Source organism: Vibrio sp. ED002, assembly GCF_023277445.1.
Lineage (GTDB): Bacteria > Pseudomonadota > Gammaproteobacteria > Enterobacterales > Vibrionaceae > Vibrio > Vibrio jasicida.
Genome location: NZ_CP080239.1, coordinates 1 through 115,343, shown reverse-complemented (window position 1 = coordinate 115,343; position 115,343 = coordinate 1). Strand labels below are relative to the sequence as shown.

The following is a 115,343-nucleotide window of genomic DNA, read 5'->3' as shown; positions in this document are numbered from 1 at the left end:
ATGGCGAAGCTTGGGCAAGGCATCGCTGCAATGCCAAAATGGATGGTAGAACAAGAGCTCAACAATGGTGAGTTAATTCAAGTATTAACGCAATATCAATCAGTTAAGCTACCAATGTACATGGTTTACAAAGATAGTGAGTACCAACCTCAGCGCATTCGCACTTTCATTGATTTCTTGGTTAAGCACTTTTCTCAGGGGTAAAAAAAGCTCCATCAAAAATGATGGAGCTAACTAGCAGATAGCCTTAATTGGGATTATCCCCAAGTGACTTCAATATGCAGTATTCAGAGCTTGGTCACTGACTCGAGTTCGAGGAAAACATCGCAGCGTAATAGTGATCTATTTCCAAGGTGTTTGACAAAGAAATCGCTTCAGTGACAAGCTCCCGAAGGGCGAGTTGATTTGGTTTGCATACTTTGTTAAAGATTTTTGATTTAGCACCACTAGAACTTCAAATCGTTGCCTCGTCTGAAAACCAAATCATTCTCGCTGAACCATGCATATCGAGGTTACTTGGGGATATGTACTTAAGGGATTCTTTTCGCCTGCAACAGTGCTGCTGCATTTAGCATCGCGTCTTTAGTACTGACATCCAGCACCTTCATTTTTCTAAAGCGTTCCGGCTCTTTGATGGCGACATCGTGAGCGAAGATAACAAACCTCGCCTTGGCGATATCTTTGTCAGTGATTCGGTTAATGATGCCGTTCGCCCCTTGCGTTTCGACCTTGATCTTAATGCCTAACGCACAGGCGGCTTTCTCTAATGACTTCGCCGCTAAGAAGGTATGTGCCACACCTGATGGACAAGACGTCACGGCAAGAATATCTGCCTCACCCTCACCTTGCACAGACGTGTAAGCTTGAGATTGACCAACCGGACTGTCGTCTTCTGTGACCGTCTTCTTAAGCGCAATAACAATCAATGCTGTGGTAAACGAGCCTGCGATTGTGCCAACTATGTAGCCAATCTTGCCATCAACGACTGGCAGTACAATCCAGCCGCCCCACGGAGCGTGGTTAATCACATGGAACATAAAACCAATCACGTTACCGACAATACCACCAGCAACTATCGCAGGCAGTACGCGAGCTGGGTCACCGGCAGCAAACGGAATCGCCCCTTCACTGATGCCAATCATACCCATGATACCCGCGGCTTTACCCGCCTCACGCTCATCACGTTTAAACTTACTTGGCGATAGGAAAGTCGCTAACGCCATGCCCAGAGGCGGGGTACAAATCGCGATACCGACGCCACCCATTAGCCACGGTTGCGTATTTACCTGTGTTTGAGCAAACAAGGTCGCCACTTTGTTGATAGGGCCGCCCATGTCAAACGCGGTCATTGCGCCCAGTACGGTGCCCAACATCACTTTGCCAGAGCCCGCCATACCTGTGAGCACATCGTTCATGGTCGTCATTGCGCTGGCGATAGGTGAACCAATCACCCACATCACTGCGCCACAGGTGACAAACGTACCAACCAGTGGGTAGATAAAGATAGAGCCGAGCGAACTCATGCTGTCCGGCAATTGAATCTTCTTCAGTAGCCAAACCACAAAGCCGGCGAAAAATCCGACGACAATCGCGCCCAAGAAGCCGGTGTTGTAGTGACTAACCGCAATCCATGAGCCAATCATACCCGGAGCCAGACCCGGCTTATCCGCAATCGAATAGGCAATGTAACCACCCAATACCGCAGTAAAGAGCGTCAAGCCTGCGATACCCATCTCAGCGATATCTGCCAGAATCCCCTCTTCCGGAACACCTCCATGACCTGAAATCATCACAGACAGAGACAGCAATACGCCGCCCGCGACAATAAACGGAATCATATGAGAGGTGCCAAACAGTAAGTGTTCTTTCATTCTGCCGAGCTTTTGCGCCCAAGGGCTGAGTGGCTCAGATGCAAACTCTAAAGGATCGATACCAGAGTCATTCGTGTTCGATTGAATATCAGTAAGTAGCTCGCGCGCTTCCTCCACCGACTCCGCCGCTTTTAACTTGTTAACGAAACCATCTTCAATGATTTTGGTGGAAATTTGTGCCAAGACTTCGATGTGATGATGGTCATCCCCATCCGGAGAAGCCAGCATAAAAAATACGTCAGACAGTTCGCCGTCATCGGCACCGTAATCAATCCCTTTTCGGCTGATGCCCACTGCGACTGCGGGTTTAGCGACCGCATTACTTTTGGCGTGAGGAATGGCAATACCCTCGTCAAAGCCGGTATTGCCAATCTCTTCTCGTTTCCAAATGTCCGCCAAGAACTGACTTTTGCTAGTGAGCTTGCCCGCCGCGTCCAACAATTCGACGAGCTCTTTGAGCGCTTCATCTTTGGTTTGAGCCTGCAAATCCAAGCAAATGGTTTCCGGCTCAATAAGGTTTAATATGTCCATTGTTTGTACCTTGCAATGTTCACGCTCGAGAGTCATGAGTTATTTATTCCATCTATGACTGTGTACAGAGTAACCAACACTCGTCCTTTCCAATACAGGACAAAAAGTGCATTAACTGGATTAATGTAACATGAGATTTAAACTGTGATAGAGCTCTTGCGATTATCTGCTTTAAATCCATCCTTCCGACGGTCACTATGCTAAAATCCACAAAAAAATAAAGTGGATAGAACATGAAGATCGTAGCGGTGACAGCGTGCCCTACAGGCATCGCTCATACTTATATGGCGGCAGATGCACTAATGAAAGCTGCGCCTAAGCATAACGTACAAATTAAGGTTGAGACGCAAGGCGCGATGGGTATTGAGAATCAGCTCACTCCCCACGATATTGCACAAGCGGATCGTGTCTTAATTGTGTCCGATATTGAGATTGAACAACCAGCTCGCTTTGAAGGCACCAACAAAGTCCAAATCCCTATTGAAGACGTGTTACTTAATGTCGATAAAGTGTTCCTTGTACACTGTCGATGATACGCTGTGCTGATGAACGAATACCAGATCACCTTTTTTGTCGATGATATCAATGCCAGTGCTCACGTAGCGCAGCCCCTTAATCGCGTCGCCAAAAAGTTCAAAAGCACATTACACATCATCAACATAACCCAAAATCGCGTTGCTGAGCTCACTAAGTCAATCGCGGTTTTACAAGTTGGCTTGCAGCAAGGCGACTTGTGTCAAATCACGGCTATTGGTATTGATGCCGAGCTTGCCTGTTTCGTTATCAAAGATATGATTGCTGAGAACTTTACCGTTGTGGGTTCTCACATCAACTACGAGTTCTCAAGCCAACTTGCTGAGCGTCTTCCGCAAATCTGCCCGCCTTGTGAAATTAAATGGCATTACGCCAAAGCGCACACTGAACTCACCAAATTTGAGTGCTTGAAAGGGCTAGCGCAACTGATTCATCCGATTCACCCAGACGAACTCATTCTCGCCTTTATCAAACGCGAAGAACGATCCTCAACCGCAGTAACACCGGGCATTGCTCTACCACATGTCATGTTCGAAGGTGTGGACCACATCTCTGTTGCGGTTATCGCTAACGAGATTCCGATGGATTGGGCATCAAAAATGGGGGAAGTGCATCTTGCTATCGCATTAGTAATGCCAGCGAAACCGACTCGCGAACACATCATTGCGGCAACCAACTTAACCCGTAACCTGCTGACCGACCAAATGGCTGAGCGTTTACTGCTAACAAAAAGCAGCGTCGACTTGCAGGCGCTTCTGATGTACGCCATGTCGAGGCTGCTTGCTTAGGATCTGTTCTAGATTGAACCGCGATATTCCGTTGGCGTTCTGCCCGTGCGGTTCTTAAAGACTCGGCAGAAGTAGTTCACATCTTTGAATCCACAGCGCACCGATACCTCATTCAACTTAAAGTTGTATTTCTTGAGCATAAATTTTGCGCGGTCTACTCGTACCCACGTAATGTAATCGGCTAGCGTCATGTGACCTTGCTGACGGAACAAACGCGATAAATGGTTAGAAGAGATGCTGAACCTCGACGCAATACTGTCACGTGTAATTGGGCGGTGAAAGTTCTCTTGGATGTAGATACAAATGCCCTGATACAGATCTTGCACTCGGCTGTGCGCCTGCGTCTCTATAGGTGCATCTAACATCGACTTAGCGTATTGCAACAAGGCTTGTAGCAACAACTCATCCATTGGCTTCTTATTACACTCACGAGCTAATGAACTCAGTGCTTCCAAGATATTATCAATGGCAAATCCAGAACGAGTTTGAATACTGTGCTTTTGGATATCGTAAAAGCTCGCTTCCCCTTTACGTTTGGACACGAGACTCAAACCCAATTGACGGCGACCGAAGAGAATACTTAATACCGAGCAATCTGTATCCCAGTCAGGTTTATTCCAACAGTTAGGCGGAATAAATATCGCATCACCGCTTTTCGCCACGATATGCGTCACTTTGCGATCATGACTTTCCATTTCATTAATATATTCACCAGACAAGACCAATTCTAATCGAGGGAAGTTAACCTGATAGCTAAATTCAGGTGGTGTATGAAAATCACCAGCAAACCATATATTATGGAATGGTTCTCGCTCGTTTAATACTGATGAAATCAAATCATGAAAAATCATTTTACGTACTCTTAAACACGCATCCATGATGCTATACCTATAGATATACACCCTACTGGATTTTTGTGCTATTGAGCAAAATCACACTTCCACTTTAACGTTACAAAAATTCAGTTAACGCATCAATTATCCAGTCTAGAAAATCATCAACAAAGTCTTCAAACCCTTATATATGGGAGCAATAACACATTTCACTTATGGTTCATCGACTTCCACATAATGTCACAGATATGCAGTAAGTTTATCCAGTAGACGATCTACATCACACTCTAGTCGGGCGGTTACAATCATCCAGTAAATGCATTTTTTCTTCACTACTGTCTCCGCTTGGTTAATTTCAAAATACCCCTGAAATAAAAATTATATTTATAGGGGTTCGACAATGATCACCAAACTAATAAATGAAGACTTGATTAAGCTTGATCTTCAAGCGACTTCAAAAGAAGACGTATTTAAAGAACTGGTTGCAGTTCTACACGCCCAAGGTCGTATTTCAGACCAAGAGCAATTTCTTGCAGATATAAAAGCACGTGAAGAGTTAGGTAATACCGGATTTGAGGATGGCGTTGCTATCCCACACGCGAAAAGTGCCGCGGTTCTTGAACCAGCGGTTGTGATCGGCGTAAGCAAATCAGGTATCGAATACGGCGCTGAAGACGGTTTGCCTTCAAAACTGTTCTTCATGATCGCTTCTCCAGACGGCGGCGATAACCACCATATCGAAGTTCTTGCAGAGCTGTCTTCAAAACTGATTGAAGATGGTTTCATTGATGCATTCTTAGGTACAGCAAACAGCCAAGACGCACTGGCACTCCTACTTGCTAAAGAAGAGCCGCAAGCAGTGACAGACGCACCAGCAAACCAAGGCTTCATCATTGGTGTTACTGGTTGTCCTGCGGGCGTTGCACACACTTACCTAGCGGCAGAAGCGCTAGAGAAAGGTGCAGCAGCGATGGGTTACGAAATCAAGGTTGAAACGAACGGTTCAATCGGTGTGAAAAACAGCCCAACCGCAGAAGAAATCGAACGTGCAGACGCAATCATCGTGGCATGTGACAAACAAGTCGACATGAACCGCTTTGCGGGCAAACGCGTGGTTAAAACCAACGTAAAAGCACCTATCCGCGATGCACAAGGTCTGATTAACGAAGCGTTAAGCGCTCCAGAATACCAAGCAGAAGCAAGCAGCAATGCACAAGCGTCTGTTGCAAACAAAGCCTCTCAGGCTCGCTCGGACCTCTACCGCTACTTGATGAACGGTGTATCACACATGATCCCATTCGTTGTAACAGGTGGTCTGTTGATTGCACTTGCTCTTGCAGTCGGTGGTCAGCCAAGTGAAGCGGGCATGGCAATTCCTGAAGGCAGCATGTGGAACCAAATCCTCAACGTAGGTGTGGTTGCCTTTACGCTGATGATCCCAATCCTAGCGGGTTACATTGCTTACGCGATTGCTGACCGTCCTGCTCTAGCTCCTGGCTTGATCGGTGGTTGGATTGCAAACAACGGTTCTTTCTACGGTGCAGACGCAGGTACAGGCTTTATCGGTGCCATCATCGCTGGTCTGCTTGTGGGTTACTTCGTGAAGTGGATTACGTCGATTAACTACCACAAATTCATTCAACCTTTGGTGCCAATCATGATTGCGCCAATCACAGGTTCGCTATTCATCGCTGGTCTTTTCATCTTCGTTATCGGCGCGCCAATCGCAAGCCTAATGGACGGTCTGACTGCACTACTAACAAGCATGAGTACAGGTAACGTCGTTCTACTAGGCATCGTACTTGGTGGTATGGCTGGCTTCGATATGGGTGGTCCATTCAACAAGGTCGCGTTCCTATTCTCTGTGGGCATGATTGCGAGCGGTCAAACTCAATTTATGGGTGCGATGGCGTGTGCAATCCCTGTTGCACCTCTAGGCATGGCACTGGCAACGGCGCTTGGTCGTAAGTTCGACCTGTTCGAAGAATCAGAAACCGAAGCGGGCAAAGCAGCTGGTGCAATGGGTCTGGTTGGTATCTCTGAGGGTGCGATTCCGTTCGCAGCGCAAGATCCAATGTCAGTGATTCCTGCAAACGTACTTGGCTCAATGGTAGCGGCAGTAATGGCGTTCTCATTCGGCATTACCAACAGTGTTGCTCACGGCGGTCCAGTTGTGGCTCTACTTGGCGCGATGAACCACCCAGTACTTGCTCTGATTTGTATGGCAGCTGGCGCAGTAGTTACCGCAGTAACGTGTGTAACTCTGAAGAAAGTTCGCAAAGCAAAAATGATGCAAGCGGCCGCTTAATCACCCCTACCCCCAAATGGCTCCTATGGCTTGGGCAATGTCGCCCAAGCCATGATTTTCTCTCATGGTGACACTCTATGTCTGATTTAACGATGTCCGATACACAAACGATTCAAACTCAAGCTAAGCATCAGATGTTTTTCCTGATGAACAACGTGATTCAAAACTACGCTTGGGGCAGTACTACTTCTGTTAACCAACTGTTTGGCATTGAAAACCCAACGGGCGAACCACAAGCAGAAGTATGGATGGGCGCGCATCCAAACGGTTGCTCATTGGTGATGGTAAACGGTGAGGAGACCAAGCTCTCTTCACTGATTGCTCAAGACATGAATGCCTTTCTGAGTGAAGAAGTCACAAACCGTTTTGGTGAACTTCCATACCTGTTTAAAGTGCTTGCCGCTGAGAAAGCGCTGTCGATTCAGGTCCACCCAAACAAACAACAAGCAGAGCTAGGTTTTGCACTGGAAGAAAAACAAGGCATCCCCTTAACCGCTGCAAACCGCAACTACAAAGATCCAAACCACAAACCGGAATTGGTTTACGCGCTAACCCAATACCAAGCGATGAATGGCTTCCGCCCAACAAGTGAAATCATCAGCTTCTTCTCTGAGCTGGCAATTCCTGAGCTACAAGGCCTGGTGGATGACCTTATCGCAAACCAGACGCCAACAGGCTTGGCGACCTTCTTCTCGGGTCTACTATCACTAGAAGGTGAACAGAAAGAGATGGCGTTGACGGTGCTATTGGCTCAAGCTCGCATCACCGACTTACCTCTGTTCAACCTTATTCTTGAGCTAGAGAAGCAATACCCTGGCGATATTGGTTTGTTTGCACCACTGATGCTTAATGTCATTACCCTACAACCGGGCGATGCCATGTTCTTAGATGCAGAAACGCCACACGCTTACTTAAAAGGTACGGGGCTTGAGATCATGGCGAACTCAGACAACGTACTGCGCGCGGGTCTGACACCAAAATACATGGACGTGAAAGAACTTGTTGCATGCACACGTTTCAACGAGAAGCCGTTCGACAGCCTATTGCTCGCACCAAACGAAATCGACGACATGTTGGAATACCCTATTCCCGTGGATGATTTCAAATTCGCCATCGTTAAGCAAGCTCACCAGCGTACTCTTGAAGTTCAAACCGCTGAGATCCTTATGCCTCTGGATACCAAACTTGTGCTGACTCACGCAAACGGCGAAACATGCGAAGTTGAAAAAGGACAATCAGTTTTCATTCCGGCTTACGCAAAACAGGTTACTTTGGATTGTGAAGGTCGCGTCGCACGCGCTTACAGTTAATCGTTATTGTTAATAGTACGCAACTAAAACCAACGCCTCGCCACTCGCGGGGCGTTTTGCTTTTAACCTTAGTCTTTTTAACCCTAGTAAAGCAATGGTTAATTGAGCACTATAGTCTTGATCCAAAAAAGAAAAATTTCCCTACAAAACCAAGAAACTGTGTAAGACTTATTGAGTAGCCCTGTTGACAAAGGTGGCAAGATGACTCATAGAAACGCTCGCTCTCTTCATGCCATTATCGGCGCACTCGTCGGTGATGCAGCATCTCTCGGATTTCATTGGCTTTACGATCAAGAACTCGTCAGGCAGTTTGGTTCTCCACATCCGGAATTTCATCAACCTAACCGAACTGAATACCATGACAAAGGTTATTTTGCCCACGGTAGCAAGCGAGTCGGTGATCTCACCCACTACGGCGCACAGCTTGTTGCCATGTTAGACGCTCTGGTTCAAACCGGACACTACGACGAGGCGCGTTACATTCGCTCCTTTCGAGAATGGTTTGATTTTGGTGGTAAATGGCAGGGCTATACAGACAAACCGACAAAGCAAACACTGCTCAACATTCATGCATTAGAAGACAAAGAACTGCGCGTAACTTTGTGCGGGGCTGACGACACTCAGAACACAGCATTATCCAAGCTTCCGCCTTTGGTGGCTTTTCATTCCGATGATGACAAACTCGCTAAATTGGTCGATTCCGCCGTGCGGGTTACCAATAACAACGACACCGCAGTTATGTATGCCCAAGCTATCGCAGTGATGATTCAGATGGCGTTGCAAGGCGCTGCGCCCAAAGCGTGTGTGATGGCAGCTCAGACGGTTTCTCCAAAGATTGCTAACAATATTCAACGTGCAGAATCGATGAGCGGCAGAAGCGCCACCAGCGTTGCGGAGTCCGTTGGGATGCATTGCGGTTTAGACGCTTCATTTGTGGTGATTTGTCATTTGTTGATGAACTCAGAAAGCTACGAAACCACCATGCGTGAGAACATTTACTGTGGCGGCGATTCAAGTGGACGAGCTATTCCGCTCGGTGCCATTCTTGGGGCAAGTTACTACGACTCACCAATGTCGATTCCAAATCACTGGATGGATAAAACCGCACTACCTCGCCGTTTACTGCAGTGTTTATAAAAGAAGGGGATGTTGCGGATTCAGGGCAAAAAAGAGGCCCATGAGAGCCTCTTGCTATGCGTTACTCGGCGGGTACTGCCACTGAGCGGAACTTGAAAAGCTTCTTAGGAGCTTTGGTTAACAAAATGCCAAACATAAGAGGTAGCATTAAGATAATCGACTGCTCTGAAAGCATCTCTCCATTAATAAACGCGGATAGGAATAACGCGACCAAAGGGAAAATCAGAAAACAAATCGAAGCTTGAAACGGTGTCGAAACCTGACCAAGTTTAAAGTAAGCCACAATACCGCCAACACTTGCTACAAAGCCAAGATAAACCACCGCTAGAACTGAGTCGTAAGTAAACGCCAATACATCAATTTGCTCAAAGGCTGCTGATAAAGCAAATAGTAGAAGAGAAGCAATAAAACAAGGCAGTGCATTATAAGTCAGCACCTGAATGTCCTTACAGTATTTTTGAACTAGCACATACATCACTGCATGCATTGCCACCGCGAGAGCTAATGACATCGTACCCAGTAAGTAATCTTCCCCACCCAGTTGCATCTCGTTGCCCAAAATCAGACAAAGACTTACCACTGCCGTCAACAAGCCAAACACTTGGTGACGCGCTAAACGCAGCCCTAAAAACAGGCCAGACATTAGCATCACCGCAACCGGCATGTTGGCAAAAATAATCGATGCAAGACCCGATGAGATGTATTGCTCTCCGTAAATCATCAGAGTAAACGGCATCGCAAAGTAGAAAACAGCCACGATAAAAATCCAATGACGTTTACCCTTTGGGAACATCAAAGGTTGTTTGAATGCTTTTGCCATCACAAACAGCAAAGGCGCAGCAAGGAAAAAACGCATACCTGTGGCAAGAACAGGGGGAATAGAGTGCAATGCGACTTCCATTGCGAACCAAGTGGTTCCCCAGATCAAACACACGGATAGAAAGAGTACAGCAGTAAAAGATTTTGAATTCATGACGACGACTTACTTAAAACATTTAATATTCACTGGCTTGTTTCACCAGATTGACGTGCCACATTTTAAAAACTTCCATCTAGAAATGTTTTACCATTTACAAACACTATTTAAATAGATATGGAAATTTATTCTACAAAAGCCTTAATTAGAGAAAATTTACTCCACAAAAAAGACACATGGCAATGTCATTGTTTTATTTGTGGTTTTAGAAAGCTATAAAGTGTGCGATCCAAGTTGAGCGCAGTAAATCGTTCTAAATGGAGTTTATCCTTCATAAATCACATGTACTAACCACTCCATCACCTTAACGGCGTAGTAGTGTGATGGCTGACAATATATATAACCAATAGCATATAATTCTTTAGCAATCCTTAACGCTCTGACTGAGCCAATGCAGGCTAGGGTATTTTTTAGGGTTCGCACAGACAAGTAAAGCTGTCAGAGAGTCTCAGCAAAGTTAAAAATGCACCAGTCATTAACTGGTGCATAAAGCGAAAGGTTGAATACTGACTAATCTAAAAGACTATAGAGATTCAAAGCCAACACTAGCTTCCGTATAGCCTTTTCTTTCTGAGTTGTAGTCGATAGCAACATTCAAGTGACCTGATAGTTCACCTTCTGCGGCATAAACTGGGCAAGTTGCAACATGCGAAAGGTACGTTGCCTCTGTCGGCTTCATAAAGTAGTAAATTTGCTGCAACTCACACTCACCTACGCTCTTACCAGATGACTGAAGACTTGCTCTTTGCTGATGAAAGTTAGGAGCAGCATCTAAAAGGTAGCTTGGTGTTAGCGTGTAGATATGAGTCTGATAGATATCGGTAAACTCGTGGCCCGCTTTGTACATTTGGCTGCCCATATCGTAAACGACGTTTAAGTGCCAATAAGCAATTTCGGATTCATCCGTAACTTGCGCACCAGGTTTTGAGTACATACAAGTAATCTGGCTATGTGGGGTTTCCATATCTTGATCAGCCATGTGGCCTCTCTTGATAGACTGGATACCACAACGATGCAGCGTAAAACCAGAAGACGCCATACGATCATGGACTTGATGAGCAGATTCAAACTTTGTATGTACTCCCTCAGGCGTGCTACTGGTGATATCAACTGAGTTGTTGGCATGAGCTTGTAGGCTAATACCAGCGATGAAGACGACTGCAACTTTTATATTTTTCATAGTAATGTTCTATTCTCCTCATTAGATTCGAGAGGGAAACTAACTCACTAAACAAATATGAAACAACTTTAATATAAAAATTTGTGATATTAGATCCATATATCAGGACTAAAATTACCACAAAATCATATAAAACCCTTTTTATTCATATAATTAACAGCAAATCAACTCAGTAAAAGCCTGTTTTATTCTCCCTTCTAGAACGAACGCTTGCCAAATGTGCTTAAACTTTATTTTACTTTCATAGTCTGCTTACAATGAAAGATAACCAACTGAGAGAGCATGTATGGACCTTAACTTGTTAAAAACGTTTGATGCGGTCATGAAGTCAAAAAGCGTCAACGATGCCGCTACCGCGTTAAACATCACTGCGCCCGCCGTGAGTCACGCACTCAACAAGTTAAGAGATCAATACCAAGATCCCCTCTTTGTTCGTCAAGGCAGAGGTATCGTGCCGACGAATTTCGCGATTGAGTTACACGCAGAAATTAAAGAGCCTTTAAGCCTATTGATCAACGGTTCGAAATCTCGTCAAGAATTCACGCCAGAAACCAGCCAACGCACGTTTCGAATCTCTAGCCATAAAGATATCGATTTAATGCTCGTGCCAGCCTTGGCGAAATACAAATCTCAGCATGCGCCATTGGTATCTATTGAAGCGGATGTGGAACACTTAAACGAACAAGACCGTCAAGACGACTTAAGACGTCGACGCGTGGATGTGATCCTTGCTACCGTGCCTTTGACGGATCATGGTTATCACAATGAATTGCTGTTTGAACAGGAACTTATGGTGACAGTGAGCAAAGATCATCCTCGTATTCAAAACACGCTCACGTACGACGACTTCATGCGTGAGTCTCATGTAACTTGGCGAACGCAGCGGCTCAACACCAACGCTTTAGACTCTTTGATCATCGAAGATACGCTTCCCCCGAGACAAGTGGCTTATTCCACCGGCTCGACCATGACAGCGCTACAGTTAGTGTCTCAAACCGATTGGATATGCGTTACCTCGCGTTGGTTCTCTGACAACTTGGCAAGCAAGCTCGGATTAAACGCTTTCCCTTTGCCCTTTGAAGCCAATAAGGTGCCTATTTACATGACTTGGCACCAATCACAAAAGAACGACAAAGGGCATGAATGGCTAAGGAACGCGATTAAACAAGCGGTCACTCAATCCATTTAGTAACAGACGAGCAATAGCAGTACACCCATACAAAAAGGGCAAAACCTGCAGCTTTGCCCTTGATGTCATTAGCCTTCGAATAACCAGTTTTGCCAACTCTGCATTCTCAGAATCACTTTACGTACGATGCTGAACATTTCCCATTTAGGTGAGTACACCGCGACGTGTGCATCTGTGCCGGAGGGCAATGGCATGTCTTTGACTAAGTCTGGATTATCCAATTCCACTTTCACTAAGATTCGGCCACCAGCAGGAATTTGCTCTGGGTACTTCATGTTGCCTGATGGTGATATCGCGCCTTGAGCAAAAATGTCATTTACTTGTGTCACATGGGCCTTGTAAGCATGACCGGGAATGGTATTGAAGGTCACTTCTGCCGGATACCCGACTTTCACATATCGTGCTGGTGCTTGTTTAAATGCAGCAAACAGCTGTTTGTCTTCTTTGTGAACGAAGGTCAGGTTGCCTTGAAACGGCACAATACGACTCTTCATACCCGGACGCAGCGCCACTTGCGTGACATAGCCATCCGTTGGTGCGGTAACGGTGGTTTTGCTCAGATTAAACTGTGCAACTTCGAGCTCGGATTGGTATTTGCTTTGATTGGCTTTTTGCTCCAGTAATTGGTTCTCAATGTTGTCGATTTTCTCTTGAGAAGAGTAACCTTTGCTGCCCAGCTTTTTGTATCTCGCTAATTCAGATTGGTAAAAATCAATCGCTGATTCCGTGCGTTTGATGTCACTTTGAATACGGTTCACTTTGTCTTTAAATGGCGTTTCGTCAATTTGGTAAAGTGGGTCACCCGCTTTCACTTGCTGGTTTCCTTGCACATACACTTGGGTAACCATGCCTTCTACCTGAGAAGTGATTGGCGTCGTCACGCTATACAAACGCGCCATACGAGAAACCGGTTGATACATCGCCATGTAGAGAAAAATCCAACCAACGATGAACATGCCAATGACCGACGCCGTGGTGAGTGTCCACTTGGTTTTAGGCACACGAAATACTCGAAACACGATAACGCACAGCGCTACGTAACTTAGGATGATGAGTGTTTCCATTATTCTTCCCCTCTCGCTTGCTCAAGTTGATTGATGCGGACCAACAGTTGCTCGTAATCTTGTTGAGATATCGAAGGCTTAGCACCTAACCAGTTTTTCTTCTCCCCGTCGTACATGGTTGCCCAGATCCAAAGGAACGGCCAAATCACATGAAGGAAGAACAAGCTCACCCATCCCGCAACATGAATCGCATCGGCATGAGGGTGGTTACGTTTTTTCGCAATTTCGTAGGGAATATCGTGCAGGGCAATCAATCCAAAAATCAGAATCAACAGCACCACAAATAAGATCGCCAGAGAGGCGTAGTCCAGGGTTAAATTCATTGTGGAAGCTCCTAGTTTAAGACGTTCTAGACGTTCTAGACGTTTAAGACGCACTAAACACTGCTAAAACGTAACTGAGTGATGACTTTCCTTAAGCTTGTCGCTCCGTCGCAATGAAGAAATAGTAGGATGAGGCTTACATCAGGACTATTGATTCCTGTTTAAATGACAGTTTAGTGATATTTAATTGTCCATAAAATCATCAAGTTAGACCTCTATACCCATTCAAGTTCTGAATAGTTTCAGAATAAACAGAACAGGATCGAATCTCGCTTTCTACAAGCAGAAAAAAAGCGATACCAATATTGATATCGCTTTGGATAAGGTTGCAAGACCAGTAAATATTCCGAAAAAATCGATTGGACCCCTCCATCTCTCTAAACGGGTATTAATAACCCGGCACAAGCAACAAACCTAAAATCACTTTTATTCTTTGACTGTTCAAAATGGAATTGAAATTATGTTATAACATAACACCAATTCAATTGACTGACAGTTATTGCTTAGTGATAAGAGTCACAGAACAAACCCGTGAAGAATTTAAAGTGCCCCAAAGCATACATATAAAAAGAGCAGAGACGAATCTCTGCCCTTTCACCTACGTTTAATGATTAAGCTTGATAGTAAACGCTTCTTCCCGACAAATTAGCGCTGTATTAACTTCTGTATGCGTTATTTCTTCGCGTGGAACATTGCTTGCCCACTCTTGTCTTTATTCGACCAGAAATTGATGTTGAACTGAGCATCATCGCTCATCTCAATACGATGCCAGTACTGCGGTGGGCTGGTAGCAAACTGGCCTGCATTAATCACCACCACTACTTCTGCTTCTGTGGCGTGTTCATCAGCAAAGCCGTAGTAAGTCACTTGCCCTTCCATGACACACAACTGTCCAAACACACCCTCAGCGGTATTGTGATGAGTCAGTAGCGCTGGTGGCACATTGTCTTTAGTGAAGAAAGGCGTTGAACGTTGAACAGTCCAGTCTTTAGGAATTCGTAGATGCGACATAATGATACCCTCTCTAATTACAATTCTTTTCGTTTAAATCGGTTAAGCCTGACCGGCTTGAGACAACTCTCGAAGTAATGGAAATGCTTGCGTAACTTGTTCTCCCGTCACGACGAAGCCCATGAGTCGGCTATTTTCATCTTCTGCTTTCGCGGCAATGCCAGTTTGAGAAATCTGCACGCTCCAGTTCGTCACCGAACTAAAATCGCCTGCCAATTGAATTGGGTAGCTCGGCGTTTTCACCTTTACCATCATAGGCGGTAGTTTCAGCTCTGCTTCTTGCCCTAGTAGCTGTTTGCCCAAAGCATTGGCACTTAGCACGATCGGTTGGAGATAAGGCATCATTCGACCTTGGATCTCGGCACAATCGCCCAATGCAAATATATTGGCAACTGATGTCTGTAATCGGGCATCTATCTCGATGCCTCTGTTCACGCTCACCCCACAAGCCTTCGCTAACCAAGTGTTAGCACGTAAACCCGCAGCTGAAATCACTACATCGGCTTCGACTTCTTCACCTTTGCTCAAACTCGCCACCAGCGAATCATCTGAGTGATTGATCGCAACAACCCCAGTCTCCAACGCAAGTTGAATACCTTGCTGCTTGAGTTGGTTTTCGAGCGGCAATGCGACGAATTCAGGAATCAGGTTACCGAGCACACGGGCATTTGGCTCAACCACCGTAACCGCTTTACCACCGGTTGCGAGATCCATGGCGATCTCGACGCCGATCAAACCACCACCCATCACTAGAATTCGTTTCGCACGGCTGATTTGCTCTTCTGCTAATTGATATTCTTGTAGCGAGTTTAGCGTTATCACCTCAGGTGCTGCATCACCAGATATTGGCGGCACAAAGGCTTTCGCGCCTGTCGCAAACACCAGTTTGGAGTAAGGATAGGTTTGGCCGTTGGCTACCACTTGCTGAGCTTGCACGTCGACATGCTCAATCATGGTATGGGCGAACAGTTCGATGTTGTGTTCCTGTGCGAACGCCTCACCACTTTTGACCACTAAGTCTTGGGCGGTTTGCTTGTTGCTGAATACATGACTCAAATCAGGCTTGTTGTATTCAGCGCCATCATCGGCAGTAAACACTTGCAATGGAATATCTGCGTCCATGCGACGCACAGTTTTCACCAATTGGTAAGCGGCAAAGCCACTGCCAATAATTACAATAGGTGCTTGCATATTCCCTCCTAACCGTTGTATTCAACGAAAACGTCTTTACCTAAATGGCATTCTGGGCACAAGAAGTAATCTGGCACTTCCGACCAAGCTGTACCCGGTTCAACACCTTGGTTAGGCTCGCCTTGAGCTGGGTCGTATACCCAATTACAAACGGTGCAAACCATGCATTGACAATCTGCAGGATGCGCCTCTGTACTAGGGTTGCTAGGAGCAGCATCTACTACCGCTTGTGTTGTCGCTGGCGCAGCGGGTTGTGATTGAACTTGTGGTGCGGACGCAGTAATCGCCGGAGCAAGAACAGGACTAGTCAGGTCATGCTTTGCCCACAATTTTGCGATGTTCTTACCATGTTCGCGGCACTCACGCATCGCTTTACCATCTGGTCGCCATTTGGTTTTCAAACTGACTGCAGTTTCAAAGCCTGCATCAGTTAATCGAGCATGGATACGATCCACCGCGCCACCATTCCACCCGTAGCTACCAAATGCAGCGGCTTTTTTAGCTTTAAAACGTAGACCAGTAATTTCTTCTAGCATGCCAGCGATCTTAGGCATCATGACGTTATTCATAGTGGACGAACCAACCAAGATGCCTTTTGAGCGGAATACGTTGGCGAGAATTTCATTCTTATCATGCTTAGAGACATTAAAGACTTTGACCGCCACGCCAGGATCGACATCGTGAATGCCTTGCGCGATTGCATCGGCCATCATTCGAGTGTTGTTTGACATTGAATCGTAGAAAATCGTAATGCGATCTTCTTGATAATTGTCTGCCCACGCCAAATATTGTTCGATGATTTGAATCGGATTATCGCGCCATACAATACCGTGTGACGTTGCGATCATGTCGACAGGCAAATTAAAGCTCAGCACTTCTTTGATTTTAGCGGTTACCAAGCTGCTGAATGGCGTTAGGATGTTTGAGTAGTAACGCAAACACTGTTCCATCAACTCATTTTGATCCACTTCATCATTGAACAGACGTTCATCACAGTAGTGCTGACCAAATGCGTCATTGCTGAACAGCACTGCATCGCCAGTTAGGTAAGTCATCATGCTGTCTGGCCAATGCAGCATTGGAGCTTCCACGAACACTAGTTGCTTGCCGTTACCAATATCGATGCTGTCGCCCGTTTTTACGGTTTTGAAGTTCCACTCAGGATGGTGGTGATGACCCACAATTGAATCAATCGCCGCTTCTGTACAGTAAATTGGCGTATTCGGAATCTTCTCCATTAATGCCGACAATGCACCTGAGTGATCTTCTTCTGCATGGTTTACCACGATAAAGTCGATAGTCTTAAGGTCGATTTCCATCTCTAAATTTTGGATGAATTGTTGACTGAATCGATGATCGACCGTATCAATCAATACGGTTTTCTCTTCACGAATTAGATAACTGTTGTAGCTGGTACCTTTTGTCATTTTGTATTCTGTACCGTGGAAGTCTTGAACTTCCCAATCGCGTTGACCTACCCAGTGGATGTTGTTTTTTACGTGAATTGTCATAATTACTACCTTGAATGACGGGATAAACAAAAATAATTTCTTCTTGTATTGCACTGGGCGTGCCAACTTTTAATTCCCTTACATTTCAATAATTTAATCAAAACCCGACTTTGACAACTGTCATTTAGACACAGTTGAAAATTGTCATTAAGACACTACAATAGTCATATTGACACAATCGGTATTGGCTATGACTTCTTTAATCGCGCAATGGCTACACATCACGCAAGACCTTAACTCGGCGCTCACTCAACAGGCTCGCTTCGATACGTTATTAACCACGATTCGAGACGTATTGAAGTGTGACTCTTCTGCCCTTCTTTTGTATGAAGACCAGCACTTTAAACCTTTAGCGATCAATGGATTGGCGAAAGAGGTCCTTGGACGCCGTTTCTCTATTGAGCAACACCCAAGATTAGAAGCCATTGCCCGAGCAGGCGATATCGTGCGCTTTCCCTCCGACAGCGACTTACCTGATCCATACGATGGCTTGATTCCAAACCACGATGACAAACTGCATGTCCATTCCTGCATTGGTTTACCTCTGCTGATCGACGATCAACTGATTGGTGCCATTACGATTGACGCCTTCGATCCCAACCAATTTGATGGGCTACGCAACCAAGAGTTACGTTTTGTCAGCGCGTTGGCAGCAGGTGGCCTACACACTGCACTCCTACTAGAACAGCTAGAGACACAAGCGAGCCTGCCACGCGACTCTTACGCCGAGAAACGCACCTTAAGTAATGAAATCATTGGTAACTCTCAGGGCATGAAAAATCTTCAAGAGCAGATTGATGCAGTCGCCGATACTGAATTGTCTGTGCTAGTGATGGGAGAAACGGGCGTGGGTAAAGAGTTGGTTGCGAGCGCTATTCACCATCGCTCTAGTCGCTCTAGCAATACTTTGGTTTATCTCAATTGTGCAGCGCTGCCAGAATCAGTGGCGGAAAGCGAGTTGTTCGGCCATATTAAAGGCGCATTTACAGGCGCAATCAGTAATCGTAAGGGTAAGTTCGAACAAGCCGACGGCGGCACACTGTTTTTGGATGAAGTTGGCGAACTGTCGTTAGAACTGCAAGCTAAGTTACTTCGAGCCCTACAATACGGTGACATTCAACGTGTGGGTGATGATCGCCATATTCGAGTCAACACACGCATTGTCGCCGCCACCAACCGTATATTGCATGAAGAAGTAACCGCTGGGCGCTTCCGAGCCGACTTGTATCACCGTCTAAGCGTCTTCCCCCTTCATGTTCCGCCTCTTCGTGAACGTGAAGACGATGTGTTGTTATTAGCGGGCTTTTTTGCCGAACGCTTGAGAAGCAAATTGGGATTAAACAGCATTCGTTTGTCTCCCACTTTGGTGCAAGCACTCAAAGACTATTCATGGCCAGGCAACGTGCGAGAGCTTGAACATGTCATTAAACGTGCTGGTGTTTTGGCAAAAGCGCGTACCCACGCTATGGACATCGAGTTAGTTGAACAAGATTTTGATATTAGAACGCCGAATCAGAACATCAAGAACGTAGAGGAAACGGAGCAAAACTCTCGGCTTGCGCTACCAGAAGGCGGATTGAAGCCTGCCACAGACACCTTCCAAAAAGCGATGATTGTTCGAGCTCTGGAAGAGAATCAAGGCAACTGGGCAGCAACGGCACGTCAGCTTGAAATAGATAACGGCAATTTACACCGATTAGCGAAACGCCTAGGGATAAAATAGGGGTTGGGTAAAAAGCCTGTGAGATGGTGGAATTACGCAGGAAAATCGATCTTGCTTGTGTCAAAATGCGCCATCTCAATCGACAAGTCATAAAGTAATGAATTATCAAGCTGCTATTTTTGACATGGATGGTTTGCTCCTCGATACGGAACGTGTCTGCATGCGCATTTTCCAAGAAGCGTGTGAAGCACAAAACCTCCCATTCTATAAAGACGTTTACCTTTCAATCATTGGTCGCAATGCAGCAGGCATTGAAGTGATTTTCCGCAAAGCTTATGGGGATGATCTTGACCGATTGCACAAAGAGTGGCGTGACCGATACGATGCAGTGGTAAAACATCAAGCGATACCAGTGAAAGATGGCGTAGTTGAATTGCTAGAGTGGTTGAAGGAAAAAGGCATTCCTACCGCAGTGGCAACATCAACAGCGAAAGAAGTAGCACAGAAGAAGTTGGAACTGGCGGGCCTAAGCAAGTATTTCGACAACTTAACGACAGGCTGTGAAGTGTCACACGGCAAACCAGATCCAGAGATCTACCTGCTTGCGGCAAGTCGTCTAAACGTAGATCCAACCAAATGTATCGCGTTTGAAGATTCCAACAATGGCGTACGTTCTGCAGTAGCGGCGCACATGGTCACTTTCCAAATCCCAGATCTTGTTGAGCCTTGCGAAGAAGTTCGAGCCTTTGGCCATGCGATTGTTCCTTCCTTGAATCACGCATTAGCTGAGTTAAAACAGGCATAACCCGTTTCCTCTCATCTAACTGACTAAAAACGCTCCATCTTTTGGGGCGTTTTTTGTGGATAATATTTACCCAACTTTACACATAACTGTGTAGTTATATTCACAACATTAATAGATAATCACTCGCATAACCATACATAAAACGAGGATTATATTATGCTCAACAAAAAGCCATTAACTTGGCAAACTATCGCTTTGCACTGGGTAACTGGACTTGCTTTTATCGGGGTGTTCGCTCTAGGGCTTTACATGGTCGATTTGCCACGCAGCCCAGAAAAGTTTGAGTGGTATGGCATCCACAAATCACTAGGCGCTATCATTTTAGTTGTCGCTCTTATCCGTCTAGTGTGGCGCTTAAAAGAAGGCGCTCTACCACCCGCTTCAGAAATGCCTGCATGGCAAGATAAAGCGGCCAAAGCAGTACACGGTATCCTTCTGCTCGCTACTTTGGCAATGCCTATCTCTGGCATCGCAATGAGCGCTGGTGGTGGCCGAGCGGTCGATATCTTCGGTTGGGTTATTATCGCTGAAGGTCCAGAAACCCCTTGGCTTCAAGAACTCGGCTCAACCATTCATCACTCTGCAGTGGAAATTCTGATTGCTGTGTTTGTTCTTCACGTTGCTGGCGCTATCAAACACCAAGTGGTCGACAAAGATGGCACCATTTCTCGAATGCTTGGTCGCTCGTAGAATCGATATAGATACAAAAAACGCACTCTCAATTGGGAGTGCGTTTCACTTTTAGCTCATCAACATCTCTGAAGAATCGAGCGATTGAGGAGCTACCGCCTGCTTTTTCTGCCAGCGGTCGATCACAAGCGTCGCAATCAAATCCCCTTCCACATTAACAGCGGTGCGGAACGTATCCAACGGTCTTTCTATCACCAATAAAATCGCAATCGCTTCCAGTGGAATACCCGCTGCTAGCAGCACTAACTGCATCCCCGACATGGAGCCCGAAGGCATGCCCGGCGCACCAACGGAAGAAACCATTGCCATGATGAAGATCATCACCAATCCAGTGGTACTCAAGTCCACACCAAACAACTGTGCTAGAAAAATCGCAGCGACACCTTCAAATAACGCGGTGCCATCCATGTTCATTACAGAGCCGAGTGGCAACACCATGCTGCTGACTTCCGGCGCGACATCTAAATTGTCTTCCGCACTTTGCTTTGCCAAAGGCAGCGCCGCCGCACTTGATGACGTTGCAAACGCCATGGCTAATGGTGCTGAAATCGCTTTAAATAACGCAACTGGAGAGATGCCCGTCATTACCTTGGCAATCGTTGGTAACACGACTAGCCCGTGCACCATCGTGAGCACAAACACCAGTAACGCAAACAAGGCGAGTTGCTGAATCAGATTCCCACTTGAGGTCAGCGTGATATCAAACACGATCGCAAAAATAGCAATCGGAGACAGCTTAACGATGCCTCGAATCATGGTGTTGACGCTTTTGTTCAGCCCCGAAATCACCGCTAGCAACGGATGACCTGACGGAACAGAAAGCAAAATCGCAACGCCAGCCATAAAGGAGAAAACCACGATCGCCAGTAAGTTACCATTCGCCAGTGCAGCAAACGGATTCACCATCGCCATCTTAACGAGATTAGTGAGTATGGCGGCACCACCAGCGCCTTGCTCGTCAATCAAATGGACATCACTACCCACAGAAATGCTTTGGCTAAGTGGCTCCCATGCAGGCAATGCTAACGACGCACCAAGTCCTAAACTAATGGCAATTAAGGTGGTGAAACTGTAGAAGAGCAGTGTTCGCCCACCCAGCGCTTTAAGGCGAACGGTAGAGCCAATATTGGTGATGCCTTCGACAAGAGAAAACAGCACCATCAAGCCCACCACCATTTTCAGTAAGCCGAGATAGATCGTTTTGCCCAACATCAAAATTTGGTAGTAATCACTCGACAGTAAAAGCGATTTTTCTGCCAACCCATGGTCGACTAAAAGAAGGATGGCTTGAGCCCCACCCCACGCAAGTAGGGCAGAAATAAGAAGTTGAACGGGCAGAGAGAGTTGCAAATGACGCATAAAATACACCTAGCGCCACAAATCCTGATGATTTGGGCGCTCGATAAAAATGAAAAAATGGAAGTGAAGAGTCACGGCTTGGATTAAGACCAAGAGCCTTTGTAATATGGGTTCAATAAACCTTTTACTCGTTTAAGCACTACCAAAGCCGACACGCGGAACCAACCGAAAATAACGCGCTGATGCAGCCTAAAGATCGTGTCGTACAAGCGGCGAACGTAGCGTCCACGCAATACGAGTTTGTCATTCATCAATGCGCCAACCGCGTAGTCATGCCCGAGTGCGACAACCATCCCGCCGTCTTTGAATACAAACGGCTTTAGCTCTTTGCCTTTCACTAAGCGTTTAAATTGCTTCGCCAAATGCGCCGCAGCTTGGTTGGCAGCTTGAGCTCGTGGTGGCACGATGCTTCCATCTTCTTGTGGGCATTCAGCGCTATCACCAATGACGAACACGTTTTCATCAAGAGTGGTTTGCAGTGTTGGCAACACTTTAAGTTGGTTAATGCGGTTGCTTTCAAGACCATCAAGATTCGCTAACCAATCCGGGCATCGAATCCCTGCCGCCCAAATTTGTAGATCCGCAGGAATGACTTCATTTTCCGTCACAATACGGTCTGCTTCTGCACGCTGAACTTTAGTGTTTAAGCGAACGTTAACACCTTGCTTTTGTAGCTTCTTCAATACTTTTGTAGACATGCACTCAGCACTTGCAGGTAACACACGATCTGCCGCTTCGATGAGTGTAATCGAAAGCTGAGTATCATCTTGATAGCGGTTTAATTGCTTGCTGACTTTCGCCCATTCGGCCGCCAACTCAACACCAGTTGCGCCAGCACCCACGATAGAAACACGATGTGAACCACCGTTCGCTAGCATTTGTTTCATCTGTTCCCAAGCTTTTTCTGCTTGAGAAGCCGAATCTAAGAACAAACAATGATCGCTTACGCCCGGAATTTTGAAATCGTTACTGATCGCGCCAACGGCAATCACGAGGTAATCGTATTTCAATGTTTGCTCTGGAGAGAACTCAGCGCTCACAGTAATCGTTTTATTTGCTCGGTCTAAGCCTGACATACGAGCTTGAACATATTGGTAACCGTGACAAGCAGCATGAAGACGAAACGCAACCGAATCGAGCTCATTATCAAACGTGCCCGCCGCAATCTCATGCAGTCTTGGTTTCCATAAGTGATGAGAAGATGGCTCAACCAAAGTAACGGTATGGTCAGATTTGCCAGCAAAACTGCTCGCTAAACGCGTGACCATTTCTAACCCCGCAGCACCACCACCGATAACAACAAAATTCGACATACTCCCCTCCCGGAAACCATCCATCGAAAGATAAAAATCAAAAACGCAGCAAATACGTTTGGAATGGCGGGCATTATATTGAGTTGCAAATAAATGATAATAAGCTGAAAAAGAAAATAACTATTACGAATTTGTAATAATGAAAACTAAGCATCTGAACCTTTTGAATAAACAAAAAAAGCCACCACTTTTCAGTGATGGCTCTTATCGATACATAATTGGTTATGAAAAATCTTTTGAGATAATGTTTTCAATATTTCTTTCTGCTAGTGCAGCAATAGTCAACGCAGGGTTTGCACATCCATTGTTTCCAGGAATAAGCGCCCCATCAATAACATAAAGACCATTGTATCCATCTACACGCCCAAATAGGTCTGTCGCTTTCCCCATTTCCATTCCTCCAACTGGGTGCGCACCAGTAAAAATAACGTCGGAGAAACCCTGAGCTCCTATTCGTTGCCAGTTAGCTCGTGCAACTTTGTTGTTTACTGCTCTTAAGGCATCCGTTGCATCTTTCTCGTTCTCTTTCGGATAATGAAGAACCGCATCATCGATAGAGGCATCATAATAAAAATGACCTCGATTCTTAAAGTCCGCAGTCACGGATAGCATCATAGAAATCCCTACGTCGGCAATACCAGCATTTGCCCAGTTTTCTGCTGCGACCGGGCTTCTTCCGGCTTCATCAACATAAATTGCTGTAGGAGAAGGAGAAGCTTGAGCAACACCAGCAGGTAATCCAAATAACGACTGTCTAAATGCCATTCGGTTGCCATTATCGCCCCAGTTCTTGCCGACATATTCATTTAACTCCGGCAAGTCTCCTCTCTCTTTTGCTCTAACAAGCATACGTGTTGTGTGGTAAGAACCAGCCGATAGAATAAGCTTGTCGCACGTAATCGTTTTTTGTTGAACAACATTGCCGTGAGCATCGAGCTCTTGAATGTCTAATTCATAAATATCACCATTCATTCGAATGTTGATCAGTTCATGCTTGTGGTGGAAAGTGACATTCCCTGTTGCCTCTGCTAATGGAATATAGTTTTGCCCAAGGTCATTCTTACAACCGTTGCTATTACCGAAATTAGTTAGGCCAATAGTTGCTGAAGGTAAGCTTTTCCCTTTGAGTTCTTGCCTGATAACATCCCAATTCCAGTTACCTTCGATAAGATAAGGAGAGTAGCCTGCTTTTGAAACTTCTCTATTCCAATCTCGACAATGCTTAAACGGCGCACTGGCAAAAAGATCTTTAGGCATATTGCTGTAGTTTAAGATGGATTTCACTCTTGGATAATAAACGTCCACCATTTCTTTGTAAGAAAGCTCGTTAGGGTAAAGCTTCTTGAAATGCTCTTCCTTTGGAACAACCATAACACCAGTATAAATCACCGAGCCGCCACCGACCGCAGTTCCTAATAATAGGTCGGAACCATCTTGGTTGTTTTCTCCCGGTTTATCGACAATATCAAGAACACCACCGAATTTTTCGATACTACGTGGCGTAATCGTTTGAAGGAACGGAAGATCAAACGTGAGTGCAGGAAACGTGGTCTTTGTTCTTTGCCAAAACATCCGCTTGTCAGCCAACATATCATGTGCAAATACCGCTCGCTTTGGGTCATTAGGCCAGCGGTTTCCTCTTTCAATTACCGCCGTTTTGATGCCAGCAAGACCAAGTCGATAAGCGCTAATTGCACCACCAAAGCCGCTCCCAATGACAACGACCGGCAAATGGCCAGTTATTTGAGGAGGGCGTTCAAAAAGCTCTGGTAGATAACTTTCTAAAACAGGTAAACCTTTAAACTTATCAATCGGTTTTTCATTTTCTGGGCGAAAGAAAAAAGCCTGAGCCTTTGGAGAGGTGACACTCATACCAGCAGCAACCGAGGTAGCAACACAAGATTTTAAAAATACTCTTCGATTTGTACCATCCATTAGTAACCCTCCTTTGTTAGTAAACAAGATGAATACTATCGAAGCCTATTACTTGTAGTTGGCATATACGCATAAATGTTAATAAGCATGCTAATTTTCAGCATGCTCATCTATACTGTTTTAAGTCGTATAATAACGCGATAAAACACTGGCAAGAATGCATACGTTTGAAAACGTATGCATTCATGTGAATTCAAATCAAACAGCAATCGCATCATAGGTATCATTAAAAAATACATTAGCATCCACACCATGGCTTCGCATTTGCTCATACTCTTTTTCGTAAATAGGGTGATATTTAATTATCAACCCTAGGAAGATGGGATGACTAAGAATTTTCTGTAAATCAATATGATAAAGATAAACATTGCCGTAATCCTTCGAACAATCAATCAATGCTATCTGCTCAGCTCCCAACGTCTCATACAAAGACATATCTTCCCTGCCTCTCGCAGTAAAAAAAGCATTTTTTACGTTGAAATGATGACGAATGATGTAATTGAGTACTAGGCCAAACAAAAGCTCATAATCATTTGAGTTTTTGAAGAAAGATAGCCCAAAAAACAGAGTATCTTTTTTTGGGTTACTTGTGTAACGGTCAATAGACAAATCTAAAATATCAAACAAAGCACCTACTTCTTGATGAAAGTACATATATGACTCTGGAATTTTACTTTCTATGTTGCCCTTATAAAAAACGTCTACATTATATTTTTTATTATAGTCATCAAAACTATTTACTTTAGCTGGCATTAGATTAATTTTAGAAGTGTAATCACCATATATTTCTTGAGCCTCGTAGTTAGTCCCTTTAAAGTGACAAATTTTAGCATTTCGCTCAGGCTTTAAAATAATAGCATGATAATAACTATCAAATTGGTTTAGAAATTTTCGATATTGCGACTCTAAAGAAACCGGAACTTTTGGTGCTGAACATTGATGTAAAAAAATGTTCAAGCAATTCGCCGCGTGAGCGATAAGCAACTGTCGACAAGATGATGGTTTTGTTACGCCATTAGTCCAGCGACTCATTGTAATATTATCCAGTCCTTTGAACTCGTCATACTCCAGATGAAGTTTGATCATCAATTCCTTTCTAGGAATCTTTTTAAATACCACTTCTTTCAAGAATTCATGAAACTTTAACATTAAAATCCCCTTCGGAGATCACGACCAATCGCAAAACGCGATTATCAATAAGCAAACAAGTTAATACCAGAAAAGGCGGTAAAAAAAATGACAAAGAGAACATTCCTACAATTAACGTAAGAAAATAAAACATCAACTACAGGAATGAACCTACTATCTTGTCTAACGTTATATATTAAAGAGCCACTTTTGTTTGATTTTCCCCGAGCTAACTGTTTACAAATAAAAATTAGTTACGAAACATTAATCATTTGAATGTAACGACTTGATTAGGATAAATAAGATCTGGGTTACTCTGAAACTTAGGATTCCAAAATAGTAGTTCTTTCAAATACACCTGACACTCACGAGCAATTTTAGATAGTGTATCCCCATAAACAATCACATAAGGCTCTGTGCATACTCTCAGAGGCGAGACGTCTGTCATGTCATCTTCCAATAATGAGTCACTATCATTAAGCACAACGCTTTGAGGCATCACTTCTTCAACCTCAGTGTTGTTTGGGGTGACACGAGACTCATCAAAGCCGGATAGATTAAACGTCAAACCCGCTTCAACAAAGTAGTCTCCATAAGGGTTCGAGCGACTGAACTTGTTTTCAATAAAAATATCGAAGTAATCTGATACTGATACTGAAAATCCCAATCCCAACTTGCTGTCGACTCCACTATCAATAAAGTCTACGCCAAGTATTGTATAAACAGAGTAGATATCATTAAACTCGTACTGATAGCCAGCTTCCAAACCAAAGTAACGCTGAAAGTCACCATGGGAAGAGTGATGCATTTGCCCCTTGAGTAGGTAATTATCTACCTTATACTCTAAAAAGTAGCTGTAATAATTATGATTTTCGTCAGCGTTTTGATTGTCCTTTACATCATAAAAACCAGTTGAAACACCAACACTCGCAGACTTTTCATACCCAAATACTGGTTGGATAGAAAGAAAAGCCAATAGAAATAAGCTATAAGTCCAATTCAAACCGAACGGTAACCGCATCCCTGTAATCTCCCTCATCCACATCACCAAAATAAAGCTCTTCAAAAGAGAAAACCAAATCAAAATCTAATGTTTTTCCGACAAAAGGAATCTTTGACGTTGTTTGTTTTAGCTCACCAGTTTCGACAATGTTGCTGTTGACGCATCGTGAACAAGCTAAGCTGTACGGAATAACATCACTTGAGGTTGTATGTTCCAATTCAAATTTATCTGCCGTTCCAGAAGAAAAGAACTGCATCTTTATTCCTGGTTCTATGTGACCAGAAATACTGACTTCATAAGTTGTCGTCCCTGCGACACTGTGGTTCCCAGTATCATAAGAAAGCGAAAAGATACCATCACCTGTTACATCGACAGCCGAAATAAAAGATGGTTTATAGTCAATGGTAAATACCGTCGTATCATTATAAGTTTGATAAGTTGTTGCCGTGCCATACTTCATGTAGTAAGTAACAGGCAGACTCACCGCAGCGTAGTAAATACCAGTAGGCGCGTTTGCCGCTTTAAAAGCATCAACGAGATTGTCTAACTTGTAAGAGCTCCTATAAAAGTCGAACGGTTTGTATTTTCTCGTCGCATTTAGATCATAACTAGCTCGACATGTACTATCGTCTCTTAAAATGAACTGGCTTCCAGCTGAGCTTTCATAGCCGCAAGTATCGGCGTTTGAATTGTTCGCTACACTAAAAGGACTTGCCGTACTAAATTGAATCCCAGTATGCTGAAAAGCCGTAGTTACTTGGACTCCAGTCGTTGAGCTAAAAGTGAGCGTTGACGTTGGGCTCTTTTGAAAGCTCGGGTTCCAACTATGAACGGGCAATAAGTTGAAAGAACTGCTTGGTTGCCAGATCTGTTGTACGACTTCACCCCCAACGACGTTGGCATTCATCCAAGTAACTTCACTACCAACGACCTTCGCAGTAATGTTGTTAGAGGCATAAGCTAACTCTGTATTCAAGCTAGCTATCGCAATGAGTGACAGACTATATAGATATTTGTTCATTGATACTCTCATTTGCATTTATCACCGTGATAGCAATGTTCTTCTTCCCGACGTAATTTGCAGGCAACTTAAATACTTTTTCTGAACCCGCTAATAGCTTGTATTGGTAAATACAGTTACTCGAGAACCCTTTTTCGCACGTGTTAATAACCGCGTTGAGCATGGTGTTGCTCTTATTGGAGAATTTAAACTCTGTATCATTTACACGCTTAATTTCGTAATCTAACTTCACTTCAGAAGCAGGATCCATAAAGTAAATTCGATACCCAAAAGCAACAGATACCGCAGAATCCTCCCCTTCACCGACATAAGGGTATGGGTTAACATCTACCGCGTAGACTTGATCTTCATCGAACTTACATGATTGCTTCGCACAATCATTTTTCATTCGAACGGTTCTTGTTTCGCCATCCTTAAGAATGATCTGACTCGGTGAAACTGAAAACGTCCAAGTTGATAAGTTGTCCTTGTTTACCTTGGTAACGACTTTCTCTCCATTCACATACGCGACATGCGCAATTTCAAGGTTTATGAACATGTCTTTGCCATCATTGTTCGTGATTGAGAAATCAGCGAAGTGCTCTTCATTTGCGACTTCAAACAGACTACTTACCGCCACCGCGTGAGTGAAAAAGCTAGTTAGTGAAGTTAGTAAAAAAAATAATGTTCTCATGGCTACTACCTATTTTTAGTAAATTTATCGGAATCAGAGACTGATAACGCGTAGTTTTGTAATTCAAGAATAACTTGTTTGTTTTTTGCAATGGATAATGTAGGTTTAGAAAATAGCTTTGCAAAATAATGGTTATTGCCGTTAAAGGATATTTGGATTACTTCCATGTCTGTCATTAATTTCTTATATCTTTCAACAATGTTGTTATCCTCAAAAGCACCTAGATAATAAATATGGTCTTTATCATTCCCTAAACCATTAACCACAATTTGTAATCCCAATTCATCTTCTTCGATTTGAGGAAAACAGTTACTTTTACCGTATGAATTATCAAGATACCCATCACGAAGTGCACAAATTTGTTCATTCGCAGTAAGTAAGAACTTTTCGCCCCGCTCGACAGAAATGTTGTAGACACCATCTCCAACTTTCGCTATCGAAGTACATCCTTTACATTCAACATTATTAATTGGACGGTTATTGAAATCTTCAAAGTAAGTTAGAACAGAGACCACTTCTTCAAATTCAGTAACGATCTCTTTTAGTGTGCCGGGGTAACTAAACATTTCGCTACTTTCGATTTGATTGTGTTTGTAACCACTCAATTCTGTGTCTAGATTAAAGGCATACTCGTTGTACTCATCGAGTTCAATCAAGGTATATTGACCTTTAATAGTCTCTCGCATGTTGCTTTGGCCATTTCTGCGGATCTTAACTAACCCTAAATCATCTTGATCTTGTGTATTAGCCTTTGCATTTTTCACAACTAGATATGATGGGGCTCGTTCTCTAGAGGCATAGATATCATCAGAAGTAACAATCGTCGTTGACTCAATATTGGCAGTAAAATTCTGATAGTCTTCTGTCGTACCATTGGCATACAAGTTTGCATTGAACTTATCGTTGTGAATATTGGCGTTAATCCCATAAACAGACTGTGAGTCATTCCCATCAACATATTGAGATAGATCAGCGCTTCCAGATAGCAGCACATTTCCAGCTTCTACTTGAGGAGCATAATATTGCAATGTGTTACTAAAGCGAGTTTTGCTACGAGTCGAATAATCGACGCCAGATATGTATGAGAAACTGTCATTAAGGTCGACATTAACGCTGATCGAGAAGATATGTTCATTCAACCTAGAATTGTTAAAGTCTTTTTGATAGCTATAACCTAGATCAACATAGACATTGTTATAGACATTTTTGTTGTAATTCGTCGATAGATTTAAGTTACTTACTTCTAAGTTAGAGTCTTGATAGGTCTCCATATAGCGGTTTGCATAGAAATTAAGTGTCCCCTCGTAAATGCGAGAAGAATAAGATGCCGTTGCTTGGACGTAATCGTTAATTCCGTATCGAATGCTGCCTAACTGTTTTGAGTCCGACAGTTTTTTATTCGCATCTAGCATTTCATAATCAAAGTTAATATCAGCAATTTGGAAGTTGGTGTTGAATAAGTATCCACCTTGAAACTTATTGATATAACCGCCCACACCAAAGTTTGAATCGGTATAGGTCGCACCAAACCCAAATGCACCTTCTTGACTCGCTAGCTGAGTATTGCCACCAATAAGTAAACGGTCATTTAATAATGAGTATGTTGCCGCTAAATCAAGGTACGTTTTTTCATAACTCCTCTGGCTAAAACTGTTGCTCGATTTTATGACAGATGCAGCATAATCGTAACCTCTTAAGGAGGTTTCAGAGTTATTGTTGTGAATGATTTTTTTAGACACTTCTTCCGGAAAGCCAACCGGTTTCAATACGATTGATACCTCGTAGTTTCCTCGCGGAAGATTTCGATAGCTTACGCTGTGTTGCCCTTTTGACACCGAGTTCGTATAAATGATTTGGCCGCCCCTCAACACTTCAATCGTGCCTCTAGCTTTCATATCGAAAAACAGCTTTTTAGTGTTACCAATATCTTTAACCAGTAGGTTGTCATTCGAGAAATAACTGATCCCTACCGTTTCTTCTTCTCTATTAAAGTTGAAAATAGAGGTCGAGTTTTCTGCTGTGTTTCCGCGATGAGTCTCATACGCTTTTATCGAGCTACCTTCTAAATCATAGGTGTAAGCCAATTCATCAACATCGAACTGACTAGAACTATTGTCGACAACATAGAGTGATGCTTCTAGATCAACGTGTGAACGACCAAAACCAATTGTTGAGTTATTAGTGAGTGTCGCACTTGTTGAGCTTTGATAATGAGTAGTGAAAAGACGATTGGTCGAAATCAATGCGCGGCGGTCTTCAGTCAATCGAGTAAAGCCTAAATCAGTCACTCCCTCGGAAAGGTAATTGGCAGGGACTTCAATAATGACTTGCTTTTGAGCATAGTCGTAAACATAAAGAATGTTCTCATCACTTTGCTCCTCTGCAACCACGGCTTGCGTAACAGCATCAATATGTTCACTAGATATCCCTGCTCTTATTAATGCTTGTTGCAGTTTTTCAGGCTCTTCGATAGATTGCACACCATCAAAGTTAGAAGTGACTAGAACTGAGACGCTCGTATCATTAGGAAGAACAAATAAGATTTGATTTGACTGATATTCATAAAAATGTTCAAAACCTGGTGGAATAAACTTCGTGTTTGTATACGCAGAGAAAGCAGGAATAACACTAAGCAGTAAAACCGAACTCTTAATAGAAAGAGCCTTTATTCTCTGTATTTCTTTTTTATTATTGATTTTAGAATCCATGCAAAAAAACAACAAACTAAATACCTCCAAACCTCAACACGACGATTCCTCAAGTGCTAAGCACACGGGTCATTAATTAAAAATCTAATCCGATAGAAAGCGTTACTTTTCCGCTACAACGCTCATCCTCAACTTGAAGATCATTGTCAAAATCGATTTGGAAGTTCTTTTCTACCCATAATGTGTCTCTATTAGTAAAGAAATCGTTCAACCTAATTTCTTTACCTACGCTTAACACTTCGCCATCTAGTGTGTGTTCAGCAAAATCAGCCTTAGTTGAGTTTCCTTTGTTATCAAAGCATTCACTTGCCAAGACATTAGTGGATATTTTATAACCAGCTGAAAAACTGCTTGGAACATCAGTGGTTACAATCAACTTGGTTTCAATACTTTTAAGCTCACCCGTAGCTCGATCTACTTCAACTTGTAACCTTGGCTGTTTAAATTTGAATTCTTTTATTCTGTATGAGAAAAACTTTTCATTTTGGATCTCTGCCGATAACGGCAACACTTTAGTCACTGAATTAGAAGACAGAGCGATAGAAGGATAAAGCAGAAATAAGATGATAATTTTCTTCATAGACTTAATTTGCGCGACCTAAGTTATAGGCCGCGCGTTCCACTTTAAGGCGTCGTGTATGCTGCAAATTCTACATCTGCACGTAGTACGGTTGTTGCTGTAATTACGTCACCAGCAATCACGTTCGACATACCAGTACCTGGTGCATTCTCAATTTTCCACTGTGTCTGCCAAGCGTCAGCTGCTGTTGATTTCAATGCTGAGTTTGTCGCCACAACGACGTCATCTTTGAACACGCTTACATCAACATTTGATAGATCCACACCTTTCTCTGATACAAACGCCGGTACGTCGACACGGTATGTGATACTTTCTGGTGCAACACCAGAACTGGCAGCAGTTTCTGTACCGACAACAACCGGAAGACCTACAACATTCGTTGCTGAATCGTAGTAACGAACTTCAACAAGCACGTTCTCAGAAGTGAAGCTACCGTCTGGGTTGATCGTTAGGCCAGCATCTACCAGTGCACCACCGTTTTGACCAGTAATTGTAACCCACTCACCGTTTACTACTGTTGGTACTTTTGCTTCCCAAGTTAGCGTTGCACTTGTTGTATCGATATCGCCTGCAGCTGGGTCAGCAGCAGATGCGCCAAAAGCAAATAGTCCAGTTAGAACTGCTACAGATAACATTGTCTTTTTCATATTATTACTCTTACTATCCTGTTAAAAATATTAATTGTGGCAATGTTGAAAAATTGATTTCCTCCCTCACCCCACAGTTCATATATTAGTGTTTTCATTCATTTCGGAATTAGCATCACATTTGATTATTCGTCTTTCATGCCAACATACATAAAAATTCGATTAGCAAAAACACACCCACACCGAGAAATGAAACTCCAAGAAACAGCAATCACTTTATTATCAATTAGTTAAATTAAAAACAAAAAGAATAAAAATAGAAAATAGGGATATTCCTACTTATTGTGATAATTAATCCTACATTACATTTTAACTAGTATTACTTTGCTTGAAACTTCGTAGAGGTAAGTTTAACTACAGATTTAAAATTATAATAATTGACAGTAGTTAATTTAAAATAAATACCACCAAAAAATAAAGCCTGAATTCTCATTCAGGCTTTGTTTCTTATGGTTAAATAGTTATTGGCAGTTTATATCTCGCAGTGTAGCAACTACATTACCCGTTTCACCATCCTTAATATCAATTGTACCAACTCCTGTCCTTGCACATTGCGCTGTATAAAGAGGATTTGCATATCCAAAGCCATTTCCTAATACCAGCGCTCCTGTTGGGTTTGTAAACTGGAATGCCACTTTGTTCAAATTAGATGCTGTCATATGAATAAAGTGGTTTTTAGCATGCCCACGACAAACTGCATCTACAGCACCTTGGCTGTTTGGTACGTAGTATTTTCTTGTGTTAATTTTGATTTCAGTTACATCAAGGTTTGCAACGGAGTTAAACACCCACATTCTCGATGCTTGACTTCCTGTTGGAGTTTGCGGGGCTTGTGAGTTACAAGCCGTTCCTAGTTTTTCTGTTTCAAATAAACGAATATAGACAGCACCTTGAACGGTAAAAGAGTCACCTCCTTTAAACGTCACATTTGCTGTCTTAGAGCTTGTGCCAAATTTGGCCGTAACTGTAACCGTCTGTGCTGATGTATTAGTGATACTTGCATTTGCATGTCCGTTCCCATCTGTTTTTGTTGTTTGAGAAACTTTTGCACTACCTCCGACAGTGAAGTTTATCGTCTGATTATTAACAGGGTTATTGTTAGCATCAGTTAAAAGCGCTCTAACTTGGTTTTCTTCTGTGCCGTTTGCTGCTGCATTGTCTTTGAGGATAGACAGCGACTTAACCGTTGCAGTACTTACGTTTGCGATGAAGCTAACGTTTGTTGATCTCGTACTCGTACCATATTTAGCTGTTACTGATGTCGTTCCGGCCGTTGTGTTTTTCACATAAACCGAAGCAACACCACTGGCATTGGTTTTTGTTGAGCTCGCGATACTACCACTCGACACTGTGAAGTTTATGGTTTGGTTAGATACTAAGTTACCGTTAGAATCTGCAAGTACGACATTGACCTGGTTCGTAGCGGAATTATTCGCCACAGCATTATTTTTTGCGATTTCAATTTTGGTAATCGTCGCAGAACTTGCATCAGCACTGAAAGAAAGAGTAACTGTTCGAGAAAATGAACCAACGGATAGCGTGACATTAACGCTTTCTGCTTTGGTATTGGTTAACTCAAATTTCGCCTTGCCATCATTTCCAGTTGCAACGGTACTACTTACGAACTTAGCACTACCAGTTGTCACACCTTTAATATCAACGCCAACTGCCGCACTGCCATGTTGCTTGAACTCGGCCTCTACAGAGACTTTTGAGCTACCATTAGCGGCAGCAGAAGCAGTCAATGTTTTGATCGTCAAGGCACCATAACTGTAATCGTTCACAAATCTGGCATAGGAAGTAAGGCCTATCGTTTTGTAAGTTGCTTTGATACCTACCGATTCGGCAACTGTGTTTGTAAAATTGACGACCGCGTTACCACTTGCATTCGTCACACCAGTTGTACTCTTTAGTTTAGCTGTTGAGCTATTCGTAGCAGCAAAATTAACAGTTACTCCAGGAACGGAGTTAAAGTATTTATCCACAACCAGAGCCGTTATCTGGTTTTGATCGATACCATCCGCTAAAGCATTATTTTGAGAAGTCGATATCTGTCTTAAGACGGCAGTACTCACATCAGCAATGAAAGTAACTGTTTGAGAAACTGAAAATGTTCCGCTAACATCTACGGATACACTGACTGATTCCGCTTTGGTGCTGGTTACTTCAAATCTTACTTTGCCACTGTTGTCTGTAACTTGTGAGTCTTTAACTAAGTTCGCTCGTCCAGATACTGAAGCATCAACGGTAATCCCTGAGGCCGCTTTCCCATTAATAAGGAAAGTGGCTTCTACAATCGCCTTGTCGCTGCCATTCGCTACTGCAGTGCCATCGATTGCTCTTATAGAAAGAGCACCGTTACTCACACAGGTAACATAGTAGCCTTGGCCGTCATCAGTAAGCTCCTGTCCGCTAGATAAGCTAACTACTTTGTAAGTTGAACTATCTAGAGTTATATAACCTCGTGAGAGTGGCCAATTTTTACTATTCCCTTTGTCACTAGCCCATACAGCTTGAAGTTCAGCTTTCGTTGGTAAGCGGCCAAACGTTCCACAGTACTGAGCCGCATTACCTTGACGGAATACCGCTACGGCAGGTTTCGCTGAATGAGCTGAGTCAAAATAGGTGCCGTCATTTCGAATACCACCACTATCTGCTTCACTTTTCGTCAGAGGCCCACTGTAGATCTGGTTGTTGTAATAGTAGTCACCCCATAAACCCGTTTGATTTGGGTTTATTGCAACGATCTTCATCAATGCTACATCAAAACCACCACGATGATCGGTAACAATGGCATTTACATAATACTGCCCTGCGTGCTCGACTTTGAAAGTGAATGTTTTGTTCGTTGTATCTGAGGCATCCGACAAAGCAACTGCTGAATCAAACGCAACAACTTGGATTAATTGGAAGTTATCATCTTGTTTATCTATTACATAAGGAACGATACTGATTGTCTTTTCTTTTCCTACCTCAACAGTATCTGTAATTACTATCTTATCTGGGATATCAATCCCGACAGAACTGCGTTCAGAAACTGTCACCACAGCAGAACCAACCAAGACATTACCACTGCTGTTTTCTAAGGTGTATAAAATACGCTCATTGCCTTTAAACGTTGCCGCGGGTGTATATGAAATCTTGTTGTTTGTTTTATCTAAATACACGGTTGAGGAACTGCCTGTTGGCATTAAAATGACATCATCCGTTAAAGAAAAGCCAGATAGAGAGGTGTTATCACCAACCTTGGTGAGTTCATTATCGATGCTGATTTCTAATGTTTCACCTTGATAACCAGCAACACCAAACGGAACCAACTCAGCTTGTTGTGCATTGTTTGCAACCACGACACGGCTCACGCCACTTCGTTTACCAATCATTTGGTAACCACTTGAATATCCATCAAGGCCAACTGTGTATTGGTAGTCACAAACCATTGCGTGGTCAGAGATAATTTGGAAGCTTTCATTATCACTATCAACAAGTTGACAGCTTGGATCTGATGATAAAACTTCAACTTCAGCAAGGGAGATACGCTCTCCTCCTGAACGCGCAACTTTATCGACTACATTAACTCGGACTTCTTCCGAGTCAGTACTTTGAACGACACTATAAAAGTCTTCCGCATGAACAGAAACATATTGATCAACTTGGTTTTCAGGCCATATTTCGCTTGAACTTCCCGAATCAGATTCGCCACCGCACGCAACTAAGATAGGAAGTAAACCTAGAGGTAGAAGTGTACGTACCCATTTCTTTAAACTATTTACTTTTTGTATCGGCATAGAACTCACACTTAAGTAATCGCCTCTTAAATCTGCGCGAGTGGGCTCATTAGACGGAAGGTAAGCTGTATTTGGGAAAGAAACAGAGCTAGATAAAAGTGCTTTCCCAATACTCGTAGAATTTGAATTTGAGCTAAACCGCACACCACCAATAAAACCACCAACACACGCCAAGGCTTTGGATGCATATTTACCGATTATCATTGTTTAAGCGATTCATTGTTTAGCACTAAAAGCACATTACTCATTAGCTTGCTAACAAACACGATAAAGCCCTGATAAAAACAAAAAAGCCACCACTTTTCAGTGATGGCTTTGCTTCATCGATGTTGCTTTGTCTTAATTAGCGAGGATCAAGGCCTAGCTTTTGTAGTACCAGTTTGAAGTTCTCGCGGCGCTCTTTCACGTTGTGAACATCACCTGTCGAACACGTCAGATCCGGACAGCCACGGTTAACGATGCCTGAAACGTCATCGATAAATTGAGAACCTTGCAGACCACTGTCCACGTACTTCTTAAGTTCGTTGTGGTAGTTCCAATCAGCGTACTGACCGCCTTCGTCGTTGTATGCCTGAACTGACGTTACCCAGTAGAACAAACCTGCGATCCACTTGATCTCTTTGTTCTCTTCCGAGCTACAAATCAGACTTGGGTTAGAACAGAAGTCTAGCTCAGCATAAAGTGGGTTCGCCGGTGGCGCTTCTACCGTTACGCCATCAATTGTCTTACCAATGGTTGATGGATCAACGTGCGAACGACCTAGGTAGTGATTAAGCGTACCGAAGTTCTGACGACCTGTGGTTTGGATAACACCACGACCCCACCAGCCACAGCCTTCAACACTTTCTTGGCTGCTGCCGTCCCAAATGAACTTACCTGCTTTCTGACCAACGTAAGTCTTACATTCGTCGCGTTCCCACACTTGCTTAGACGTATCTACGCTTTCTGGAACATCGTTACAGTGACCGTTGTTTGTCCAACGACCTGCTGCACCGTTCACCAATAGGCCGCGCTCTTCAAGTACTGCATCAGGTGCTGCAAAAACTGGAGCTGGAGCGCCATACCATTTCGCATGAGTCAGAGCACTGACTTCCATCTTGTCATCACGAGGACAAGAGTACGCATGGTCCAAACCAGAAACTGGGTTTACGCCGTAATCTGCGTATTTCTGACCCAATTGACCACAGCTTGCTGTCATTGGGTAATCCGCAGGCGCGCCATATTTCACTTCAGACCAGTTGTTCTCATCACACGCGTTGTAGCGGATGGTCTCTTGCATACTTTGCGCAAGGAACGCAGCAATCGCGACTTTCGCGTATTTGATGTTGGTTGCGTCATCAACTTCATCATTCATTAGCCAGAACTTGTTGCCCGCTACACCAATGTTGTGCATTGCGTTCAAGCCATCTAGGAAGTCGTTCCACTTGTAAACCGTGGACGGAACCCACTGAGACTGCGGCGTTTCGTATAGGAAGGCTTCGTTATCCATTACGCTTTCAGCATCTGCTAACTCTTGGTTTAGCGCTTCAATACGAGTCAACGAACCTTTCTCTAACTCTTCACCTACGTAGTACAGTGGCACTTTCGCCGTTTGGTAAAGCTCAATTTTGCTGGTTAGGGCTTGAGAGTCTTGATCAAACATCAATGCAAATACGTTGCTGTACGCGGCTTTACGGATTTGCTGCTCAGTTTGCGTGTTGCCCATGAAGTAGTTTGCAGTTTGCTCTGTCGGCATGTTCGTTAGCATTGCAGGCGCATCAACGTAATCTGTCACCTGTTTTACGTATTCAAGTGCGTGATGCCACTGCTCACTAGTTAGCGCAGCAGTCGCGTTTGATTTAGTAAACGCTACAAAGTCAGCGTTGTTCGCAGCATCTGCTTTGTAAAGCTCAAAGCTATCAAGTAGATCTGCCGTGAAAACAGACGCTTCATCCCATACAGACTGACGACCAGAGTGGGTATCGTAAGCAAACTCACCAATGCTTAGTGACCAACCAAATGTCGCTTGTGGCGCAAGGGTTGTGAAGATCAAGTTGTAAGCATGTGCCCAGCCTTTCACGTCATCGCTCAGTGCGTTGATCGCATCAATATCAATACGGCTACCCGTGATATCAATAGCATTCGTCAGTGCTTGTTTAACCGCAACGGCACCAAACGATGCACCTTTGTCTTGCGTAGCCAGATCCAGAACATCCGATTGAATCACGATTGATGCTGTACCCGCGTTCTCTGCTTGTTCGATAGCCGACACAAACGAACGTGTCAGTTGCTCTAGGTCTGTTAGCGCATCACTGCTGCTTGCTGCAATAGTTAGCGTGCTTGGTGCTTGAGTGGATGGGCTCGCCACTACGAATGTATTTGGCCAACCTGCCACTTCTAGACGCACTGGGTCCATTGGGTTACGCAATGATAGCGCTGGCGCTGTACCCGGCTCAGTACCATCACAGTTTAGATGTAATGACCATGAGCTATCGCTGCCAGGAACAGATTGCGTCCAGTACACCGCTGAGTAAGCAATGTTCTTATGAACCATAATGTCGCCGCCTGTTGCATGATCACCACGAGTCCAGTCTGGGTACACATTAAAGTCAGCACACAGTCCACCTGTTGGCGGAGGTGTCGGCGTCTCTACTTTTTCAACTGTGATGTTCACACGTGCTGTCGCCGTTAGGTTCTCAGCATCTGTCGCAATCGCTTCTAGCTTAACTGCACCAACTTCTGACGCTGTCCAGTTACAAGAGAACTGGTTTGTGGTTGCTGCGTTGAAATCACAGATTTGCTTGTTGTTTGCTTTCACGACAACGCGAGACAAATCGTCATCAGCATCCGTTGCACGAACAGAAATCGATACCGCTTCACCTTTTTCAAACTTAGAACCGTTCGAAGGCGAAGAGAAGCTCACTTCTGGCTTAACAAAGCTTGGAGCTGCTTCAATAGCAACAGCGATACTGCGTTGTTCAACCATTTGGTTATTCTGATCGAGAACCACCACTTTAAGTGTCGCATTGCCCACTTCATTTGGTGTCCAAGATTGAGAATACGTCGTTTGACCTGCAGCGATGTTACGTTGACCTAGCTTGCGGTCATTTGCCCAGAACTCTAATTTAGAGATCAATTCACCATCAACACGCGCTTTGATCGTCGTTGCCTGACCCACCATCAATGTTTGACCTTGTGTAGGCGCGACGAACGTCAGCTCATGCACTTCTGGCTCCACAGGTGGCTCAACTGGCTTCTCTTTTACTGAAATGCTGACCGCTTGTTGCTGTGTAAGACCTGAGGTGTCTTCCACTACAGCTTTGATCGTGTGAGCGCCTGCACCAACAGAAGTCCAACTTGCTTGGAATGGAGCTTGTGTTACGAGAGCTACTTGTTTGTTGTCGACAAAGAAAGTCACCGCTTTAACGCTGGTATTAGTCGCCGTTACGTTTGCTAGCATAGCAACCGCTTGGCCTTCTTCAAACTCAGCGCCGTTCACTGGCGATGCCAATTGAAGAGAAATTTCTGGTTCGCCAACTTCGCCCTCATCGTCAGCAATCAGACGAATGGTACTCTGAAGAAGGGTCAGATCCAATACGCCGCTCACACCCAACGTTAGCTCAATACGTTCACCTGCCGGAAGTTGAGATTTCACCCAGCTACCGCTATCAAAAGCGAGCGCAAGCGTGTTCTTGAACAGGTTACCCTGTGCGTCGCTGGTGAACTTCATACCCGGGTAACTAATGCCAGTCGCAGACCAAGATGGTGTCGACATAGATAGGTTCGAATCAAACGTCACTTTCGCATCACGCAGTTCAACTGGCTTTGAACCGTCGTTCGTTAGGATCACTTTGTAAGTGTTCCACCACTGGCTTTCTGAGCCGACGATAGTTGCGTCTGTGATCACTCCTGCGTGTGCAGCAGGCAACCCCATACCGATCGCCAGTGCTAAAACACTTGGCATGATCGCTAGCGTATTCTTTCTCATAATTAAGGACTTATACAAACAACAATAAAAAGGAACAGCATTATAGAGGGGGACTTTTTTCGCGCCGCAGCGGACAGATGTAACCAAATGTAACTCAACTTACAGGTGTAAAAGTGCCAAAAATAAAGCGTCTTTTTACGTCAATTTGACGACATTTCGCGCGCAATCGATAAGCAAACATAAATCTGGGACTCTAGTTCAATTTTCTGAAAGTGTGCGCGAGATAAAACAAATCAATTTATCCGTTTCTACAAATAGTGTGATTTGTGTTTTTTACGCCTTTATGCATCTGAAAATCAATAAGTTACAGAATAAATACAGTTGAAATACTTAGTTACATGTTAGCGAAAAAAACGCCAAAGCTAGAGCGATATGAGAGCACAAAAGAAGCGCCTGAAGCGGTTATAAAGATCGTCTTCACACTTCTTAACTGAAGCGCTAAAAATAAGGTATATGAATGATCATCCAGTGAAAACGATAAGTATAACTTTGCAACAAAACGTCAATATCCGGATTGAAGCACGGTTTCAGATTGAATATTCGATGATAATGAGATGCATTGGATCGGTTTGAATCCAAGTCAGCCCAAAAATAAAATATGGAGAGTGTTATATGTCTTTACGTTTAGTAGCAGCAACCTTTGCACTAGTTGGAATGAGCTTTGGCGCACAAGCAAGCGCAGAGTGTGAAGTGTCTATCGATGCTAACGATATGATGCAGTTTTCGACCAAAACGTTGAGTGTTCCAGCAACGTGTAAAGAAGTAAAACTGACGCTGAACCACACAGGTAAGATGCCAGCGCAGTCAATGGGTCACAACGTGGTCATTGCAGACACGGCGAACCTACAAGCAGTAGGTACAGAAGGCATGTCAGCAGGTCTTGAAAACAACTACGTGAAACCTAACGACGACCGTGTTTACGCATTTACTAAAGTGATCGGCGGCGGTGAAAGCACCTCTATCACGTTCAGCACAGAGAAAATGACTCCGGGAGGTGATTACTCGTTCTTCTGTTCTTTCCCTGGTCACTGGGCAATTATGCAGGGTAAGTTTGAGTTCAAATAAGCGTTCACGCTCGAACTCAAGCCTCTGAAAAAGAAAAGGGAAGCCAAGATAAGTGGCTTCCCTTCTTAATTAGGAAGAATAATGGTCGTAATCGCTGTGCTCTTCTAACGTTGAAAAATTCAGGGTAAGCACGTCTTCAAAAGGCATCGGCTTATAAAAGTAGAAACCTTGAATCAAATGAATGTTTTGTTCCGCCATAAACTCCAACTCTGCTTCGGTTTCTATCCCTTCAGCAACGGTTTCTGCCCCCGTAATTTTGACCAACTTAGCCGTTAGCCTAAACAGTTCGCGACCATTTTTATTGTTGAGATTCAAAACTAAAGAGCGGTCAATTTTAACTTTATCGAAATCGTACTTAGACAAGTACCCAATTGAAGAGTACCCAGAACCAAAATCATCTAACGCAATCTTCACTCCAGCCTCACGGAGAGAAGTCAAGACTCGGTGGGTACTGTGTTCATCTTGAATCAGCATGTCTTCCGTGATTTCGAATTCCACTTGAGAGTAAGACAAAGCACTTTGGTTAATCATACTCAGCACTTTTTCCGTAAAATCGGGGACAAGACAGGTCTCTGGTGACATATTGATTGAAACCTTAAAGTGAGGCGAGTCTGCTAAAGGAGCGCTCTCTTTTAGAGCCGTTTCAACCACCCACAAATCCAACTCACTCATTAACCCCACTTTGGCAAAGTCATCTAAGAAAGTAGGAGGCGAGATCTCACCCGATTCAGAACGGTGCCTAATCAACACTTCTAGAGAGCGAATCTCACCTGTTCGCGTGTTCACTTGAGGCTGGTAATACAAGATAAACTCACCGTTATTTTTTAGGTCAGTAATTCGCTTTTGTGCCGCAAATTTACTCGTAATCTCGGGGAAAAAAGCCCCTGCCGATTTACCACTTTCAACACCTTCATAATTAAAGAAATCATCAGAAAGTGACTTAGCAAACGATGCATTAGCATTCCCGATATTGTCCATCTGTTTAAAGAAGGGATAATAGATTATGACACCGACTAAGATGATGATCAGTTGTAGCACCGCGCCTGTCCACGTAGAGCCCGTGCCAACATATCCACTCATCAAAGGTGGCGTCATCCAACTCATGATTTCCGTCATTGGTGCCACCAAGCCAAGCGCCGTTGCCACATAAGCAATGACAAGACCAACAACAGGTGCAATCAAGAACGGTACGATCAACAAAGGGTTAAACATAATTGGCAGCCCAAAAATAATTGGCTCATTAATGTTGAAAAAACTTAAAATTAAAGCTGCGGTTGCCAACGCTTTGTAGCTGCGGTTTTTAGTGAGAAATAACATACAAAGCACCAAAGAAATGGTGTTTCCTGCGCCACCCAAACCCGCATAAAAATCGAAGAAGTTGGTCGTCAGTATTGGCAATGGCGTTCCGAGCAACTCATGGTTTTCTATCGCTACACGTGTCGCTTCATACAACTCCGCTTTATATGGTGCAAAAATAATGTGCCCATTAATACCAATGGACCAAAATAGATTACGTACCAGCTCGTAAATAACACCATCGAAAAGAGAGTATGGGTCCAGACTTGGCAATAAAAAGCCAGCAATATCAGCGGCACAGAAAACGCGTCCTAGCACATAACCTAATAAGGTATAACCAACAACCAACACCGTCGTTGCCATGATCAAGTTGTAAGACTGGTCGACAATATTAGGCAGCTCCGACCGCATAAACCATTTGCGGTTTTGCATTGCACGAACAGACCATCCCACCAAAATAGGAATGATGATTGCCAGTGGGTAATTGCTCGGTACGACCGTTCCTTCTTGCAGCAGCCCCCACTCATTACACACGATGAAATAGATCATCAACGAAGGCGTAATAACATTAACCCGTGAGACTTTTAACAGAGAAGAAAGAAACTGCGAGAAGTAAACCAATAACAAGATTGGGAACAGTTTCCAGATGATAGAACTCGCGGCTCCAACCGTGGTACCCACTTGCTCGTAACCCGCCATCATAAAAAAATTGCTCAACAAAGTGCTGAATGCGGAAATCAATGACACTGGGAGCAACATGACCAGTACATTACATAAGCCATTTATGTACGAGTTGGAGGAAATTAAAGTAAAAAGCCGATTTACGTATCGATTGTTCATTTGGCTAATTTTATCCATTAGTAAACGACTCGATGAGCCGCTCAGGAAGTTCGCCGCAATTAAGGTCCGTTTAATTTGTATCGCAATGAGGGAGAGTTTCGACAGACAGTCGATGACGGTATCATTCGAGTAACAAAGCGTTGATCGTTCAACGTTGCGAATAGTCACTCAACAAAGGTAGCCATGGCCAACTTGTTGTTATCTACCAAACCAAAAGAGCGCGGACTAGGACGACCGACACTCTCTTCATTTAGATACAACCCGCTGTTTCTTAGGTCAGCGTGGTTTGTATTTTTGCATGCTAATTAAGCAAGGAGGCGCACATTATCGCCAACAAGCCCCTCTTTCCACTCGACTTTTTAATTGTGACGATAAAAAACAGCACTGTTATTGCTCGCGTAAAATATCCGTAAGAGGAAGTGGACGAGTAAAGAAGTAACCTTGCGCTTTATCGACACCACAACCTTTCACAAAATCGTACTCTTGTTGGGTTTCCACCCCTTCTGCGACCACTTCGCAATGCGTAATATGGCCCAGTTTCGCTACCAATTCATATAAGTCTCTGCCTTTTTGATCATTGGCATCCAGCAGTAGCGAACGATCCAGCTTGATCTTATCAAACGGGTACTTTAGTAAGTGCGGGAACGACGCATAGCCGGTGCCAAAGTCATCCATAGCGATACGAATGCCCTGAGCTTGCAGCGCTTCCATAGTTTTAATTAAGAACACCTTATTACTAAGAATTGCCTCTTCTGTGATTTCAATTTCCAACCACTGCGGCGAGATACCATAATGAGTTAGTCGCGATAGTAAGTGCGGGACAAATTCTTCTTGCTCGATCGTAGCGACTGCAATGTTGATGGCAATTCGACGATCTTTTGATAATGTCATTTTCTGCATGTCTGCCAGAACTTTCTCAATCACGAGCTTGTCCAGTAATGGCATTGAGTTAAGCATTTGGAAGTCACTCACAAATGTCGGAGGGTGCAGTTTCCCTTCTTTATCAATGTATCTAAGCAAGGCTTCATAAGAGAAGATATTGACGTCACTAGTCGACTGGAGCTTTTGATAAAACATCACCAACTCCCCTTCCCTCAAAATCGAAGTCAGTCGCTTTTGTGCTGTCGATTTACTAATGCTTGAGTTATTCGAATCACGAACGTTGTTAAGCAAGGTTTTGAACAGCGAACTCTCAATGCCTGTGTAAGCCGTATTCGCACGAAACTGCGCAGAATACTTGCCGGCGTAAGCCAAATAAAATGGCCGATAGATAAAGACACCAAGGACGATGATCAATAATTGCAATAATGAGCCTTCAATCTGATTCCCCATCGCGACATAACCACTGAACAAAGGCGGCGTCATCCAGTTAACAATATTTTCAACCGGAGGAACAAGCCCTGATGCAATTGACCCGTAAGTGATGAGAAAGCTCAATAGCGGTACCAGCACAAAAGGCACAATCAACAATGGGTTGAAAATAATCGGCAACCCAAACAGCAAGACTTCATTGATGTTGAAGATCACCAGCGGGGTTGCTGCTAATGCAAGCATCTGGTGGTTACGTTCTTTGGCAAACAGCAACACGCACAACAATAGGCTGATGCAATTACCAGAACCACCCATCGACATAAACGCGTCGTAAAAACCTTGGCTAATTACATTTAGAGGAGCTTCACCGGCTTGCCACGCGAAAAAATTTGCTTCTGTAGCGGCGTAGATTTGCTGCTTAATGGCAAACAACAAGTTATGCCCATTGATGCCGATTGAGCCTAAGAGGCCTAGTACCGTTTGGTAAATAATCCCGCCTTTTAGCGTGAGAGGGTCCACACCCAGTCCGCGAATCATCCCACCAAATAGAGCCATAATGAATGCGGTTAGTCGCGATACTGCTAAAGCAATCAACACAAACAGAAAGAAGTGAACAACATGCTTGAGCAGACGAGACGAGAAATCCAGCGCTTGTGGCTCTAGCAAGCGTATTTTGAAAACGCAGCAATAGACATACGTCATCATCGCACTAAACAATGCCAGTAGTGGGTTGTTTGGCAGCATATAAGTCGCAGACAAACTGCCGTTTTCTATCGAGATCAAGTAGAACATGATCAACGAGTAAATGATGAAGACGGCACTCGACACATTGGTTTTATGTGACAGGTAATAACCCGCCACTACACAAAATGCGCTTGGGTACAGATTGATGAGGATATCTGACAGATGAAATAACATCTGTGATAATTCTACCCATCCTGAGAGACGGAACGCGTGGCCTAAAAAAACGGCAAGTGCATTTGATAGAGTCAGGGGTAACAACAAGAGTGCAATAGAGGCCAAATCTGTTAGGTAGGATTTGGACCCTGCACGCCATTGCCCTGTGAGCGCCGATAAACGTTGAAAAGGCGCAAAAGTAAAATTTAAGCCAGTTTGCATGGAGCATCTTATAGTAAAACGGGGGGCAACTGCTGTGTAAACAGTCGTGAGTGCAAGCGCAGCTAAAGAAATCGACTATCTGTGTAGTCTTAGTGGGTGTTTTATTTGTAAATCCATCAACAAACGAAGTTACGTTGCCGGCGTAATTTATCGATTATATGCGCTCCGATCCATTAAGATTATTTATCGTGACGATAAGAAATATACAAATATAACCCTCAGTGTTGACTAGTGAGGGTTAATATTTGCTAGATGATTATTGAGCGAGAACTTAATGCTCAGGATTCATTGGAAATCGCTGCTCATAAAGCTCCATAAAGTCTTTACGAATCAGATGCTCTAAGTGGTTTGCTTTATCTGTCGGGCAGAAAATCATGATATGCAGAATTTGCTCACCATTAATGTTACTTGAGATGTGGATGTGCGGCTCAGCGCCCGGTAGATCAACACCAGCGTGCTTCTCAATCATCGCGTTGTAACGGTGAGCGACGTCGGCGAAGTAACTGCAATGCTCATCAATCTTATCGGTCAACAAAGGCAAAAGTGGGTAGAGATTGACGAAATCTTTCACCACAACAGAAAAGTCATGGTACACGTAACGCTTCATGAAATTGAGGTTCTTCACTGGGTAGGTGAAAAACATACTGTTAGGCAGCGTCGCAGTTTTCCCCGTGAAGTGGTATTGACCATGATGCAGATCGATTTCTTGAATCACTGTCGCCATCATGTTGTGTTCAATGACCTCACCACATAGCTTTCCGACTTCAATCCAGTCACCAATGCGAAACGAACGAGAACTTGCACGCTGGATTGACCCCGTAAAACACAAGATGATCTCTTTGGATGCCACCACAATCGCGACAGCAATCGCCGTAACACTTAGAGCGAACTCGCTGATTTCTGATTGCCATAAGATGAACAACAGAATCAAGGTGATAGCAAATGTGCCGTTTTTGGTTCTCGACATCCAACTGCGTTGTTCTTCTGTAATAAAGGCATCGTCGCCACGGATTCGAGACAGTATCAAACGACGTAAAAGAATGATGAACAACAGAATTAATGCGGAAAATAAAATTTTATGAGTGAGAAGAAAATCGACGACTAACTGCACTTTCTCCATTACCCGACTCCCTGTTTGGTTTAGAAGGTTGACCTTTCATGCTAGCTATCACTAAGAAAACAGATAGAGAGCTTGCGAAAGGACAACCTTACCAAATTATTCAGTCGGTTGTCCCAATTCGCTTTCTTTAAATACGATAAACGCTCGGCGGTTTAAAGCATTGGCTTCAAGAGATTCTTCATTGATCACAGGTTGAAGTTCACCAAAGGCTTTTACTTCCCAAACAAACAGTGATGGGTCAAGTTTCGTCTTCAGGTATTCCACTACAGCCTGAGCACGACGCTCTGCAAGTGCTTCATTGTATGAACGAGCACCGACTTGGTCAGTATGACCAGCGACCATAATGCTCCCCTCTAAACCTTGCAGTTTTGCGATGAAGTCATCTAATTGTGAAAGGTCTTCCGGTTTTAATTCCGACTTATCGAAATCGAAGTGCGGTGTCATCGCCATGTAAACCTTACGCTCTGGTTTTGGCGGCTCACAGAAAGGCATTTCTTCATATTTCTTCGCCTCTTCAAACATCACGTAAGCGCGACGGTTTTCTGCCCGCGCTTGATCCGATTTACCCAGCGCCAGTGGCTGCGACTCACCAAAGTGTTTCACTTCCCAATCATATTGCTCTGGATCGAGTTGTTGCTGTAGATACGCTTCTACCGATTCAGCGCGGCGCATAGACAGCTTCTCATTGTATTCGTCAGAACCTTTAAAATCGGTATGACCGACAATCGTAATGCGTCCACTCAAGCCTCGAATATCATGGATGAACGCGTCTAGGCTTGCAGCATCAGCTTCACGAATGATGGATTTATCGAAATCGAAATGTTCAGCAACAGCGATATGAATTTCACGCTGCGGTGCTAAACACTCACTGATTAAAAATTTGGAGACATTCAAGTCTGCAAATTTATCTCGGTTCTCTTGGCTAACATAAGCATCTGCTGCACAGCCACCTAATAATGCTGCGGCCATAATTCCGCTAACTAAACGCATCGTCGTTTTCATGTGACCCTCTTATAACTTACCAACTAGGTTAATGAACACGCCTGATGCATCGTAATCATCATCATTCGCTAGGTTACCGTCAAAGCTTGAGAAGTTGTAACCCACCCCAACTTTAAAGTTATCGCTTAAGTGTTTGTTCACCGAAACCAATGCACCCTGCTCTAGCTCGTCGTAGGTGCTGTCGGTCTTCCAATGGTACTCACCCGTTACATCCCAATCTTTCATGACGCGGTAAGAGGCACTCAAGCCATAGAGAGAAATTTTACTGTCGACTGGAATGTCTTCGCCTGATTGACGAGTAAAAATTTCACTCTTATTTTTGAATGCGTATTTCGCACCTAAATCCCAGTTTGCATCCAACGAGTAGATACCTTCGATTTCGATGATGTGGCTTTCTTCATCTTTGTAATCAACATCTCGATTAAGTTGGTCGAAATCCACCAAGTAGGTGTAACGCGATAACACGTTCAAGCGATCGTTGTAGATAGGGCGATATGCCAAACCTGCTGTCGACTCAATGAAGCGTGCTAACACTTTGTCACTCGATTTACTTTCAGAAAGTGAATAGTTGAACTTACCAAATAGGGTGTACTCCTCCGTTAGGTGATGTGTGTAACGGTTGGTGGTGACCCATTGATCAACACGTTTTTTATCTGGGTCTGTCGTTTCATCGGTTTTGTCGACACGGTATTCAACTTTATTCTTGAAGACCACGTCATCTAGATCAATCGAAGTGCTCACACTCACGGCTTGGCGCTCGGTTGTGATTTTCTGGTCGTCTTCAATTTCCCCTTTTTGGTAGCCAATGCCCATGTCGATGTCATCGTTCATGCCATAGCCAAAACCGAATGAGTCGATACGCCCTTTACCGTTGTTTTCATCAACAAATTGGTTTTCTTGGTAGAAGTCGACCGTTGAAGTCAGATCTGCACGTTGACCGACAATCACATTGTTTTTGCCTTCGTAAGTATCATCTACGTAAGTTAAGTATGTGCTGTAATCTTCGGTTACGTCGTAAGTCACACTCGCTTCAGCAGCATCACCGCGATCACCAGTGGTGTATTCTGCGCCAACCACGAAGTCTTCTAAAATACGGGTTTCACCACCCAGAGTAACGCTGTCGTTCTCATCGTATTCATCAGTCTTACCGACGGTTTTTTGGCCTTTAACATAAACATTATTGTCGCTGTCCCAAATGTAATCGGCGCGAAGACCCGCTAAGGTGCCTTGGCCTTTTTCATTTTCGTTATTCAGTTCATCAACTTGCTTACCTGCTGCGGAGATCTTAATGTTTTTGGTAACTTTAACCTGTGCTTCCAGTTCCGCTTGTTGGGTATCTGTTCTTAGATCGCCATCGGATTCGCGCTCTTCAATCGAGGTAAAGCGTGTTTTCACAGCAACACGATCGGTCGCTTGGAAGCGAATTTCAGTGCCGTAAGATTCTTGTTCTAAATCGTCATCTTGGTTTGCGTAACTGTATCCCGCATCTTTAGATTTATACCACCCCTTAACATCGTTACCCACCGCAGAGAAGATATTTGGCGCAATATCATAAAGGTTCATCACGCCTTTCACTTGGTAGATATCACCTTCACGATCTTCCGCATTGCTGCCAATCGGAGTAAAGGTTAAGCCTCCATCGAAAGATACGTAGTTGGAATCAGTTTGACGACCTTTACTGTGTCCGAATTCGGCTTTTAAGTACGTCCCTTCAGATGCACGCAAGGTTAAGTCCGTGCCGTACGCTTCGTAGTCTTGGTTGTCTTTTTCTTCGGTCTGGTAGTTAGCACCCACACCAATGTAGTCATTAACCCAACCTTTCACACGACCACCAGCAGTCATTGCGTCAAGCGCGTCGCTGCCTTGAGGAACGTATTCGTAGTCCACCGAGAGATAGTTGTCATAGCCAGATGCTGGTTGGTCGTTGATGACTGTGCCGAAATTATCTGAAATGATGTTGTTCAGCGGTCTGGTCAGAATAATGCGGCCTTGATACGGGTCGATTTCATAGTCACGCCCCGATTGCAGCGGCATTTCTTGCACTGTGATGCTGCTGTCTGGGTCGACAACTTTCACCATCACTTTGTCGCTGCCTGGAACCACTTCACCATGACGCAAGAAGTACAGCGAACCGCCAGTCCCTAGGAATTCATCGTGAGCAAAGAGTGAATCAGATTCAGCAGCAAAACCAACAATGTTCAAACGGTCTTCACCAAACTTAGTGGTTGAACGGGTACGGTAATCGCCTTTGAAGCCATACAAGCTACGGTTGTAGTCGTTGTTGTCGGTGCCAGTAATACCAGTGTTGTAGTTACCCCACAACACATTGGATTTATCGTACTCAACGTTGAGGTAAACTTTACCCTTGGTATTCACCACTTTGTAGATGTTGGAGCTGTCACCATAGTTGCCATAATACATCTCATCGTCGTCTTCCAGAATGTCGAACACACTGGATGAGTCAGAGGCAAACGGGTGCTTAAACATGTCTCGCACGTCGCTTTCTTTGGTATCAAAGTGGGTAGTAATTCTGAGTTTGTCACCAAACTTACCTTGGCCAAAGTACGCTAGGCGGCCTTGATTGTAGATATCATCTTGGTATTGGTCATCGACTGCCAATGCAGCGGAGTTGCCCGTCACCTTATTTTTACCGATATAGAAATCGGCAAGACCGGCTTGTACCCAGTATTCATCTGGAATACGTACATACAATTGGTAGCGACGCTCTTCTCCATTGTCGAATACTATGCGCGTCGGGAACAAGTACGCATCCGCGGGTAGATATTGCTCTGCGTACAACTCACCTTCTTCAACATCAAATTCGTCTTCGCCGATAATGACCTTATCAACGCCTTTTAGTCCCGTACCGATGAAACGTGCCAGCCCCGCTGAGGTCGGAATGTTATGGCGCATCAACTGTGCTTTACCAAGTTTACGGCTTTGTTCTTCTTCGCCGTCGTTCTTGTCGATGTCGACTTCAGAATCTGGCTCAACTAGGTTAATCACGCCGACCGTCGTCACGTCCATATTGCCATCTTTATCGAAGGCTTTTAAACGGAACAACAGCTGCGTGTTGGATTCAAATTGAAATTCTTGATCGGTCGTGCCATCCCAAACAATATTGAAATCGTTCGCAAATTGCTGACCTTCAACCACTGTTAAAGGATCAACCAAGCCACGGTCACCACCACGGAATACTTCCAGTTGGTAATGGTCAACGTAGTAGCTGAAGTTAGTTGTGATAGCAAAGCTCATCTCTTGCAGTGGCTTACCATCTTTCACTTCAACATCGCTGCTAATGCTCAGGTCAAGTACCGGGTCAAAACGCATAATGTCACGGCTTGCCCAGATCGCACCTTGTTCTAAATAAATACGCGAATTATCGATTTGCTCATGCGCTTTAACTTCAATACCCAGTGAGTCACTGTCAAGTTTCTCCAATTGACTGGTGTCTTTCGCGAACGAAAGTATCGGCAACCCAGCCGCGATACACATTGTCAGTTTTGATGGTCTCAATCTAATCATAAATAATCCTGCTTAACCGCTTAAGTGGTCGGCTGGGCGCACCCAGCCTGCATCTGTGCTGCTAACGGTTAATCATCCCCACTGCTTTTGATGCTGAAGTTAAATTTCGTCAGTTTGTTTGGTGTGATTCGGCGCACTTTCGGGTTTTCACTGATTACCTTCATGCCTGTTGGTAGCGAGTCAGTGTCGACTTTGACCAAGAACTGCTTACCTTTTTTATTCAACACCCACTGATCTGGTACATGGTATCGACCATACTGGTCTGTCTCGATGATGATGCCTTCGACAGTCAATAAGCGAACCCCTGGAATACCGTCTTCGTAGATCCCTTTGTTCTCTACGACGATCTCCCAAAGGTAATCGTCACCATCTCGGTAGAGGTTTCGTATCACATCGATATTTTCTGCCGACAATCCTTTCTTCTTATCTCCTTTGTGCTTAGTCGTAGCGTTACCTTGCATGTCAAATTCGATGTAAGTGCCATTATCGGTCGTCACCTTGAATGGGAAGCCTTGGCGGGTCCGCGTCTTAAATTGGAAAGCCACTTTGTTGCTACCTTCAATGGTTCGGTTGCGAGATAAGCCGTACAATTCATCGACTTCATATCCTTTATCCACACTCGACATCACAACGTCTTGCCCTTTCAATTTCACGTTCGCGTCTTTCAACTGAGTCTCTACGCCATCTTGAGTAATGAACGTGGAATTCGGAATGTAATCCCCCTCTGCAAGGTCAACATCGATGTAGATATCATCGGCAGTGGCATCAGCTTGGAAGCCATCACCGTTATGATCTTCAAACACCTTACCGATGATAGATGCAGTATCGAACACCTTGTCTGGCATAACTTCGACCGTTGCGCTGGCAAGGTTCGACTTCACAACGTAGTTGGTCGTGGTGTTTTGTGCAGAGAAGCTTTCTGCCGGTGGCGCTTCTGCCCATGCGGTGTTGGTGTAAACGCCAAAGGTAGCACCAACACTCACACGCATTAGGTAACGAATTCGAATTGCGTCTGCAGTTTGCGAGTCACCGTTGCCATAGATATTCATATCTCCGACTTCGAAGAACAACTGATTGGTCTTAGTTGGCTCTACGGTAATTTGGATGTCGTCTGCGGTATCAAACACACCATCTGGTCCACTGTTCACCATCTCGGTAGAGTCAGGGATGTAAGCGAAGCCTCCTGGGTAGCGGTCAACCAAACGAACCCCCGTGAATGGGTTGTCGTTTTCGTTGGTGATCGTCACTTCATATTCCACAACTTCACCGACGCTCGCTTCTGACTTGCTAGCAACCTTAGTCACTTTCAACATGCCTTCGTTGTACGCTTGCTTCTTGACCTTAATGGTCACATTGGCGGAAGCGGTTTCACCTGTCGATGCTGCGGCGGTGAATACGTTTGTGAAGTTGTCATCGATACCTCGGTTGATTTCACCCTTCACCACGATTTCGTATTCATTACCTTGATACGCCTTCATGGCGTGGTTTGAATCGACATTGCTATCTGAATCAACAGAAACCACAACACCAGACTTGAGCTCGGTGATGGTCGCTTTCCATGTGGTGAACAATGGATTGCCGTTGTTACCAATGAGCTTATCGATTTCATCCAACAAGTTGACGCTTTCTGCATCGGCAGAACCTCGGTTGGTCGCGGTCATTGTGAAGGTAATGTCATCGTCGTCGTTGGTGTATTCCGCTTTATCCGCCACCTTGGTCACCGACAAAATGATCGGCAGTGGTTTGATGGTTGCGGAATCATCAGCAAGGACATCACTTTCTGACTTGTCATAGGCATACGCGTGGTTGGTGATTTCTCCCATCGCATCCGCGTTTACGACACCCGTGATTTCAATGTCCAACTGATCGTTTGGCGCAATAATCACACGGCTATTCACATCCAGGTTGTCGCCCTGAATTTGTGGCAACACGATGGTGCGGTCGTCATTATATGAGCTTGTCATACTCCAACTGGTAAACGCTGGCGCTTCGGTGTCGTGAATCGTATTCACCTTCAACTCAGAGATAAGATCTTTTAGCACTATCTCTTCGGTAAACGAGCCAGATTCATTACTTAACACCACGTGGTAAGTGACGTTTTCACCCGGACGGTAATACTCGTCATCCACGGTTTTCTCAAGTTTGACTGACTCTGGCATCGCTAAGAGCGTCGCTGTTGCGTCTTGAGTATCCCCCCGGAACGTGGCGCTTGCCGTGTTTTCAATCTCAGCAATGGCGTATTGGTTTACGAGACCAGTAATCACAAACTCCACCTCATCATTTGCCGCAATGCTCAGCGTCGAATCAATGTCGGCATTCACACTTGGAATATTGGTGATGTCTGTTTCTGGGTTACCTTTGTTGATATCAATACGCCATGAATCAAACGCTTTCACGGTCGTCCCATCAAGTCGAACAACGTCAATATTGCTGATAGCATCTTTCACACCAACATCCGTTGCTGGCACAGTGCCTTCATTCTTCACCTTAACGCGGAATGTCGCTTCCGTGCCGGGAACATAGTATTCCGTGTCTGCAGTTTTCTCGATTGAGATACCTTGAGATTGAGGCTGGATGGTCGCACTTGATTGTTGCGTGGTGCCATTCAGATCCGCAGTGGCAATATTGGTAATTTCGCTCGCTGCCAATGGATTGGTTTTCACCGTAATGGTGAACTCGACAATATCATGTGGGGCAATATCAATAACTGAGCGAATATCTTGGTTATCGACTGGCATTGGCGTGATAGTCGTACGACTGTCACTCTTAGTGGTTTCGATAGTCCAACTCTCAAACGCACGTTCATTTACACCGTAGATGTTGATCGCTTTAATGCCTGACAGAATGTCGTCTAGCTCAATATCATTATCAAAGCCATCGGTCCCGTTGTAGACACGAACATGGAATACCGCTTCTTCACCCGGGATATAAATTGGCGATTCAGCCGTTTTCTCAATCCAAACTTCTTCAGGTAACGTCTCAAGCGTAGCCGTTGCATCGGTAGTCGCACCACCGAACTCAGCCGTCGCGGTGTTAACGATATTGGCCACTGCACTGCTGTTGACTGTACCTGTAATAGCAAATTCCACCGTGTCACCAGGTGCAATATCAAGGTTGGTAGAAATATCACCGTTTGGTCCCGGAACCGTATCTATGTTGGTACGTGGGTCCCCTTTAGTGGTCACGATCGTCCAATCGTTAAACGCAGGTTCTATCGCTCCACCAGAGGTTTCAACTTCAAGTGAAGAAATGATGTCCTCGACTTTTACATCTGCCGCAAAGCCGGAACCATTATTGGTCACTTTGACGCGGAATGTGGAGAACTCACCCGGTTGGTAGTAACGCTCATCGGTGGTTTTCTCAAGAACGATATCACCCGGACGTGGTTTCAACGTTGCTGTTTCCGTCACGTCTTTACTGTTGTGATTCAACGTTGCGGTGTTAACAATGTCGCCCGTTGCTTCCGGGTTCACTAAGCCAATAACGTAAAGAGTGATGGTGTCGTTCGGTGCGAGGTCGATGTTGTAATCAATATCCTTGTCAACCACAAGTGAGTTCGCATCGACGGTAGTCAGTGAACTGCCCGTAACATATTGAACCGCCCATTGTAGGAAAGCTTGGTTGGCCGAACCATCAATGGTATTCACGGTGAGCGCACCAATTTCATCTTTCAGGTTGATGTCATTCGCGTAGCTGTTACCTTCGTTGACAATTTTCAGGATGTAACCTGCCGCTTGGTTAGGGCTATAAAACTCCACCATTGGCTCTTTCGTAAAGGTTAAATCTGGGATCGTCGCTGTGCTGGTTGCTTCTGCAGTTTTAGTCGAACCATTGTAGGTCACTTCAACTTGGTTGGTGACATCGCCCACTACTTCTGGGTCAAGCTCCCCTTCTGCAGTAATGGTCACGACATCATTTGGACTGATGTCCAAGCTGCCATCTAAAAACTCACCCGTGGACGATGGGAACTTAGTGTCACCCGTCTGTGAAGACGCATTGAAGAAGATGGTGCCAGACTCAAACGCTTTTACTGTCGCGCCCGTAATACTGGTCGAAGTAATGTCGTTGACTAGATCCTTAATGGAAACATCACTTGCCCAGTTGGCTGTGGTGTTTTCAATTGTGATGGTATAAGTAAGCTTGTCACCTGATTCGTATTGGCTCTTATCAACCGTTTTATCGACCGTGAGATCAGCCGTTGCCGCCACATAAGTCGCATCCGCAGTTTGAGAGCCGCTTGAATCGCTCACTTCCACTACGTTAGTGATATCACCAACAAGGTCCGCTTTTACAACACCTTCAACATGAAGTTTCACTGTGTGGTCTGGGTGAATGTTGTAGCGAATCTGATAACCATTGTCGCCAGTCACCTCAGAGCCTGCAATGGGCTGAGTCAATGTTGGATCAGTACCGTCAACACTCACTGACGTCGCTGACCAAGAATCAAATGCACGAACTGGTAAGGTCGCACCCGCTTTTTCAGCACGAATCGTCTTCCAAAGGTCAGAAATCAGGACATCGGTCGCATAACCTGTACCTGTGTTTTTCACCTCGATATCGTAGCCAATGGTATCGCCTGGATGGTAAATCGCGGGGGTAATTGAAGTGACTTTCGAAACGGTAAGTGTTCCCGGTTCAGGGATGATAACTTTTTCTTTCAGGTTGTAGGTGAAGTAATTGGTTCCTGAATTTAGTTTGCCTTGTAGTTGGTTAGTAAACTCACCAACTGCATCATCGCGAGCATGACCAATGACTTCGATTAGGATTTCAGTATAAGTATCATCGGCCGCTTTACCACCCATCTGAACCGTCACATCAATATCCGTGTTTGGAGCTACAGAGTTAAGGTTACTAATGTCTGTGTAAGCCGGATTACCATCAGTGATAATTTGAGCACTTACCGTCCAATCCTTTAAAGCAACTTGCTCTGTACCATCAGCGACTTCAACTTTGTAATTGCTAATAATGTCACGAATGTCAATCAACTCGTTATTTGCAGTCTCGTTGCGAACACGCATTTGATACCGAACTTCTGAACCTGGAGTATAAGTTGGTGTGTCCGTTGATTTTTGAGCAATCAGGCTCGACGTACCAGGATCTAGAACGACGGCATTACTATCAACGCCGTTGACTTTGGCCACATTGGTAATGGTCCCTGTGGCGTCCGCCGCTACTGTGCCGTCAATCTCAAACACAACGGTGTCGCCTGGCATCAAGTCGAACGCTGCATTCAGTGGTACAGTTCCTTGGTAGTTACCCGTAATTGAGAATCGGTCTGCATCAGGCGCACTCACGATTGCCACACTGTAGTCTTGGAATGCTGCCTTACCATCAGATGTATCAATGGTGTTTAGTTCATCAACGATAGTCGCGCCATTGGTAATGCTGTCGCCCACGTTGGTCACGCTAACTTGATATTGAACTTGACCGTTCGGGTTGTAGTGACAGCCTGTGCCAGTCGTTGATGGGAAAGTACATGTACCACTGTCTGCAGTTGTACTCAGAACTGACTTCTCGAAGTTCAGTACAGGCACAACTGGTGGAATTACGTCCGTGGTATCACTTTGGTTCCCAGCCTTACCCGTGTTGCCATCGATATCACCAAGAGCGTCCGGGCGAACTTTTCCTTTAACCGTAAACTCAATGACTTCTTCCGGAGCGATATCGACTAGTAGGTCAAGATCATCAGTCGCATCATAAGACTCAATGTAAGTGTCTTGGGTTCCCGTTGTACCTGTTGAAGTGAAAGCATGAGATATATCCGTATCTGAGAACGCTGATTTCGTCGTCCCACCGATCACTTCAACGCGAACGTTAGAGACAATATCTTGGATCACGGTTTGGTCACGCCACACGGGCTCGGTGTTGATCACCGTGAATTTGTAGATGACCTCATCTTCAGGTTTGTAGGTGTCACCGGATACATAAGATTTGCCATCGATTGAGACAATTTCTTTGCTCACCGACAGATTACTGCCCTCAGGCGTAACTTTCGCGGAATTGAAGTTACTGCCGTTGTATTTCGGTGTCGCAACAATCTGGTCGAGCGCATCTTGGCGGATCTGTGACTCCATGACAAAGTCAATCCAACCACCCGGCGCGATCGAAAGTACTGAAATATCGATATCTGCATTCGCACCACCAGTGTAGCCATCAATCAGAGTAGTCGCTTCACCGGATGTGGTAGCGGTGACTGTCCAACCATATTGATCAAATGCAGGTAGCGTTTGTGAGTCAGATTCACCAGCTGCATTCTGAGCAACACGTACTTTGACATTTGAGAACAACTCTTTCAGTGATTTGTTGTACTCCAAACCTTTACCATTGTTCTCAATACGCAAGTGGTAAACGATCTTTTCGCCGTCTGTCGTATGGTTGTATGTGGTCTTGTGTGTTGCCAATGATGTATCAGTGTACGCTTTATGCGACTTAACAATGTTCACCGGCAGCATGTTCACCGGTTCTGACGGTAAGTTATGACTCTTGTCGACCACTGCAACGTTAAGAATTTGACCTATCGCTTTCTCACTGATCTTCGCTTTGATCGTGTAAGTAACAAAGGTTCCGCCTGTTGCAAACTCATTAGCTGCTAGGTTGAACTTCGTATCGATATCACTGTTGTTACTGACAGAGCCCGCATCACTAATACCACTCGAATCAACACTGGTAACAATGGTCCATGAATCAAATGCACGTCCTTTACCACTACCATCGAAGTAATCGGTCTGGATCTTGCTGATTTCATCCTTGATTGGCATCTCATTAATGTGAACATTATTTAAGTTCTTCAGTGAGATTTCATACTCAATGTAGCCACCCGGCGTATAACCACCACTTAACTCGGTAGTGCCATCCTGATCGTAGATTTTGGTGACATGTTTTGAGAAGTCGTACTTCTCTGCAGAGGCTTTGGTCTCCGCACTCACTGTATCGCCATCAACAGTAAGTAAGTTCAAGATCTCACCGACGGCGTTGTTGTTCACCTTAGCCGTCACAACATACTCAATGATTGTGCCTTTAGGGATAGAGGCATGAGTATCGATGTCTGCGTTATCAGCAATCTTGCCATCCAGATCGAGAATAGCCAACGAGCTACCACTGACGATCCTTGGAACAACCGTCCAACCCGAGTCAAACGCTTTACCGCTTGTGCCATCGACAAGATCGACCATGATATTAGACAGTCGGTCGATAACAGGAATGTTGTATGCGTTACCCTTACCATCGTTTTCGATTGTTAAACGGTAAACTAGAGGTTGCCCCGGCTCGTAGCTTGATTGATCAACCGTCTTACTGAACGCCAGATGATAGCTGTTCGGGATCACCGTGATGCCACCAATAGTGATTGTACCGGTCGCGTCTTCACGCACCACACCCACGACTTCAAAGGTAACGGAATCTTTGCCAGCCACATCGATCGTTGTGTTGATGTCTTTATTATCCGCAACAGTACCATCCAATGTGCCGTCGGTTGTGCCGTCGCCACCATTTGAATCATCTTTCGAAACATCGACGGTGAAACCTTTATCAAATGGCGTCGCTAAAGAGCCATCCAACAACTGAGTCGTCACACCAGTAATGTTTTCGCTTACAGCGTGGTCATTGACATAACCAGTTTGAGAAGAAACCGTTACTTGATAAGTTAAGGTATCACCTGGCGAATAGAAGCGAGACTCAACCCCATTAACCAGTAACTTCCTCACCACATCGCCGCCATTGTAAGCTCGCTCCATCTCATGATGAGAAAGATGTGATTCTTCAGTAACTTGGCCAAAGTCACGGTATACGTAGGCGTCATTCTCAATTTTGTCGTTTAAGTTCCCCATTGAATCCTGAGAACCAATAACATTGTCTTTAACACGAGCTTTAATTCGGAAAGTACGCAATTCGCCCGCAGCAAGTGTCATCGTGTTCGATGCATCACCAGGTGGGTAGATAAAATCTTCGGTAGTTTGAGATTGAAAACCGCCGCCATCATCGAAATCAAACTGCCAGTATTCAAACGGAGATTGGTTTGGGTAGTTTTCATATTGGTTGTCTTTGTCATTTGCCAAAACAGAACGAATATCTGTCAGTAAATCAACGACCTTAAGACCGCTTTCGACATTCGCGCCATTGTTCAAAACACGAATTTCATAAGTGACGTCATCGCCAGGAACAAAGCGAACTTTATCCGCTGTTTTCAAAATAGAAACGTTAAGAGAGTCCCCTGATGTACCACCAATCTCGGCAGAAGAGGATTGGTTTAAGTTCGTCGATGGATCGTAAATCTCTGCGGTATTAGCGATCTCATCTTCTATGTAATCGTCTTTAACTTTGCCTCTCACATTGTAAACAACGTAACCTTCGACACCGTTAATTTTAGGATCGATATCGATACGACTATCGATATTTCCGTTATTTGGATACCCCGACTTTTCACCAGCATAACTGCCCGTTTTAAAAGGTGAATTATTGGAATCTGTAGACGCCGTTATTTCCCATTCAGAGAACGCATTCAAGCCCTTAATATCATCTGTGACACGAACTTCGTTTGCATAACCAGGCCCAGTATTGACGATGGTAATCTTGAAGTTAACCCATTGGCCTGGAACAAACGAATCATCAGGTGTTGTTTTCGCAACAATCACTTTTGGATCATGAGGGTAAACAATAACCGTATCCGATGCAGATGATTGAACTGTTGAATCCGGTGTTTTGATTTCTGCTGTATTGTCAAATCGCGAGTATATAATCTCACTTTCATTTGAGCGGTCGATTTGTGCCACGATGGTGTAAACCACTTCAACATTCGGCGGGATTTGTGCCGTTGTATCTAGATCCGTATTTGGCGCAAAAGTACCGACGTCGGTGTACGCTGGATTGCCATCCAATTGAGGATCATCTGAGATAATCTCCGCACTGATCGTCCACGATTTGAACACTTGTTTTGATGTCGTATCTGGTTCCAATATCTTCGCGGAGATCGAAGATAAGGTGTCTTTTACAGCAACATTTGTCGCATAACCGTTTTCTTTATCGTTCTTTAAGCTGATTTGGTAAGTGACTTCGGTATCAAGCTTAGAATACGCAGTCTGTTCACCATGAAACCCGCTGTCAGTATTCGTCTTCACACGTTTGTTTAGCGCAATCGCAAAGTCGCGAGGATCAGAGCCTCGATCGGCATAGACAGAGCCATCAACAGTTACTTCGTTTGAGATATGGCCATTTGCTAAAGGGTTAGTCTGAGCAACAATGGTGTACTCAATATAGGAGTGAGGTTGAAGCGTAGCAATGACATTCAAATTGTCAGGGTGTTTCACTTCTCCAGTGATACCAGTATTTGAAGCGGTCGCTGGTGTGCCATCGTCTTTAAACGCTTCGGCAGTGATAGTCCAATCCGAATAAGCATTGATTTCTTTGCCATTGATATCGGTTGTTTTCACTGAGTTAAGGTCGTCTAGTACCTGAACTTGGTTTGCAAAACCATCACCGTCGTTCGTCACGGTAATGGTGTAAGTCAGAGTCTGGCCAGAAGAATAAAAACGGCTATCTACGTCTTTACTCGCACGTAAGTTATCATCTGGAGTTTGAACACCCGAGCCTTCTTCGGTTACGTTATCATTAGAGCAACTTGGGTCGTCATCAAGAATGAGGCCTGTACTGGTATCATTCGTTTTGGCGGTAAGTTTGTACTTAATGGTTTTACCCGGTGCGATGTCCGGTGTCAGCGAGAGTGGACTTGATGTCCAAGCTCCATAACTAAAAGAGCCAGGATCAGAACCAATCGAGTCTTCACCAGAAATCACTTCAACTTTCCATTTTTCGAAAGCCTGCCCGTCACCAGCGCCACCCGCTTGCTCGGTAACAACACACGTCAAGTTATCTTGAACTAACAGGTTATTGGCAAAGTATTTTGATGAGCCATTTGTAACGGTAATTTCGTACTCAATTTCACCACCTGGTACATATTCGGATGCAGAAGTGGTTTTAGAAATAGAGATATCAGAATCCGTCACACTCAGCACTTTTTCTGCGTCAACCGTATCGGAAATACTGGAGCTCTCGACTAGCGAACCAGACTCATCTGTCACCGAAGCAGTAAAGCCTTGCAAAGTACCAATCGTAATCGGTGTTAGTGTTGCTTTAATTTGGTAAGTAATCGACTCACCCGGATAAATAGAAACGGTATCGTCAAAGTCGACATCCGTTTGTGAGCTGCCTTGGTAATCAGAAAGTGAATTACTGCCAATGCTTGAAACTGAAATATCCCATGTGGTGAAGGGATTTCCATCCACATCAGTGTTATCGTATGAAGGAGATAAATTGTTCGCTAAACCATTGCGGCTCACTAAGTCTTTAATATTCTGTTTTACATGGTAATTATGAGCAATCGCACCGCCGTTATTACTCACCTTCAATTCAAAATCAACTTCATCGTTAATTAGGTATGGCGATGTCGAGTTTAACGTGTGTTCAAGTTCAATATCAGGATCAGCTGGAGGCGTTGATAGTGGATTGCCGTCAACCGTACCAGCACGAGTCGTGGAGCTTGCTTGGGTATCAATATCAGAGACTAAGTCCGCAGCAACCGTCGTTTTGATGGTGTAAGTAATGTAGCCACCAACAGAGATTTCCGCATCGGTGACCGATAAATCTCCTGTTGTTGCAAAGTTACCTGCATCGCTCCCCGATGAAGCGACGGCGCTAATGGTAACGCTGCTAAATGCATCCCCTGTTGAACCGTCTAACTTCTGTCCCGTTAAAGATGCAAATTCTTGCTCAATATCTAATCCTTTAACCGCATAAGGACCGTTATTGGTTGCCGTCAAAGAGTAAGTCAATGTGCCGCCAACCTCATATTCGTCGGGATTAACATATTCTTCCAGAAGATAATCGTATTCAGCAGGGGGGAAAGTAATCGTGTCCGTGTTTGTAAAAGTCGTTTCTGTGCCGGAAACCATCCCTTTTACTTCTGTGTTGCCGAGAACGATATCTTCAGCGGCATCATCAGCAACTGTTGCTTCAATTTGATAAGTAATGCGCCCTAGCGGTAATAAGTTAGCGCCGTTCACGTTCAAATTGCTATTGCTGGAGGAATAACTACCTGCATTCGTTCCTAAGGTGTGAGTATCCGTAATCTTGACACTGCTGAACGCCCTACTCGATCCAGACATTACATCCCAAATGGCATTCGTCACTGACACATCACTGATCGTGCTGATCGTCGTATTTCGAACTTCAATCGAGTATGTAATGACCTGTCCATTTTCATAAGGCAGACCGAATGTTGGACTAAAAGATATTTCAATTTCCCCTGCTGCTAATGCTTTGAAAGGAAGCAAAAACATAAGCAAAAACAAGGCTAGATAACGTTGAACAATTGGCACAATACTTTTCCGACTCATATAAAATATTAATTATTCAGATATTTATGACTAAGCTAGCAATAGCGTCAAAAACTAGGCGCCGAGATATTGTCGACAGAAGAATTTACATTGTCACGTTTCTGTCATTTTTTATTCGGCATTGGTTAAAACTACTTGGCTATCAGCTCTGGTTCAGATTTGCGACAGATTCAAGCTGCGCAGAGGTAATAAATTCACCAAATGTTTCACACCAAATAATAACGGTCGTGTAGTTGTCTAAAGGCAAATCTTGAGGAAGAGTGACCATAAAACGGTCAAATGTTTTCACGTCACCCACATTAATCATTTGCGGCTTCAATCGATTGAAGTCAGCTTCCGTTTCAACAAATTTCGGAGAGAGGTACACTTTATAATCTGGGCCCGGAGCAAGCTCACCTTCAAAAGCCAAGGTGTCTTCCGTTAGCCAGATATCTCCTTGCCCCCAATGCAAAAAGTCACTGTCGATGCGATCTCGTTCAAAGACTCCACGATAGAGCAGTCCCTCAGAAGAATGAGAGATCACTGAGACATCAGGAGAAGTGGGTTGTATAAGAATAGGCAGCGCGTAAATACCGGCGGCAAAACCAGCCAAAACACATAAAGTGTGGCTTACAAGCAACAAAATCCATTTCATAGTTATATACCTAGCTTTAGCTAATACGACGTCATCGATAAATTTAGTCTATAAAGTTCGCTAAATCAGGGTATTAACCAAAACTCAGAGATTTCCTATATATTTTTCAGGTGAAGGTCACAAATCTGATTATTATATTGCGCATCATGATACTTAAATTGAATATTCATCATTTAAACAAACGCAACTAATGGAAATATAAATGAAAAAAATTGGTGTTATGGAAGAGTGGTTTTATTTCAATGAACGTAGATTTACCAACATTTGAACAAGCAGAGGGATAGCCAGAAATGGAGTTGAATACGGAAGAAAGGTAAAAAGCCAGCCTTAGTACTTTCATCCTCGGCTGGCTTTATTGATTATTGTTTAGGTTGGATGGTTGGTTGCTCTATCAAACCTTCTTTGAATACGATGAAGGCTCGGCGGTTAAGGGCATTGGCCTCTTTGGAGCGCTTATTAATTGCCGGTTGTAGCTCACCAAACGATTTCACTTCCCATAAGAATTGCGATGGGTCGATTTTGGTTTTCAGATACTTCACCACTTCAGATGCCCGGCGCTGTGCTAACTTCTCGTTGTATGACAGCGAACCAATTTGGTCAGTATGACCCGCAACAAGAATACTGCCCTGCAAGCCTTGCAACTTATCTGTGAAGCTGTCTAATTTGGCTAAATCTTCCGGCTTCAGCTGTGACTTGTCGAAATCAAAGTGCGGTGTCATCGCCATGTAGATTTTGCGTTCCGGTTTTGGTGGCTCACAAAATGGCATTTCTTCATATTTTTGCGCTTCCTCGAACACCACAAAAGCACGGCGGTTTTCAGCACGATCCTGATCGGTTTTACCCAGCGCTAATGGTTGCGTTTCACCAAAATACTTCACTTCCCAGTCATAATGGTCTGGATTAAGTTTTTCTTTAAGGAAGCTCTCCACTGATTGAGCGCGGCGCAGTGACAAGGCTTCGTTGTATTCCAGTGAGCCTTTGTAATCGGTATGACCAACAATGGTAATTCGACCGCTTAAGCCTTCGATTTCATGCACGAAGGCATTCAAACTCGTCGCATCTACGTCTCGAATGTTGTACTTATCAAAAGCAAAGTGCTCTGCCACAGCAATGTGAATTTCTCGCTCTGGCGCTAAACATTCGCTGATTAAGAATTTCGATACGTCCAAGTCGGTAAACTTGTCTCGGTTCTCTTGGCTTACGTAAGTATCGGTGGCGCAACCAGCGATAAGCAGCGTGCCCACTACCCCACCAAGAAGACGAAGGGTTGTTTTCATAAATTCCTCTCACTCATTCACGGATGGGGTTATAACTTACCAACCAAGTTGATGAATACGCCTTGTGCGTCGTAGTCATCATCGTTGGTTAAGTCGCTATCAAAGGCAGAGAAGTTGTAACCAATACCGACTTTGAAGTTGTTACCAATGTGCTTATTCACTGACACCAAGGCTCCATGTTCCAACTCATCATTTAAGGTATCCGTTTTCCAGTGGTATTCACCTGTGACGTCCCACTCTTTCATCACTCGATAAGAAGCACTTAAGCCATACAGGTCAATGTCGCTTTTGACGATTTCGTTCTTACCGGATTCACGCGCAAAGACTTCTTCTTTGTCTTTATGTGCGTATTTCGCGCCGACATCCCAGTTTTCATCGATGCTGTAAATCGCTTCGACTTCGATGATTTGGCTGGTTTCATCTTGGTAATCCACATCACGGTCTAGTTGGTCATAATCCGCAATGTAGGTATAACGGCTCAATAAGTTCAGACGGTCGTTGTAAATTGGACGGTATGCTAAGCCACCTGTTGCCTCGACAAAGCGCGCCATGGTCTCACCTGTGGTTTGACTCTCAGTAATCGAGTAGTTGTACTTACCAAACAAGGTGTGCTCTTCCGTTAAGCGATGCGTGTAACTGTTGGTCGTCACGATCTGCTCCAGCTCTCGCTGTGCGACATCAGGATCGTCTTCGTTCTTGTCGACACGGTATTCCAGTTTGTGACTCAAGTTGATGTCATCCAAATCGATTGACGCATTCAAGCTGACGGATTGTCGCTCAGTGACTTGGTTTTCATCGTCTTCGATTTCACCTTGTTGATAACCAATGCCCATTTCGACATCGTCCGTCACGTCGTAACCAAATCCGTAGGAGTCGATACGGCCGTGGCCATCGTTTTCATCGACAAATTGGTTCTCTTGGTAGAAATCCACACTTGAAGTCAAGTCAGCACGTTGACCGACAATCACGTTGTTTTCACCTTCGTAGTTGTCATCTACGTAAGTAACATAGGTAGAGTGGTCGTCAGAAACATCATACGTCACCGTCGCTTCGGCAATTTCGCCACGATCACCAGTGGTGTACTCACCGCCCAGTGATAAGTCTTCCAACACGCGGAACTCAGCACCCACAGAAACACTGTCATTATCGTCGTAGTCGTCCGATTGGTTCATGGTGGTTTGGCCTTTGACATACACGCTGTTGTCGCTGTCCCACATGTAATCCAAACGTAAACCCGCCAAGGTTGCGTTACTTTGCTCATCGGCTTGGTTGAGCTCATCCACCTGTTGGCCTGCTGCCGATAGCTTGATGTGCTGAGTCAGTTTGAATTGGGTTTCTAGCTCAATGGTCTCAGAATCTGTTTTCAGATTGCCATCCATATCACGCTCTTCGTTGGCAGAAAAACGCGATAAAACAGCAATACGGTCAGTGGCTTGCAGGCGCAATTCCGCCCCATAAGCTTCTTGCTCAAGGTCGTCGCTGCTGCTTGCGTAGCTGTAACCGGCGTCTTTGTCTTTGTACCAAAGTTTGACGTCGTTACCGACCGCGCCGAAGATGCTCGGCGCCAAGTCATACAAGTTCGCAACGGCTGTCACTTGAATGCTGTCACCTTCGCGATCTTCTAGGCTGTCACCAATTGGCGTAAAGGTTAAACCACCATCGTACGAGACAAAGTTCGACTCGGTTTGTCGACCTTCACTGTGAGCGAATTCCGCTTTAATGAACGTTCCTTCCGTCGCACGAAGCGTTAAATCAGAGCCGTAAACTTGGTAGTTTTGGTTGTCTTTTTCTTCCGTCGCGTAGGTGACGCCAAGGCCGATGTAGTCATTCACCCAGCCTTTCACACGGCCGCCGTAAGACATCGCATCCAGTGAGTCAGAGCCTTGTGGTACGTATTCGTAGTCCACAACCAGATAGTTTTCGTAATCGTCGTTACCTTCAATTACGCTGCCGAAGCTGTCAGACATGATGTTGTCTAGCGGCTTGGTCAGGATAATTCGGCCTTGGTATGGGTCGAATTCATAGTCACGCCCCGGCTCTAGTGGCACTTCGTTTTGCGTTAAGCCGCTTTCATCCACGACCCTAACGTAAACCTTGTCACTGCCTGGTACGGCTTCGCCGTGACGCAAGAAGTAAAGCGAGCCACCTGTACCCAAAAATTCATCGTGTGCGTACAGGGAATCTGCTTCTGCTGCAAAACCAACGATGTTCAATCGGTCTTCACCGTATTGAGTGGTATCGCGAGTACGGTAGTCCGCTTTAAAGCCATATAAGCTACGGTTGTAATCGCTGGTTTCTGTGCCTGTGACACCCGTGTTGTAGTTACCCCACAAGTACTGCGACTTGTCGTACTCTACATTTAGGTAGACTTTGCCTTTGGTATTGACCACTTTCTCGATGTTTGAGCTGTCGCCATAGTTGCCGTAGTACAACTCGTCATCGTCTTCCAGAATGTCAAACACGTCTGAATCTTCCGATGCAAACGGGTGCTTAAACATGTCTTTCAATTCACTTTCTTTGGTATCAAAGTGGGTAGTAATACGCAGCTTGTCACCAAACTTACCTTGGCCAAAGTACGCCAGACGACCTTGGTTGTAGATGTCGTTTTGGTATTGATCATCAACGCCAAGCGCTGCACTGTTGCCTGATACGTTGTTCTTACCGATGTACAAATCCGCCAAACCAGTTTGTGCATAGTAAGTGTCTGGGATACGCACGTAGAGTTGGTAACGGCGCTCATCGCCATTATCAAACACGACTTTGGTTGGGAATACGTACGCGTCGGTAGGTAGATACTGCTCGGCGTATAAGTTGCCATCTTCAACGTCGAATTCGTCTTCACCAATGATGACTTTATCAACGCCTTTAAGGCCGGTACCAATAAACTTCGCCAGACCTGCGTCGGTCGGAATGTTGTGACGCATCAACTTAGCTTGGCCATAGCTGCGGCCTTTGCCTTCTTCGTCTTCGTTGTCGTTTCGGTCGATGTCAACTTCTGCATCCGGACGAACGAGATCCGTCACACCAACCGTAGTGACATCCATATTGCCGTCTTTGTCCCATGCTTTTAGTCGGAACAACAGCTGGCCACCAACGTCAAACTGGTAGTCTACATCTGTAGCACCATCCCAGTTGATATCAAAATCGTTGGCCAACTTATCGCCTTCCAGCACAGCAATCGGCTCGGACAAACCAAAGTCGCCCACGCGATAAACTTCAAGTTGGTATTTTTTGATGTAGTAGCTGTAGTTAGTGGTAATGGTGAAACCAACGCTATCGCGCAGCGTACCCTCTTCCACCTCCAGCTCATCACTAACGCTCACATCCAGCACTGGGTCAAATCGCGTGATATCACGACTCGCCCAAATTGCGCCTTGGTCTAAATAAATACGCGATGCGTCGTCTTCTTGTTTTGGTGTTTCGACCGAGATATCAGTGGTCTCTGACTCGAGTTTTTCTAACTTGCTGGTATCGGCTGCCATGCCCATCATCGGCATGGCAGAAATAATACAGGTAGCTAAACGAGACTTGCTAAATACTTTCATACAAATTCCAGATACTGCTCTAATGACTCACTACTCTTGCTCGGTGTCTTTCGCTTTGCGATGAACACTGAAGTTAAACTTCGTGAGCTTATTCGGGGTAATTCGCAACACTTTCGGGTTTTCGCTCACCACTTCCATCGAAGTCGGTAGCGAGTCAGTGTCTAACTTCACTAGGAAGTTTTTCCCTTTCTTATTCAGCACCCATTGGTCGGGCACGTGGTAGCGTCCGTACTGGTCTGTATGAATGACGATGCCTTCCACCGTCATCAGCTTGACACCTGGTATCCCGTCTTCATAAACCCCTTTGTTCTCAATCACGATTTCCCACAAGTAGGCATCGCCATCTCGATAGAGGTTTCTTGTGACGTTAAGATTCTCTGCACTTAGGCCGTTCTTTTTGTCTGATTCATGAGCAAACTTGATTTGGCCTTGCGCATCAAACTCGATGCGGGAGCCACCGTCCGATGTGACGGTAAAATCAAAGCTTTCACGAGTACGTGTTTTGAATTGAATCGCGACAGATTTTGTTTCAGAGATGGTGCGGTTTATCGAGTGGCCCCAAAGATCACCCAATTCAACACCTTCTTGCGCGGCTGAAATCACTTGACCATTGTCTTGCTCATCCTTAACCGACAGCTCTTTCCCATCGCGGACGACGATTGTAGAGCCAGCGATGTAGTCCTGTGTAGGCAAGTTGGCAATCAATTCCACATCAAATGCCGTCGCGTCTGCTTGGAAACCGTCTTTGTTGTGGTCTTCAAACACCTTACCGATGATGGATGAGGTATCAAATACCTTGTCCGGCTCTACGGTTACTTTGGCACTGTCTTCGTTCGATACCGCAAGGCCATCGACTTTCGATACCGCGGTGTTGATGTAGTCACCAAACGTCGCACCAACGGAAACTCGCAGTAGATAACGGATACGTAGCTTCTCGCCAGGGTCGAAGTTCAATGAGGTAAACAGCAACTTGCCCGTGTCTGATGGTTCGATCGTCAACACTCGGTCGTCTTCATTACCAAACTCACCATCTGGGCCACTCAACACCACTTCCGATGTATCAAGAATGTACTTGAAGCCGCCAGGGTAACGGTCTTCCACAGTGACGTTTTTGAAGTACGATTCATTGTTGTTTTCCACGATCACTTCGTATTCCACGGCATCGCCCACTTGCGCGGTGTCTTGCAACGCCGCTTTCGTTAGCAGAAGTTCACCACTGTTATCTGGGATCTTCTTGATGTGCGTGGTCACGCTGTCACTGGTTTGTGTACCGTCGGTTTCTGTCGCGGTAAAGGTGTTGGTGATGTCGTCATCCAAACCTTTACCTAGCGTGCCCACAACTTCAAAGGCAAACGCATTACGTTTTTTCGACTTAAGGTTGACCGTTAAGTCCAAATCTTCGCTTGCCGGGAAGGTGTGGCGATCAATCACGCTGCCGCTGTCGTCTACTTCGACACCTTCAATCGTCCAGTCAGTGAAGACTTTGTTGCCCGCTTCATTTTGCAGCTCACTGATTTCATCGGTTAGACGAACATTGGCCGCGTTACCATCACCTTGGTTCGTGACGGCTAAGTAGTAAGTGACGGAATCATCATCCGGTGTGTATTCCGGCTTATCAGAACGCTTCTCGACCACAAGCTCAGCAGGAACAGGCGGTAAATCCAACGCTGCGACTTGGTCTGCTGAACCCTGCACTGAGGTTGGCGACGGCATCATGCCTTTTGAGCGCGCCATTGCAGCCGGATTCCACGTCAGATCTAAGTAGTAACCGAGTACATCAATGTTGGTCAGCATGTCTTCATTGACGGTCAACGTGAAGGTGTAATCAATCTTACCGCCCGGTGCGATATCAACGATGGTGAATAGATCTTTATCGTCTTCATAATCGCCCGGCTGAGTTTCAGCACCCTGCCAATCCGCCGTTAACGTCCAATCATCAAAGGCTTTGTCACGAGAACCATCGATGTAATCACCCATGGATTCACTGAACTGGGTATAGATAGCAACGTTCTTCGCAATACCACGTCCAATGTTTTCAATCACTAGGTGGTATTCCACTTTTTCACCCGGCACGTAATGTGGTGCGTCGGTGTAAAGCTCAGCTTGCACAACCGCACTCACACTCTGAACAGGAGGGCTGATCACATCCCCACCATCGACTTGCGCGGTGTTCACAATAGCTCCAGTCGCTGAATCCACAACCGTGCCTTTCGCGCGGAATACCACCTTACCTTTTGGTGCAATATCCACGCTGTATTCTATCGGGCTAACTGATTCGACATTGCTGCCTATGGTTTGTGATTCAACCTCAAGCGATGTTGAACCATCAACAAACGCAGGGCCTGTCGTACCATCGTAATAACCAACTTGGATAGACGACATGTCATCCACCACGCTCAAATCGGTGATGTAGTTATTCGAGGTGTTCTCGATGGTGATCAAGAACTCCAATTCCTCACCAGGTTCGTATTCGGTTTGAACGTTTGTTTTGGTGGCAACAAAATCGGGATCCATCGGCAGCATAATCGCTGTTGAATCTTGAGAAACACCGTTGTAAGTGACGGTGGCAGTGTTGCTGATCTCACCAATCGCTGTGGTACGGATCAGCGCTTTCACACGGAAGGTCACGGTACTCTCAGGCGCAATATCCATGGTTGCATTAATATCGTCGCTCAGCTCAAACGTCTTTGGTGTCACAACCGTGCGTTCATCCGATGATTCGTACGTCACTTCCCACAACATAAACGCTGACTCTTTGTTACCACTGGTGGTGTCAACATCGATGTCACTGATGATGTCTTTCAGTTCAACACCAGAAGCAAACGCCAATGACGTGTTACTCACCGTAATGTCGTAGTTGATCAGCTTCGTCACTTCATAGGTTGGCGTGTCTACCGATTTGTCGATGGATACCGTCGCGAGGATCGGTGTACTGATTGCGCTTTTTTCTGTTGTATTCCCTTCAAACGTTGTACTCGCTGTATTGGTGATGTCACCCGTCGCATTGGCTACCGTTGTCGCTTGAATGGTATAAACGATCGTATCTTCAGGAGCGATATCCAGCGTCTCTTTCAGATCTTCACCTGTTGTTGGTGCTGGAACTGGTGTTTCACCCGTTGTTGAGACCGCTGAAATCTGAATTGAACTTGGGTCAAACGCTTTTCCTGTGGTACCGCCAGCAAGTGTCGTTTCAATCGACTTCAATGTGTCTTCAATCTCGACGGCTTCCGCCCAGCCTAAGCCGTTGTTCTTAACCGTCACGGTATAAGTCAGCGTATCACCCGGTAGGTATTCAAGCTTGTCGACTTCTTTCGCCAACGTGACTTGTGCGTCTTCAGGCAAATACGTCGCTTCCGCTGTGTAGTCTGTGCCATCACTGTCCACTTTAACTAGGTTAGTGATGTTGCCTTTGGCCTTGTCGTTGACGGTATTCGTCACAACGAAAGAGTAACTATCGCCAGGGTGGATACTGTAAGTCGCGCTGTAACCTTGATCGGTATCGATCACGTTTTTACGAGCGTTCAGCAAAGGATCGCCACTACCACCCAGTACTTCATCACTGATCACCCATTTACCCGTAAAGGCTTGTGCTTTGTCGGTACTGTTCGCCACATCAGTCATAATGGTATCAATGCGATCCACCAGCACTTGGTCTACCAAGTAACCTTCACCGACGTTAGTTAACGTGATTTTGTACCCTACAGGCTGACCCGGTTGGTATTTCGCATCCGGCTCCGCAATCGGTGTCGTCTCTTTTGTCAGTTCCAATTGGCCCGGTTTTGGTGTGATGTAGCCTTGTGTTAGCTTCGCTCGTTTACTACCCAGACCATAAAGAAGGAAAGCGGTATTGGTAAAACGACCTACGGCATCATCACGAACTTTACCTCGTATGTGGATACGAATGACGGTGTATTTATCACCACCACCAGTACCTGCATCATCACGTCCTGCCATTTTTATTGAGCCCGCTGGAATATTGATATCCGGGTTGGTTACACCAACGAGCTTATCTAGCTCGGAGAAATCATTTGCCGCAGGATCTGAAGGTGCAGAATCAAACAACACTTCATAATCCAGAGTCCATTCTTCTAGAGCAGGCTTCATAGAGCCATCAACTGTTTCAACTTCAAAACTGTTAATGTCATCCAGCAGACCAAAAAAGCCGGTACTTACATCGTCATTGGTAATATCGATGTAGTAGTTAACTGTGCCCCCCGGTACATATTGAGGAGTATCGGTCCATTTATCGATTAAGTACTGAGATCGGCCAGCTTCCAGAACAATATCGTTCGTGTTGTCGCCATTGACTTGTGCAGTATTGGTTATTGAACCTGTCGCAGAAGCAGCCACCGTCCCTTTCACATCAAAAACAATGTGTTCTCCAGGTCGAAGGTCTACTGTGGCATTCAATGGTACGTTACCGTTGTAGTTACCCTGGACGTCGTAGGTTCCCGCCGGCTCAACTGCGATCGACGTTGACCATTGCGTAAATGCTGCTGTGCCATCTGAAGTATTAATATTGTTGATGGCATCGATAACACGAACGTCATTAGCGATGCTATCGCCCGTGTTTTCAAGGGTTACTTGATACTCAACATCACCGCGAGGCGCATAAGTACAGCCACTGCCATCACTAGAAGGAACCGAACAACTCGCGGAATCGCCATCGGTGTACTCTAGCGTCTTGAAGTAGTTGATTTCTGAAGGCTTAGGTGGAATAGGTTCCGACGAATCCGACTTACTATCAGCGGTCACTCGGTTCGCTTCAATCTCACCCAGCGCGTCGTCTCTCACTGTACCTGTCAGGTTAAAGGTCAACGCTTCGCCAGCTGCAATATCCACTTCGATATCGAGATTGCCGGCTACGCTGTAACCCGGAACATAGGTATCAATGTTCGCGTCGATTCCATTACTCACCGTATGGCTGATGTCACCAGAGGCATACGCCGGTTTGGTTGTACCGCCAATAACTTCAACACCAATATCGGTCACCGTATCTTGAATACGCACATCGTTCGCCCACCCGTTTTCTGGGTTAGTAACGACGAACTCGTACTCCACTTCGTCACCCGGAATGTAAGTATCTCCTGAGGTGAAAGGCGTACCATTAATAGACACGACGCGTTTTTCCACATTGATGTTGTTCGCCAAAGGCAGCAATGTAGCCGTGCGGTTTTTGCCATCGTAGTTCGCGGTGTTTTGAATATCTCCCAACGCATCTTCACGGATGGTGCCATGGATGGTGAACGTCAATGATTCCTGAGGAGCGATAACAATGTCATTGTCGATATCAATACGAGAACCATCGACAAAACCAACTGCCTCGGTAATCGAGTCTGGTGCTGCATCTTTCGCCAAACTCACTTCCCAGCCCGCATTAAATGGTTGGCCGACAGGATCGCCACCCGCCGTCGAATTATCTTCCGCAATACGGGTTTGAATCGCTGAGATGGTGTCTTTTATATGAGAGCCATACTCGGTGCCATAGCCGTTGTTTTTCAGCTGAATACGGTAGTAAACCTCACTCTCACCCGATGCTTGCGAGTAAGTCGTTTTCTCTGTACCGAATCCAGCATCAGAGAAGGCTTTCTTATTGAAGCTGATTTCCGGATCAGCCATTGACGCTGGAGGAGACACCGCAATTAGCTTGTTGCCATCATCTTCATCAATAAACGCTCGGTTAGTAAACGTACCTACCGCTTTTGGGCTGATCTTCGCAAGAATCACATAGCGGACATGAGGCGTAGTTAAGAAACCGCCGAAGTCTTTGGCTGCAATATCGACGTGAGTATTGATAGGATCTGTAATAGGTGTGCCTGTGACAATGGCACCATCTACATCTGGATCAGAGATACCAGAACGATCGGTATCTGTCGTAATCGTCCACTCAACAAATGTAGGGCCTCGACTACCGTCATAGTAGTCCGTCATAATTTCATCAATGTCATCACGTAGGCTCATATCATCGACATGAGCCTCGGCAATGTTTTCGATCAGAATTTCATACTCAACGTAACCACCTGGCATGTAGTGAGTTGCACCAGTTAGCTTGTTTCTATCTACATCATAGAAAGCTAGAATATTTTTCTCGTACTCAACTTTGTTTACAGTCTGCTTAATACTGTGAGCAATACTGTCGCCATCAACCTTTAACAAGTTGACGATTTCGCCTTGCGCTTTGTCATTAACAGTCGCAACCACTTCATATTCCAAGGTTGCCCCCATTGGAATATCAGCCAATACGTCTAGGTTACTGTCGCTGGAGGTATAAACATTGCCAGCACCTGCGCCTGCGTCGACGTACTCTTTATTGTCACCGGTCGCCTTTGAGGTAATGTCCCAAGTAACGTATGCATCACCTGTACTGCCATCAACGAGATCTACCGTGATATCCTCAAGATTATCGACAATAGGAATGTCATCGGCATTGGCTTTACCGTCATTCTCGATGATCAAACGATACGTAACCGTTTTACCCGGCTCGTAAACCGTTTCATCAGTGATTTTGTCAAAATTCAGGTGATAATCATTCGGAATAACAATGGTGTCACGATAGCTGATATCACCCACCGCATCGGGACGAATCATCCCTTTCACGGTGTACGTGACATCTTCTCCTTCATCGATATCAATCGTGGTCACAATGTCATTGTTGTCAGCGACCTTACCGTCTTTAGTACCATCTGTAGTGCCCGCATTCGCAAGATCACTTTTCTCTACACTTACGCTGAACTGATTAGTCTTTGTCGTCGGATCATAGAACGGGTTGCCCGTTGAGCCATCTTGCAATTGAACTGAAATACCATTAATCAATTCATTCACATCAACGTTATTACGGTAGCCTTTACCATCTTGTGAGGTGTACTTGAAGGTGTAGATCAGCTCATCACCAGGAGAGTAACGGTTGATGTTAGTGGTACGGAAAACATCACCATTGTTGTAAACCTGATGGTTTTCAGCAACGGCACGTTTGAAATACTCACAATCGGTCGTACAACCAGAATCTCGCATATCGAGCAGTAAAGCTTCATTTCGAATAACATTTAGATTGCCAGCTTCCACGCCATTAGAGACCGCATTATCTTTGACTAGAGCTTTGATCTTTATCGTCTTCAACTCAGTAGGAGCAAGAGATAAAGGAACTCTTACATCATTAGTCGATTCACTTCCATAACCGCTGCCAGTATCAACTAACCAGTGTTCAAAGGCTTGTTGAGTTGCAACATCTTCGACATAACCATCTTTGTCATTAGCAAGAGTTGTAAAAACCTTAGAGAGTTCATCTCTAAGCTCCACCTCTGCCACATTTTCTTCATCACTGTTCTTAACCAAAATCGTATATTCAAGGTACTCACCAGGCGTATAACGAACGACATCTGTCGTCTTTGTAATTGAGACATTGATATCAAACGCGCTGTCTTTATTGTCGATTTGAGCAGAAGAACTGTGGTCGCGGTCCGTCAATGGGTCATAAACATCAACACGGTTTGAAACTTGGTCGTGTGGATAATCATTTTTGACGATACCAGACACTTCATAATGCACCCACCCTCCCGGAGTGATATCAACGTCAGTATCGATGTTTTCGTTGTCTGAAACGTCACCGTAGCGTGAGCCTGGCTCATCGGTGTTTGTTGAACCTGTTATAGACCAGCTCGAGAAGAAGTTCAGCGCTTCGATGTCATCCTTAACGGTTGCATCATTGGCGTAACCCACTCCACGGTTGTAGATGTAGATGTCAAACGTTGCACGCTCACCAACAATAAAATCGGTGTTTTGAGCGGTTTTCGCCACAACAAGATTTGGCTCGTTTGGATGCGTCGAGACTGAATCCGCTAGATTGATGTTATCTTCTGCGTCAGTCGACTTGACGGTTGCTGTGTTAGAGAACGATCCCCACAGGATCTCAGAATCAACACTGCGATCAAGAGTACCAACAATGGTATATTTGATGGTTACACCCGGTGGGATTTGAGCAATAACATCAAGATCGTTGTTATCAGAAAAGTCTCCGGCGTCAGCGGCGACTTTTAACCAAGGCGAATCCGCCTCAATATCTGCTGAAATAGTCCACGAGGTAAAGACTTTCTTCATCGCACCAGCAGGCTCCAGCAGTTCTGCCTCTATTGCGCTGATGTCGTCTTTAATTTCGATATTGGAAGCAAAACCATTGCCTTCAGGGTTAGTCACACTGATGGTATAAGTCACTTCATTAGTCGTGTTGGTGTACCAGTTTTGTTCATCATTCCCATCTACGCGCTTATCCAACACTAGGTAGTAATCACGAGGGTAAGAGCCTCGATCCGAATAAAGCTTGCCATCCACTTCAACTTCGTTTCGGATTTCATCATCCGCAATTGGATTAACTACTGCAGCAATCGAATAAATGATGGTTTCTTTAGGGGCAACCGTCGCACTTACATCTAGGATGTTCTTATTGCTCTGATTACCTGCAATTTCGCCCGTAAAACCCGGCTTACTGTTTGTGGAAACATTGCCATCCTCATCGTAAGAGGTCGCCGTTACCACCCAACTTACGTAGGCTTTAGTTGATGTACCGTTGATAGAAGTAGTGGTTACAGAAGCCAGATCATCATAAACAGGTACATCGATCGCGTATCCTTCACCGCTGTTTTCTACTGTGATGGTGTAGTTTAGGGTGCTACCCGACGAGTAGTAGCGAGAGTCTACTTCTTTTTGAACTTTTAAGTTTGAGTTTGGCATTTGAACACCAGAACCAATTTCGCCTAGGTTATCCCCCAAACAAAGTCCCGCATCTGTGCCATCATCAACAATCTGACCTACACTGTCGTCCGCCACTCTTGCCGTCAACTTGTAACGAACATAACCTTCAGGAGCCAAATCGACTTTTAGGTCAATATCGTCGGTGGTCCAAGCGCCATAATCAAAAGAGCCGTAGTTAGAGCCTTCGCCACGGCTATCCGCGACTTCAAGTTTCCATTCAGAAAAAGCAGATCCAGACGAACCATCAACTTGCTCAGTGACGTTACACGCAAACTTATCTAACACGATGACATCATTGGCAAAGTATTTTGAATCCGCGTTCGAGATTTCGATGTCGTAAACCACTTCATTCTCACCAGAAACACCTGGCACATACGTCGTGTCTTTGGTTCGCTTGTTGCGTTTAATTTGGCTCGATGATGAATCGAGAACATCTTCCGTGTTTAGCGTATTTGCAAGCACGCCAGCTGAATCAGCGCCGCCTTCATCGTTAAGAACTTTCGCCTCCAACTGAGGGATCTTACCGATAGAAACGGGACTTGCATGCACCACAATGGAATAAACGATCTCTTCACCAGGGTAGATAGACACTTTATCGTCGAGTGATTTGTCGGTTTGCTTGCCCGATGCTTGTAGCTCAGAAAGGCTGTTCGAGCCAATCGATACTACTTCATTGGTCCAAGTCGAGTACGGGTTACCCGTTGTGTCGTCGGCATTTTTGTCGTTACTGATGTCGTTGCCTAGATCCGACTTCAACGAGTCCATCAACTGCTGAACAGTGTAGTTGTGAGCGATACCTGCACCAGAAGCGTTACGCACTGTGATGGTGTATGAGAAATCTTCGCTAACGAGATAATCGTCCGTTTTGTTGAGCGAGTGCGAGAGTGTGACATCAGCGTCTTTTGGCGGCGTTGTGATGCCACCAGCTGATTGGTTGTCGTCACGTGTTTTTGCTTCAGCGCTGTCATTGATGATGTCGCCGACCAACGTTGAATCGATTTGACCTCGAATGGTATAGGTGACTGAACCACCAACTGCGATAGATACATCCTTCGCATCCAAGTTACCGCTTGTTGAGAACGTCCCCGCATTACTCCCTGAACCCGAATTAGAAGAACTGTTTGAGACAGACGTAAAGGCTGAAATCATTGCACCATTGATGTCTTCGGCCTCAATATCTGCTACAAGGTCGGTAACCGTCATACCTTGGATTTTTGCAGAGCCTGTGTTCGATACTTTTAGGGTGTAAACCAGAGCCTGCCCTGCGCCATATTTATCAACCGACGCAGAAAGATCGATGCTGTGCTCATACACCACTCTCTGGTGGGTAGTAGTGTTTGAGTCTTCTCGTGAAAGCGCACCAGAGCGAACATTGGCAACGTTGTTAATATCACCCGCCGCCTGCTCAGAAACGGTTGCTTTGATGGTGTAGGACACCGTGCCGTTGTTTCGAATGTTTACGTTGGTCGCGGCGAGATTTCCATTTCTGTCGTAGTCACCAGCAGAAGATAGAAAAGAAGCGGACGCGGAGATCTCTGCGCTTTCAAATGCATTCACTGAACCGCCGGAATCACCGGAAGTCATGATGTTCATGATCTCATCATTGACCTCTAACCCGGAAAGTGTGGAACCAGAGGTGTTGGTTAAGGTCAATGTATATTCAATCTGGCTGCCGTTATCGTATTGGCCACTTACCGGTGACAATTGGACATCAAGCCCGGCTATATCCGCTTTCGCAGGCATAGCAATCAATACCATTAGGAACGACAAAAACACACCACCTAAGGAGCGAATCAAACGACTAAAATCTTTCGACATACTTACTTCTACTTTCCAAATCAGCTAGTTAAGAAAAACCAGGATTAATCAAGGCGAATTAATCAGCAGAAAAGTTTAGCGAAGCGAATGTGATTACAGTCGGCATCTTTCGAGCGAAGAGTTTTTTAAATGCCTATTACGACCATGAAGAAAAACAATATGTAAGGCAGGATTTAAGGGGGGTAGCATTCAAAGCATTGATATATCGCTACAACTCGCCAAATCAGAACCAATGATTTTATAACTCTTTAGTTGATAAAAACTTATAAAATCGGTCAATAAGGAATCAATTTAAATCAGAAAGGGAAATTTTTGTTGACATGAAAGACTAGGAACGCGCTATTGCAGAACATTCCTAGTCGATAGAGATGGGGCTTTTCTTAATCTAGAAAACTGTCTTGGTAAATCATTTTTTTACTCATTCCACCATCAACGACCAAGTTATGGCCGTTAACGAAGTCATTCTCTGGGTGCGTTAAAAAAAGACACGCATTAACAATATCTTTGGCTTTCCCTACTCGACCTGATGGATGCTGCTGATGGTCAAAGCTATCAAGCTCACCATACCCTTCAACCTGAATCCAACCGGGGCTAACCGCGTTGACGGTAATTGGTGTATCTGACAACGAAATGGCCATCGATTGTGTCATAGAGACCACACCACCTTTAGATGCGCCGTAAGCATCCCAACCTGATTCATTTTGATTCCAGCGCGTAGAGGCAATATTGATGATTCGTCCATAAGGCTGAGCATGATTCAATGCGATAAATCGTCGGGAACAAGCAAACGCGCCTTTGAGGTTAACGTCAATCACACGTGAAAACTCTTCAAAAGTCAGCTGTTGAATGGGTTTGTTAAAGTTGGCGATCGCACCATTGTTGATGAGAACATCGACTTTGCCGTACTTTCCTTGGATCTCATCAAAAGCCTGTTCAATCTGCTCTGGTCGCCCTAAATCAACGAGGTGAAAATCCATACCTGGATTCTTATTGGGCGCAATGTCTAGCACGATAACTTTTGCTTGTTGCTCAAGGTAGGCAAGAGCAAGGTGTTGACCGATACCTTGGCTACCGCCAGTAATCACGACCACTTTATCTTTATACATACAGAGTTCTTAATTGTTTTTAATAACCCCAATTTTAGAGCCCAAACGCACAAAAAAATAGGCACGATTCTCGCAAAATCGTGCCCAAAAAGTGCTGAGTCAACAGCCACTATTGTTGTTATTCGTTATCCAAAATCACCAGAGATGTATCGCTTAGTACGATCATTATCTGGGCAGTGGAAAATTTTATCGGTCGTGCCATACTCTTCTAACTTACCGAGGTACATAAAACCGGTGTAATCAGAGATACGCATCGCTTGCTGCATGTTATGCGTAACGATAACAATGGTGTATTTCTCGCGCAATTCAGTAATCAAGGTTTCAATCGCTGCAGTCGCAATTGGGTCAAGCGCAGAAGTGGGTTCATCCATCAAGATTACTTCCGGCTCTAGAGCGATCGTACGAGCGATACATAAACGCTGCTGCTGACCACCCGACAAGCCATTTGCATCGGCATCCAGTTTGTCTTTCACCTCTTCCCATAAATGCGCGCGTTTTAATGCAGACTCAACACGATCTTTGATTTCTGCTTTGCTAAACGTGCCTTGGATTTTGAGACCAAACGCCATGTTCTCGTAAATCGACATTGGGAATGGTGTCGGCTTTTGGAAAACCATTCCGACTTTAGAACGCAGCTCGTTAACATCGGTATTGTTAAAGATGCTTTCGCCATCCAACAGGATTTCACCTTCCGCATACTGATGACCATACAAATCGTAAATTCGGTTCAAGGTACGAAGAAGCGTAGATTTACCACAACCCGATGGGCCAATAAGTGCCGTCACACGGTTTTTGTAAATCGGCATAGATACCGATTTTAGTGCTGCATCTGAGCCTTTGTTGTAGTAAAAATTTAAGTTTTGAATATCCATACGATGAGTCAGATTTGCTGTCACATCGTTGGTCTTAATGCTGTCTACCAAAGTGCTCATAGTAGGTCCGTTCATGTTGTTTGTAGTGACTGGGTTTAAAGTTGCCGTGTTCATGCTCTTCTCGCTTTAAATAGCTGCGGCAACGAGGTCGCCAGTACGTTAACAATCAAAATAAAGGTCGTGATAATCAGTGCGCCAGCCCATGCTAGCTCCTGCCACGATGTGTAAGGGCTCATCGCGAACTGGTAAATCGTTACTGGCAAGTTTGCCATCGGTTGGCTCATGTCCGTGGTCATAAAACTGCTGTTTAGCGAGGTAAACAACAAGGGTGCTGTTTCACCCGAGATACGTGCGATAGACAATAGAATCGCGGTAATAATACCCGGTGCCGCAGCTCGGTAGCTCAGTTGAGTTATCACACGCCATTTAGGGGCACCTACGCCACTGCCCGCTTCTTTGAGTGTTGGTGGAACAAGACGAAGCATCTCTTCTGTTGAAGCAACAATCACTGGCAATGCAAGTACCGCGAGTGCAATTGCCCCCGCCCAACCCGAGTAACCACCAGTTGGAACCACAATCAAAGCGTAAACAAACAGACCGACGAGAATCGATGGTGCGCTCATTAGCATGCCGTTAAGGAAGCGCAAAGACTCAGCGACCTTGTTGTCTTTATCTGCCTCAGCAAGCCAAGTACCAGCCAGAACACCAATCGGTGCTGCGATTAAAATGCCCAAACCAGTCAGCATCAAGCTACCAATTAGTGCGTTTTTCAAACCACCTTGGCTGCCAGGACCTGGCGTCAGTTCAGTGAAGGTAGCCAAACTCAAGCCCTTCACACCTTCACCGACAAGCGTGTACAAAATACTGGCAAGAACAAAGACACCGAATGCAGCTGACAAAGAACAAAACGCCAAGAAACTAAAGTTCTTTAATTTTCTAGTATTCATGATGACTTCCTTAGTAAACGTCGAGCAAAGCCCATCACGAAGAAAGTGATAATAAAGAGCACGACGCCAAGCCCAATAAGTGAAGCGATATGAATTGGGTCTGTCGCTTCGTTAAATTGCTGAGCAATCGTCGATGAAATTGAGCTCGCTGGCATAAAGAATGAGAACTCAATACGACTCGCACCACCGATAACAAAAGCCACCGCCATTGTTTCGCCAAGTGCTCGCCCTAGGCCAAGGATGCCAGCACTCACCGTTGCATTTTTCACTTTTGGGATAAGAACTTTGGTGATCACCTCAAATGGTGTCGCACCTGTTCCATACGCCGCTTCACGAAGAACATCAGGAACCGATTTAAGTGCGTCACGCGTCAATGACGTCATGATTGGCAGAATCATAAATGAAAGGATAATGCCCGCCGCTAACAAACCGATGCCAATCGGTGGCCCATTAAACCAGCGACCGATCAAAGGAATATCAACTAAATGCATGCCTGCCCACATTTGGAACCCTTCAGAGAACCATGGAACAAAGACAAACAATCCCCACATACCATAGATAATGCTTGGTACGGCAGCGAGTAGCTCAATGGCCTTACTCACTGGCTGACTTAGCCATTTAGGTGCTAGTTCAGCGAGGAACACTGCCGTACCTAATGCGATAGGTGCAGCAATAACAATGGCGATGAAAGAAGTAACAAGTGTGCCGTAAATTGCAGAGGCAGCACCAAATTGACCATTAATAGGATCCCAAATATCTCTAAATACAAAGCCAGGGCCAAATTCTTTAAAAGCAGGCCACCCACCTTCAATGAGTGATAATAAAATACCAATTAGAGTCACAAAGATTAATAAAGCACTCGCGAAACTCAATTTATTAAAAACCGAATCACCATTTACTTTATTTTTAATAGCTAATGTAGTCATAATATTTTATTCAGTTGTCTGGAAAATATATTCCCCAGACAACTTAATTAATTATTTAATAATCGCTTGGCCGTCTGATTTCAAACCATTTTTCCAAGTTTCGTTAACCATGTTAACTACCTTGCTTGGCATTGGGATGTAATCTAGCTCTTCCGCAAGCTCACCTTGCTCATAGCTCCACTCGAAGAACTTCACGATTTCTTTTGCTTTGTTCGCATCCGATTGGTCTGTGTGCATTAGGATGAATGTAGCAGCCGTCATTGGCCAAGAATCAGCACCTGGCTGGTCGTTCAGTAGCAGGTGGTAACCTGGTGCATTTTCCCAATCAGCGTTAGCTGCAGCTGATTGGAAAGTGTCCATGCTTGGATTTAGGAACTTGCCTTCTTTAGATTGCATTTGTGTGTAAGCAAGGTCGTTTTGCTTAGCAAATGCGTATTCCACATAACCGATCGCTCCGCGAGTTCGGTTTACGAAGTTTGCGACACCTGCGTTACCGTTCCCGCCAATTGTTGTTGCTTTCTTTGGCCATGTGATGTCTTTACCAACACCAATAGATTCATGCCATTCGGGGCTTACGCGGTCTAGGTAATCAGTAAAGTTGTAAGTCGTACCAGAACCGTCCGAACGGTGCACTACGTAGATAGGTTGATTTGGTAACTCCACGCCTTCGTTTAGCGCTGCAATCGCCGAGTCATTCCAATTCTTGATGTTGCCTAGGTAGATGTCAGCAAGCACTTTACCTGTTAGCTTGACTTCACCAGCATCGATGCCAGGGATGTTTACTACAGGAACAATTGCACCCATCACCATTGGGAACTGAATCATGCCCTCTTTGTTCAACTCTTCAATGGTCAACGGCGCATCTGTCGCACCAAAGTCTACTGTGTTTGCTGTGATCTGACGGATACCACCGCCAGAACCAATCGCTTGGTAGTTAATCTGAACGCCCGTTTCCTTTTGGTATTGCTCAGCCCACTTCGCATAAATTGGATGAGGGAATGTCGCACCAGCACCATTGATCGTTGTTTTGGCAGCAACGCCAAATGATGCTGTAACCAGAACTGAAGACACTAGAGCTGATTTCATGAATTTCACAATATATCTCCGATATAATTTAGCGATGAAGTTGGGCTAATAAAAAAGCAACATTTAATTAGCCCAGATTAGTTTTAGTGTTCAAGTAAAACTAGGTATTGAAATAAATCCAACAATCAATCGGTGCTCACCAATCGACGGGTGCAGATTAGAAATTCAATATGACAGCTTTATTAAACACCGAGACTAAACCACACAATGTGAATAACAATTATCTCGGCAGAATTAATTATGATAAGAAAACTTCACAAGACTTTTATAAAGTAAGTGAAGATGTAAAAGGATATGTATGCAATGCGCCATAATAAGATTGCAAATATTAAATATTGATGAAGGATAAGGACTCATTTAGACTCAGATGATGGACATGTTACTCATCTTCAAGATCTACCTCTTCTATGGCTTAGCTTTCTTCGCCATCTTTTTTGCCATTCTTTTTCGAGATTTACGCAAAAGCCGTATCGCTATCGCTTCTGCATTACCTATTCTTGCCATGTTCGGTTTCATCCATGGCTTTCACGAATGGTCTGAACTTTATCTAGTTATGTATGAGCATGAGTTCGCGCTTACCAAGGGGATAGAGACTTTTAAGGTATTCAAACTCTGGTTCTCATTTATTGCGCTTGGCGCTTTCGCATGGAAAATGCTGGATCTGACGGGTTGGAAGTACGTAAAAGCCATCAAATATGGCGCACTCACCGTCCTTACCTTATTTGTTATCAGCTTAATTGTTCGGTTCGGAAGTAATGAATACGCGATTTACATTCACAACACAGCAAACCAAGTTCGTTGGATATTCGGCTTAGGATCTGGTGCGATATCAGGTGTAGCCATGATGAGTTATGCCAACATCCTCGAGAAAGAAGGACACGGTGCATCTTTACCATTCCAGTTAACAGGCCTCTCGTTATTTGCATATGGAATCTGTGCAGGCGTACTTACCTCAGATTTGGGACTGTGGGTTTTAGTGGTTCGCACGATCTGTGCGATCTGCATCCTTTGTACATTGTGGATTGCTCTCAGAGTTTTTGACGATGAAAAGAACAAGCAACTAGAAAGTAATATTCAGCAGTCACAACAAGACGCAAAATTAAAAGAACTCGGTGAGCTAACATCTGCGGTCGCTCACGAGATCAAAACCCCGCTCTCAAGTGCAACGATGAGTTGCGATTTGTTGGAAAAACACTTACCAGACAACGAGGCAAGTCATCGCCACCTAACACGAATTCGCCAAGGTCTTGAACGAGCCGCAGAGATCAGCCATGAAGTCCTAAATTACGCTCATCATAAACCCATAAAGCGTAAAGCAGTTTGTCTCAATACTGTACTGAAGAATGCACTGTCACTGAATCAGTACCGCTTAGAAGGCTTCCTAGTGAGTCAGTCACTAGACGAATCTTTACAGGTATTGGGCGATGAAGGGCAATTAGAAGAAGTGGTGACCAACATTATCGGCAACGCTATCGATGCCAGCCAAGAACATAAACAACTGTATATTGAAACCTATCAAGATAAGCTAGTCGCGATACTCTCGATCTCAGATTGGGGGACAGGTATGCCACAAGATAAGATCGCTAAAGCAAAAACCCCTTTCTACACAACCAAGCCACGTGGCGAAGGCACTGGCATGGGATTGGCTATCAGTAATCAAATTATCTTACAACACGGCGGCGAGCTACACTTGAGGAACTCGAAAAAGAGTGATCATATTACAGGCTTAACGGTAGAAATCCGCTTACCAAGGAATATTGAATGACATTAAAACTCTTACTTGCAGAAGATGATGTAGAATTGCGAGAAGTCCTCGTAGAGGCACTAACCTTGGAGTCTTTTGACGTCATCGCATGCGACAATGCAGAAGATGCACTGGATATCGCATCCGAGCAGTATTTTGATTTAGCATTGTTTGATGTTGTCATGACTGGGATGACAGGTATTGAGGCCTTATCGACCTTAAGACGTTTACACCCTAATATAGGAATCATCATCACGACAGCATTTGCAACCGTTGATGTTGCTGTCGATGCCATGAAGAAAGGCGCGGATGAATTTCTTACTAAACCATTCAACCTTGCTGCATTGTCCGTCACGCTAAAACGAGTACATGCAGAACGCTCTCCGAAATCCCCACTTGATGAACGTAAACATGATCAAATCTTCAGCGCTCTCTCAAACCCAATTCGACGCTCGGTGATTAAACAACTCAAAATCCACCGAAAGATGAAGTTTATGGATCTATGCCGAGTCGTGGGCATAGAAGATCATACCAAGTTCAACTTCCACCTCAAACAACTCGTTATTAGTGGGTTGGTGATCAAAGAAGATGGTCGAATTTACTCGCTCACGGAACAAGGGCAGCAAGTCCATTCCAGTATGCTTTAATGCGCCAATTCAAAACGATAAAGCCGACAATATGTCGGCTTTCTAATTTCACATGTATTACTTGTCGGGGCTGTATATTTTACTTCGCTTATTTTTGTTCAATTGAACGAATGACTTTACACGGATTGCCAGCAGCAACCACATTTGGTGGCACATCTTTTGTCACCACACTTCCCGCACCAATTACAGAATTTTCACCGATCGTTACGCCAGGGCACACGATAACACCACCGCCCAGCCATACGTTGTCACCAATCGTAATTGGCGTACCAAACTCAACACCTTCTTCGACACGACCTTTCACATCCAAAGGGTGGCCTGCTGTGTATATTTGTACATTGGGTGCAAATAACACATTGTCACCAATATGTACTTCTGCGACGTCTAAAACAACACAGTTGAAGTTCGCGTAAAAGTTTCTTCCTAACTTGATGTTAGAACCATAATCACATCGGAATGGCGGCTCTAAAAATGCACCTTCAGCGTCTGGAATAAGCGTATCAATTGCGCTTTGCCATTCGTCCGTATCTGGAATGCTGTTATTGAGTTTTTGTAGGATTTTTCTGCACTCAATACGTGCCTGGTAAAGCTCCTTATCCCAAGCATCATATGGCTCACCAGCCAGCATCTTTTGTTTTTCTGTCTTCACCGAACACACCATCTCACCAAAATAAAAACGAATCAAAACACATCACAACACCGCAAAATGTGACCCGTCTAATGAATTATTTATTTACGCAATTTACGTTGGCACAATGACGTTAATTCAAACAAAAACCATCCATTAATCTTCTCGAAATGCACGATTCATACTTTCAGTTAATGGTTTAACAAGATAACTCAATGGCGTCCTAGGTTCTGAGAGAATCAACACTTCAGCATTCATACCTGACGTTAACCTATGCTTGGTTACATCCTCTTGAGAAAGTGCAATACGAGCAAGATAGAAGTCGTCTTCATTTTGTTCAGACAACTTATCCGCAGAAATCGTCAAGACGGTTCCATCTAAAGGTGCAAGTGTTCTAGCATTCAATGCTGTCAAACGGATCTGAGCATGCTGTCCTGGCGTAATTAAATCGATATCTTGCGGACTGACTCTCGCTTCCACCAGCAACTTATCGTCCTGAGGTACAAGCTCTAATAAGGTCTCTCCAGATCCAATGACGCCCTTTTCGGTAAAGACTTGCATATTAACCACTCTCCCTGAAATAGGGGCAACAATAGCAGTGCGCGCAACCACATCTTTTGCTGAGCGATATTCTTCTCGAATCGTTACCATCTCAGTTTTGGTGTTTCTTAGCTCCTCAACAATCTCATTAAGTCGCTCTAGCCTAAGTTCTTCTATCTTGGCTTGATTCTCATCCAATCGCTTACTGACCGTCAGTGATTGCCTATCTAATTGGCTTAGTGTGCTTCTCACCTCTGCTGCCAAGCGCTTTAACTGCAACAAAGCCGATTTTCCAGAAAAGCCTTTCTGCACCAAAGCTTGGTTACTTGTGATTTCTTCCTCGATAAACTTGAGTCTTTCTCTTTCAATAACTTTGGTCTGCTTTAAGTTTTCAAGCTCTAGGTTCGCCCCCGAGATACTTTGATTTATGATACTTAATTTACTGTCGAAAAATCGCTTTCTGGCTTCAAAAATTTTGTTTTGAACTGACTTTGCCTCAGTCACGACATCGGTGCTTTGTATCGTTTCAAGATCTTGAGACCAATTGATATCAGGCAGTTCATCTAACTCTGCATTCAAACGATTTTCCTTTGCTAAGGTGTGAATGTATTGACCACCGAGCGCATCCAATTTGGCGGTTGCTTGACGTTCAGACAACTGTATTAGTAACTGGCCTTTTTCCACAAGATCACCTTCTTGTACATACAGCTTATCGATAATTCCGCCTTCTAAATGCTGAATTTCTTGCCGTTTGCTCAAGACAGAAAGGTCGCCATAAGCTATGGCTGCGCTCTCCAATTTTGCTGTCGCCGCCCAATAACCCAACCCGCCCAAAAATAAAGTCAGCGTTAAAATAGCAAGAAAGATTGGCCCTTTTAAATGAAGCTCTGCATCTGGTTTGAAGCGAAAGACTTTTTCGGCAGCCATTTCATTAACGGTTGGCAGTTGATTGCTCATTTCGCACCCTCGGTATGTCTGTTTTTTCTTCTCCCATCAAACGCTTCAGCACTTCGTCTTTTGCTCCATAAAGCTTAATTCGGCCTTCCGCTAAATAGAGTAGACGATCCATTTGTCTCAACGTGCTCGGGTTGTGAGCAATAACAATGACGGTTGAACCTTGTGATTTCAAATGCGCAATCAAGCGTTGGTAAGCAGCTTCACCTTCGCCATCCAAGTTTGCATTCGCTTCATCAAATACCACAACGGATGGCTCTCCATATGCAGCCCTAGCTAATGCGATACGTTGTCGTTCACCGCCTGAAAGCCCACGCCCGTTCTCACCAATCACAAAATCATATCCCTTGTTCTTTTTCAGAATCAATTCGTGGCAACCTGCAAGCTGAGCAGCTTGAATAACTTTTGCAGGATCTTCATCTTTAAAACGTGCAATATTATCTCGAATCGTACCAGGGAAGAGTTCAACCTCTTGTGCTAAATAACCAAAGTGGGCACCGCGATCTTCTGAGGCCCAAGTCGAGACCTCCATCCCATCTAACGTTACCTTGCCGGCTAACGGCTTGATGTTACCCAGTAAAAGCCTAGCAAAAGTCGATTTCCCTGTACCTGAAGGGCCAATAACACCAACAGATACACCAGGAGGAATAGATAAACTAATACCTGATAAAACAGGTTCACTCGCTCTGGGGTGGCGATAAGCCATTCCTGTCAACTCAAAGTGCCCTTTTGGCCTTGGTAAAGGCATATCAGATTCTTCTTGCGTAACCACTCGATCAATCTCAAATAAACGCTGATAAGCATTTCTTGCTGACATGGCGCTTCGCCAAGTACCGATAGCTTGCTCCATCGGAGACAGCGCCCTGCTCATTAATATTGAACTGGCTATCATGGCACCCGCGGTGATTTCGTGTTGGATAACCAATAATGCTCCACCACCCAGCAAGCAAATTTGTAACGCACCGCGAACGAATTTGGAAAAGTTGGCCAAGTAAATCGACTTACCTGTAACTCGCTGTTCCAATCGATTCGATTCATTAACGTTTGAATACCACTTTTCTAAAAACGCATTCATCATCCCCATCGCCATAATTGAGTTCGCATTTTGGGTAGCGATCTCGGCATGATTTATATGCGATATAGCCCGAACTTCACTCTCTTGCATCGTCTTTCTGGTCACTAATTCATTGACCACTCCTAAGCTAAAGAGCACAACAGAACCGCCCAGAGCAATATGTCCCAACATAGGATGGAGCAAATACACGAAGAGAATAAAGACTGGAGTCCAAGGGGCGTCAAGCAAAGGATAAGGGGCCTGGCTACTTAGAAAGCTTTTGATGTTTTGGATATCTCTTAATACTTGTGACGTGTAGCTTTTCCCTGAATGAGCTTGATATTGAATACTTCGTTTCAGCATAAATACCGAAAGTTTCGCATCCATCCAATACCCAAATGTCTTGCTCATTTGAGCTCGAGCAATGTCAATCAGAGACATCGTCAATAAAGCCGCAATGACAATAACCGTCAGAAGGAGCAGTGTATCAATGGAATAAGAAGAGATGACTCGGTTGTACACTTGTAACATGTACAACGGAATAGATAGGACTAATAAGTTTATAAATAGACTAAAACCAATCAGCAAGCCTGTGAGCGTGCATAGTTTTTGTCTGACTTCTTTGAAAACCGTTTTTTGCACGATTACTACCACATATTTGCAAGCGTAGGCGCTAGAAATACTAGCGCCTAAAATAGACTCAATTCTAAATAATGAACAAGTCGCTACCGTATGAGTTGATGTCTTCTTGTGTAACACCAATAAGTTTAACGGTGAGATCGACGCCGTCTGTAAAGACAGCATTACCTTTCGCATCATAGGTAAAAGTAAGATCAGAATATGACGTTACAGAATCACTGATGATGTGAAGGGAGTCCTCACCAATGGTAAAATCAACCACTTTTGCCTCGCCGTGACCACCAAACTTATCCGTAAAGACGAACTTGTCTGCACCGCTACCACCAATAACAACGTTGTCACCAGAACCAGCAACCAAAACATCATCACCGACGCCACCGTTTAGCTTGTTATCTCCCAATAAACCGAGCAATAAATCACTACCTGTACCGCCACCAAGGTAGTCGTTGCCTGTACCAGCCATTAGAATATCGTCACCAGCACCACCGGTTAGACGGTCATTACCAGCGCCGCCTACAACGAAATCGTCACCACCGCCACCAACGAATGAATCGTTGCCACCAAAGCCGACGAAGATGTCATTGCCGCCATCAAAATCAGCGACTTGGTTATTTTCACCCGAATCACCGAAATATGTGTCATTTGTGCTCATTTTATGTCCCTCTTGGCTTTATATTTGAATAGACCTTCACGTCTGGATTAACTTCCTTCAGACATGAGAAGTCTAATAAACATAAACATAGGAACAAGTTTGAATATGGATTGATATTTCAAACTATCAATATTTTTAACACTACAAAAAGTGGTACTTTTAGATATAAACAACATCTAAAACAAAAAGTTAAAAGTAGTACTAAAGGTTTCTCTTCGCCCAACTTGTCGCTTGGGTGCGGTTTTTAACCTCAATTTTTCTGAATATGTTGTAAAGGTGAGATTTAATCGTATGCTCACTAATAAACAGTGAATCTGCTATTTCCATATTAGAACCACCGTCTTTCAACATCTGAAGAACTTGTACCTCTCTTCGAGTAAGTTCAACTTCTATCGCTGGCTCAATAACATAGTTTGACTCCTTACCTTTGTAATAAGTCAAAAGTTGTTCAAGTAGTCGTCTTGATAGCCAATTATCACCATCAATAATCGCTTTAAGTCCTTGACAAAGTTTCGCCATCGAATCGCTTGGACCGAATATACCTTTAACATGTGGCCATGACGCTAATTCTTCTGTATCAAGCTCATGCCCTAGGTTTAACATAATTGTTCCTAGCACTTTTTCATTATCTTTCAGATAAACCAAAGTATCAGATGGTGTTTCTACAGAGAAATCAACTAACAGGAAATACTCTTCAGGAATCAATTCGTGGTAGCTTGGATTTTTACTATCGATGATGGTTATTTTGGTTTCTGTATTTTTAGAAAGCATCTCCTTAAAATTTTCACTCTGCAGACTTTGTTGAGTGATCATTAGGATCTCGGGCCTTTCCTTATACTGTTCCATAATGTTTCTCATACTTTCACTAACTTAATATTCTGAATTTAATAGTTATTGCTGAGCACCTAAACTCATATCTAAGTGCTAGACGATAGAGTAGAGTTATTTGATACTTTTTTAAATTGCAATTTGGTTAAAATCATAAACAAAAAAAGTGTTTCTCATAAAAGAAACACTCCTTACATATTAAAAATGAATGATAGATCTACATCGCAATTTAGAAGAAATAAACGCTAACTTAGCTGAATTTATACTGCTATTGATAAACCAGACATATTTTCTTTAGCCCAAATTAATGCTTGAACTCTATTTTTCACGTCAATCTTCTTAAAAATATTGTGGAGATGGGTTTTCACAGTATTTTCACTCACAAATAGTTGCTCAGCAATCTGTTGATTCGAAGCCCCCATTGATAAGAAGGTAATAATTTGCTGTTCTCTTTTCGTCAAAATTGCGGACATGCTCTTATTAACTGGTCTGCTGTGTCGACGTAAGTGCGTAATATACTGTTGTGAAAACTTACGGCTAAACCACATGTCGCCCTGTAAAACTTTGCCAATTCCAACTTGAAGATTATTAATATCATCCGATGTATAAAAAATTCCGGCAAGATTCTGCCAAACGAACAGCTCTTCTGTTGAAATGGTTTTATCGCAATTGATCAGCACTTCAATCGTGTCTTTTAGCTCAGTTTTCTTGAATTCTACATAACGAGCAAAGATTTCATCTGAAACCACACTGTAATCGATTAAGGTTGCCGAAGCTGAGCCGTGGCAATTTAAGGGCTCACTGAGCTTCTCTGGGGTAATCAAAACAACGTTAATACTGAGTTTGGTTTCAAGAACATCTTTAAGCAAAGACGACTGCAAACTGTCCTCAGTAATTAATATGACGTTCCTTGTACTTTTACACTCCATCTCTTTTGCAGCCCTTTAGTTATTTTGATTTAAATAAGCAATAGATTTAGATAGAGCAGCAGTATTGTCAAGTATGAAAAAAAGTAGTAACAAAGAATAACTTATTGATTAAAAGCTAGTTAAAGAAGGTGAGTTAATGGGTAGGTATGAAAAAGGGAGTTCGTAAACTCCCCCTTTATTAGTGCACTGGTGTTGAATTTTTCTGATTGAACTTACCAAAGTATTGCTCAAGAACCTCTGGCGTCAGCTTTCCTTCAGCTTCTAGCTTCTTCAGTTCAGCAGCGATTTGCTTTTGCTCTTCTAAAGAAGGAAGCTTTACTTCCGGCTCTTGAGCAGCTTCTTGTGAAATCTGTTCTAGTTCTTTTTCGAAGTCATTCATAGTACTTACCTAAATATATAGTCGTTAAACTTGTAAATTAGGCCTATTCTATCCAACTCTAGAGTTTGAAGCTACCAACCATCTTATCCAAACGAGAGGATAGCTCTTGTAGGTCTTGGCTTGCACTTGCCAACTCTTCAGCTGTAGCCGTGGTCATTTCATTAATCGCATTGATTTCTTCAATGTTCTGATTGATGGTATGTACAACCGTTGACTGTTCTTCGGTTGCCGTCGCTACTTGTGTGTTTCGGTCAGAGATATCGGCAATACGCTCAGAGATGTTCATTAACACTTCAACCGCTTCATCAGTTGAGGCAACGCCTTCGAATGTTACCGCTTTACCCGCTTCCATTGCAGTCACTGCATCTTGAGCGTCACTTTGAAGCTGGTTGATCATCTTCTGAATCTCTTCGGTAGAGACAGCAGTGCGTGAAGCAAGGTTTCGAACCTCGTCAGCGACGACAGCAAAACCACGACCTTGCTCCCCTGCTCGTGCAGCTTCAATTGCCGCATTCAGCGCAAGTAAATTGGTTTGCTCAGAGATATCACGAATCACATCCAAAATAGATCCAATGTCCTTGGTAGTGGTTGCTAATTGCGTCACTACCATGCTGGTCGTTTCAACGTCATCGGCAAGGCGACTGATCACTTCTTTCGCTTGAGTAACCACTTGGCGACCTGTCTGTGTGTTATCAGATGCTTGGTTTGCTGTATCCGCAGCGGTTGCAGCGTTAGAGGCAATCTCACTGATGGTCGCACCCATCTGGTTAATCGCCGTTACCACTTGAATTGTTTGGTCACGCTGCTCTTGGCTATTATCGTGCGTTGATGTGGCTTTGCTGGATACACTGTCTGCAGCTTGGCTTAATGCGCCGCTGGTTAACGACACTTCTTTCATAGTCGCGTGAATTTTTTCAATAAAGCCATTAAAGCCTTTTGATAGCTGAGCAATCTCGTCGTTACCTTTGATTTCGATACGCTGAGCCAAATCGCCTTCCCCTTCACCAAGGTCAGTGAATCGGTCTGCAATTTGGCGAATTGGGTTAGTAATGCTGTTTGCTAGCAAAATACCCATTGCGATGAAGATTAGCGCCACGATTGCTGTCGTAAACAACATTTTCTCTGCTGTTGCATCAAGGTCAGCAAATACCTCATTCACTGGCACGACACCAACCACAAACCAATCCATTGATGGCACATACAGGCTAGATACAAACATATCTTGGCCTTCAAATTCGGTAGTAACGAGATTGAAATGACCTTTGTTAAGCAGCTGAGAAGCGTCTCTTCCAAACAGTTGGCCAATTGAGGTTTTATTTTTGCCTTGCTGGCGATGGATCTGGATGTCACCTTTACTATTCGTTAGGAAAACATAGCCTGATTTCTCAATCTTGAAGCCATTCAGGAGCGACACCATATCATCCATCGATTTTGACAAACCAGACATCGAGATGCCATTCACATCTTGATAATTAGCAAACATTTTCACGTCACCATTGGACTCTTGGAACACGCTCACTGACGTGTCTTGGCCCGAAGAGGTGAACCCAAAAAACCACCCATCCTGTGAGCGATTGAGTTGACGTAGAAAGCCGTTCTGGTTCCAGTAGTATGCGGTTTGGCGGTTTGCTACAGACGCATCGTTTAACTCATATTGAGATTTCACATTATTGAGTTGCTGAACGAGTTGCGCTTCAACTATGGGGTTACGGTCGGTCGTAGATAGGGCTTCAACCACAAATTCGTTGGTTGCTAACTGTTTTGCCGCTTGTTGCATTTGGACAACTTCACGGTCAATTTCGGTATTGATTTGCTGCAACATCGCAGGCAATTCAATGTCAATCAAACGGTGACTAAGCACCTCTCGGGCGTGGCGCTGCGCCATGACACCGACAATAATAGTCGAGGCTAAAACAGCAAAAGTAATACCGAGTACCACCTTTTGTTTGATACTCAGAGAAGTAAGTTTCAACATATTTGGACCTTTAAAAGAATCACTCGTTATCTGCATTCTGAACAGGGTAAACTTGGTGCATAAGTATTTGCTATGCACGGCTCGGAATCTATATCGGCCCAATCCTACAAAACTAGAGAAAAATCTCACAAAAATCTGCAAAAATGATGTACCAGAAACGCTTTCTTCTTTAACGAATCTTTTCTGACCTAATCTGCCAATCCCTGTGCAATAAACGCGTTTAACCTATCTTGATTGATGATGTCTATTCGTCGATAGCCAATTTGAATAATGCCCTCTTTAGACAAACATTGCAGAGAACGGCTTAGTGTCTGACGAGTACATCGAGATAAATGGGCGAGTTTGTTTTGGGTATATAAGATAGGACTTGGCTCTCCATGGGGTGCATTTAATCGACTCACCAAATACAATAACTTTGCCACCCGGTATTCATTCTTTAAAAGGACAGATTCGGTTGTCCACTCCATAAGTAATCGGAAACGGAAACTGATTTCGTGAATCGCAATCTGATATAAAATAGGATAACGCGAGGCGATCTCTCTCATTTTCTTGACTGGTATAGCAATGATCACAGCATCAGAAGATGAATAGAAATCATGGTTGGTAGGTTCATTCTCAAAACAACCTACCCATGTCAACCAACTGCCCGGCCCCAGTATCGCAATGCAAGCTTCATCACCACCTTCACTGCAACTCGCTAACTCAATATGACCGCATATAACAAACCGCATTGTGTCAACGGATTTATGAGCTGAATGTAGCAACGTCGGCATCTTATAAGTCTCAATTTTTGCCGACAAAATCATTTCTTCAATCGCACTTTTCTCTAAGCGTTGAAGCGTTGGGTCTTTATTTAAGATCTGACAAAGCAAAGCATCTTGTTCCAACTGACCAAGTGGAAACTCAACATGAGAATGTAAGTTTTTAGACATTGTTCTCATCCTATCTTCGATATGTTGTTAATTAATTGTTACGAAAAACTAACAATTATCCGATAAGAAAAGCCAGTAAAAGCAACAAGGCTGTGAGAAGAGGATTCAATAATGCTAATGCCATGCTTAAAAACACACCGAAGATTACTCAGTCACGTCTCGATATTAGGCGTTCTATTAACCTGCGCAACATGGAGTACTGCATCTGTCGCCGATGATCATTTTGAGGGAATTCCAGGAGAAAGAACGTGCTTTTTTCGCTACGGGCCGGTCTCAGCCGATCCATACATCAACGTTGCCTACCCTGATGCTGCCGTAAAATATTGGGGGTCCGCTTTCACCGTGCCAGAAGGCGCAACACTGAGATTAGAAGGCCAATTTCCCCACTCCCGCTATATGTCATTAATCAGCTACGACGATCGAGGAAGACCAGTTCAATCCTTACCTGACTATATGATTAAACCGAGCCAAAGCAGCGTAAATCCCTTTAGAAACGGGAGTCAACGAGACAGTGTATTTAGAAGCTATCAAGTTAGAATTCTCGATTCGGAGCCAATAAAAGACTACACCGCAGGCCAAACTCGTGAAGGTGTTGAATCTGATGAACTGCACACACCAAAATCATCCGCCAATCAGCAAGTACTGATTTATCGTATCTATGCAAAAGATGAAAACAGTGATGGCACCGCAAACGCTGCTCTGCCAGAGCCCGTCGTGACACTTGCGTCAGGTAAAGAGCTAAGAGGCCCAGAAGCGTGTGACGCCCTGAACAGCTCTCAACCATTAGCAGCGAAGTTGAACGCTTTAGGGATACCAGTAGAAAAGTACCGAAAACTGGTGACTCAGCCCAACAAACCTGCCGGTTTCCCTGCTACGAATCCAGCGACTTGGCACATCCAGTTAGATCGCCAAAGTTTGCTAGGAATTTATACAGGAAACATAAACCCAGAGGCAAGGCGTAGTTCTGGTGGCTTTTATCCTAATCTAGACAACAACTATATTCGAACTGTCGTCAACCGCAAGCATGGTCCGGTGTTTGTGCTACGCGCTAAAGCCCCTATCACTCCTAAAACTTTCTACGGTGAAAAAACCATGGGCAACGGTGAACTTCGCTATTGGTCCGTTTGTTCCAACAAAGGATTTGCCGTTACCAAAGTCAATGACTGCCTTTATGATGAACGAATCCCTGTCGACAAAGACGGTTACTATACCATTGCCGTAAGTCGCAAATCAGACAGACCTCGCAATGCTTTTACTCAATGTGGTATTGGTTGGCTGCCAATGGCCGATGATGGCGATGGCATTATCGATAAAGACGCGTCAATCGTTCAAATTCGCCACATGCTTGCCTCTCCGACATTTTCTCACGCCATACAAAATATTCAGCAGGACAAAGATATAGCCCCTGTGATGAGAGAGTATTACCCGAGAACCTTCTATACCACCACAAACAACTTCGAACTCATGTTCCCATGTAACGAAGACTAACCCCAAGCTCTCATTAAGAATGGCAGGTTCTATCCTGCCATTGATTCACATTTATTCTTATCCAGAGGTCGCTATGTTATTAAAACTCGTGCTGTTTCTGTTGTTAATACTCTTAATTACTAGTGTTTACGCATCACCTACAACCCCTAAAACGATCGAAGATCTCGACGATCCTACCGCTCTTAGCTCATTTATAGGTTTACGAACTGGCACCAATGGATATGGAGCAATTGGACAAATCGGGTTTAATAGCCCCGACAGTGTGTTGGGACACAACAGTTTTCTTCAATTCAAGGACGATTTTGAAACCGTGCATTTACGTCATTTCTCTATCTACAAACCTAGTGGTAGTGGGTTATTTCTTGACGCCCAACGCAATAATACGGGCTCTATTACGGTCAATCGCGCTTCACTCGGGGTCATACAGATTGTTCCCGTTTTAGAGAATTTGAGAGTGAATCCAGCATTTCTGTACGGTGAAACTTGGACAGAAAATGAAGCAGCAAAAAACTCTGTGTTCCCAAACACATCAATCTTGACCTTATATACGTTTATACGCTGGCAAGTCACTAGCGATTGGTTCGTTAACTTAGTGCCTCAATATACCTATAGTATAAAAGGGCGAAAGATCCGTTTGTTTGAACTTGTCACACAGGTCGGGCACAACATCACCAAAGATTCGAGTGTGGCGATGAATACGGATGAAGATGACAACTTTTGGCTCACGCTAAAACATGCCTTTTGAGAACATAGATAACAAAATATGCGTTGCTGATTGATAGTTTCTCGCCAACAGCTTGTAAACCATAGCAAGATCCCAATATTGGAAAGATAAATTACACGGGCGTACTGGAACTTTTCCCTACGAATGAGTGACCAATACACAAAATAAGAATCAAATGGATACCCAGAGAGTCCACAAAATGCACAAAACGAACTTCGAAACGCTTCAAAGCTATTTAGAGTCCCAGATCATTGGTCAACATGATCTGGTAAAACAGTTACTGATCGCTCTACTTGCCGATGGGCACATCTTGGTTGAAGGTCCTCCAGGTCTTGCAAAAACACGAGCTGTAAAATCCCTGTCTGATTGTGTCGAGGGCGATTTCAACCGCATTCAATTTACGCCCGACCTACTGCCTGCCGACTTAACGGGTACAGATATATTCCGTCCTGAAACGGGCGAATTTACCTTTCAGTCTGGTCCTATTTTCAATTCTTTGATCCTTGCCGATGAAATCAACCGTGCGCCGGCCAAAGTTCAAGCAGCAATGCTCGAAGCCATGGCAGAAAAGCAAGTAACGGCTGGCCGCAACACGTATGCGCTACCCGAACTTTTCTTGGTAATGGCGACGCAAAACCCGATAGAACAAGAAGGAACTTATCCGCTGCCAGAAGCGCAGCTCGACCGTTTCTTGTTGCACCTTGATGTGGATTACCCAGATGCAGAGCACGAGCTCGCCATCTTACGCATCAACCGTGGTGAAGCGAAAGGCGAAGCAGCGGTGGAACGCCCGAGTTTAAGCCAGGAGGACATCTTCACAGCGCGCAAAGAAGTGCTCAACATTCATATGGCAGACGCGATTGAGCAATACATTGTCCGTCTTGTGATGGCGACTCGTACTCCTAACGATTACGATTCTGAGTTAGCAAAATGGCTATCAATGGGTGTAAGCCCGCGTGCAACGATCGCCCTTGACCGTTGTGCTCGTGCTCATGCGTGGCTGGCAGGTCGTGACTTCGTTTCACCAGAAGACGTTCAAGTCATGGCTTACCCTGTGCTACGTCATCGTCTACTGCTTAGCTACAACGCTCAGGCAGAAGGCATTACAGCAAATCAGGTTATCGACAAGCTTCTTAATCTTGTAGGTAGCGCATAACGTAGGTAGGTGACATGTCTGCATCATATGCATTGCCACCTCATGCGAATGGGGTGACATTAACCCTTGAAGAGCTGCTTCAATATCGCACTCAATCGGTTCGTTGGTTGCCACCAGCACAGAGTATTTGGTCGCAAATGAGCGGTAACCATACCAGCCGTCAAAAAGGGCGCGGTATGGACTTTATGGAAGTACGCCAATACCAAGCGGGTGATGACATTCGCAGCATCGATTGGCGCGTAACGGCCCGAACGGGAAAAGCGCACACCAAGTTGTTTGCTGAAGACAAAGAGCAAGCGGTGATCTTATACATCGACTTGAGCCCAAGCATGCACTTTGGTTCGCAATATGTATTGAAGTCGGTTCAACTGGCGCATTTCGCTAGCGTCTTGATTTGGCTGACGTTAGCCAAGAAAGACCGCATCGGCGCGGTGATTGATGATGGCTCGCAGTGTATTGAGTTCCGCCCTTCTTCTCTTCAAAAACAAGGGCTGAGAATTCTTGACGCGATAGTGAATACTCACAACCAATTGCTTACGAATCAACACGCTGACAGCACACGCACGTTGCCTTACATGGCCGCAATTGAAACGCTGCACAACCTGACGCCGAAAGGCAGTGAACTCATCCTGCTGAGCGACTTTGCTCAAGTGGAAAAGAAAGAATTGCTTCAACTGCGTCGACTAAAGCAACACAACAGCGTTCGCGCAGTCCAGTTCTATGACCCTTTAGAGCGAGGTGAAACCAAATTTCGAGGTCAAGCGAAAGCGTCTGACGGTCATCGAAGTCAATGGTTCAACTTTGGTTCAAAAGGACAACGAAAGGCATTGGAATCATACTTCGATAAGCATCAGCAAGCCATCAAACAACAATGCCACTCGATGGCGATTCCATTTAATAGTCTGTCCAGTGGGTTTCCCCTGATTCAGCAATTAAGCTAACCACAGTAACAACATATAAAACATTCAAGCAGTAGTAATAATGACAACGAATAACCAAAGCCTAAACCTTGAACCTTTAATCCTACCGAATGCACCAGATTGGTTCCCACTTGCTTGGGGATGGTGGGCTGTTCTGGGCGGGATAATTCTTTCCATCGTAATTGTCGTGTTGTACTTAAGATGGCGTTCAAAACGTCTTGTCGCTAAAAAGACCGCTTTGAAATTGTTGACCAACCCGCTCACACCACATACTCCGTCTTCTGCATTAGAGGTTCTCCGCCAAGCGGCTTTGAGTTACTTCCCTCGGGAAGAGATCGCACCATTAACAGGCTCTGCTTGGTATGAGTTTCTTGATAGCTACACCAAAGAAACTCGATTCGTAGACAAACAACAACAGTGGCAAGCCGCGCTTTACCAAAAATCTGGTCAAGAACAGCATCAAGATTTGATTGATGATTGTGCTTTCTGGATTGACAGCGCTTTGCCTCCGAAGAAAAAGGCAAAAACTCGTGACTGAGGCAAATCTCGTATCGAGCCTCTCTCAATGGTTTAACATTGAGTTGGTCTGGTGGTGGGCTCTTCTTTTACTGCCCCTACCTTGGCTGATTTATAAGTTCTTCCCTGAAGAGACTCAGCAAGCTGAAATCAAACTGGCCTACCTGCCTGACAACGAACACAGCACCAAGCCAAAACAGTTAGCCCAGAAGGCACTGTCTATTGCTATCTGGGCTTTATTGGTTATCGCTTGTGCTCGTCCGGTTTGGTATGGCGACCCGGTTGAGTTCCAACCGAAGTACCGTGACATGATGCTAGTCGTTGACTTGTCAGGCTCAATGCAAAAAGAAGACATGAACGACAATGGCGAGTACATTGACCGTCTCACAGCAGTGAAGAAAGTCCTGTCTGAATTTGTTCAAAAGCGCGACGGGGACCGTTTGGGTGTCGTTCTGTTTGGCGATCATGCTTACCTACAAACACCGCTAACGGCGGACCGTAAAACCGTGATGCAACAAATCAATCAAACTGTGATTGGCTTGGTTGGACAACGCACAGCGATTGGTGATGGAATCGGCTTAGGTACCAAAACCTTTGTTGATAGCGACGCACCACAACGTGTGATGATTTTACTTAGTGATGGCAGCAATACAGCAGGCGTATTAGATCCACTTGAAGCCGCAGACATTGCGAAAAAATACAATGCCACTATCTACACTGTTGGGGTGGGCGCGGGCGAGATGATGGTGAAAGACTTCTTCATGTCTCGTAAAGTGAACACCGCTTCTGACCTCGATGAGCAAACACTTACTAAGATTGCCGAAATGACAGGTGGCCAGTATTTCCGTGCCCGTGATGCGCAAGAACTTGAAAAAATCTACGACACAATTAACCAGTTAGAACCCGTCTCTAGCGACACTCAGACTTGGCGACCTCAATCTGAATGGTTCCCTTACCCACTGAGCGCAGCACTCGTTCTTTCCGTGTTTCTGTTTGTTCTAAGGAGAAAACATGGCTGAGTTTATATTCTTATATCCATATTGGCTGTTGGGTTTGCTCGTCATTCCTATCGTCTTAGCCCTAAATAGCCAGTACAAAACCAAGAAGTCGTCCTTGATAGCGCCGCACTTGGCAAAAATGCTCGGTCATTCCATCAAGACCAAACATTACTTTGCTATCTGGGGACTCGCTTGGGCGACCGCCTGCATCGCTTTGGCAGGGCCGAGCTGGCAATCGAATACTCGCCCAAGTTTCGAACTGAGCCAGAACCGAGTATTAGTCTTGGATATGTCACGCTCTATGTACGCAACGGACGTGAAGCCAAATCGACTATCGCAAACACGCTATAAAGCGTTAGATTTATTACCGAAGTGGAGAGAAGGTTCGACAGGTTTAGTCGCTTACGCAGGTGACGCCTATACCTTAAGCCCACTCACAACCGATTCGAGTACACTTGCTGGCATTATTGAGAATCTATCGCCAGAACTGATGCCTTACCAAGGTTCGAATTTACCATCCGCGATAGAAACCGCTCTTGGTCAATTTACACAAGCCGGTGTCAATCAAGGTGATATCGTTGTGTTGGCAGATGATTTGGATGACTCCGAACTATCACGTTCACTAGCGTTGTTAAATGGTAAAGATGTCAGAGTGTCAGTGCTTGCTATCGGAACATCAAATGGTGCACCAATTGCTCTTCCGGATGGTTCTTTGATGAAGAACCGACAAGGCAATACGGTTGTGGCGAAAACGAATCTGAAAAATTTACAGACGCTGGCGAAGCAAACTGGCGGATTATTCGTTCCGATTCAACATAATAACCGTGATGTAGAGAACATTGCCGCGTTTACCAATAATGCTGGTAACAACCTTGCCGCGAAACAAAGCGAGGATGTAAAAACAGATTCGCGCTTAAATAGCGGTTTCTGGTTGCTTCCACTGCTGTTGATTCCTGCTGTCCTTCTCTTTCGTAGAGGTATGGTTTGGGTGCTGGTTGCGACCGTACTACCAATGACTTGGACACCAAAAGCAGAAGCGAGCGCGTTCCTAAATCAAAACCAGCAAGGCGAGCAGCTTTATCAACAAGGTGAGTACGAAAAGGCACAAAACACCTTTACCGACCCAAACTGGAAAGGTGCTGCCAGCTATCAAGCCGGTGATTATGAAAGTGCCATTGAGGCTTTCTCAAACAACTCGACTTTGGATGGACGTTATAACCTCGCCAATGCACTTGCTCAAAACGGTCAACTTGATGATGCAGCAAACCTCTACAAACAATTGGTAGAGGAGAAGCCCGATTTTGAGTCGGCGAAAAAGAACCTGTCGGTTGTAGAGGAGAAACTGAAGCAACAGCAGCAACAGCAGCAACAGCAGCAACAGCAGCAACAGCAGCAACAGCAGCAACAGCAGCAACAGCAGCAACAGCAACAGCAGCAACAGCAGCAACAGCAGCAACAGCAGCAACAGCAGCAACAGCAGCAACAGCAGCAACAGCAGCAACAGCAGCAACAAAAGTCTCAGAATGATGCTAAACAAGAGCAAGGACAACAGTCACAAAACAAGCAAGACACTGAAAATAAAAAAGAAAAAGAGAAAACCGAGCAACAAAAAGTAAAGCAAAAAGAAGAGACACCAGGCGAGCAACAAGGGGAACCAATGCAAGCTCAAGCTCAGGCAGAAAAAACGCATCAGGACGATCCTGAGTTCCGCCGTTTAGAAGCGGTAGAAAGTGCGCGTGACCCAAGCTTTTTGATTCGAGCACAAATGCAGTTGCAAGCTCAACAAAAACGACCTCCACAACAAACAAATAAGGAATGGTAACTCCATGATGAAAAAAGGCGCAAAACTGGTCTTTGTTCTGGTGGCCAGCCTATTAACATGCTTTTCGGTTTTTGCCCAAAGCCTTCAAGCCAGTGTGAATAAAACCCAAGTCGCAAAGAATGAAGTCATCAATCTCCGCATTATGGCAGACACTGAGTTAAGTTCTGATGCCATAAATTTTGATACGCTAAAGAAAGATTTTTTCTTGGGGCAGCCTCGTTACGGCCGTTCAAGCAATAACATTAACGGCCATAAAACAGTCCGAACGGAATGGAGCATTTCGATCGCGCCGATGAAACAAGGCGTTGTGACCATACCAAGCTTCACAGCTGAAGGGATGAAGACTGAGCCAATTAAGCTGCGCGTCACAGAAAGCCAAGCAGAGCCAAACCTGGATGATTTATTCAGTTTTGACATGAGCGTGGATAACCACACTTTGTACCCACAACAGTCAGCAACGTTACGTATGCAGTTGGCCATCAAAGTAGATCCACGTCGTTTGGATAACCCACAAATCGTTCCGCCTAGCATTGATGGAATGAAGATTGAACCTGCTAGTGACATGAAACAAGGTCAGCGAATCATTGATGGCTTAGAAGTTACTGTCGTTGAACAAGCATTCCGTATTACCGCAGAAAAACCAGGAAGCTTTTCGTTAAACGGCCCTCAATTAACTGGCTCTTACATTTATGGTGACAGTTTAACGGGTTCGACAAAGATCATGCCGATAAAAACCAACGTTCAGCAAATGCCTATCACAGTCAAACCGATCCCGAAAGACTTTGAAGGCAACTGGCTACCAGCTTCAGCATTAGAAATGACTCAAAGCTGGGAAGATGAGCAAGGTAATCCTCTGTCTGCAAACGCGGTGAATAGCGTTAAACAAGGTTCATCTATTACCCGTACGATTCGTGTGAGAGCGCGAGGCACACAAGCAGAATACTTGCCACGTATTGGCATAATTTACCCAAGTACACTGCGTGTTTACCCAGAGCAACCTCAGTTCGAAACAGCTCGAGATGGCACCATCACCATGACAATGAAGCAAGTGCTGATCCCAACGGAAGCTGGTGACCTTACCTTACCCGGTTACAAGCTAAATTGGTGGGATAGCAATCGTGATCAAGCAAGAGAATCAGAAATCGCTGAGTTAAATCTTAAAGTCGAGAAAAGTGATACTGGACTGATAACCCTGCCAGAAAGTGTACTGCCAACACAACCAACACAAACGGCATCTCCAACCGCTCCACAAGGTGGCGTTGATACGATTTGGCAAACATTAACATTCGTCTTTGCGGTACTTTGGTTGGTTTCTTCCGCTATTGCCATTGGCTTATGGCGAAAACGCAAAGCGCCACAATCAACAGAAGTGATGATGAGTACTCATAACGCCTCCATTCGAGATATAGAGGATGTCATAACGCAAGGTGACAGTATCAAGATTGAAAAAGTAGTTAACGACTACTTAAACACTCACTACGCTGATATCGAATCAAAGGCGGTGCAAGCAGTAAGAACTGAATTGAATGTGATGAATCAATCTCGATTTAGCTCCACTCAGCAACCATGGAAAAGTGATACTTTGCTGGCAATACTCAAACAACTCAGCAAAGACAAAACAACCAAAACCAGCCACCAGCTTGAGAAGCTTTAACGAACAATTAAGTGTTAGATAAAAATGGCAGCTTATCTTCAAGCTGCCATTTTTGTTTTTAGTGCTAAGCAACACTCTGCTTCTCTATTTCAACCGCCCGAACACAGTTTCGACCACTGTTTTTAGCTCGGTATAGAGCCTTATCGGAGAGTTGATACAAATGATCGAAGTTAAAGTCTTTACCTTGTGTCAGGTAGCAAGAATAACCAACAGAAACAGTAAGTAACTCACCTTCTGGATTATGGCAATGCTTAATCCCCTCCTCCTCAATACAACGACGGATGCATTCGGCTCTCAACCTGACCTCTTCTTGGTGTGACCCAATCATCAACAAAACAAACTCTTCCCCGCCAATTCGACAAAAGACTTCATCTTCATCTTTAGTATGGTGTTCAAGGATGTTACCAATTCGCATTAACGCGATATCACCTTCTAGATGTCCATAGTGGTTGTTGAACAAGCCGAAGTGGTCAATATCAATCAAGATCAATCCAAATGACATGACTTCATCATGCTCTACCGAGCAGTACTTCTGCATGACGTGCTCTAACATTCGTCGATTACCAAGGCGAGTCAAAGGATCGAGTTTAGACAATACTTCCAATTGTCGATTGGCTTCTTCCAGCTCTTTAGTCCGATTTTGTACTTCTAGCTCTAGGTTTTCATTAAGTTCGCGAATCGCCTCTTGTGCTTGTGTACGTTGCAGCACTTCAGCAAGGCTTGATGCAAACATCCGAATCACTTCACGAAGCTGGGAGGTAAGCGGCGCACGAGTTAATAGATTATCAACGGCGATAAAAGCAATAGGCCCACTGCTATTGGAAGTCAGCACTGTCATGGCCGCCCAGCCGAAACCAACAATATTGCAATCGTGATAGATGGGAACCGACTCTTCAAACGCAACCTCATTCAGCATAGATCGGGCTAAATTAATCAAAGAGAAGTCCTGTGTCTCCCCAAAAAAATAAGATTCATCCACCACATTGCCTTGGATGTCGGTCCCCCACGTACCTTGCATATAAGAGCAATTTTCATCAGTCAAGAACACCGCCATACGGTCGATGCCCAAGTTTTTAATGGCAAAGGTCACTGCGGATTTGCACACATCACTGACCGTAGTACATCGAGAAAGCTCCACCATACTTGAGTGCAACATGCGCACATTTTGTTCTTGACGCTTACGGATATAGATTTGCGAGAAAAGTGAGCCAAAAGATTCCAGCATCTGCTTTTGATAAGCCGTCACGGGCTTACGATGAATAAAGTTATCCAGTGCGAACCAACCAAAAGGCTCATTACCATCTCGTAGGATTAACATCGCATTCCAGCCCTGCCCTACGACTTTACCGGCGGTATAAATCGGCGCATCTTCGACAATGACGAGATTACGCTCTGTACTCGACAGTGCTGCGATGTACTCTTCACTCAACTGGTGAAGATCATATTGAGTGTGAAACTCATCAATCGTGATACCATCCTCATTAGTGCCATAGGTCCCACTGAAACTACGCTTTTTCATGTCCAACAGCATTAAAGTAGAACGGTCAAAACCTAAACGTTCACGCAAGGCTTCAACCGCTTTTAAATAGAGATCTTTAAGAGAGTCAGGATTAGAGATGTCCAACGCCACTTGCTGTACGAGCTTCATGTTTTCAATGAAGCGTTCTCGCTGGCTAAGTTCATCGACGTATTGGGCCTCTCGGACATCACGATGCTTCATTTCTTGCGATGCGCTTTTTTCTGCGCGAATACACTGCCAGCGAGCCGCGGCAAGTTGCATTGCATCGTAACTTTCTTCGTAGATATTGTGGGCGGAGCGAGCTTGGACGTTTTGAATCAGTAGGTAGGTACGTTTGATCGGCGTGTTATCGAGCATCATGATGTAACTTTCGCCGCCAAGATCTTGGGTGTGGTTCCAATTACAGGTATTGATGGCCAGCGGAATAATACTTTCTGAAGTATCAAATTGGCTCGCCCAATCCCAGAAGGCTTCAGGGTACTGACGGATTGGAGTCAAATCACCACGAGAAAACCTCACCGCCCCTGATGGATTGGTGAGCGGATCGTCAAAGATCGCTATCGCGCTGGGGGAAAAGCGTTGTTCTAGATGCTCGAATATGGCTTCCGCCAATAATCTATGGTCTCTGGTAGAAGAGACCGTTCTTGTAAAACTTTTTAAACTCACCTGGCCAACCTAATCTACTTTTTTATTCTCGATAAAAAACTACTTAGGCCATGATATGCAATCAATGGAATCCAAGTTGAGCTGTTAAGTCTTTCGCAAAAATTTTGTACTTAATTTCACAATCGAGAACCTTTCAACATTTTTAGACAGGTGTTTCATCCGAATTACATACTGCAAAATTAGGCGCAAAAGTGAATCAACATGAACATTATTGGTATTGAGAAAATTCCACATACCTTAAACGAAAAAGGCCCCTCATCAAGAGGGGCAAGAGTACCATCGCTTATAGTTATTCATGTATATGCTGATAAATACGTTAATTAACCAAAGTCGCCGTTTACATAGCCTTGAGTACGATCGTCTTTCGGGTCACTGAAGATCACTTGTGTGTCATCGTGCTCGACCAACTCACCCATTAGGAAGAACGCAGTGCGGTCAGAAATACGACGCGCCTGTTGCATTGAGTGAGTCACGATAACGATGGTGTAGTTCTTCTTCAGCTCTTCCATCAATTCTTCGATTTTGTGTGTTGCAATTGGGTCAAGTGCCGATGTTGGTTCATCCATTAGGATCACATCAGGTTCCATCGCGATTGTACGAGCGATACATAGACGTTGCTGCTGACCACCAGATAATCCAAATGCATGTGACTTAAGACGGTCTTTCACTTCGTCCCAAAGTGCTGCACCACGAAGTGAGCTCTCAACCACTTCATCAATGTGTTTTTTATCTTTAATGCCTTGAGCACGAAGACCGTATGCCACGTTCTCGTAAATGCTCATTGGGAATGGGTTTGGCTTTTGGAATACCATCCCCACTTTGATTCGAAGATCAGCGACATCGATGTTGCCGTAAATGTCTTCACCATCCATGGACAGTTTGCCAGTGATCTTAACGCCTTCGATAAGATCGTTCATGCGGTTCAAACAACGTAATAGTGTAGATTTACCACAACCAGAAGGACCGATTAGTGCGGTTACTTGACGTACTGGAATAGGCAGGTTGATTGATTTCAGTGCTTGGTTATCACCGTAAAACAGGTCTAGGTTTTCAATATCAAACTTGTTCATTTTCTTAATCTCTTAAATCTTGAATTCGTGTCTTTTAACGTGCGTTCTTAATTTGTGTTGTTAGTAAGTTGCTGTGTTAAAACGTCGTGCAATCAGTTTTGTAACCATGTTGATCAGTAGAACAACAACAATCAGAACTGTCGCGGTACCGTAAGCCTGATTCCATTCCTCAATGGTAAACAGTTCGGTAGTCAGTTTGTATAGGTGAACGGTTAGTGTACGGCCTGAATCCAATAAAGAATCCGGAATACGAGCAACCATACCTGCTGTCAAGAAAACTGGAGCAGATTCACCAATGACACGACCAATACTTAGAATGACCGAGGTTAAGATACCTGGCATTGCGCTCGGCAGAATCAAGCGCCAGATAGTGTAAATTTTCGATGCGCCAAGACCATAAGAGCCTTCGCGGTACGTTTGCGGTACTGCCATCAATGCTTCTTCCGTGGTACGGATGATCACTGGCAGGATAAGAATACTTAGCGTTAGAGCACCCGATAGAATCGAGAAGCCAAGGCCAAGAATCGCTACGAAGAAAGTCATACCAAATAGACCGAAGATGATCGACGGAATACCCGCCAATGACTCGGTACAGAATCGGATGATTTTCACTAAACGGCTGCCTACTTTCGCGTATTCGGTCAAGTAGATTGCCGTCATGATACCGAGTGGTGCTGCCACTGCGATAGAAGCGATAACCATGTAGATAGTCGACACAATCATCGGGAAGATGCCGTGCTCGTCCCCTGTGCGCGTATAGTCATCAGTAATGAAGTTCCAATCTACGTGTTGTAGACCGTTAGATAGGATGTACCAGATAATCCAGAACAAAAAACCTACCGTTAATGCTGCCGAGACCCAGACAAATGCGCTTAATACATTATCTTTGAACTGGCGTGCCTGTTTTAATTTTGCGCGATCCATAATAGTCACCTTTAACGAGCGATTACTTCGCTTTTTCTCGGTTTAGGTAAAGTAGTACAGCGTTCAACGACATGATGAAGACCAGTAGTACCACACCTGTAGCGTATAGAGCGTTCGCGTGAACACCACTTGCGTAAGACATTTCAATAGCGATGTTTGCGGTTAGCGTACGAGCCGAATCAAGGATGCCTTCTGGCATTGCCGGCGCGTTACCCATAACCATGATGATCGCCATAGTCTCACCCAACGCACGACCAATACCCAGAATCACACCTGTCATGATGCCTGAGCGAGCCGCTGGAACGAGCAATTTAAAGATGGTGTAGATTTTAGAAGCGCCAAGAGCCAAAGAGCCTTCTTTGTAAGTGCGAGGGACTGCACGAATAGACGTTTCAGAAACCGTGATGACAGTAGGAAGAATCATCACACCCAGTACAATGATACCTGCCAAAATAGTATTACCCGCTGGTACATCAAATACGTTTTGGATAAGCGGCACGATAATAACCAAGCCAAAGAAGCCGTAAACCACCGAAGGAATACCGGCAAGGAGCTCAACCGCTGGGCGGATAACATCAGCCAAACGTTTCGGTGCAATTTCTGCGATAAAGACCGCAGTCAACACGCCGATTGGCACACCAACTAATACTGCACCAGCTGTCGAAACGATAGAAGCAACAATCATAGTTGCGACACCGTAAAGTGCTGGTGGCAGCCAGTTTTGGCCGAGTACGATGCCTGATACGCCAACTTCTTGGAAGGCTGGAATACTTTCTCGAACGATGAAGTATGCGATTACTGCTAATGAAACGATGCCGATAACAGCACTCGTTAAAAACAAGCCGTGGAAGATACGCTCTCTCCAGTCAACGCGGCGTTTCTCGCGTAGGCCTGGCTTGCTGATCGCTTTAGCGTCAGTAGTCATAAGCTTTTCACTATTTGTTGCGATGGTCATAAAAATCTCACGGTTCTAGGCAATGCCCTTGAACACAATGGATAGAAAAGGCTCAGCCCGAAATGGTGGGCTGAGCAAACTTTAGAGTCCCGATGGGATTAGTTAACTGAGATGTAACCTTTTTGGTCAACTAGCGCTTGCGCTTCATCAGTTAGCATCCAGTCTAGGAATTTTTGAGTTTCAGCTGATGGCTTGCCTTCTTTGTAAAGAACAAGGAACGGACGAGCAACTTTGTAAGAACCGTTTTTCACGTTGTCTACTGAAGCTTGAATACCGTCAATTGGAAGTGCACTTACAGAGCTATCAACTGTACCAAGAGAGATGTAGCCGATAGCGTATGGGTTAGAAGCAACCATCGTCTTCAGTGCGCCGTTACCGTTAGCAACTTGAGCACGTTGAGAGATTGCCGATACTTTCTTACCAGAAATTTTCATTTTTAGAGACATGATGTCTTCGAACGCGCCACGAGTACCAGAAGCTGTGTCGCGAGTGATTGCTACGATTGGCTTGTCTGCACCGCCAACGTCTTTCCAGTTTGTTACTTCACCTTTGTAGATTGCAGTAACTTGGTCCGCAGTAAGACCCGATAGTTTGTTTTGTGGGTTTACAACAACTGCGATACCGTCAAGAGCAACTGTCTCTTCTTTTAGAGCCGGCTCTTTTTCAGAATCTTTTAGGTTACGAGAAGACATACCTAGGTCAGCAGAACCGTTTTTCGCTGCTTTAACACCCGCAGATGAACCAGGGCCTTGAACTTCAACAAATACGTTCGGGTTTGTCTTCATGTATGTTTCAGAGAAAACTTCCATCAGTGGAGTTACGCTGCTAGAACCCACTGCAGAGATAGTTTCTTTAGCAGAAACAGGAGTCACTGCCATTGCGCCTAGAAGTGCGATTGCACCGATTACTGTCTTTTTCATCACAATTTCCTTTAAGTGGCCTTATTGCCGTTGTGTTTCACTTGAACGATGCTCACTTTAGAATCCAAATATGACAGTTGTGTTTCACTTAGTTGAAAGCTCTATGACACGTTGTCATTTCTGCTTAATAAAACAGCAATCAAACTTTATTTCCTTTCGAGCTCAAAATATATTGCTTCTATTTGGTTATAACAAAATGCCAACTACATCGCTTTTAATATATTTCATAACAAATAAACATCGTTAAATGATTGATATATCAAGCCTAATAATTAGAATCGGGTTGCTTTATTTACAAAAATGATAATAGTTCCAATCTTTAGAGGGTCAATCATGCGTCAATTACTGAGTACGCTGTCTATTAAGTCACAGGTTTTCGTACCCGTATTATTCACTGTCATACTTCTCGTCATTGGGTTGAGTATCGGCATCGGAAAGTTAGAGCAGGCATTCGGCAAGGTCACGGTCTCAACCAATAGCCTTATCGTGCATAAAGAAGAACTCAGCTCTATCGTCGACAACACTTATGCCATGCGCATTAAGGCAATCTACAGCCTGTTCAGAGCAGAAGATGTCCAAACACTGAACCAAGAGTTACAACATCGTCAGGCAACCAACCGTGAGTTTTTAAGCTCCATCGACCAAATTGAAGGCATCCAAGCAGAAGTCAACGCCATGCGCGATGCGATGAACCACTATGTGGATTTCACTCGAATCACCATGACGCCGCTACTGAACACTAAACATTCATCCAACAACGTGTCCTTAGATTTCGAGAGAGAATATGAAACAGCAATGGGTCAATACCGCTTAGCAGGTGAAGCAATGATTGGCGCCATTGACAACTTGTCTAAGAAGCTCAATCAAATCGTGACAGACGAAGTCACAGAAAATGGTGCACTGCACTCAGATACCATCACTTACAGCACCATTTCTCTTGTCATTATTTTGTCTATCGCCTCTTTGATCAGTTGGTTGTTAGCAAGCTACATCGTGGCGCCTATTCGTAACCTACAAGAAACCATGCGCGAAGTAGCAAAAGGCAACTTATTAGTAGAAGCAGAAGAAACAGGTAAAAATGAGGTGTCGCAACTGGCACAAGACGTAAACCAAACCATCCACCAACTCCGCGGTACCGTCGACTCACTAGTTCGAATCAGTGAAGACGTCGCCTCGGCTTCGACTGAACTGGCAACAGTAATGACACAAAGCAGTGCCAACTCAGACCAAGAGAAACAAGAAGTAGAACAAGTAGCTTCTGCAATTAACCAGCTTGAATCTACTGCTGCGGAAGTTTCAACCAATGCACAGCAAGCCGACAGCGCATCTAACGAAGCCACAAAACTAACGTCACAGAGCCTAAGCATGTTTGAAGAAAGCACGCGTGCGAGTGCGAAAATGGCAGACCAACTGAACGAAGCCGCAAACGTGGTCACGTCACTAAAAGATCAGTCCGAACAGATTGGTAAAGTGATTGAAGTTATTGAGAGCATCTCTGAGCAAACCAACCTACTTGCATTGAATGCGGCGATTGAAGCGGCACGAGCAGGGGAAAGTGGTCGAGGCTTTGCTGTGGTTGCTGACGAAGTACGTATGCTGGCAGCAAGAACTCAAGAATCGACCAAAGAAATTCAAACCATTATTGAAGAACTTCAGCAACAGTCTGGTCACGCAAACGAAAGCATGCATTCAAGTTTAGCCATGTTAGAAGACAACCAATCGCTTGCTACCGAAGTAAGTCGTTCACTTAGTGACATCAATAATGCAATTTCCGATTTGAATGCTATCAACACACAAGTAGCGACCGCATCAGAGGAACAAAAACAAGTAACCTCAGATATTAACAATAACTTGAGCACCATCTATGAATTGGTGAGCCAGAACGTAACCGGTATTACTCAATCCGCAGCTGCCGCGCAAGAACTGTCTGGGTTAGCGGAGAACCAAAAGCATCAGCTTAAGCAGTTCCAAATCTAAGCCTTACAATGCCTTGTGATCCCAGCACGGTGAGTGAAAAGGTTAGATAATAAAAAGCTCCGCACTGAAGTGACCCCGTAAAGTTGGACATTTCTGTTAAGCGGCTTTCAAGGCCTGAGTTCGATACTCTATCGGAGTCAGGCCTTTTAGCTTCACCTTTATACGTTTGGTATTGTAGTACTCGATGTATTCTTTAATTTGCTCTATCAGAGTATCTGCATCTTCAAAGCTCTGGTTGTGATACATCTCTGTTTTAAGTAAAGCAAAAAGTTTTCTGCAACAGCATTATCCAAGCAGTTACCTCTTCTCGACATACTTTGTATTAACCCACTCTCTTCGATTTTTGCTGATATTGTCGATGCCGATATTGCCAACCTTGATCGCTATGTATAATTGGCTTTGAGTTCGGTCTAAGCTTTGATATCGCTTCCGTCAACATATCAATGACAAGCGGCAAACAGGCATTTTTAGCTACTCTATAAGCAACCACCTCTTGAGTAAACAAGTCGACAACCGGAGACAAGTACACTTTCTGCTCTTTGACTTTGAACTCCGTAACGTCAGTTACCCACTTTTCATCTGGCTGGGACGCACTAAAATCTCTTTCAAGTATGTTGGGAGCCGTTCTTCCAAACTCACCTCGATATGAACGGTACTTTTTAATCCTGACCGTTGATTTAAGGTTTAGCTGAGCCATAAGCCTTTGAACCGTCTTGTGATTCAACATGAAGCCTCGCTTTTTTAGTTCCAAGTGAATACGGCGGTAGCCGTATCGCCCCTTATGCTCATGATAAATTGACTTTATCAACCGCAGTTCACTTTCGTAACTATCAGTACGCTTGCTCGCTTGAGCCTGATAATAAAAGACACTTTTCGCCAGTTGCAGAGTTTGCAGCAGGTGCTTCAGTGGGTACTTACCTTTAAGAGTTAGAGCTATGACCGCTTTTTCTTTGTTCGACGGTTCTTTTCTTGCTCCAACTCTTCCAACTTTTTTAGAACAGCATTCTCAGTTCGTAAGTAGATCAACTCCTCTCTTAGCTCCTCAAGTGTCATTTCATTATCTGGTTTAGTGGTACGTTGAGGCTGCTGTTTCATTGAAGGTCTTCCTTTCTGGCGAATTTTGAGCCCTTTGATACCGAGCTCGTTAAATCTTTTGAGCCAGACAGAAAGTATCCCAGGGGACGAGAGGTTAAATACTGCGCTAGTGTGCGAGAGAGACCAGTCATTCGTCCACATTAAATTTAATGCTTTTAGCTTTGTTTGAGCAGAAACAGCATGTTTAGTTGGTAAAAATGAAGCTGCACCATGGATAGCAAAAACTTAGGTAATACCGAATCTGTCTCGAAGAAACTGAATATTGCTTTTCTAAATAACTAGATGACGTACCATTTAAGCATTGTTTAGCAATGACACATTTTAGCTCGCGGCTATATTTGGACATAAAAAGACCCCCAATAATTAGTGTCCAACTATTGGGG

The 115,343-nt window shown here is 44.5% G+C and carries 73 protein-coding genes and 2 pseudogenes (1 of these 75 running past the window's edge); 22 read left to right on the top strand and 53 right to left on the bottom strand.

All coding sequences use genetic code 11. The annotated features are described in order from the left end of the window. On the top strand, window positions 1–204 hold the end of the coding sequence (locus ITG12_RS17275; protein ID WP_038881787.1) for a LysR family transcriptional regulator. 684 nt of this gene lie to the left of the window's left edge; the window shows 204 of its 888 coding nt (coding positions 685–888); its start codon lies off the left edge, out of view; its stop codon occupies window positions 202–204. Between the two features lie 326 nt (window positions 205–530). Here ITG12_RS17275 and ITG12_RS17270 read toward each other — a convergent pair whose 3' ends face one another. After that, a complete protein-coding gene (locus tag ITG12_RS17270) occupies window positions 531–2,402 on the bottom strand; it encodes a fructose-specific PTS transporter subunit EIIC (protein WP_038870415.1) in 1,872 nt (623 codons plus the stop codon). A 233-nt stretch (window positions 2,403–2,635) separates the two neighbouring features. Here ITG12_RS17270 and ITG12_RS17265 point away from each other — a divergent pair, with 233 nt between their 5' ends. Further along, window positions 2,636–2,935, top strand: a complete 300-nt coding sequence (locus tag ITG12_RS17265) for a PTS fructose transporter subunit IIB (protein WP_005441202.1) — start codon at window positions 2,636–2,638, stop codon at window positions 2,933–2,935. Window positions 2,936–2,947: 12 nt separating this feature from the next. Beyond that, window positions 2,948–3,724 carry a PTS sugar transporter subunit IIA gene (locus ITG12_RS17260; RefSeq protein WP_017819357.1) on the top strand — a complete coding sequence of 259 codons (777 nt, stop codon included), beginning with the start codon at window positions 2,948–2,950 and terminating at the stop codon, window positions 3,722–3,724. Between the two features lie 8 nt (window positions 3,725–3,732). On the opposite strand, the gene ITG12_RS17255 is transcribed toward ITG12_RS17260, so the two are convergent. Then, on the bottom strand, window positions 3,733–4,575 hold the full coding sequence (locus ITG12_RS17255; RefSeq protein WP_038881100.1) for an AraC family transcriptional regulator: 843 nt from the start codon (window positions 4,573–4,575) through the stop codon (window positions 3,733–3,735). Window positions 4,576–4,957: 382 nt separating this feature from the next. Between ITG12_RS17255 and ITG12_RS17250 the strand changes: the two genes are divergently transcribed. From ITG12_RS17250 to ITG12_RS17240, 3 genes are all read left to right on the top strand, one after another. After that, window positions 4,958–6,865 (top strand): fructose-specific PTS transporter subunit EIIC, encoded by a 1,908-nt coding sequence (locus ITG12_RS17250; protein ID WP_038881097.1) that lies wholly within the window; start codon window positions 4,958–4,960, stop codon window positions 6,863–6,865. A gap of 77 nt (window positions 6,866–6,942) precedes the next feature. Further along, window positions 6,943–8,175 (top strand): mannose-6-phosphate isomerase, class I, encoded by a 1,233-nt coding sequence (gene manA, locus ITG12_RS17245; RefSeq protein WP_038881094.1) that lies wholly within the window; start codon window positions 6,943–6,945, stop codon window positions 8,173–8,175. A 201-nt stretch (window positions 8,176–8,376) separates the two neighbouring features. Next, window positions 8,377–9,312 carry an ADP-ribosylglycohydrolase family protein gene (locus ITG12_RS17240; protein WP_038881093.1) on the top strand — a complete coding sequence of 312 codons (936 nt, stop codon included), beginning with the start codon at window positions 8,377–8,379 and terminating at the stop codon, window positions 9,310–9,312. A gap of 61 nt (window positions 9,313–9,373) precedes the next feature. Here ITG12_RS17240 and ITG12_RS17235 read toward each other — a convergent pair whose 3' ends face one another. Both ITG12_RS17235 and ITG12_RS17230 read right to left on the bottom strand, forming a co-directional pair. Beyond that, complete coding sequence (locus ITG12_RS17235) at window positions 9,374–10,285, bottom strand: DMT family transporter (protein ID WP_038881090.1); 912 nt, start codon at window positions 10,283–10,285, stop codon at window positions 9,374–9,376. Window positions 10,286–10,811: 526 nt separating this feature from the next. Further along, a complete protein-coding gene (locus ITG12_RS17230; protein ID WP_038881087.1) occupies window positions 10,812–11,468 on the bottom strand; it encodes a hypothetical protein in 657 nt (218 codons plus the stop codon). Window positions 11,469–11,754: 286 nt separating this feature from the next. Between ITG12_RS17230 and ITG12_RS17225 the strand changes: the two genes are divergently transcribed. Next, entirely contained in the window at window positions 11,755–12,657 is a 903-nt protein-coding gene (locus ITG12_RS17225) for a LysR family transcriptional regulator (protein ID WP_038881086.1), read from the top strand. 68 nt (window positions 12,658–12,725) lie between these two features. On the opposite strand, the gene ITG12_RS17220 is transcribed toward ITG12_RS17225, so the two are convergent. The 5 genes and pseudogenes from ITG12_RS17220 to norV all read right to left on the bottom strand — a co-directional run. Then, window positions 12,726–13,721, bottom strand: coding sequence for an efflux RND transporter periplasmic adaptor subunit (locus ITG12_RS17220; RefSeq protein ID WP_038881084.1), 996 nt, complete (start codon window positions 13,719–13,721; stop codon window positions 12,726–12,728). Next, window positions 13,721–14,044, bottom strand: coding sequence for a DUF3302 domain-containing protein (locus ITG12_RS17215; RefSeq protein ID WP_038881081.1), 324 nt, complete (start codon window positions 14,042–14,044; stop codon window positions 13,721–13,723). Before ITG12_RS17215 ends, ITG12_RS17220 begins: the two co-directional genes overlap by 1 nt. A gap of 672 nt (window positions 14,045–14,716) precedes the next feature. Next, on the bottom strand, window positions 14,717–15,055 hold the full coding sequence (locus tag ITG12_RS17210; RefSeq protein ID WP_038870398.1) for a DUF1971 domain-containing protein: 339 nt from the start codon (window positions 15,053–15,055) through the stop codon (window positions 14,717–14,719). A gap of 42 nt (window positions 15,056–15,097) precedes the next feature. Beyond that, on the bottom strand, window positions 15,098–16,246 hold the full coding sequence (gene norW / locus ITG12_RS17205) for an NADH:flavorubredoxin reductase NorW (RefSeq protein WP_248874610.1): 1,149 nt from the start codon (window positions 16,244–16,246) through the stop codon (window positions 15,098–15,100). Between the two features lie 11 nt (window positions 16,247–16,257). Then, window positions 16,258–17,757, bottom strand: a pseudogene (norV, locus tag ITG12_RS17200) (anaerobic nitric oxide reductase flavorubredoxin); the annotation flags it as partial. Between the two features lie 190 nt (window positions 17,758–17,947). Between norV and norR the strand changes: the two are divergent. From norR to ITG12_RS17185, 3 genes are all read left to right on the top strand, one after another. Further along, window positions 17,948–19,480, top strand: coding sequence for a nitric oxide reductase transcriptional regulator NorR (gene norR, locus ITG12_RS17195; protein ID WP_038881073.1), 1,533 nt, complete (start codon window positions 17,948–17,950; stop codon window positions 19,478–19,480). A gap of 97 nt (window positions 19,481–19,577) precedes the next feature. Then, window positions 19,578–20,225, top strand: coding sequence for an HAD family phosphatase (locus ITG12_RS17190; protein ID WP_038881070.1), 648 nt, complete (start codon window positions 19,578–19,580; stop codon window positions 20,223–20,225). A 156-nt stretch (window positions 20,226–20,381) separates the two neighbouring features. Next, window positions 20,382–20,915 (top strand): cytochrome b, encoded by a 534-nt coding sequence (locus ITG12_RS17185; RefSeq protein WP_038870389.1) that lies wholly within the window; start codon window positions 20,382–20,384, stop codon window positions 20,913–20,915. Between the two features lie 51 nt (window positions 20,916–20,966). Here the strand turns inward: ITG12_RS17185 and ITG12_RS17180 are convergent, their stop codons facing one another. The 12 genes from ITG12_RS17180 to ITG12_RS17125 all read right to left on the bottom strand — a co-directional run bounded on the left by ITG12_RS17180 (window position 20,967) and on the right by ITG12_RS17125 (window position 41,034). Then, on the bottom strand, window positions 20,967–22,274 hold the full coding sequence (locus ITG12_RS17180) for a dicarboxylate/amino acid:cation symporter (protein WP_038881067.1): 1,308 nt from the start codon (window positions 22,272–22,274) through the stop codon (window positions 20,967–20,969). An 83-nt stretch (window positions 22,275–22,357) separates the two neighbouring features. Continuing rightward, window positions 22,358–23,587 carry an NAD(P)/FAD-dependent oxidoreductase gene (locus tag ITG12_RS17175; RefSeq protein ID WP_038881064.1) on the bottom strand — a complete coding sequence of 410 codons (1,230 nt, stop codon included), beginning with the start codon at window positions 23,585–23,587 and terminating at the stop codon, window positions 22,358–22,360. A 222-nt stretch (window positions 23,588–23,809) separates the two neighbouring features. Beyond that, a complete protein-coding gene (locus tag ITG12_RS17170; RefSeq protein ID WP_038881060.1) occupies window positions 23,810–25,522 on the bottom strand; it encodes a GMC oxidoreductase in 1,713 nt (570 codons plus the stop codon). A gap of 198 nt (window positions 25,523–25,720) precedes the next feature. Next, window positions 25,721–26,671 (bottom strand): hypothetical protein, encoded by a 951-nt coding sequence (locus tag ITG12_RS17165; RefSeq protein WP_038881057.1) that lies wholly within the window; start codon window positions 26,669–26,671, stop codon window positions 25,721–25,723. A 247-nt stretch (window positions 26,672–26,918) separates the two neighbouring features. After that, window positions 26,919–27,671: a LysM peptidoglycan-binding domain-containing protein gene (locus ITG12_RS17160; protein WP_038881054.1), complete on the bottom strand. Its 753-nt coding sequence runs from the start codon at window positions 27,669–27,671 to the stop codon at window positions 26,919–26,921. Next, entirely contained in the window at window positions 27,637–28,674 is a 1,038-nt protein-coding gene (locus ITG12_RS17155; RefSeq protein ID WP_038881051.1) for a hypothetical protein, read from the bottom strand. The genes ITG12_RS17160 and ITG12_RS17155 overlap by 35 nt, the downstream gene beginning before the upstream one ends. After that, window positions 28,655–29,347: a hypothetical protein gene (locus ITG12_RS17150; protein ID WP_038881049.1), complete on the bottom strand. Its 693-nt coding sequence runs from the start codon at window positions 29,345–29,347 to the stop codon at window positions 28,655–28,657. Before ITG12_RS17150 ends, ITG12_RS17155 begins: the two co-directional genes overlap by 20 nt. A 5-nt stretch (window positions 29,348–29,352) precedes the next feature. Continuing rightward, complete coding sequence (locus ITG12_RS17145) at window positions 29,353–32,055, bottom strand: TcfC E-set like domain-containing protein (protein WP_038881046.1); 2,703 nt, start codon at window positions 32,053–32,055, stop codon at window positions 29,353–29,355. A gap of 76 nt (window positions 32,056–32,131) precedes the next feature. Further along, window positions 32,132–32,635 carry a hypothetical protein gene (locus ITG12_RS17140; protein ID WP_038881043.1) on the bottom strand — a complete coding sequence of 168 codons (504 nt, stop codon included), beginning with the start codon at window positions 32,633–32,635 and terminating at the stop codon, window positions 32,132–32,134. 44 nt (window positions 32,636–32,679) lie between these two features. Continuing rightward, entirely contained in the window at window positions 32,680–33,282 is a 603-nt protein-coding gene (locus ITG12_RS17135; protein WP_038881040.1) for a hypothetical protein, read from the bottom strand. 461 nt (window positions 33,283–33,743) lie between these two features. Then, window positions 33,744–37,271, bottom strand: a complete 3,528-nt coding sequence (locus ITG12_RS17130) for an Ig-like domain-containing protein (protein WP_038881038.1) — start codon at window positions 37,269–37,271, stop codon at window positions 33,744–33,746. Window positions 37,272–37,410: 139 nt separating this feature from the next. Next, window positions 37,411–41,034: an Ig-like domain-containing protein gene (locus tag ITG12_RS17125; protein WP_038881036.1), complete on the bottom strand. Its 3,624-nt coding sequence runs from the start codon at window positions 41,032–41,034 to the stop codon at window positions 37,411–37,413. 612 nt (window positions 41,035–41,646) lie between these two features. On the opposite strand from ITG12_RS17125, the gene azu reads away from it, so the two are divergent. Continuing rightward, window positions 41,647–42,099, top strand: a complete 453-nt coding sequence (gene azu / locus ITG12_RS17120) for an azurin (RefSeq protein ID WP_005441233.1) — start codon at window positions 41,647–41,649, stop codon at window positions 42,097–42,099. Window positions 42,100–42,168: 69 nt separating this feature from the next. Here azu and ITG12_RS17115 read toward each other — a convergent pair whose 3' ends face one another. The 15 genes from ITG12_RS17115 to pstS form a co-directional block, all read right to left on the bottom strand. Beyond that, a complete protein-coding gene (locus tag ITG12_RS17115) occupies window positions 42,169–44,235 on the bottom strand; it encodes an EAL domain-containing protein (protein ID WP_038881123.1) in 2,067 nt (688 codons plus the stop codon). Window positions 44,236–44,622: 387 nt separating this feature from the next. Continuing rightward, the gene (locus ITG12_RS17110) at window positions 44,623–46,665 is read right to left on the bottom strand and encodes an EAL domain-containing protein (RefSeq protein ID WP_038881033.1); all 2,043 of its coding nucleotides are present in this window, start codon (window positions 46,663–46,665) and stop codon (window positions 44,623–44,625) included. Between the two features lie 271 nt (window positions 46,666–46,936). Beyond that, entirely contained in the window at window positions 46,937–47,785 is an 849-nt protein-coding gene (locus ITG12_RS17105) for a mechanosensitive ion channel family protein (protein WP_038881031.1), read from the bottom strand. Window positions 47,786–47,881: 96 nt separating this feature from the next. Then, window positions 47,882–48,787 (bottom strand): OmpA family protein, encoded by a 906-nt coding sequence (locus ITG12_RS17100; RefSeq protein ID WP_038881029.1) that lies wholly within the window; start codon window positions 48,785–48,787, stop codon window positions 47,882–47,884. A gap of 9 nt (window positions 48,788–48,796) precedes the next feature. Continuing rightward, the gene (locus ITG12_RS17095) at window positions 48,797–52,312 is read right to left on the bottom strand and encodes a hypothetical protein (protein WP_248874608.1); all 3,516 of its coding nucleotides are present in this window, start codon (window positions 52,310–52,312) and stop codon (window positions 48,797–48,799) included. A gap of 68 nt (window positions 52,313–52,380) precedes the next feature. Further along, a complete protein-coding gene (locus ITG12_RS17090; protein ID WP_248875101.1) occupies window positions 52,381–63,642 on the bottom strand; it encodes a DUF11 domain-containing protein in 11,262 nt (3,753 codons plus the stop codon). A gap of 199 nt (window positions 63,643–63,841) precedes the next feature. Beyond that, window positions 63,842–64,333 (bottom strand): DM13 domain-containing protein, encoded by a 492-nt coding sequence (locus ITG12_RS17085; RefSeq protein ID WP_038870374.1) that lies wholly within the window; start codon window positions 64,331–64,333, stop codon window positions 63,842–63,844. 359 nt (window positions 64,334–64,692) lie between these two features. Beyond that, window positions 64,693–65,610, bottom strand: coding sequence for an OmpA family protein (locus ITG12_RS17080; protein ID WP_248874606.1), 918 nt, complete (start codon window positions 65,608–65,610; stop codon window positions 64,693–64,695). Window positions 65,611–65,639: 29 nt separating this feature from the next. Beyond that, window positions 65,640–69,155, bottom strand: a complete 3,516-nt coding sequence (locus ITG12_RS17075) for a hypothetical protein (RefSeq protein ID WP_248874604.1) — start codon at window positions 69,153–69,155, stop codon at window positions 65,640–65,642. Between the two features lie 30 nt (window positions 69,156–69,185). Next, a complete protein-coding gene (locus ITG12_RS17070) occupies window positions 69,186–79,718 on the bottom strand; it encodes a DUF11 domain-containing protein (RefSeq protein ID WP_248874603.1) in 10,533 nt (3,510 codons plus the stop codon). Between the two features lie 380 nt (window positions 79,719–80,098). After that, window positions 80,099–80,824 (bottom strand): SDR family oxidoreductase, encoded by a 726-nt coding sequence (locus tag ITG12_RS17065; RefSeq protein WP_038881020.1) that lies wholly within the window; start codon window positions 80,822–80,824, stop codon window positions 80,099–80,101. A 125-nt stretch (window positions 80,825–80,949) separates the two neighbouring features. Then, the gene (gene pstB, locus ITG12_RS17060) at window positions 80,950–81,810 is read right to left on the bottom strand and encodes a phosphate ABC transporter ATP-binding protein PstB (protein WP_173400285.1); all 861 of its coding nucleotides are present in this window, start codon (window positions 81,808–81,810) and stop codon (window positions 80,950–80,952) included. Then, entirely contained in the window at window positions 81,807–82,643 is an 837-nt protein-coding gene (pstA, locus tag ITG12_RS17055) for a phosphate ABC transporter permease PstA (RefSeq protein ID WP_038870370.1), read from the bottom strand. Before pstA (ITG12_RS17055) ends, pstB (ITG12_RS17060) begins: the two co-directional genes overlap by 4 nt. Beyond that, on the bottom strand, window positions 82,640–83,569 hold the full coding sequence (gene pstC, locus ITG12_RS17050; RefSeq protein ID WP_038881017.1) for a phosphate ABC transporter permease subunit PstC: 930 nt from the start codon (window positions 83,567–83,569) through the stop codon (window positions 82,640–82,642). The genes pstA (ITG12_RS17055) and pstC (ITG12_RS17050) overlap by 4 nt, the downstream gene beginning before the upstream one ends. 51 nt (window positions 83,570–83,620) lie before the next feature. Beyond that, window positions 83,621–84,655, bottom strand: coding sequence for a phosphate ABC transporter substrate-binding protein PstS (pstS, locus tag ITG12_RS17045; RefSeq protein ID WP_248875099.1), 1,035 nt, complete (start codon window positions 84,653–84,655; stop codon window positions 83,621–83,623). A gap of 370 nt (window positions 84,656–85,025) precedes the next feature. Here pstS and ITG12_RS17040 point away from each other — a divergent pair, with 370 nt between their 5' ends. Together ITG12_RS17040 and ITG12_RS17035 are read left to right on the top strand one after the other, a co-directional pair. Then, window positions 85,026–86,420 carry a HAMP domain-containing sensor histidine kinase gene (locus ITG12_RS17040; protein ID WP_038870368.1) on the top strand — a complete coding sequence of 465 codons (1,395 nt, stop codon included), beginning with the start codon at window positions 85,026–85,028 and terminating at the stop codon, window positions 86,418–86,420. Next, window positions 86,417–87,046, top strand: coding sequence for a response regulator (locus ITG12_RS17035; RefSeq protein WP_038870366.1), 630 nt, complete (start codon window positions 86,417–86,419; stop codon window positions 87,044–87,046). The genes ITG12_RS17040 and ITG12_RS17035 overlap by 4 nt, the downstream gene beginning before the upstream one ends. A gap of 88 nt (window positions 87,047–87,134) precedes the next feature. Here ITG12_RS17035 and ITG12_RS17030 read toward each other — a convergent pair whose 3' ends face one another. From ITG12_RS17030 to ITG12_RS16990, 9 genes are all read right to left on the bottom strand, one after another. Beyond that, window positions 87,135–87,695: a sugar O-acetyltransferase gene (locus ITG12_RS17030; RefSeq protein ID WP_248874601.1), complete on the bottom strand. Its 561-nt coding sequence runs from the start codon at window positions 87,693–87,695 to the stop codon at window positions 87,135–87,137. Window positions 87,696–87,830: 135 nt separating this feature from the next. After that, entirely contained in the window at window positions 87,831–89,171 is a 1,341-nt protein-coding gene (locus tag ITG12_RS17025; protein WP_039975740.1) for an HlyD family type I secretion periplasmic adaptor subunit, read from the bottom strand. Further along, window positions 89,146–90,864 carry a type I secretion system permease/ATPase gene (locus tag ITG12_RS17020; protein ID WP_045423867.1) on the bottom strand — a complete coding sequence of 573 codons (1,719 nt, stop codon included), beginning with the start codon at window positions 90,862–90,864 and terminating at the stop codon, window positions 89,146–89,148. Before ITG12_RS17020 ends, ITG12_RS17025 begins: the two co-directional genes overlap by 26 nt. A gap of 64 nt (window positions 90,865–90,928) precedes the next feature. Next, window positions 90,929–91,513: a calcium-binding protein gene (locus ITG12_RS17015; protein ID WP_038870360.1), complete on the bottom strand. Its 585-nt coding sequence runs from the start codon at window positions 91,511–91,513 to the stop codon at window positions 90,929–90,931. Between the two features lie 201 nt (window positions 91,514–91,714). After that, complete coding sequence (locus tag ITG12_RS17010) at window positions 91,715–92,371, bottom strand: LuxR C-terminal-related transcriptional regulator (RefSeq protein ID WP_038870359.1); 657 nt, start codon at window positions 92,369–92,371, stop codon at window positions 91,715–91,717. 230 nt (window positions 92,372–92,601) lie between these two features. Continuing rightward, entirely contained in the window at window positions 92,602–93,270 is a 669-nt protein-coding gene (locus tag ITG12_RS17005; RefSeq protein WP_038870357.1) for a LuxR C-terminal-related transcriptional regulator, read from the bottom strand. A gap of 178 nt (window positions 93,271–93,448) precedes the next feature. Beyond that, the gene (locus ITG12_RS17000) at window positions 93,449–93,649 is read right to left on the bottom strand and encodes a restriction endonuclease subunit S (protein ID WP_038870355.1); all 201 of its coding nucleotides are present in this window, start codon (window positions 93,647–93,649) and stop codon (window positions 93,449–93,451) included. A gap of 58 nt (window positions 93,650–93,707) precedes the next feature. Then, window positions 93,708–95,624, bottom strand: coding sequence for a methyl-accepting chemotaxis protein (locus tag ITG12_RS16995; protein WP_038870353.1), 1,917 nt, complete (start codon window positions 95,622–95,624; stop codon window positions 93,708–93,710). Window positions 95,625–95,812: 188 nt separating this feature from the next. Continuing rightward, a complete protein-coding gene (locus ITG12_RS16990; RefSeq protein ID WP_248874599.1) occupies window positions 95,813–96,556 on the bottom strand; it encodes a Crp/Fnr family transcriptional regulator in 744 nt (247 codons plus the stop codon). A 111-nt stretch (window positions 96,557–96,667) separates the two neighbouring features. Here ITG12_RS16990 and ITG12_RS16985 point away from each other — a divergent pair, with 111 nt between their 5' ends. The 8 genes from ITG12_RS16985 (at window position 96,668) to ITG12_RS16950 (ending at window position 105,834) form a co-directional block, all read left to right on the top strand. Continuing rightward, window positions 96,668–98,044, top strand: coding sequence for a hypothetical protein (locus ITG12_RS16985; RefSeq protein WP_038881012.1), 1,377 nt, complete (start codon window positions 96,668–96,670; stop codon window positions 98,042–98,044). A 73-nt stretch (window positions 98,045–98,117) separates the two neighbouring features. After that, entirely contained in the window at window positions 98,118–98,789 is a 672-nt protein-coding gene (locus ITG12_RS16980; RefSeq protein ID WP_038881105.1) for a hypothetical protein, read from the top strand. A 178-nt stretch (window positions 98,790–98,967) separates the two neighbouring features. After that, window positions 98,968–99,924, top strand: coding sequence for a MoxR family ATPase (locus tag ITG12_RS16975; RefSeq protein WP_038881011.1), 957 nt, complete (start codon window positions 98,968–98,970; stop codon window positions 99,922–99,924). 14 nt (window positions 99,925–99,938) lie between these two features. Next, the gene (locus tag ITG12_RS16970) at window positions 99,939–100,865 is read left to right on the top strand and encodes a DUF58 domain-containing protein (RefSeq protein WP_038881009.1); all 927 of its coding nucleotides are present in this window, start codon (window positions 99,939–99,941) and stop codon (window positions 100,863–100,865) included. Between the two features lie 40 nt (window positions 100,866–100,905). Further along, window positions 100,906–101,382, top strand: a complete 477-nt coding sequence (locus tag ITG12_RS16965; RefSeq protein ID WP_038881008.1) for a DUF4381 domain-containing protein — start codon at window positions 100,906–100,908, stop codon at window positions 101,380–101,382. Further along, window positions 101,375–102,379: a VWA domain-containing protein gene (locus tag ITG12_RS16960; RefSeq protein WP_038881006.1), complete on the top strand. Its 1,005-nt coding sequence runs from the start codon at window positions 101,375–101,377 to the stop codon at window positions 102,377–102,379. The genes ITG12_RS16965 and ITG12_RS16960 overlap by 8 nt, the downstream gene beginning before the upstream one ends. Further along, window positions 102,372–104,180: a VWA domain-containing protein gene (locus ITG12_RS16955; RefSeq protein WP_248874597.1), complete on the top strand. Its 1,809-nt coding sequence runs from the start codon at window positions 102,372–102,374 to the stop codon at window positions 104,178–104,180. Before ITG12_RS16960 ends, ITG12_RS16955 begins: the two co-directional genes overlap by 8 nt. A 4-nt stretch (window positions 104,181–104,184) precedes the next feature. Next, window positions 104,185–105,834, top strand: a complete 1,650-nt coding sequence (locus tag ITG12_RS16950; protein ID WP_038876293.1) for a BatD family protein — start codon at window positions 104,185–104,187, stop codon at window positions 105,832–105,834. A gap of 64 nt (window positions 105,835–105,898) precedes the next feature. On the opposite strand, the gene ITG12_RS16945 is transcribed toward ITG12_RS16950, so the two are convergent. The 5 genes from ITG12_RS16945 to ITG12_RS16925 all read right to left on the bottom strand — a co-directional run bounded on the left by ITG12_RS16945 (window position 105,899) and on the right by ITG12_RS16925 (window position 111,888). Continuing rightward, on the bottom strand, window positions 105,899–107,965 hold the full coding sequence (locus ITG12_RS16945) for a GGDEF domain-containing protein (protein WP_038873316.1): 2,067 nt from the start codon (window positions 107,963–107,965) through the stop codon (window positions 105,899–105,901). A gap of 374 nt (window positions 107,966–108,339) precedes the next feature. After that, a complete protein-coding gene (gene pstB, locus ITG12_RS16940) occupies window positions 108,340–109,089 on the bottom strand; it encodes a phosphate ABC transporter ATP-binding protein PstB (RefSeq protein WP_038873314.1) in 750 nt (249 codons plus the stop codon). Between the two features lie 60 nt (window positions 109,090–109,149). Beyond that, window positions 109,150–110,013, bottom strand: a complete 864-nt coding sequence (gene pstA, locus ITG12_RS16935; protein WP_038873313.1) for a phosphate ABC transporter permease PstA — start codon at window positions 110,011–110,013, stop codon at window positions 109,150–109,152. Between the two features lie 22 nt (window positions 110,014–110,035). Beyond that, on the bottom strand, window positions 110,036–110,968 hold the full coding sequence (gene pstC / locus ITG12_RS16930) for a phosphate ABC transporter permease subunit PstC (protein WP_038873310.1): 933 nt from the start codon (window positions 110,966–110,968) through the stop codon (window positions 110,036–110,038). Between the two features lie 98 nt (window positions 110,969–111,066). Beyond that, window positions 111,067–111,888 carry a phosphate ABC transporter substrate-binding protein gene (locus ITG12_RS16925; RefSeq protein ID WP_038876298.1) on the bottom strand — a complete coding sequence of 274 codons (822 nt, stop codon included), beginning with the start codon at window positions 111,886–111,888 and terminating at the stop codon, window positions 111,067–111,069. 333 nt (window positions 111,889–112,221) lie between these two features. Between ITG12_RS16925 and ITG12_RS16920 the strand changes: the two genes are divergently transcribed. Next, window positions 112,222–113,865 (top strand): methyl-accepting chemotaxis protein, encoded by a 1,644-nt coding sequence (locus ITG12_RS16920; protein WP_038873305.1) that lies wholly within the window; start codon window positions 112,222–112,224, stop codon window positions 113,863–113,865. Window positions 113,866–114,187: 322 nt separating this feature from the next. On the opposite strand, the gene ITG12_RS16915 is transcribed toward ITG12_RS16920, so the two are convergent. From ITG12_RS16915 to ITG12_RS16905, 3 genes and pseudogenes are all read right to left on the bottom strand, one after another. Next, on the bottom strand, window positions 114,188–114,802 hold the full coding sequence (locus tag ITG12_RS16915) for an IS3 family transposase (protein ID WP_248875097.1): 615 nt from the start codon (window positions 114,800–114,802) through the stop codon (window positions 114,188–114,190). Then, window positions 114,799–114,960 carry a hypothetical protein gene (locus ITG12_RS16910; RefSeq protein WP_248875103.1) on the bottom strand — a complete coding sequence of 54 codons (162 nt, stop codon included), beginning with the start codon at window positions 114,958–114,960 and terminating at the stop codon, window positions 114,799–114,801. The genes ITG12_RS16915 and ITG12_RS16910 overlap by 4 nt, the downstream gene beginning before the upstream one ends. Before the next feature lie 63 nt (window positions 114,961–115,023). Next, window positions 115,024–115,101 (bottom strand): annotated as a pseudogene (locus tag ITG12_RS16905) (helix-turn-helix domain-containing protein); the annotation flags it as partial. Window positions 115,102–115,343 lie beyond the last annotated feature (242 nt).

Coding starts and splice junctions, on each gene's coding strand:
- ITG12_RS17270 (WP_038870415.1), bottom strand. CDS start 2,402: ATGGACATATTAAACCTTATTGAGCCGGAAACCATTTGCTTGGATTTG.
- ITG12_RS17265 (WP_005441202.1), top strand. CDS start 2,636: ATGAAGATCGTAGCGGTGACAGCGTGCCCTACAGGCATCGCTCATACT.
- ITG12_RS17260 (WP_017819357.1), top strand. CDS start 2,948: ATGAACGAATACCAGATCACCTTTTTTGTCGATGATATCAATGCCAGT.
- ITG12_RS17255 (WP_038881100.1), bottom strand. CDS start 4,575: ATGATTTTTCATGATTTGATTTCATCAGTATTAAACGAGCGAGAACCA.
- ITG12_RS17250 (WP_038881097.1), top strand. CDS start 4,958: ATGATCACCAAACTAATAAATGAAGACTTGATTAAGCTTGATCTTCAA.
- manA (WP_038881094.1), top strand. CDS start 6,943: ATGTCTGATTTAACGATGTCCGATACACAAACGATTCAAACTCAAGCT.
- ITG12_RS17240 (WP_038881093.1), top strand. CDS start 8,377: ATGACTCATAGAAACGCTCGCTCTCTTCATGCCATTATCGGCGCACTC.
- ITG12_RS17235 (WP_038881090.1), bottom strand. CDS start 10,285: ATGAATTCAAAATCTTTTACTGCTGTACTCTTTCTATCCGTGTGTTTG.
- ITG12_RS17230 (WP_038881087.1), bottom strand. CDS start 11,468: ATGAAAAATATAAAAGTTGCAGTCGTCTTCATCGCTGGTATTAGCCTA.
- ITG12_RS17225 (WP_038881086.1), top strand. CDS start 11,755: ATGGACCTTAACTTGTTAAAAACGTTTGATGCGGTCATGAAGTCAAAA.
- ITG12_RS17220 (WP_038881084.1), bottom strand. CDS start 13,721: ATGGAAACACTCATCATCCTAAGTTACGTAGCGCTGTGCGTTATCGTG.
- ITG12_RS17215 (WP_038881081.1), bottom strand. CDS start 14,044: ATGAATTTAACCCTGGACTACGCCTCTCTGGCGATCTTATTTGTGGTG.
- ITG12_RS17210 (WP_038870398.1), bottom strand. CDS start 15,055: ATGTCGCATCTACGAATTCCTAAAGACTGGACTGTTCAACGTTCAACG.
- norW (WP_248874610.1), bottom strand. CDS start 16,246: ATGCAAGCACCTATTGTAATTATTGGCAGTGGCTTTGCCGCTTACCAA.
- norR (WP_038881073.1), top strand. CDS start 17,948: ATGACTTCTTTAATCGCGCAATGGCTACACATCACGCAAGACCTTAAC.
- ITG12_RS17190 (WP_038881070.1), top strand. CDS start 19,578: ATGAATTATCAAGCTGCTATTTTTGACATGGATGGTTTGCTCCTCGAT.
- ITG12_RS17185 (WP_038870389.1), top strand. CDS start 20,382: ATGCTCAACAAAAAGCCATTAACTTGGCAAACTATCGCTTTGCACTGG.
- ITG12_RS17180 (WP_038881067.1), bottom strand. CDS start 22,274: ATGCGTCATTTGCAACTCTCTCTGCCCGTTCAACTTCTTATTTCTGCC.
- ITG12_RS17175 (WP_038881064.1), bottom strand. CDS start 23,587: ATGTCGAATTTTGTTGTTATCGGTGGTGGTGCTGCGGGGTTAGAAATG.
- ITG12_RS17170 (WP_038881060.1), bottom strand. CDS start 25,522: ATGGATGGTACAAATCGAAGAGTATTTTTAAAATCTTGTGTTGCTACC.
- ITG12_RS17165 (WP_038881057.1), bottom strand. CDS start 26,671: ATGTTAAAGTTTCATGAATTCTTGAAAGAAGTGGTATTTAAAAAGATT.
- ITG12_RS17160 (WP_038881054.1), bottom strand. CDS start 27,671: ATGCGGTTACCGTTCGGTTTGAATTGGACTTATAGCTTATTTCTATTG.
- ITG12_RS17155 (WP_038881051.1), bottom strand. CDS start 28,674: ATGAACAAATATCTATATAGTCTGTCACTCATTGCGATAGCTAGCTTG.
- ITG12_RS17150 (WP_038881049.1), bottom strand. CDS start 29,347: ATGAGAACATTATTTTTTTTACTAACTTCACTAACTAGCTTTTTCACT.
- ITG12_RS17145 (WP_038881046.1), bottom strand. CDS start 32,055: ATGGATTCTAAAATCAATAATAAAAAAGAAATACAGAGAATAAAGGCT.
- ITG12_RS17140 (WP_038881043.1), bottom strand. CDS start 32,635: ATGAAGAAAATTATCATCTTATTTCTGCTTTATCCTTCTATCGCTCTG.
- ITG12_RS17135 (WP_038881040.1), bottom strand. CDS start 33,282: ATGAAAAAGACAATGTTATCTGTAGCAGTTCTAACTGGACTATTTGCT.
- ITG12_RS17130 (WP_038881038.1), bottom strand. CDS start 37,271: ATGATAATCGGTAAATATGCATCCAAAGCCTTGGCGTGTGTTGGTGGT.
- ITG12_RS17125 (WP_038881036.1), bottom strand. CDS start 41,034: ATGAGAAAGAATACGCTAGCGATCATGCCAAGTGTTTTAGCACTGGCG.
- azu (WP_005441233.1), top strand. CDS start 41,647: ATGTCTTTACGTTTAGTAGCAGCAACCTTTGCACTAGTTGGAATGAGC.
- ITG12_RS17115 (WP_038881123.1), bottom strand. CDS start 44,235: ATGAACAATCGATACGTAAATCGGCTTTTTACTTTAATTTCCTCCAAC.
- ITG12_RS17110 (WP_038881033.1), bottom strand. CDS start 46,665: ATGCAAACTGGCTTAAATTTTACTTTTGCGCCTTTTCAACGTTTATCG.
- ITG12_RS17105 (WP_038881031.1), bottom strand. CDS start 47,785: ATGGAGAAAGTGCAGTTAGTCGTCGATTTTCTTCTCACTCATAAAATT.
- ITG12_RS17100 (WP_038881029.1), bottom strand. CDS start 48,787: ATGAAAACGACGATGCGTTTAGTTAGCGGAATTATGGCCGCAGCATTA.
- ITG12_RS17095 (WP_248874608.1), bottom strand. CDS start 52,312: ATGATTAGATTGAGACCATCAAAACTGACAATGTGTATCGCGGCTGGG.
- ITG12_RS17090 (WP_248875101.1), bottom strand. CDS start 63,642: ATGTTTTTGCTTCCTTTCAAAGCATTAGCAGCAGGGGAAATTGAAATA.
- ITG12_RS17085 (WP_038870374.1), bottom strand. CDS start 64,333: ATGAAATGGATTTTGTTGCTTGTAAGCCACACTTTATGTGTTTTGGCT.
- ITG12_RS17080 (WP_248874606.1), bottom strand. CDS start 65,610: ATGAAAACAACCCTTCGTCTTCTTGGTGGGGTAGTGGGCACGCTGCTT.
- ITG12_RS17075 (WP_248874604.1), bottom strand. CDS start 69,155: ATGAAAGTATTTAGCAAGTCTCGTTTAGCTACCTGTATTATTTCTGCC.
- ITG12_RS17070 (WP_248874603.1), bottom strand. CDS start 79,718: ATGTCGAAAGATTTTAGTCGTTTGATTCGCTCCTTAGGTGGTGTGTTT.
- ITG12_RS17065 (WP_038881020.1), bottom strand. CDS start 80,824: ATGTATAAAGATAAAGTGGTCGTGATTACTGGCGGTAGCCAAGGTATC.
- pstB (WP_173400285.1), bottom strand. CDS start 81,810: ATGAACACGGCAACTTTAAACCCAGTCACTACAAACAACATGAACGGA.
- pstA (WP_038870370.1), bottom strand. CDS start 82,643: ATGAATACTAGAAAATTAAAGAACTTTAGTTTCTTGGCGTTTTGTTCT.
- pstC (WP_038881017.1), bottom strand. CDS start 83,569: ATGACTACATTAGCTATTAAAAATAAAGTAAATGGTGATTCGGTTTTT.
- pstS (WP_248875099.1), bottom strand. CDS start 84,655: ATGAAATCAGCTCTAGTGTCTTCAGTTCTGGTTACAGCATCATTTGGC.
- ITG12_RS17040 (WP_038870368.1), top strand. CDS start 85,026: ATGGACATGTTACTCATCTTCAAGATCTACCTCTTCTATGGCTTAGCT.
- ITG12_RS17035 (WP_038870366.1), top strand. CDS start 86,417: ATGACATTAAAACTCTTACTTGCAGAAGATGATGTAGAATTGCGAGAA.
- ITG12_RS17025 (WP_039975740.1), bottom strand. CDS start 89,171: ATGAGCAATCAACTGCCAACCGTTAATGAAATGGCTGCCGAAAAAGTC.
- ITG12_RS17015 (WP_038870360.1), bottom strand. CDS start 91,513: ATGAGCACAAATGACACATATTTCGGTGATTCGGGTGAAAATAACCAA.
- ITG12_RS17010 (WP_038870359.1), bottom strand. CDS start 92,371: ATGAGAAACATTATGGAACAGTATAAGGAAAGGCCCGAGATCCTAATG.
- ITG12_RS17005 (WP_038870357.1), bottom strand. CDS start 93,270: ATGGAGTGTAAAAGTACAAGGAACGTCATATTAATTACTGAGGACAGT.
- ITG12_RS17000 (WP_038870355.1), bottom strand. CDS start 93,649: ATGAATGACTTCGAAAAAGAACTAGAACAGATTTCACAAGAAGCTGCT.
- ITG12_RS16995 (WP_038870353.1), bottom strand. CDS start 95,624: ATGTTGAAACTTACTTCTCTGAGTATCAAACAAAAGGTGGTACTCGGT.
- ITG12_RS16990 (WP_248874599.1), bottom strand. CDS start 96,556: ATGTCTAAAAACTTACATTCTCATGTTGAGTTTCCACTTGGTCAGTTG.
- ITG12_RS16985 (WP_038881012.1), top strand. CDS start 96,668: ATGCTAATGCCATGCTTAAAAACACACCGAAGATTACTCAGTCACGTC.
- ITG12_RS16980 (WP_038881105.1), top strand. CDS start 98,118: ATGTTATTAAAACTCGTGCTGTTTCTGTTGTTAATACTCTTAATTACT.
- ITG12_RS16975 (WP_038881011.1), top strand. CDS start 98,968: ATGCACAAAACGAACTTCGAAACGCTTCAAAGCTATTTAGAGTCCCAG.
- ITG12_RS16970 (WP_038881009.1), top strand. CDS start 99,939: ATGTCTGCATCATATGCATTGCCACCTCATGCGAATGGGGTGACATTA.
- ITG12_RS16965 (WP_038881008.1), top strand. CDS start 100,906: ATGACAACGAATAACCAAAGCCTAAACCTTGAACCTTTAATCCTACCG.
- ITG12_RS16955 (WP_248874597.1), top strand. CDS start 102,372: ATGGCTGAGTTTATATTCTTATATCCATATTGGCTGTTGGGTTTGCTC.
- ITG12_RS16950 (WP_038876293.1), top strand. CDS start 104,185: ATGATGAAAAAAGGCGCAAAACTGGTCTTTGTTCTGGTGGCCAGCCTA.
- pstB (WP_038873314.1), bottom strand. CDS start 109,089: ATGAACAAGTTTGATATTGAAAACCTAGACCTGTTTTACGGTGATAAC.
- pstA (WP_038873313.1), bottom strand. CDS start 110,013: ATGGATCGCGCAAAATTAAAACAGGCACGCCAGTTCAAAGATAATGTA.
- pstC (WP_038873310.1), bottom strand. CDS start 110,968: ATGACCATCGCAACAAATAGTGAAAAGCTTATGACTACTGACGCTAAA.
- ITG12_RS16925 (WP_038876298.1), bottom strand. CDS start 111,888: ATGAAAAAGACAGTAATCGGTGCAATCGCACTTCTAGGCGCAATGGCA.
- ITG12_RS16920 (WP_038873305.1), top strand. CDS start 112,222: ATGCGTCAATTACTGAGTACGCTGTCTATTAAGTCACAGGTTTTCGTA.
- ITG12_RS16910 (WP_248875103.1), bottom strand. CDS start 114,960: ATGAAACAGCAGCCTCAACGTACCACTAAACCAGATAATGAAATGACA.